Origin of the sequence: Duffyella sp. Ts4, assembly GCF_051851875.1 — a bacterium.
Taxonomy (GTDB): Bacteria; Pseudomonadota; Gammaproteobacteria; order Enterobacterales; family Enterobacteriaceae; genus Duffyella; species Duffyella gerundensis.
This window is the reverse complement of record NZ_JBLYPN010000011.1, coordinates 1-115,343: the sequence shown is the minus strand read 5'-3', so window position 1 is coordinate 115,343 and position 115,343 is coordinate 1. Positions and strand designations below refer to the sequence as shown.

The window sequence follows — 115,343 nt, the reverse complement described above, 5'->3', positions numbered from 1 at the left end:
TTATAAATTTGCTGCTCGTCAGATCCTGATGCATAGCCGGAGTCATAATCTGCATTGGCTGAATAGCCGTAACCACGGAAGAAGCCAGAAACGGTATCGTCAAATTGATGTTCAACGCCTGCCCAAAACGATTTATTGCGCCAGCCATCCCGATCGCTATCCAGGCTGTAACTTGAGTCTGGTTGAACATTGAAACCATTGGTGGCTTGATAGGCACCGGCTACCGTTACGCGCGTAGCATCGGTGATATTTTGATTAATCGCACCGCTATACTCCTGATAGCCTTTTGAGCCAGCACCGACGGTGAGGTTATTGTTATTTTCATTATCCTGAGTAATGACATTGATCACGCCGCCAATGGCATCTGCGCCATAAACAGCAGAGCGCGGCCCGCGGATAAACTCAATGCGCTGAATGATTGAAACAGGTATCTGGTTGAAATCAGCCACACCGGTCACCCCCGGCTTAGCCATTGGCACCCCATCAATCAGCACCAGCGTATGACGTGCTTCGGAACCCCGAACATACATAGACGCGTTTTGGCCAATTCCACCACTCTGCGCGATATCCACACCGGGTAAACGACGCATAATTTCAACCAGGTTCTTCGACTGCCAGCGATCGATCTCTTCACGCGTGACGACGGTTGTCGATGCCAGCACCGAGGAAACTGGCTGGGCGAAACGGTTGGCGGTAACAATTTGCGTATCATCATTATTCTCCTGCGCGAGGCTATGCTGCGCCCAGAGAGAAATCGCCGTTGCCCCAAAGGCTAACAGCGACGCTTTTGTTTTTATCATTTTATACAAGCATCCAAAAGATCGGGCAGGATGCCGCAGGCATACAATCGATAGCACGCGATGATCGTATGAAATGCGACGTTACGCCGGCAGGTCTTCGGACTTGGAATCGTTATAATGACAAAGACTTCCCATCCAGGCGGACAGTGTCTGCATACGCGATTGTCATGACATTCCTTACCGCTGCGCGTCAGCTCCAGATTCACACTGGATTCCCTTTTAACTCGTTAAAAGGCCGGCGCTGGCAGTCTACGGCCAAGGCTAACAGAATTCCAGCCTGCCACATGACAACACTGGACATCGCGAGTTGAATGCCTACAATCGCCCGGCAAGTCAGCTACCAATCAGGATCTATCATGACGCCCGAACACTTACCGACCGAGCAGTACGATGCCCAACTGGCAGAAAAAGTTAGCCGCCTGCACGCTATCATGCAGCCTTTTGCTGCCCCGGATGCAGAAGTGTTTCGGTCGCCTGTGCGCCACTATCGTATGCGGGCCGAATTCCGCGTCTGGCACGATGGCGACGATCTGTATCACATCATCTTTGATCAGCAGACGCGTGATCGTATCCGGGTGGATCAATTTCCGGCAGCCAGCGAACTGATCAACCAGCTGATGCCCAAAATGATCGAGGCGATCCGGGACAATCGCGTGCTGCGTCATAAGCTGTTTCAGATCGATTACCTCTCCACCCTGAGCCAGCAGGTTGTGGTCTCCCTGCTTTATCATCGTAAACTCACCGACGAATGGCAGCTGGCCGCCAGCGCCCTGCGCGATGCGCTGCGGGCAGAAGGGTTTGATATACACATCATTGGCCGCGCAACAAAAACGAAAATTTGCCTCGATCGCGATTATGTCGATGAACGTCTGCCGGTGGCGGGGCGTGACATGATTTACCGTCAGGTGGAAAACAGTTTTACTCAGCCCAACGCGGCGATGAACATTCAAATGCTGGAATGGGCGCTGGATGTTACTCAGGATTCACAGGGCGATCTGCTGGAACTCTATTGCGGCAACGGCAATTTCTCGCTGGCGCTGGCGCGCAACTTCCGTCGCGTGCTGGCCACCGAAATTGCCAAGCCGTCGGTAGCGTCGGCGCAATACAATATTGCCGCCAACCAGATTGAGAATGTGCAGATCATTCGTATGGCGGCAGAAGAGTTCACCCAGGCAATGACCGGTGTACGCACCTTTAATCGTCTGCAAGGTATCGATCTGCAGGATTACGACTGTGAGACAATTTTTGTCGACCCGCCGCGCAGCGGGTTGGATGATGAAACGGTAAAAATGGTGCAGGCCTATCCGCGCATTCTCTATATCTCCTGCAATCCGGAAACGCTGCGTGACAATCTGGCAGTGTTAGCGCAAACCCATGAGGTTTCCCGTCTGGCGCTGTTTGATCAGTTCCCGTATACGCATCATATGGAATGCGGCGTTCTGCTGACCCGCAAGGCATAAAAAAACCGGGGATATTCCCCGGTTCTCTTTATTGATTCAGGCTTACTGCTCTTTATGCCGCTTGAGGCGATAACCAATCCAGAAGACCAGCGCTACCATCAGAATGGTCGGCACAAAGTTGGATCCCATATCGGGATATTCCGCCCGCACCAGCGCGCTGTAAACCAGAATACCGAGCAGAAAAAATGCAGCGGCAATCGACGGCATGCCGTCAGGCATCGCGCGGTTGAGATAACGCTGATGCAAACACCAGGCAGCCAGCGCCAGAGCAATCAACGGAAAAATAGAAAAAGGTACAAAGCTGCTAAATAACACGGAAAACGATCCGTTTATCGAAAGACCGGTAATAAAAGCCAACACCAGCGTGCCTTTATCGCGCGGATACTTGCTTATCATTTCATTATCCTTATTCGCTCAATCATCACTTTCCAGCGTCACCGAAAGCTTATCCTGCTCACGGCGATACCAATAATACGCGCCCTTTGAGATCATCCGCAGTTGCAGAACCAGACGTTCTTCCAGTCGCGGACGTTGCTCAATATCAATATCCAGCGCTTCTGCACCCGCGTTAAATACGATGATAACCATTGCTTCGGCCTGTGCCTCTGTAAAGCTGCGCGGCATCCGGTTTTCAACTTCCAGATAATCCGCCAGCTCAGCAATGAAGTGCTGGATCTCGCGCGCCACCGCGGCACGGAAGGCCGCAGAGGTTCCTGAACGCTCGCGCAATAACAAACGGAATGCATTGGGATTGTTCCCAATAAACTCCATAAATGTCGATACCGAGGTCTTAATCACGCTGCCGCCTTTGGCGATGCGCTGCCGCGCCTGACGCATAAGCTGACGCAACATCAAACCGCTTTCGTCGACCATGGTCAGGCCGAGTTCATCAACATCACGAAAATGACGATAAAACGACGTGGGCGCGATGCCCGCTTCCCGGGAAACCTCGCGCAGGCTGAGGCTGGCAAAACTGCGTTCAGCACTTAACTGACTAAATGCCGCTTCGATTAGTGAACGACGTGTACGTTCTTTTTGCTGCGCCCGGACGCCCATTATATCTGCCTTTTAGCCTGCCAGGGGGGCACTATAACAAAATTTTCAGCGTACAGATCCGCAAAGTTTGTGAACGTCTGTTAACGTTTCATTTTGGCAAATAGTGTCTGTTTTTGCGGTTAGAATTGGGATGTCGGCGGGGAGATGTTAGAATCTCGTTGTAAAAATGTATAGAAACATAGGACGTATTGGTATGCAAAAGTCTTACGATTACGACGCCATTGTGATTGGCTCAGGTCCCGGCGGTGAAGGCGCAGCGATGGGACTGGTAAAGCAGGGAGCGCGAATTGCGGTGATCGAACGCTACCATAACATCGGAGGCGGTTGTACACACTGGGGAACCATTCCATCAAAAGCGCTACGTCATGCGGTTAGCCGTACGATTGAGTTCAACCAGAATCCGTTGTACAGCGATCACACACGTTTACTCCGCTCCTCGTTTGCTGACATTCTTAATCACACGGAAAATGTTATCAGCCAACAGACGCGTATGCGTCAGGGCTTTTACGAGCGCAACCATTGCCAGCTTTATCAGGGCGATGCGCGCTTTGTCGATGAACACACCATCGAAGTGGTTTATCCCGACGGTACCGCGGAAAAATTTACCGCAGAAAAGTTTGTTATCGCCTGCGGCTCACGCCCTTATCAGCCAGCCGACGTCGATTTTACTCACCCGCGCATCTACGATTCCGATTCCATCCTGAATCTGCATCATGAACCGAGCCACGTCATTATCTATGGCGCAGGGGTTATCGGTTGTGAATACGCGTCGATCTTTCGTGGTCTGAATGTCAAAGTTGACCTGATTAACACCCGCGATCGTCTGCTGGCGTTTCTCGATCAGGAGATGTCCGATTCACTCTCCTACCATTTCTGGAACAGTGGCGTGGTGATTCGTCACAACGAAGAGTTTGAGAAAATTGAAGGCGTCAGCGATGGCGTCATTGTGCACCTGAAATCTGGCAAAAAAGTGAAAGCGGATTGCCTGCTCTACGCTAACGGACGTACCGGGAATACCGATTCGCTATCGCTGCAAAATATCGGTCTGGAAGCGGACGGGCGCGGCCTGTTGAAAGTGAACAGCATGTACCAAACGGCACAGCCGCATATTTACGCGGTGGGTGATGTCATTGGTTACCCAAGCCTGGCTTCTGCCGCCTACGATCAGGGGCGCATTGCCGCGCAGGCGATCATTAAAGGCGAAGCGACTGCTCATCTGATCGAGGATATTCCTACCGGTATTTATACCATTCCTGAGATCAGCTCCGTGGGCAAAACCGAACAGCAGCTCACAGCGATGAAAGTGCCTTACGAAGTGGGTCGTGCGCAGTTTAAGCATCTGGCGAGAGCACAGATTGTCGGCATGAACGTTGGCAGCCTGAAAATCCTGTTCCACCGCGAAACCAAAGAAATTCTAGGCATTCACTGCTTTGGCGAGCGAGCGGCAGAGATTATTCATATCGGCCAGGCGATCATGGAACAGAAGAACGGCGGCAACACCATTGAGTATTTTGTGAATACCACCTTCAACTATCCCACGATGGCCGAAGCCTATCGCGTGGCCGCGCTGAACGGTTTAAACCGCCTGTTTTAACCGGCTGTCAAAATGGTTTTGCATGTGCGTGCGGATCGCCTCTGCCAGCTGCTCATAGCGACTGCGCAGGGGTGAGCCCGGGCGATAAACCAGCGCGATGGTACGCTGCGGCACCGGCTTATAACACGGCAAATAACAGACGCCATCACGCACGCGCTCGTGCGGTACCGCCAGCGCAGGCAGCAGCGTAATGCCGCTGCCGGCAGCAACCATATTGCGCAGCGTTTCCAGACTGGTGGCGCGAAAATGCGTGTCCTCATCCGCTCCGGCCTGAAAACAGAAACCCAGCGCCTGATCGCGCAGGCAGTGTCCGTCTTCCAGCATCAGCAATTTCTCACCGGCCAGATCGGACATCGGCACACGATCGCGGTCGTGCCACGGATGATCGGCATAAACCGCCAGCTTCATTGGTTCGTCAAACAGCGGTACTTCAATAAACGCTTCGCTCTCTTTTACCAGCGCCAGAATCGCGCAGTCGAGCTTGCCACTGTCAAGCTGCGCCAGCAGCTGCTGCGTCTGTGCTTCATGCAGATACATTTCCAGCTTGGGAAAGGTCTGATGCAGCATAGGAATAATTTGCGGTAGCAGATACGGGCCGGTGGTAGGAATCAGACCGATATGCAGCGGGCCGGACATCGCTTCGCCCTGCTGGCTGGCCATCTCTTTCAGCACTTTTACTTCACGTAGTATTGTACGTGCCTGATCCACCAGCAGCAGTCCCGCCTGGGTGAACAGTACTTTGCGGCTGGTGCGTTCGAGCAGCATTACGCCCAGCTCATCTTCCAGCTTGCGAATTTGTCCGCTCAGCGTCGGCTGGCTGACGTGGCAGGCATCGGCTGCACGGCGAAAATGGCGATGTTCCGCCAGGGAAACCAGATATTCCAGATCACGAATGTTCATTTATCTCTCCTCACCATGATAGTTCACGGCGATAGATAGGATAGCAATCAACGATTAGCCCTATCAAGCAAAGATAACAATAATGGCCGCATTGAGATTAACATCACACTTTTGTTCACGCTGAGAGGTTATGCATGTTTGCAAGTCAGGAAGGAAAGGCCGTTCCTCAAGTTACTTTCCATACGCGTCAGGGTGACAAATGGGTCGATATCACTACCGAAGAACTGTTTAAAAACAAAACGGTCATTCTGTTCTCTTTGCCCGGTGCATTTACCCCAACCTGTTCTTCCAGCCATCTGCCGCGCTACAACGAGCTGGCGAGCGTATTCGCTCAGCACGGCGTTGACAGCATCGTCTGCGTATCGGTCAACGATACCTTTGTGATGAACGCCTGGAAAGCCGATCAGCACGCTAACAACATCACTTTTATTCCAGACGGCAACGGTGAATTCACCCGCGGTATGGAGATGTTGGTTGAGAAAGCAGATCTGGGCTTCGGCCCGCGCTCATGGCGTTACTCCATGCTGGTACGCGATGGCGTAGTAGAAAAAATGTTTGTTGAGCCAAACAAGCCGGGCGACCCGTTTGAAGTTTCAGATGCCGACACCATGCTGCGTTATCTGGCACCCGAATTTAAGGTGCAGGAGTCGGTTTCTCTGTTTACCAAACCAGGCTGCCCGTTCTGCACCAAAGCAAAACAGCTGCTGATCGATCGCGGCATGCAATATGAAGAGATTGTGCTGGGTCAGGATGCTACGACGGTGAGTCTGCGTGCTGTTACCGGTCGTGCGACGGTTCCTCAGGTCTTTATCGGCGGTCGCCACATCGGCGGCAGTGACGATTTAGAACAGTTCCTGATGCCCGCTTAAGAATCAATATACCGGGCAGGATGTCCGGTCGTTTGATGATGTGCCTAATAATTATGATTAATTCCTAAGTTAGAGGTTAGCGGGCATACTCTGCCCGCTTTTTTTTATCTCAGGAAACGTCCTGTTTCAGCCGCTGCTTCGCGTCGGAAATGGCAACAGAAACCTGATGCGGAGAAACGCCACCCTGCGCATTACGTTTATCCAGGCAGGATTGCAGGGCCAGAATCGGGTAAACATCGTCACCGATAACGCTGCTGAACGACTGCAACGTCTCCAGCGACATTGCTTCCAGCGCCACGCCCCGGCCCATCGCTGCTACCACCACTTCACCCACGATATGATGCGCTTCGCGGAACGGCACGCCTTTAGCAACCAGATAATCCGCCAGTTCGGTTGAGTTAGCGTAACCCTGCTCCGCCGCTTCCTGGCAACGTGGCCGTTTCACCTGAATACCGTCCAGCACCAGTTCTGCCATCTGCAGGCAATCCAGCCAGGTATCCAGCGCGTCAAACAGCCCTTCTTTATCTTCCTGCATATCTTTGTTGTAAGCCAACGGCAGGCCTTTCAGCGTCATGCTCATGGCGGTAAGCGCACCCTGCACACGGCCACACTTGCCACGAATCAGCTCCAGCGCATCGGGATTCTTTTTCTGCGGCATCAACGAAGAACCCGAGGTGACGCGATCGGAAAGCTCAACAAAGCCCGCTTCACCGGTGTTAAAGAAGATCAGATCTTCTGCAAAACGTGACAGATGGATCATGCCGATCGAGGCGTCGGACAGCAGTTCCAGCACATGATCGCGATCGGAAACGGTATCCAGGCTGTTACGCGTGGCCGAGGCAAAACCCAGCCAATCGGCCAGCTGCTGACGGTCGATTTCATAGGCGGTACCCGCCAGTGCACCGCAGCCGAGCGGGCTGACATCAAGGCGCTTCAGCGTATCCTGCAGGCGGCTCTCATCGCGGGCGAGCATTTCAACGTAGGCCAGACACCAGTGCGCAAACGTCACCGGCTGCGCGCGCTGTAAATGGGTGTAGCCCGGCATCACCGCATCCTGATTGGCTTCGGCGGTACTGACCAGCGCCTGCTGCAGCTGACGAGTGGCATCCAGCAGATACTGAACCTGCACTTTGCACCAGAGTTTCAGATCGGTAGCAACCTGATCGTTACGGCTACGGCCGGTGTGCAGTTTTTTACCCAGCGCGCCCACTTTTTCGATCAAACGGCCTTCAACCCAGCTATGAATATCTTCCGCATCGCTCTCAAGGATTTGCTGTGGATTAGCCCGCACCTCTTCCAGCAGCACACCCAGCGCTGATTCCAGCTGCTGCTGCTCGTCCTGCGTCAGCACATTCACAGTGACCAGCGCCTTTGACCAGGCAACGGAGCCGGTAATGTCCTGCTCCGCCAGGCGATAATCAAACCGCAGCGAATCATTGAACAGTTTAAAACGTTGATCGGCTGCCTGTGTGAAACGTCCGCCCCAAAGTGCCATAGCTATGCTTCCTTATTCTGTAAAAAAGGCGGCCCGTGAGCCGCCCCTTGAATTCATTGTCAGGGGGCATCAAGCCCGCTTGCTTACTTTTTCTCGTTCAACGCACGGATACGTGAAGACAGTGAGAAAAGACGGATAAAACCGCCCGCATGACGATGGTCGTACACTTCATCTTCGCCAAAGGTAGCAAACTCTTCCGAGTAAAGGCTGTTGGCAGATTTTTTCTGCGTTGCCGTCACCTGGCCTTTATAGAGTTGCAGTACCACTTCACCATTCACATCCTGCGCCAGCGCTTCAGCTGAAGCCTGCAGCGATTTACGTAACGGCGCAAACCAGCGACCGTCATACACCACGTAAGACATTTCCAGGCCTAACTGCTCACGCCATTTAAAGCTGTCCCGATCCAACACCAGCTGCTCAATCGCTCGTAACGCATTGACCATAATGGTGCCGCCAGGGGTTTCGTAGCAGCCACGTGATTTGATGCCGACCAGACGGTTTTCCACGATATCGATGCGGCCAATGCCGTGCTTCGCACCGATCACGTTGAGTTTTTCCAGGCACTGGAACGGCGTCAACGCTTCGCCATTGACGGCAACCACATTGCCTTTTTCCACGGTAATAGTGACCTGTTCAGGCTGATCTGGCGCGTCCTGCGGATCCACTGTCCATACCCAGCAATCTTTGTTCGGTGCATTCCATGGGCTTTCCAGCACGCCGCCTTCGGTGGAGATGTGCCAGGCATTTTCGTCACGGCTGTAAATTTTTTCCAGCGAAGCGGTGGTTGGAATGTTACGCGCCTTCAGATAATCGAGCAGCGCTTCACGGGACCGTAAATCCCATTCACGCCACGGTGCCACCACTTTCAGCTGTGGTGCGAGTGCGGTATAGGTGGTTTCGAAACGAACCTGATCGTTGCCTTTACCGGTAGCGCCGTGGCACAGCGCATCGGCGCCCACTTTTAATGCCAGCTCAACCTGCGCTTTAGCAATGATAGGACGGGCCATCGAGGTGCCAAGCAGGTACGTACCTTCATACAGCGCGCCGGTTTGCAGCACCGGATAAACGTAATCACGGATAAATTCTTCACGCAGGTCAACCACATGACATTCAGACGCACCGGACTGCAGCGCTTTCTGCTCAACGCCTTCCAGATCGCCACGCTCCTGGCCGATATCCGCAACAAAGGCGATCACTTCACAGCCGCCATAGTTCTCTTTCAGCCATGGAATGATGGCTGATGTGTCGAGGCCGCCGGAGTAAGCCAGAACGATTTTTTTGATGTCTTTGTTTTGCATTTCAAAATCCTTGAACAAATGTGCGTTAAGCGAGAATCCGGGTGCCAATCGACACACCGTTAAACAGAGCGGGCAGCTGTTCGGCGCTGCGCCAGCTGGCAATATCCACCGGACGGCCCAGCGTGCGGGCGGCATCCAGCGCGGCGTTAACTTTGACAATCATGCCGTCGGTAATAATGCCTTCTTCAATCAACTGGTCCGCATAGGCCGCCGTCATTTCGGCGATGCGCTGGCCTTTGCCATCCAGAATGCCGCTGACATCCGACAGCAGAATCAGGTCGGCGCCCAGCGTGGCTGCCAGCGCGGTGGCAGCCTGATCGGCGTTAACGTTCATCAGCGCACCGGCTTTGGTAATGCCGATAGAGCTGATCACCGGGATAAAACCGCCGTCCAGCAACGTATTCAACAATCGTGGTGAACCTGGCGTCGCCAGCCCCACATGGCCAAGCTCTTCGTCGAACTGCTCAACGTTAACGCTGCCGCCATCGCCGAGGCAAAGACCGACGCCGTCAAGACCATATTTAGTGGCCCACGCCAGCAGCGTTTTGTTGGCGGTACCCGCCAGCGCGCCGGTAATAATGTCAATCTGATCGGCGGGCGTTACGCGCAGACCATTTTTCTTCTGCACCGGCAGCGCCAGCTTTTTCATTAGTTCATCCACCAGATAACCGCCGCCATGGACGATTAACAGCGGGCGCTGATGCGACTGCCGCCAGCTGACCAGGGCGTCAAACAGGCGCGTCAGCGCTTCTTCGCTGTCTAACAGCACGCCGCCCAGTTTAATAATTAATGGATTGGTCATAACCTGTTTGCCCGTTAGATAAGAGACGCTGTTTCAGGGAAACCGAAACGAATGTTTAAGCACTGAACGGCCTGCGATGAGGCGCCCTTCAGCAGATTATCTTCTACCGCTACCACGATGATGTGCTCACCCTGTACCGCAAAGCCAATGTCACAGAACGGCAAGCCAACCACAGATTTCAGCGCGGGCATGCCTTTTTCATACAAACGGACCAGCGGTTTGTCGTCATAGGCTGCTTTGAACGCCGCCGCGACGTCATCCTGAGTCACGCCCGGCTTGAGGCGGCAGGTGGTGGTGGCAAGAATGCCGCGCGGGAAACTCCCCAGGTGCGGCGTGAAAATCACCGGCGTACCCAGATGAGCAACAATTTCAGGATGATGGCGATGGTTGAAGATACCGTAAGCGTGCAGGCTGACTTCGCAAAAGCTGTTGTTCATCGTGGCTTTGCGTCCGGCGCCGCTGACGCCGCTGGTGGCGTTGATCACCGGCCATTGTGCATCGTTAAGCAAACCCGCTTCGATTAACGGCTTAATTGACAGCTGGGCAGCGGTAGGATAGCAACCCGGCACTGCAATCAGCTGCGCCTCTTTAATGCCGTCACGCTGCCATTCGGCAAGCCCGTAAACGGCTTTATCGAGCCACGCCTGATGCTGATGAGTAAAACCATAATATTGCGTATAAAAATCGGCATCATTGACGCGGAATGCACCGGAGAGATCGAACACCACGCAGCCCGCTGCCAAAAACGCCGGGGCCAGATCGTGACTCACTTCATGCGCTGTGGCCAGAAACACCACGTCAACCTTGTCAGCAAACTCGGCTGGGTCGCTAAGCGGTTGTAAGGGCAGGTCAACAACACCTTTTAGCTGCGGATGCAGATCCGAAAGTAACTTTCCGGCGTCCGGGCTTTGCGCTGAAACCGCTAAAGCGGTTATGGTCATATGCGGGTGGCGATTTAAATAAGTCGCCAGTTCCACACCAGCATAACCACTGGCACCGACTATTAACGTATTCAACATCAGGCTGTATCCCTTGTTACAGTCAACATTTCGGGCCGCAGCAGCGCTGCATCAGACCCACGATAACCAACGGGGTGCGGAGCGAGAAATTACGGTTTGCATCCATCACCGGTTAATGTATTTTTATTCACTATTACTGCATGAATATTGATACATCCTAACTCAAGGACCGTCAACAGTGAAGACAAAATTACCGCCTTTTATCGAACTATACCGCCAGTTGATCGCCACACCATCAATCAGCGCCACCGACAGCGCGCTGGATCAGAGTAATGAAACTTTAATCAGTTTGATGGCTGGCTGGTTCCGCGATCTGGGCTTCAGCGTTGAAGTCCAGGCGGTGCCAGGCACACGCAATAAATTCAACATGCTGGCAAAAACCGGCAGCGGCGCAGGCGGACTGTTATTGGCCGGTCATACCGATACGGTCCCTTTTGATGATGGACGCTGGACGCGCGATCCCTTTGTGCTTACCGAGCATGAAAATAAGCTTTACGGGCTGGGCACCGCCGACATGAAAGGCTTTTTCGCGTTTATCCTTGATACGCTACGTGACGTCGATTTAACCACGCTGAAAAAACCGCTCTATATTCTCGCTACCGCTGACGAAGAGACCACCATGGCGGGCGCAAAGTATTTTTCTGAGACCACCAGCCTGCGCCCCGACTGCGCGATCATCGGTGAGCCAACCTCACTGAAGCCGGTGCGCGCGCATAAAGGCCATCTCTCCAACGTGATTCGTATTGAAGGACAATCAGGGCACTCCAGCGATCCCGATCGCGGCGTTAACGCCATTGAACTGATGCACAGCGCCATCGGCCATTTAATGACGCTGCGTAATACCCTGAAAACCCGCTACAACCATGATGGCTTTGCCATTCCCTATCCCACCATGAACTTCGGCCATATTCACGGCGGCGATGCGGCCAACCGCATTTGCGCCTGCTGTGAACTGCATATGGATATACGTCCTTTACCGGGCCTGACGCTGAGCGAGCTGGATGGTTTGCTGAATGAGGCGCTGGCACCCGTCAGCGCACGCTGGCCGGGCCGGGTTACGGTTGCCGAGCTGCATCCGCCGATTCCTGGGTATGAATGTCCCCCTAATCATGAACTGGTCGCCGTGGTGGAAAAGCTGCTCGGCGTCCCCACGGAAGTAGTGAATTACTGCACCGAGGCACCGTTTATCCAGACACTGTGTCCAACGCTGGTGCTGGGTCCTGGCTCAATCAATCAGGCGCATCAACCCGATGAATTTATTGATACCGCATTCATTAAGCCGACACGCGAGCTGATTACTCAGGTTGTGCACCATTTCTGTCATCATTAAATAACAAAAGGGGCAATTCACTGCGGTTTCAGTCAATTGCCCCTGCTTTATGCCGTCTTTGGCGATAAGAATAACTTATCGCGCTTCTGTGCTGTTAAATCACATAAATAACTGACAGTTAGCGGCACATTACCGCCGGTTTAACGCAATTGACGAACGGTTCGTTACATGGCTAGATAAAAGACGATGTTATGCCCACGTTGGTGCATAGTTCAAATTCGATAAGGGTGTCAGGGTCACATGAACGAACAATATTCCGCAATGCGAAGTAATGTCAGTATGCTCGGCAAACTGCTTGGCGACACGATTAAAGAAGCGCTGGGAGAGAACATCCTTGAACGGGTGGAAACCATCCGCAAGCTGTCAAAATCATCACGTGCCGGAAATGACGCCCACCGCCAGGAATTGCTGACCACGCTGCAAAATCTCTCTAATGATGAACTTTTACCGGTTGCACGCGCTTTCAGTCAGTTCCTGAATCTCACCAACGTGGCTGAACAGTTTCAAACCATTTCGCATACCAGCGAAGGCGCTAATCATCCGGAACTGCTGAAGAAAACCTTTGACCGCCTGAAACAGCAGCCCGATCTGAATGAGGCAGCGATCCGGGATGCGATTGAATCGCTCTCGCTGGAGCTGGTACTCACGGCACATCCAACTGAAATTACGCGCCGTACCCTGATCCATAAGCTGGTGGAAGTGAACACTTGCCTGAAGCAGCTCGATCACAACGATATTTCTGATTACGAACGCAACCAGATTATGCGACGTTTACGCCAGCTGGTGGCGCAGGCATGGCACACCGATGAGATCCGCAAACACCGTCCTTCGCCGGTAGATGAAGCAAAATGGGGTTTTGCGGTGGTGGAAAACAGCCTGTGGGAAGGCGTGCCGCATTTTCTGCGTGAACTGAATGAACAGGTCGAAGAGACGTTTGGCTATTCATTGCCGGTGGATTTTGTGCCGGTGCGCTTTACCTCGTGGATGGGCGGCGATCGCGACGGCAACCCCAACGTAACCGCGCCGATTACGCGCCACGTGATGCAGCTCAGCCGGTGGAAAGCGGCCGATCTGTTCCTGCGAGACATTGGCGTGCTGGTGTCAGAACTCTCCATGTCAGAATGCAGCGAGCAGGTACGCGAACTGTGTGGCGATCCGGAAGCACTTGAACCTTACCGCGTCATCCTGAAGCGGCTGCGCACGCAGCTGTTTACTACGCAAACCTATCTTGAGCGCCGTCTGAAAGGCGAGCGGCTGCCGCGCCCGGCGGATCTGCTGGTCTCCAACGATCAGCTGTGGGAACCGCTGTATGCCTGCTATCAGTCGCTGCAAGCCTGCGGCATGGGCATTATTGCCAACGGTCATCTGCTGGACACGCTGCGCCGCGTGAAATGCTTTGGCGTGCCGCTGGTGCGCATCGACATTCGTCAGGAGAGCACGCGCCACACCGATGCCATCGCTGAAGTGACGCGTTACCTTGGCCTTGGCGACTACGAAAGCTGGTCAGAAGCGGACAAGCAGGCGTTTCTGATCCGTGAGTTGAATTCCAAGCGTCCGCTGTTGCCGCGTCAGTGGGAACCGAGCGACGACACGCGCGAAGTGCTGGAAACCTGTCGGGTTGCTGCGGAAGCACCGCAGGGTTCTATCGCCGCCTATGTTATTTCGATGGCGAAGAAGCCTTCCGACGTGCTGGCGGTGCATTTACTGTTAAAAGAAGCGGGCATCACTTTCGCCATGCCGGTAGCACCGCTGTTTGAAACGCTTGACGATCTGAACAACGCTAACGATGTGATGAATCAGCTGCTGAGTATCGACTGGTATCGCGGCTTTATTCAGGGCAAACAGATGGTGATGATTGGCTATTCTGACTCGGCGAAAGACGCGGGTGTGATGGCTGCCAGCTGGGCGCAATATCACGCGCAGGATGCACTGATTAAAACCTGCGAACAAGCGGGCATTGCCCTGACGCTGTTCCACGGACGCGGCGGCACCATCGGTCGCGGCGGCGCGCCTGCGCATGCGGCATTGCTGTCACAGCCGCCGGGCAGCCTGAAAGGCGGCCTGCGTGTAACCGAACAGGGTGAAATGATCCGTTTCAAATATGGCCTGCCGGAAGTCACCATCGCCAGCCTGTCGCTTTACACCGGGGCAATTCTGGAAGCAAACCTGCTGCCGCCGCCGGAGCCGAAAAAAGAGTGGCGCGACATTATGGATAAGCTGTCTGCGGATTCCTGCGAAATGTATCGCGGCTACGTGCGTGAAAATCCGGACTTTGTTCCCTACTTCCGCTCGGCAACGCCGGAGCAGGAGTTAGGCAAACTGCCGCTCGGCTCGCGTCCGGCTAAACGTCGTCCTACCGGCGGCGTTGAATCCCTGCGTGCCATTCCGTGGATTTTCGCCTGGACGCAGAACCGTCTGATGCTGCCAGCATGGCTGGGTGCCGGCGCGGCACTGCAAAAAGCGATGGATGCTGGCGATCGCGATCAGCTGGAAACCATGTGCCGCGACTGGCCATTCTTCTCCACGCGCCTTGGCATGCTGGAGATGGTGTTCTCCAAGGCCGACCTCTGGCTGGCAGAATATTACGATCATCGTCTGGTGGATAAAGCGCTATGGCCACTGGGCAAACAGCTGCGCGATCAGCTGGAAGCGGATATCAACGCGGTGCTGACTATCGCTAACGATGCCCACTTAATGGCCGATCAGCCGTGGATTGCCGAGTCGATTGCGCTGCGCAACGTCTATACCGATCCGTTGAACGTGCTTCAGGCTGAACTGCTGCATCGTTCACGCGAGCAGGAAAGCCAGGGCGGCGAACCGGATCCGCGGGTTGAGCAAGCGCTGATGGTAACCATTGCTGGCGTAGCTGCCGGTATGCGCAACACCGGCTAAAGCACACGTTGATGCCGACGTTCTGGCGTCGGCAGACATAAAAAAACCAGCCATCGGCTGGTTTTTCTTTTTTTGGCGAGGCTCACACCGCACTGAGCGCCGATGCCGGACGTACGCCAAGCGTATGACAGATGGCGTAGCTCATCTCCGCGCGGTTCAGCGTATAGAAATGGAAATCTTTCACGCCTTCGCGGCTGAGAATTTTGACCATATCCATCGCCACATTAGCGCCGACCATTTTGCGCGTTTCCGGATCGTTATCCAGCCCTGCAAACATCGCGGTCATCCAGTGCGGAACGCGAACGTTGGTCATCGCCGCGAAGCGTTGCAGCTGTTTGAAATTGGACACCGGCAAAATGCCCGGCACGATTTCAACATCAATGCCGGTTGCCACACAGCGGTCGCGGAATCGCAGATAGCTTTCCACATCAAAAAAGAATTGCGTGATGGCGCGGTTGGCGCCCGCATCGATTTTACGCTTCAGGTTAATCAGGTCTGACTGCGCGCTTTTGGCTTCCGGGTGGACTTCCGGATAGGCCGCAACGGAGATGTCAAAATCGCCGACCTCTTTCAGCAGGCCGACCAGATCGGTTGCGTACATCGCCGGTTTACCGCTGTCAGGCGGCAAATCACCGCGCAGTGCCACAATATGGCGAATGCCGTTATCCCAGTAATCCTGCGCAATCGCCCGCAACTCATCACGGCTGGCGTCGATGCAGGTCAGGTGCGGCGCGGCTTCCAGACCGGTACGATCTTTGATGCCTTTAATAATGCTGTGCGTACGGTCGCGCTCACCGGAGTTGGCGCCGTAGGTAACAGAGACAAATTTTGGTTTCAGGCTACTGAGGCGATCGATGGAGCTCCACAAGGTCTGTTCCATTTCACTGGTGCGCGGCGGAAAAAACTCAAAGGAGACATTAATTTGCCCGTTCAGCTCTGCCAAACTTTGGTTTAATGCTTCGCGCTGGTTGGCGTGAAAGAAACTCATAGCCCGTTACCTCATCAATCGCTGCGGTGAAAACCCCCACTGCACATCTATACGTTTAGACGTCCAGACATTCAAAATGACGGATTTTGGCTACATCGTCAACAGGTAATTGATCATCGAAGGGTGACAAATATTCATACAACATGAACATCGTTCATGTTGCCGGGTGAATTGAAGGAAAGGATATTACGCTGGCGCGCGGATGGCGCCAGCCAAAGCGTTACAGCAACTGCGCCAGACGATTGATATCAGACTGAATAGCGCCTGCGGTGACATCACGACCGGCACCTGGACCACGGATCACCAGAGGATTATCACGATACCAGCGGCTTTCAATCGCAAACACGTTATCACACGGCAACAGCGCAGCCAGCGGGTGTTCCGGCCGCACCGCTTCAACACCCACGCGCGCTTTGCCGTGTGCATCAAAACGTGCCACATAGCGCAGCAGCAGCCCCATCTCCTGCGCCGCTTCCAGCCGTTGCAGCATATGTTCATTCAGCGCGTCGGCATTCTCGAAAAAGTTATCGATGGAGCCGCCTTCACAGCCGGCGGGCACCAGCGACTCGACCCGCACCTGATCCGGTTCGATGTCATAGCCCGCTTCGCGTGCCAGGATCACCAGCTTGCGCATGACATCCTGACCCGACAGATCAACGCGCGGATCCGGCTCGGTTAAACCCTGCTGCCATGCCTGATCGACCAGTTCGCTGAACGGCACCGTGCCGTCAAACTGCAAAAACAGCCACGACAGCGTGCCGGAAAAAATGCCGCTGATCGACAGAATGGTATCGCCACTTTCACGCAGATCGCGCACCGTATGGTTTACCGGCAGGCCTGCGCCCACGGTGGCGTTATAAAGCCAGTGGCGACGAGTTTTGGCAAACGCATCGCGAATTTGGCGCCAGGTGCGGCTGTCTGAACCGCCCGCCACTTTATTGGCGCTGATGACGTGAAAACCGTGACTGGCAAAATCGAGATACTGGTCGGCCAGCGAGGCGCTGGCGGTGACGTCCAGCACCACGAGATCGTCATAGGGGTGAGATCGCATCCAAAGAAACAGCGATTCTTCATCGCGCTCTGTTGCTTCATCATCAAAAAAGGCCAGCGCCCGGCTGGCATCCAGACCTTCGGCATCCAGCAGGCTGCGACGGCTGTCCACCACGCCAGCCAGCACAAACTCAAAGCCAGTTCTCGCGGATAACGTCTCGCGATCGCGGGCAAACAACTCCAGCCAGCGTGAACCGATGTTGCCTTTGCCAAACAGCATCAGGCCGATACGCTTTTCAGCACGGAACAGCGACTGATGTAGCCCCTGAATCAGGTGTTGTGTCGGGCCTACGCGCAGCACCGCAACCAGGCTAATGCCCTCTTCCGACTGCCAGACAAATTCAACGGGCTGATCTTTGATCTCCTGCCAGAAACGGTGGCTGTGCAGTGGGTTGCGGCTGACCCCTGCGCCAACTAACGCCACTAACGCCAGCCCTTCGCGCAGTTGCAGATGGCCCGGCAGGTTCGCTTCCTGTAACAGAATGAAAGCGCTGTTGACCACCTCGGAGGTGTAGCAGAGCTGCAACAGACGGCGATCGCTGTGCACACCCACCGCCAGCGGACGCAGCTGCGCGCGTTTCAGCAGCGCGTCGATATCTTTTTGCAGCAGCCTGAAGTCATGATGCGACGGCGCGACGAATTCAATCAGGCAGACGTCATCGTGGCTGGTGACGATACGTGCACCAGTGCCGGACGCGAGCACGCGTTCAATACGCGTTGAGCCCTGCTCAGGCTGATAGCTGCAGCGCAGTTGCAAATCGATATCGCTGCCGGAAACCGGCTGCAAGGTGCGTGTATGCAGCACCGGTGCCGCCAGGCGAGCCAGCTCGCTCGCTTCATCAAGCCGCAGCAGGGGTAACAGACAGGCATCTGAGACTTTGCGCGGATCGGCACTGTATACACCGGCGACATCACTCCAGATGGTGACACGATGAACGCCAGCCAGCGCACCAATCTGCGTGGCGGAATAGTCGGAACCGTTACGGCCCAGCAGCACGGTTTCACCCGCCTCGTTGCCGCTGATAAATCCGGTGACGACCAGCCGTTGATGAGGATGCTGCGCCAGCAGCGTTTGCAGCAGCGGCCAGGATTTGCCTTCATCAACCTGCGGCTGCGCGGCGCGCTCGGCGCGCAGGAAAAGGCGGGCATCGAGCCAGCTGGCGGCCAGATCGCGCTGGCTGAGCACCGCCGCCATTAAGCGGGCAGACCAGATCTCGCCGTGGCCGACCACTTCTGCGTAAACCGCTTCTGACGACGGGCCATCAAGCAGCGCCGCCAGCTTTTCCAGATCCTGAATAAAGGTGGCAATCATTGGGCCGGCAATATCAGCAGGCAACAGGCTGCTCATTAATTCGGTCTGAAAACGGCGCAGCGCCTGTTGTACCTGATGCGCAGAAAGGCGATCGCTGTGGCTCAGCTTTAACCAGCTGATCAGCTGATTGGTGGTGCTGCCAGCGGCAGAAACCACGATGATGTCGCCTGGCTGGCTATAGCTGGCGATTATATCCGCCACGCGCTGATAACACCGGCTGTCCGCCAGGCTGCTGCCACCAAATTTATGAAGCTGTCTTGTCACTGGCGTCCTTGCTGCTGCTGAAATTGTCATTATTACCTCTCGGCTGCGATCCGGAATGCATTATCCAGATCCGCGATTAAATCTTCATGATCTTCTATGCCGACCGATATCCTGAGCAGCGTGTCGGAGATGCCCGCCGCCGCGCGCGCTTCTGCTGACATGCCAGCATGCGTCATGGTCGCGGTATGTGAAATCAGACTCTCCACGCCGCCCAGTGATTCGGCCAGAGTAAACAGCTCCAGCGCCTTGAGAAAACGGCGCAGCCGCTGCTCATCGCCATCCAGTTCAAAACTTAACATGGCGCCGAAACCGCGCTGTTGACGCACCGCATATTCATGGCCCGCGTTTTCCGGCAGCGACGGATGATAGAGCTTTTTCACCAGCGGTTGCTGCTGCAGATAGTCCACAATCGCCAGTGCATTTCGCTGTGCCGCTGCCATGCGCGGTCCCAGCGTGCGCATGCCGCGTAGCAACAGATAACTGTCAAACGCAGAACCGGTAACGCCAATGTTGTTGGCCCACCAGGCGAGCTCGGTGGCGTGCGCGGCTTCTTTTGCGACCACCGCACCGGCAACCACATCGGAGTGACCATTAAGATATTTGGTGCAGGAGTGGATCACTAAATCGGCACCCAGCGCCAGCGGGTTTTGCAGTGCCGGGCTGAGGAAGGTGTTATCGACCACGCTGATGGCACCTGCGTCGCGGGCTGCCTGACAAATGGCGGTAATGTCGACCACACGCAGCAGCGGATTACTGGGGCTTTCCACCAGCACCAGCTTAGGCTTTTCGCTCAGCGCCGCCTGCAGCGCTGCGGCATCATTTTGGTCGACGAATTTCACACGGAAGGCACCGCGCTTGCTCTGGCTGTCAAACAGCCGATAGCTGCCGCCATAGCAGTCGTGCGGCGCCACCAGTAAATCGCCCGGCTTCAGGAACAGGGTGCACACCAGATGAATTGCCGACATGCCGGTATTGGTCATCACCGCACCGGCACCGCCTTCCAGCTCCGCCAGCGCGCGCTGTACAACATCGCGCGTCGGATTACCGCGACGCGAATAGTCATGGGCACGCGGCTCGTTGAAGTCAGTGAAGTTATAGGTGCTGGAGAGATGAATCGGTGGGACAACGCAGCCATATTGCTCGTCATCATTCAAACCGCTGCGGACTGCGATGGTTGCCTGTTTACGCGTCATGGTGCTTACTGTTCCTGAAGGCCACAAAAAAGAGCTCACAGGATAACATTCCAATAATAGACGTCAATACATCTGGACATCTAAATGTCTTTGCGTATAGATTGAGCAACGTCGCAATAACCGTTAAGATTATGCGTCATCGCCTGTCAAAAAAATCGCGCATCCACCAGAAAATCTGAGCCTTTGATTCAGCGGTATTAGTGAGGCGCGGTAAAATCGGGCATAATTGGCTGATTTTCAGCAATATAACGTTTAATGATTAAGGTACCCCATGGCTGAATGGAATGGCGAATATATCAGCCCATACGCTGAGCACGGTAAAAAGAGTGAGCAGGTAAAAAAAATTACCGTTTCCATCCCTCTGAAAGTTTTGAAAATTTTAACCGATGAGCGCACGCGCCGTCAGGTAAACAATTTACGGCATGCCACCAATAGCGAACTGTTATGCGAAGCGTTTTTGCATGCTTTTACCGGGCAGCCGCTGCCGGACGATGTCGATTTGCGCAAAGAGCGTAATGATGAGATCCCGGAAGAAGCGAAAAAGATTATGCGTGAAATGGGTGTCGATCCCGATACCTGGGAATACTGAAACGCAGACATAAAAAAACCCAGCCGAAGCTGGGTTTTTTCTTGCCGCCGACAACCTGTCGGCGCCGGATCTTACTTGCTGCCCGGGATGCTGAAGCGCTTGTTAAAGCGGTCAACACGGCCACCGGTAGCAACTTCACGCTGCTTACCAGTGTAGAACGGGTGGCACTGACCACAAACGTCCAGGTTCAGATCGTGACCCATGGTTGAATGGGTTTTGATCACGTTACCGCAGGTACAGGTAATGGTCACTGCTTCGTATTTTGGGTGAATACCTTTTTTCATGGAAAACCTCTGTGAAGGCCGTGTCGCTCTTCGTGCCAGGTCAATCCTGCACGACACCACACGCGGATTAATAAGTTAGGTGTCTTTCGATACGGAATAGCAATATCAAAGGCGGCAAACTATACAGAAGAAGAATGTTCACTGCAATCAGATAAGCATTTTTCCGACAACCCAGTGTACACTAACTGGCCATTTTTTTCACCCGGATAATGACATGCCCGTTGTACAGGTTGTGCTTCCCGTTCCTCTCGCCCGCAAATTTGATTACCTGCTGCCCGCGACGCTGACGCCTGCGGTAGGCGGTCGCGTCAGCGTGCCGTTCGGTAACCGCAAAATGGTGGGGATCGTGGTGGGATTCAGCGAGCAGAGTGATTTCCCGGAAGCGCAGCTCAAGCAGGTTGTTGAGGTGATCGACCACGCCTCGCTGTTTCCTCCTTCACTGTGGCGCATCCTGCAGTGGGCCGCCGACTATTACCATTTCCCGCTGGGCGAAGTGCTGTTTCACGCGCTGCCGGTGCTGATTCGTCAGGGAAAACCGGCACAAAGCGCACCGTTGTGGCAGTGGGTGATCAGCGAACAAGGCAAGGAAACCGCGCCAGAAAGCCTGAAAAATGCGCGCAAGCAACAGCAGGCGCTGGCCATGCTGCGTCAGCGTCCGATCTATCGTCATGAGGTGAGCGAGTTCGATCTCACCGACAAAATCCTGCAGACGCTGCGGGCCAAAGGACTGTGTGAGTTGCAGGAACATGCGCGCGCGCAGCACGACTGGCGCACAGACTTTCGCGTCAATGGTGAAAGGCTGCGCCTGAATACCGAGCAGGCGATGGCCGTGGGCGCCATCAGAGCGGAAGATGCACACTTTTCCGCCTGGCTGTTAAACGGCATTACCGGCTCGGGTAAAACGGAAGTCTATTTAAGCGTGCTGGAAAACGTGCTGGAAAGCGGCCGTCAGGCGCTGGTGCTGGTGCCGGAAATTGGCCTGACGCCGCAGACTATTGCGCGCTTTCGCGAGCGTTTTGCAGTGCCGATCGACGTTCTGCACTCTGGCCTTAATGAGGGCGAACGTCTGGCGGTTTGGCTGCGCGCCAGGCAGGGCGAAACGGCGATTGTGATTGGCACGCGTTCGGCGCTCTTTACGCCGCTGGCGCGCCCCGGCGTGATCATCATCGACGAAGAGCACGACAGCTCTTATAAACAGCAGGAAGGCTGGCGTTATCACGCCCGTGACCTGGCGGTGTTTCGCGCGCGCGAAGAGAACATCCCCATTATTATGGGTTCGGCTACGCCCGCACTGGAAACGCTGCATAACGCACAGAGCGGAAAATACCGCATGCTGATGCTGAACAAACGAGCCGGCAACGCCAGCACCGCGCTGCAGCAGCTGATCGATCTCAAAGGCGTCAAAGTAGTGGGCGGCCTTTCTCCCGCGCTGATCGCTAAAATGCGCCAGCATCTTAATGCGAATAATCAGGTGCTGCTGTTTCTTAACCGGCGCGGCTTCTCACCGGCACTGATGTGCCACGACTGCGGCTGGATTGCCGAGTGCCAGCGCTGCGATCACTATTACACGCTGCATCAACAGCATCGTCAGCTGCGCTGCCACCATTGCGACAGCCAGCGTCCTTTGCCCTGGCAATGTCCGCAATGTGGATCAACGCATCTGGTGCCGGTTGGCCTGGGAACCGAGCAGCTTGAGCAGAACCTCAGTCAGCTATTTCCCGATGTGCCGCTGTCGCGCATCGATCGCGATACCACCAGCCGCAAAGGGGCGCTGGAGCAGCATCTGGCCGATGTACATCGCGGCGGCGCCCGCATTCTAATTGGCACGCAGATGCTGGCAAAAGGCCATCACTTTCCTGATGTCACGCTGGTCTCGTTGCTTGATGTCGACGGCGCGCTGTTCTCCGCTGACTTTCGTTCAGCGGAGCGATTTGCACAGCTTTATACTCAGGTCGCAGGCCGCGCGGGCCGTGCAGGTAAACAGGGCGAGGTGCTGCTGCAAACGCATCATCCCGATCATCCGCTGCTACAGACGCTGCTGCAGCACGGCTATGGCAGTTGGGCGCAGCAGACTCTGCTGGAGCGTAAAGCGGTTTTTCTGCCGCCGTTCACCAGCCATGCGCTGTTTCGCGCCGAAGACAATGACAACCAACAGGCCAGTGCCTTTTTGCAGCAGTTGCGTAATCTGCTGGAAGCGAGCCCGTTAAACGATGTTTCTCTGTGGGTAATGGGCCCGGTGCCGGCGCTGCTGGCTAAACGCAGCGGACGTTATCGCTGGCAGCTGCTGTTGCAGCACCCTTCGCGCGCGGTGTTGCAGCGCCTGCTGAAAAGCACGCTGCCGCTGATTACCACCCTGCCCGCCGCGCGAAAAGTGAAATGGACGCTGGATGTCGATCCCACCGAAAGTTAAGCGCTGAGGTTATGCGAGAGGGATCTAAAAAAGCCGCACAAGTCACAATTTTTATGCAAATTAAGTAACGGCTTGCTATACCAATCTGTTAATAAGAGATCGCTGAACCGGCAACGGTCATGACAGCCCCACAAAACAAGATTTCCAGTTGGTCAGGTCAGCGTTGCTGGCGTGAGGAGAAAAGCGTTGGAGCAGAAACACCCACCGGCGGCGGCCACCATGAAGGATGTGGCAGAAAACGCGGGCGTTTCAACCGCGACCGTATCGCGCGCGTTGATGAGCCCGGAAAAAGTATCCGCAGCAACACGACAGAAAGTAGAACAGGCGGTAGTGGCGGTGGGATACTCTCCCCATGCCATCACTCGCAACGCCCGGCGCGGCGAATCGCGCACCATTCTGGTTATCGTCCCGGACATTTGCGATCCCTTCTTCAGCGAAATCATCCGCGGCATCGAAGTGACCGCTGCCGGAGAGGGTTATTTGGTGTTAATCGGCGACTGCGCGCATCAGAATCAGCAGGAAACCACCTTTTTAAACCTGATGCTCACCCGGCAGATTGATGGCATGGTGCTGCTCGGCTCGCAGCTGCCTTTTGATGCCAGCGTGGAAGAGCAACGCAACCTGCCGCCAATGGTAATGGCCAACGAGTTTGCGCCAGAGATGTCGCTGCCAACGGTGCACATCGATAACCTGACCGCAGCCTTTGAGGCGGTTAATCACCTGTGGGAGCTGGGCCACCGGCGCATCGCCTGCGTTGCGGGGCCGGAAGCGATGCCGCTGTGCCACTATCGTCTGCAGGGGTATGTGCAGGCGCTGCGCCGTCATGGCATGACGATCGACCCGCGCTATATTGTTCGCGGCGACTTTACCTTTGAAGCGGGTGCTGCCGCCCTGAAACAGCTGATGCTACTGCCACAACCCCCGCAGGCCCTGTTCTGTCATAGCGATATTATGGCGCTCGGAGCGATGGCACAGGCAAAAACCCTGGGCCTGCGTATTCCGCAGGATCTCTCGCTGGTGGGATTTGATGATATTGAGCTGTCACGTTACAGCGATCCGCAATTGACCACGGTGGCGCAACCGCGTTATGCGATAGGCCGCGAGGCGATGCTGCTATTACTGGAGCAGCTGCAAGGCAGACGTGTCAGCAACGGCTCACGCCTGCTCGATTCCGAGCTAAAAGTACGCGGCAGCACCACCCGAGCGACCGCGCGGGGGAAATAAGCCCGGGCAAGCGATATTCAGTCGATTCCTGGTGCACACTCTTCTGGTCAAACTTCCAGCCCTTGAGTAACATGGCGGACTTATTGCCGGGCATTCAGATGGGTCTTTTGCGTGATCTCACGCCGTTGTCCCCGGCTAACGTTTTATTAAAAGTAACGGAACGAGAGTGGCACAAAAAGATTATGTCGGCCGTGGCCGTTCAACGGCGACGCGTCGTAAAAAGGGAAGCACCCGCAGTAGCAAGGGCGGCAAGAAAAGCGCAGGCGGATCTGGCGTCTCAAAACTGATGATAGTATTGGCCGCTGCCGTTCTGGTAACGTTCGCCGGTGGTCTGTGGTTTCTCGCTCACCACAAAAAAGATGACACGCCGATCATTTCAGATCATAAAACCCCAGGCAATGGTTTACCGCCAAAGCCGGAAGAGCGCTGGAAATATATCAAAGAGCTGGAAAATCGCCAGATTACCGTTCCGGTTCCCACCGAGCCGTCTGCAGGTGGTGAGGTGCAATCCCCAACCCAACTGACCGACGAGCAGCGCCAGCTGCTGGATCAAATGCAGGCCGACATGCGCCAGCAGCCTACGCAGCTGAATGAAGTGCCGTGGAATGAGCAAACGCCAGCGCAGCGCCAACAAACGTTGCAGCATCAGCAGGTGCAACAACGTCAGCAGCAGCAGTTGCAACAACAACAGTTGCAGCAGCGCCAGCAGCAGCTACAACAGCAACAGCAGCAGGCCCAGCAACGTCAGCAACAGCATCAACAACAGTTGCAACAGCAGCAGCAACAAGCGCAGCAGCGCCAGCAACAACAGCAGCGCCAGGCTCAGCAGCAAAACAGCAGCGTCAATCAGCCCGCGCCGGTGACGGCAGCGAAACCTACCGCAGCCCAACCTTCGCGTAGCGAAGAGACGGCAGCCGCTAAACCAAAAGCCGCGGCGTCTCAGCGCTGGATGGTGCAGTGTGGATCGTTCAAAGGTACCGATCAGGCTGAATCAAGCCGCGCACAGCTGGCCTTTGAAGGTTTTGAAAGCCGGATTACCAATGGCGGTGGCTGGAATCGCGTGGTGATCGGTCCTTACAGCAGCCGTGCCGCCGCTGACAGTACGCTGAAACGTCTGCGCGCCTCTGGCCACTCGAACTGCATTCCTCTCTCCCTCGGGGGTTGAAACCCGATAAACCTACCCCATATCCTGTTGCATTATGCTTCGCGCCCTGCTGGCGCGAAGCGCTTTTCCCACTGTAACAAGGGGTCTGCCCGTGACAACAATAGTAAGTGTACGACGCAACGGCCAGGTAGTGATTGGCGGAGATGGCCAGGCTACTCTCGGCAATACCGTCATGAAAGGCAACGTCAAAAAAGTGCGTCGTCTCTATAACGATAAGGTGATCGCAGGCTTCGCAGGCGGCACCGCAGATGCCTTCACGCTCTTTGAACTTTTCGAACGTAAACTGGAAATGCATCAGGGGCATCTGGTTAAAGCAGCCGTTGAGCTGGCAAAAGACTGGCGTACCGATCGTATGTTACGCAAGCTGGAAGCCCTGCTGGCGGTGGCGGACGAGAACGCATCGTTAATTATTACCGGTAATGGTGATGTCATTCAGCCCGAAAACGATCTTATCGCGATCGGCTCTGGTGGTCCTTACGCACAGGCAGCGGCTCGCGCTCTGCTGGAAAACAGCGAGCTGGGCGCACGCGACATCGTTGAAAAAGCGTTGGGTATTGCAGGCGATATCTGCATCTACACCAACCACAATCACACCATCGAAGAATTATCGTCTAAGGCGTAAGGATATTAACTATGTCTGAAATGACTCCACGCGAAATCGTCAGTGAACTCAACCGTTTCATCATCGGTCAGGATGGCGCCAAACGCGCCGTTGCCATTGCACTGCGTAACCGCTGGCGCCGCATGCAGCTTGATGAAGAGCTGCGCCATGAAGTGACGCCTAAAAATATCCTGATGATCGGCCCAACCGGCGTCGGTAAAACAGAAATTGCCCGCCGTCTGGCGAAGTTAGCCCATGCGCCGTTCATCAAAGTCGAAGCCACGAAGTTCACCGAAGTCGGCTACGTCGGTAAAGAAGTGGATTCGATTATTCGCGATTTGACCGATGCCGCCATCAAAATGGTGCGCATGCAGGCGATTGAGAAGAACAAATACCGTGCGGAAGAGATGGCAGAAGAGCGCATCCTTGATGCGCTGATTCCACCGGCCAAGAATAACTGGGGCCAGCCAGAAGCGAGTGCAGAGCCATCCGCCGCGCGTCAGTCATTCCGTAAAAAGCTACGCGAAGGCCAGCTGGATGACAAAGAGATCGAAATCAATCTGGCCGCTGCGCCGATGGGTGTCGAAATCATGTCGCCGCCGGGCATGGAAGAGATGACCAGCCAGCTGCAGTCAATGTTCCAGAACCTTGGTGGTCAGAAGCAGAATGCGCGCAAGCTGAAGATCAAAGAGGCGATGAAGCTGCTTATCGAAGAGGAAGCAGCCAAGCTGGTTAATCCAGAAGAGCTGAAGCAGGAGGCGATCGATGCCGTCGAGCAGCATGGCATCGTTTTCGTCGACGAAATTGATAAGATCTGTAAGCGCGGCGGCCAGTCTTCAGGCCCGGACGTCTCCCGTGAAGGCGTGCAGCGCGATCTGCTGCCGCTGGTGGAAGGTTGTACCGTTTCTACCAAGCACGGCATGGTAAAAACCGATCACATTCTGTTTATCGCTTCCGGTGCGTTCCAGGTAGCCAGCCCGTCCGATCTGATCCCGGAATTGCAGGGTCGTCTGCCCATTCGCGTTGAACTGCAGGCGCTGACGGTCAATGACTTCGAGCGCATCCTGACCGAGCCAAACGCGTCGGTTACCGTGCAGTATAAAGCGCTGATGGCGACCGAAGGCGTTAACATCGACTTCACTGACGACGGCATTCGTCGCATCGCTGAAGCCGCATGGCAGGTTAATGAAACCACCGAGAACATCGGTGCGCGTCGCCTGCATACCGTTCTTGAGCGTTTGATGGAAGAGATTTCTTACAACGCCAGCGATCGCAGCGGCGATTCCGTGACCATCGATGCGGAATATGTCGGCAAGCATCTTGATCAGCTGGTGGCTGATGAAGATCTCAGCCGCTTTATTCTGTAACACGCTGTTCATGATGAAAGGAGGCTTCGGCCTCCTTTTTTATTGGTACGGCAGGCGTGCCCTGCTTTCCATCTCCGCGAAAGTTGTCCGCTTTTTTGACATGCCGCAACGATTTAACAATTGATGATTTTGCCAACATCTCCGCGAAAGCGATATACTTAGCGCTCCTGTGGCAAACAGACGAAAATCCTATGAAATATGATACTTCCGAACTCTGCGATATCTATCATGAAGATGTGAATGTGGTGGAACCGCTTTTTTCCAACTTTGGTGGCCGCACCTCTTTCGGTGGACAGATCACTACAGTGAAATGTTTCGAGGACAACGGCCTGTTGTATGAGCTGCTGGAAGAGAACGGCCGCGGCCGGGTTCTGCTGGTAGACGGCGGCGGCTCGGTGCGACGCGCGCTGGTCGATGCGGCGCTGGCTCAGCTGGCAACGCAAAACGAATGGGAAGGCCTGGTTGTTTATGGCTCCGTTCGTCAGGTTGATGATCTGGAAGAACTGGATATTGGTATTCAGGCGATTGCTGCGATTCCTGCCGGTGCGGCGGGTGAAGGAATTGGCGAGAGCGACGTGCGGGTTAACTTCGGCGGCGTGACCTTTTTCTCTGGCGATCACCTTTATGCAGACAACACCGGCATTATTCTTTCTGAGGATGCGCTCGATATCGAGTAAGTGCCGATCGCAAAACGGGTGCCGTGGCACCCGTTCATGCATTCAGAGGACTTAAACCTCTTCCATCTTTCCCAACAGCGCTCGCAGGCGTTCTTGCCATACATGCTGCTCTTCACGCAGATGCTGATTCTCACGCACCAGATTCTCACTGTTGCCCGCTGACTGATGAACTTCATGCTTCAGCGTGTTGTTCTGCTCTTTCAGCTCTTCAATTTCCATCTGCAGCAGGGTGATGGTATCAATCGCCTGCTGTACTTTCGCTTCCAGTTTCTCAAACACTTCAAATGACATCTTATGAATTCTCCTAAATCGCAAGGCGCTGATGATGGTAGCCGCAGATGTCAGGATTTCACAAAAACTCTGCGGATAACAACGATGCAACGATTGTAAGTAGCGCGAGAGTGCAAGTCCAGCAGCTATCCGTTACAGGGTGTAGTCTGTAACAATTTTCAGCATATGCCGAATTTTATCTCGTTTGGCAGGCGTTTTTTCGCCTTCTCTGGCCATTGCGTTTCGTTTGCGAAAGTCAAAGATCAGCAAGATATGATGCATAAAGAACACAACCAGACGCGAAAACGAACATTTTTATGACAGAGGACACAAATTTCAATTTCGCTATTTCTCGTTTATGCTCGTTAACGATAAATTTACAACAGCCCTACATTAGATTTGGGTGACTCAAGGAATGAGAACAATTATTGATAAAATTTAACCTCCCCCTTTAGGAATTTCATTATGAGCCAGACAGGTACACCTACGCTTAAAGGTCAGTGCATAGCCGAATTTATCGGCACCGGAATGATTATTTTCTTTGGCGCAGGCTGTGTGGCGGCGCTAAAGGTAGCCGGCGCCAGCTTCGGGCAGTGGGAAATCTGCATCATCTGGGGCCTGGCCGTTTCCATGGCCGCCTATATGACTGCCGGTGTTTCAGGCGCGCACCTTAACCCAGCGGTCACCGTTGCGTTATGTCTCTTCGCCAATTTTGAAGCTCGCAAAGTTGTCCCTTATATCATCGCGCAGGTGGCCGGTGCATTCTGCGCCGCTGCTCTGGTTTATGGACTCTACTACAACCTGTTCCTTGATTACGAACAGAGCCACCACATGATTCGTGGTACAGTTGAAAGCCTTGATTTAGCAGGTATTTTCTCTACTTATCCTAACCCTAAAATCAGCGTTGGCCAGGCCTTCTTAATTGAAGCTGTTATCACGGCAATGCTGATGGGCGTGATCATGGCGCTGACAGATGATGGCAACGGTATTCCCCGTGGCCCGCTGGCACCGCTGTTGATCGGTCTGCTGGTTGCCATTATTGGCGGCGCGATGGGTCCGCTGACCGGCTTCGCCCTTAACCCGGCGCGTGATTTCGGACCAAAAGTGTTTGCCTGGCTGGCTGGCTGGGGCAACGTGGCCTTTACCGGTGGCCGTGACATTCCTTACTTCCTGGTGCCGATCTTCGGACCGTTAGTAGGCGCATGTTTAGGCGCGTGGGGCTATCGCTCGTTGATTGCGCGTCATCTGCCGGTTAACGTCAGCGTGCTTGAAGAGCCCCGCAAAGCGGACAAGCCGGTTGCGCGTACCGAACAGCGTAAAGCGTAATGTTTAACCTTTATTTCATCAGGAACTGAACATGACTACTAAAGAAAAAAAATATATCGTCGCACTCGACCAGGGCACGACCAGTTCACGTGCCGTCGTGCTCGACCATGACGCCAACATTGTTGCCGTATCACAGCGCGAATTTACCCAAATCTATCCGAAAGCTGGCTGGGTTGAACATGACCCAATGGACATATGGGCATCGCAGAGCTCTACGCTGGTAGAAGTGCTGGCGCATGCTGATATCAGCTCCGATGAAATCGCAGCAATCGGTATCACCAACCAGCGTGAAACCACCATCATCTGGGACAAAGAGACCGGCAAGCCGATCTACAACGCCATTGTTTGGCAGGATCCGCGCACCGCCGATTATTGCCACAAGCTGAAAAAAGAGGGTCTGGAAGAGTATATCCAGCACACCACCGGCCTGGTAATTAACCCGTACTTCTCCGGCACCAAGGTGAAGTGGATTCTGGATCACGTAGAAGGATCGCGCGATCGCGCAAAACGCGGCGAGCTGCTGTTCGGTACCGTTGATTCCTGGTTGGTCTGGAAAATGACCCAGGGACGGGTGCACATCACCGATTACACCAACGCCTCACGTACCATGATGTTCAACATTCACAAACTGGAATGGGATCAGCGCCTGCTGGATATCCTTGATATTCCGCGTGAAATGCTGCCAGAAGTGAAATCTTCTTCTGAAGTATATGGCCAGACCAACATCGGTGGTAAAGGCGGTACGCGTATTCCTATCGCCGGTATCGCGGGTGACCAGCAGGCTGCGCTTTACGGCCAGCTTTGCGTCCAGCCTGGCATGGCGAAAAATACCTACGGCACCGGCTGCTTTATGCTGATGAACACCGGCACCGAAGCGGTCACATCGACGCACGGCCTGCTGACTACCATCGCCTGCGGCCCACGCGGTGAAGTTAACTATGCGCTGGAAGGTGCGGTATTTATCGGTGGTGCAGCGATTCAGTGGCTGCGTGACGAGATGAAGCTGATCAGCGACGCAGCGGATTCTGAATACTTTGCCATGAAAGTTAAAGATGCCAACGGCGTGTATATGGTGCCTGCCTTTACCGGCCTCGGCGCGCCATATTGGGACCCGTATGCACGCGGCGCCCTGTTCGGCCTGACGCGTGGTGCCAATGCCAACCACATTATCCGCGCCACGCTGGAATCTATCGCCTATCAAACGCGCGATGTACTGGAAGCGATGCAGAATGATGCCAACACCCGCCTGCAGTCACTGCGCGTGGACGGCGGTGCCGTTTCCAATAACTTCCTGATGCAGTTCCAGTCAGACATTCTCGGCACACGCGTAGAACGTCCGGAAGTGCGCGAAGTTACCGCGCTGGGTTCCGCTTACCTCGCCGGCCTGGCAGTAGGCTTCTGGAACGATCTGGATGAAGTGCGCGCGAAAGCGGTGATTGAGCGCGAATTCCGCCCAAGCATCGAAACCACCGAACGTAACCACCGTTATGCTGGCTGGAAACGTGCGGTTGCCCGTGCACAAGCGTGGGAAGAACACGAAGAGTAAGCCCGTCCGTTAGCCTGCGGAGGCCCTCTCCGCAGGCTCATTCTCTCCCCTTTTCCCGCTGTGATACACTTCCTGCCTCAATTTTTCCCTTTCCGAGGCATGCCATGAAACGAGAACTCGCCATTGAATTTTCCCGCGTTACCGAAGCCGCTGCGCTGGCTGGCTATAACTGGTTAGGCCGCGGAGACAAAAACGCCGCTGACGGCGCGGCGGTCAATGCCATGCGAATTATGCTTAATCGGGTCGATATTGATGGCCAGATTGTCATCGGCGAAGGCGAAATTGACGAAGCGCCGATGCTCTATATTGGCGAAAAAGTCGGTACCGGCAACGGCGATGCGGTGGACATTGCGGTGGATCCGATTGAAGGCACGCGCATGACGGCAATGGGTCAGGCAAACGCACTGGCGGTGCTGGCGGTCGGTGACAAAGGCTCATTCTTGCACGCGCCTGATATGTATATGGAAAAGCTGATTGTCGGCCCTGGTGCCAAAGGTCATATCGATCTTAATCTGCCGCTGGAAGAGAATATCCGCCGTGTCGCAGCCGCACTCAACAAACCGCTGAGCCAGCTCACCGTGACCATTCTGGCGAAACCTCGCCATGACAGCGTTATCAAGCAGTTGCAGCAGCTTGGCGTAAGAATCTTTGCGTTTCCCGATGGCGATGTGGCGGCATCCCTTCTGACCTGTATGCCGGACAGTGAAGTGGACGTGCTTTATGGCATCGGCGGTGCGCCAGAAGGCGTCATTTCGGCAGCGGTGATTCGCGCGCTGGATGGTGATATGCAGGGCCGCCTGCTGCCTCGTCATCAGGTTAAAGGCGACTCGGCGGAAAATCGCCAGCTTGGCGAACAGGAGCTGCAACGCTGTGAGCAAATGGGTATTCAGGCCAACAGCGTATTGCAGCTTGATGAGATGGCGCGTAACGATAACGTGATTTTCGCTGCCACCGGCATTACCAGCGGCGACCTGCTGAAAGGCATTACCCGCCAGGGCAATATGGCGACCAGTGAAACACTGCTGATCCGTGGCAAATCACGCACCATTCGCCGTATTCAGTCGGTGCACTATCTGGACCGTAAGGATGCACAGCTGCATCCTTACATTATCTAAGCGCCCTCGGCCGCGTAGACCGGCCGCTTCGAAAGCGGCCACCAGCAAAACAGCATCAGCAAGGCGGTAATAAACATCAGCATGCCAAGATTAAACTGGTCATGCTGCGGTAAAAACGCCGAGAGCCAGGCGATTACCCCGGAACCCAGATTTTGCATGCCGCCAATCAGCGCACCGGTGGTGCCCGCCAGCCAGGCGTAAGGCTCCATCGCCCCTGACGTAGCCAGTGGAAACAGCATGCCCGCGCCAAAGAAAAACAGCGATGCGGGCACCAGCAACGTCCAGATATTCATCACGCCAAACCAGGCAGGGATCCACATCATGATTCCCGCCAGCAGGCAGCTATTGACGCCGTACCACACCAGCGTGGAGAACGGTTTGCTGTCGCGGCCGGCAAACCAGGCACCGAAAAAGGCCGCCGGAATCGGCAGGATAAACAGAATGCTGACGGTAAACGCATTGAGTCCCAGCACGCCGCCCAGCAAAATGCCGCAGCTCGCTTCAAACACTGCGATACCGGCCAGCGCGCCAATCAGAATCACCAGATAACGAGCAAACTGCGTATCTTTTAACAGCGGCTTATAGCGCGCCACGATCGACAGCGGCGCGGCGACCGGTGGCCGCGTTTCCGGCAGATAGCGCGCCATCGCCGCCGTTACCGCCAGGCACAGCAACAGCAAAAACGCAAAGCAGGCGTGCCAGCCGAACAGATGCGTCAACAACGCGCCGGTGACCGGTGCCAACAACGGGCTTACCAGAATCCCCATATTTAACAGGCTATTTGCCTGTCGTAATGCCACACCGGAATAGAGATCGCGCGGCATGGTACGTGCCATCACGCCCGCTACGCCGGTGCCCATGCCCTGAATGGCGCTGGCCGCCACCAGCACCGAGAGCGAGGTGGCGAAAATAGCGGTAACTGCGCCGAGGATAAAAATGGCCATGCCGGTGAAGATAACCGGGCGACGGCCAATGCTGTCTGAAAGCGGACCGTACAGCAGCTGTGAGCCGCCATAGGTGATCAGATACGCGGCCATTACGCGCTGCAGCATGCCTGCGTGCACATTCAGATTCTCTGCCATTTCGGCCATCGCCGGAACGTATATCGTCTGTGCCATCTGCCCAACGGCGACCAGCACAATCAACATCAGTAAAACATACTGATTTTTAATGGGTTTCATTTTCTCTGCCACAATATCGTCATGATAGCCGCCGCTTTTTTCAGCGTACTGTGCTGGCGGTCAGCCTGTGGCGGAGAAAATATCAGGTATTGTCTTCAATACGGCAAAATCAGCGGAAAGAGATGGCGATGCAGCGTAAGCAATTTGGCGCAGTGCCGTAAGCAAATTTTTACGCTAAGCCCGCGTAATGCGGCAGTAAAGTTTGTTGATAAGAGCCTTTGAGAATGAGCAGAGTAGAAATCCTGCTCATCTGCCGCCAGGATAATGTGCAGAGCCAGCATAAACAGAAGAGGACGATCCGATGGCAGAATGGGTTAACGCCACCGTAAAGGAAGTGAAAAACTGGACCGACAGCCTGTTCAGCCTCGTGGTTAACGCGCCGGTAGACCCTTTTATTGCCGGGCAATTTGCCAAACTGGGGCTGGAGATTGACGGACAACGTGTGCAGCGGGCGTATTCCTACGTCAATGCACCCAACAATCCCGACCTGGAGTTTTATCTGGTCGATGTACCTGATGGCAAACTCAGCCCACGTCTGCACGCGCTGCAAGCCGGGGACAGCCTGATGGTGACCAAAGAGGCGGCAGGTTTTTTCGTGGTCGATGAAGTACCGGAATGCGATACGTTGTGGATGCTCGCCACCGGCACTGCCATTGGCCCCTATCTTTCTATCCTGCAGCAGGGAGAAAACCTCGCGCGCTTTCAGCATATCGTGTTGGTGCATGCCACGCGCTATGCCGCCGACCTGAGTTATCTGCCGCTGATGCAGCAATTGCAGCAAAGCTATGGCGATAAGCTGCGCATTCAAACCGTGGTCAGCCGTGAGCAAGTGGCGGAGTCACTGACCGGCCGTGTGCCCGCCCTGATTGAGAGCGGCGAGCTGGAAAGTCGTGTCGGCCTGACAATCGATGCAGAAAGTAGCCACGTTATGCTGTGCGGCAACCCGCAGATGGTGCGCGATACGCAGCAGGTGTTAATGACATCACGCGAGATGCGTAAGCACCTGAAGCGTAAACCGGGTCATATCACCAGCGAACATTACTGGTGAGCCGATTTTTCCGGTAAGAACAGCACCGGCTTTGCGGCGGCGCCATAGCGATTGGCGCCCTGCGTGCCGGTAAACACGCCCAGCTCCAGCATCGTTATCAGAAAAATAACGGTGGGCAGCAATCGCCCCAATAGCCATTGCAGGGTGCCATCCAGCATCGACCAGTTGCCTGCCAGCAGCATCCACGCCACCACCAGCAACAGCGCCCAATAGCCGCGCCTGTTGCGATCGTGTAATCGCTTTACCACCGTGGCGCTGGTCGGCCACAACAGGCAGACCACCATAAACGCTGCCATTTGCGTATCCAGCCAGCCTACGCCTGCCAGACTGAAAAGCGCGATCATTAGCACCAGCCACAGCGCCTGCCAAATCCAGAAGTCGCGTCGTCCGAGCCGTCCACGATAAGAGAAAAGCCACTGTTGTAAGGTCATGCTGCACGCCTCTGAAAATTTCCTGCGGTCATTTTGACTTTGGCAGGTAAAAACCGTTTTAATCTGGGGCTGAGTTTACTGGTTAGGGCTGACAAAATGAAGATTGCGCCGCGTGTGGCATTGCTGCTGAGTATCCTGGCTTTTGGCTCGGCGAGCGCTGACGAGCGGCCGCTGGATCGTGCTGAGCATATGCCCGCAGCGCCCTATCTGCTGGCTGGCGCACCAACCTTCGATATGACCATCGCACAGTTTCGTGAAAAATATAACGCGGCAAATCCCGCCCTGCCGCTGAGCGAATATCGTGCCATCGACAGCCGCGACGATAAAAGTAACCTGACGCGCGCCGCCAGTAAGATTAACGAAAATCTCTATGCCTCTACCGCGCTTGAGCACGGCACCGGAAAAATAAAGACGCTGCAGATTACCTGGTTGCCGATCCCTGGCCCGGATGAAGACGCTGCACAGCAGAAAGCGATCGCCTATATGGCGGCCCTGCTGCGCTTTTTCTCTCCCACCCTTTCGCCGGAAGAGGCGACGCAGCGCATTACCAAACTGCTCGCTCAGGGCAAGGGTTCTCGCTACTTTATGCAGACCGAAGGCGCGCTACGCTTTGTGGTCGCAGATAATGGCGAAAAAGGGCTGACCTTTGCCATCGAGCCGATCAAACTGGCTCTGGCAACGCCTTGAGCATCGTGGCAAAAATGACGAAAAGCAAAGCCTTCACCTCTTTTGATCTCTATACTGTCTGGCAGCCATCACTGCCGTTGGCAGTGCTATTTAACGTATCGCGGAGGGTATCATGCGACATCCATTAGTTATGGGTAACTGGAAACTTAACGGCAGCAAAAAGCAGACGGGTGAGTTGATTGAAGGTTTGCGCAAAGAGCTGAGCGGTGTGGAAGGCTGTGGCGTTGCCATCGCGCCTTCTGCGCTTTACCTTGATCAGGCGAAGCACGCTATCGCAGGCAGCCACATCGTTCTCGGCGCACAAAACGTCGATGTGAACCTTTCCGGCGCGTACACCGGCGAAATCTCGGCTGAAATGCTGAAAGATATCGGCGCGAAATATATCATCATCGGCCACTCTGAGCGTCGCACTTATCACAAAGAGAGTGATGAGTTCATCGCCAAAAAATTTGCCGTGCTGAAAGAAACAGGTCTGGTGCCAGTACTGTGCATCGGTGAAACCGAAGCGGAAAACGAAGCGGGCAAAACAGAAGAAGTGTGTGCACGCCAGCTCGATGCCGTGCTGGAAACCCAGGGTGCTGAAGCGTTCAACGGCGTGGTTATCGCTTATGAACCTGTCTGGGCGATCGGCACCGGCAAATCCGCTACGCCAGCACAGGCACAAGCAGTACATAAATTTATTCGCTCGCACATCGCCAAAAAAGATGCGGCGGTTGCTGAGCAGGTCATCATCCAGTACGGCGGTTCCGTCAACGATAAAAATGCAGCTGAACTCTTCACTCAGCCTGATATCGACGGCGCACTGGTCGGTGGCGCGTCATTGAAAGCGGATGCGTTTGCCGTGATCGTTAAGGCAGCAGCCGCGGCGAAAAAAGCGTAATTATCCTTGGGCGGCAGCAGTGCCGCCCTTCAACAAAGCACATTGATGATCCTGCAACTCCTCCGCTGAACCGTAATTCAATCGCAGCCAGTTCTGTTCCACTGCCATTAACGCTAATCGCCCATCTTTCAGCTTCGCTAACGCCATGCCCTGCTTACCCATGCTGTCGCGCCGTTCAGGACGTTCTGTTGCCAGCCGGATAAACACGCTCTGTTGCATCAGCTCAGCTTCACTTAGGGTCCTGATCAGATATGGATGGTCGAGCAGCGGTTCGACTTGCCACCGTGGCCCAAGCCGATCGCTCAGCGCATCAAGCCGCTGACGCACATCGGGTCGCAGGCAGGAGATGTGGATATGCAGCTGGTTTTGCGAGCGGCCGTAATGAGAGTTTATCGTCAGAGAAATGACGCTATCCGCAACGGGCGCACCCAGCCGTTGTGCCAGCAGGCTGCGTTGCTGCCATGCCAGCGCGAAGAAGTTAGGCGTGCTGGATTTCAACAGCACCGGGCTTTCGACGCCGCTTATCTTTTCCAGCGGCAGCAGCAGGTACTGCAGCGGCCCGTTGCGATCCTTTAAGGTTGCATAATCCTGGCTGACGTTAACCTGCTGACAGGGCGCAGGATTACCACTTTTCGCCGCCGGCACGCAGCGCTCATGAACAATTTCCCACAGCGCATCAGCGTTTTTGTGGCGATAAAAGGCGGTCGCGAGCAGCGCCACAATGAACAGCAGTAATATCAGCATTAGCACACGCAGCAGCGCCGGGTTTTTCGCTTTCATCAGATGAGTCCGTCAGCGTGTAAAAACGCATTCTCGCGGATAAAGATGACTATTTTACGATGAGAGCGTGCGCAAGGAAGGAAAAGCAGACGGGAATGACAGCAGAAAAGTAAAACGGGGCGAGATTCGCCCCGTCAGCCGTTAGGGCTTCATAACCTGATCGTAGGTACCGCCGTCGGCAAAGTGTGCTTTCTGCGCGGCAGCCCAGCCACCGAATTTGTTGTCGATGGTGAACAGCTTAACCGGCGCAAAAGTGCTGGCGTATTTCTTCGCCACCGCCGCATCACGCGGGCGGTAGTAATTTTGCGCGGCGATCTCCTGCCCTTCGGTGGAATAGAGATACTTCAGATAGGCATCGGCAACGCTACGTGTGCCGCGCTCGTCTACCACGCGGTCAACCACCGAAACGGTCGGCTCAGCCAGAATGGATTCACTCGGCGTAACGATCTCAAATTTATCTTTGCCCAGCTTGTTTACCGCCAGATAGGCTTCGTTTTCCCAGGCAATCAGTACGTCGCCCAGGCCGCGCTCAACAAAGGTATTGGTCGCGCCGCGCGCGCCGGAATCCTGAACTTCCACATTTTTAAACAGCGCGCGAACATACGCCTGCGCTTTGGCGGCATCGCCGTTGTTGTGGTCCAGCGCCCAGCCCCAGGCAGCCAGATAGTTCCAGCGGGCACCACCGGAGGTTTTTGGATTCGGTGTAATCACTGAGACGCCTGGCTTAGTCAGATCCTGCCAGTCGTGAATATTTTTGGGGTTACCTTTACGCACCAGGAAAACGATGGTCGAAGTGTAAGGTGCAGAGTTATCAGGTAAACGCTTTACCCAGTTTTTATCAATGCGCCCGCGTTCGGCAATCGCATCGACATCGGACTGCAGCGCCAGCGTGACCACATCAGCGCGAATACCGTTAATCACCGAGGTGGCCTGCTTACCTGAGCCGCCGTGCGACTGGCGTACCACCACGTTATCCCCGGTTTCCTGCTTGTAGTGAGCGCTGAACGCTTTGTTGTATTGCTCATACAACTCGCGCGTAGGGTCGTAGGATACGTTCAGCAACTGAACATCCTTCGCCAGCACGCTGGTTGATGCCATTAACAGGGTAAAACCGATGCTCCACTTGTTCACAATGCTGACTCCCGGGGTTGATGTCCCAAAAGCGTGACATAAAGCGAAGCATGAATTAAAGAATTAAAAATTAGCTAATATACTGTTATGGAATATACGCAGAGATAAAAAAGGCGCTGACCGCGCAGCGCCTGTTGAACAACTAACTTAGTAAAGTTTCTTAGCGGTATCGAGCCAGTCGCCTTTGAAAGGCCGCTTCATATTTTCAATGGCGTCGATAATGTCATGATGCACCATCTTCTCATTCTGAATGCCCACGCAACGGCCGCCGTAGCCCTGCAGCAGCAGCTCAATCGAGTAAGCCCCCATGCGTGAGGCAAGAATGCGATCGTAGGCAACTGGAGCGCCGCCACGCTGAATATGCCCCAGCACGGTCGCACGCGTTTCACGCTTGGTTTCCGATTCGATATAGCGGGCTAAATCGTCGATATCACAAATGTGCTCGGTGATGGCCACGATGGCGTGCTTCTTGCCCTTGGCAATCCCCGCTTTGATTTCTGAAACCAGCTCTTCGCGCGTGTACGGGATTTCAGGTAGCACGATGAATTCGCATCCACCGGCAATTGCAGCCGCCAGGGTTAAATCACCACAATAGCGACCCATTACTTCAACGATAGAAATACGCTGGTGAGAAGAGGAGGTATCGCGCAGACGGTCGATAGCTTCTACCACGGTTTCAAGGGCGGTGAAGTAACCGATGGTGTAATCGGTGCCCGCTACGTCATTGTCGATGGTGCCCGGCAGACCGATGCAGGGAAAGCCCATCTCCGTTAAGCGCTTCGCACCCATATAAGAACCGTCACCACCAATAACCACCAGCGCATCGATACCGCGCTTCTTCATGTTATCAATCGCGACCGCGCGCACTTCATCGTTGCGGAATTCAGGAAAACGCGCTGACCCGAGGAAGGTGCCGCCGCGGTTAATCATGTCTGATACGCTGTAGCGGTCCAGGTTGGCCATGCGATCTTCATACAGGCCCAGATAGCCGTCATAGATACCACAAACTTCAAGCCCTTCACTCAGTGCGGCGCGAACCACACCACGAATGGCTGCATTCATGCCGGGCGCATCACCGCCGCTTGTCAGTACACCGATTTTTTTGATCATGACAACCTCTGGATTGGTCAAAACTAAGGTGAATTCAGCATGCCTTATAAATCAGACATGGTTAAGTGTGTGATACTAAAGTTCATAATGGCAAATAGTATATCAAAGCCTGAAAGCTGAATTGATTCAGGTCAGACAAGTTTTCGCTAAAAATTATACTATTTGCGTAGCGTGGCAACTTAATGGCAAAAATGCCGCGTTTTACCTGCTACAGGTCAAAAAAACCTTGTTTTTCTACTGCAACCGTTGAACAGGGATCCTGATGAATAATCACATCGGAGCCCGGAAATTTTTTTAACAGCGCCTGTTCAATATCGTCGGCAATCTGATGTGCCTGAAACAGCGGCAAAGTGTCATCAAGTTCGAGATGCAGCTGAATAAAACGCGTCGGACCTGCCTGACGCGTGCGCAGCTCGTGCGCGCCACGAATACCCGGCCAACTGCTTAACAAGGTGACAATCATCTGGCGCTCATTTTCGGGCAACGCGCGATCCAGTAAACCTTGGACCGCTTCATATCCCATGCGCAACGCATTGAAAAGAATCCATATGCCAATACCTAACGCGAACAGCGCATCGGCACGATGAAATCCGTACCAGCCCAGCACCAGTGCCACTAAAATAGCACCATTCATGATGACATCAGACTGATAGTGCAACATATCTGCGCGAATCGCCTGGCTGCGTGTTTTTCTTACTACCCAGCGCTGGAAGGCGACCAGGATCAGCGTGGAAATAAGCGCAATGATCGTTACCACGATTCCAACAACAGGCGCATGCAAAACCTGCGGCCGGGCCAGCGCCTGAATACCGGTCAGGAACAAAAACAGCGCCGAGCCAGAAATAAACATACTTTGCGCCAGCGCCGCCAGCGATTCTGCCTTGCCATGGCCAAAGGTGTGTTCCGCATCGGCAGGCTGTAAAGCGTAACGCACCACCAAAAGATTCGTCAGCGACGCGGCAATATCAACCAGCGAATCCACCAGCGCGGCGAGAAGACTGACGGAGCCGGTATACCACCAGGCAAAAATTTTGACGATCAGCAGTGAACCAGCAAGCGCGGTAGCGGCGATGGCTGCAGCATTCACCAGCCGGGCGTAAGAGGCATTCATGCATGTGGCTCCATCATTCTGCCGTAAGATGGTTGAAATTATGGCAAAAACAGACGGGAATAGCACATTGCGGTGTAAGAGCCGCTTAAGTCAGGTAGCGATCTGAAAGGAATTATTACGTCCACTGTAAGCAAAAACATCCTCGTGAAAGTGTCCACATTGTGTCCACATTGTGTCCACATTCAGCCAAAAACGCGTTAAATTGTCCACAAAATGGGCCGTTAAAAAGCCTTCACGCCGCTTAAAAATCGCAGATAAATGATTGATTACGTTGAGCTAAAAAGCGATTTTTTAGACAAAAAAAACCCCGCCATCATGGCGGGGAAGACAGGGATGGTGTCTATGGCAAGGAAAACAGGGATACTATGTTACTGGTATTACGGGGCATTACTGGTACTGCTCACATGTTGCAGCGAAGAATCTCGCTGCATGTTCGCCAGCCTACGTAGTTGATCCATACGCTGCTGGTGATTCTGCTTCAAAACAGCCTGCTGAGACGGTGTTAACAGGTGATACATCTGATTGCGCACACGCGCCATTTCAACCTGTCGCTGGGCTTCCGCCTGTGCCATCTTTTCCGCCTGCTGACGAATGGCTGTTTCGTTAAAATTGTCTGCAATGACCAGGTCATGCATATCTTTATAATCATCAATACTGACTGGGAGACGCTCATGTCTCGCTTGTTGCATTAAATCGCGCATTTGCTGGCGTTGTTGTTCTGTTAACTGGATGCCATCAAACATGTGACTTTGCGGATTTTGCGTCATACTGCCTGTCGCTAATCCACCATCATGATGCATCTCGTCAATCGTCGTAGCGCCTTCTGCCTGTGCGGTACTGTTTAGTGCCAACGCTGAGGCAAAGACGACGGCGGTCAATTTGCGCATCGTTTACTCCCAGTTTGTTTCGTATTGCGATTCAACGAGATTCAGTCTACGGCGATGGCTGCAAACAAGCGTCAGGGGGTGTAAAACTACGTAAAGCGATGGATTGGCATGCTGGGATCACGTTATTTTGCCTGCGGAGGGCAATAAAAAATGAATAAAATCCTATTGGTTGACGATGACCGCGAATTGACTTCGCTTTTGAAAGAACTGTTAGAAATGGAAGGGTTTGAAATTGTGGTGGCTGGCGACGGTGAGCAGGCACTTAATCTTTTAGACAACTCTATCGATCTGTTATTGCTTGACGTAATGATGCCGAAGAAAAACGGCATTGATACGCTGAAAGAACTACGCCAACAGCACCAGACACCGGTAATTATGCTGACCGCACGCGGCAGCGAGCTCGATCGCGTGCTCGGCCTTGAGCTCGGTGCCGATGACTACTTACCTAAACCCTTCAACGACCGTGAGTTGGTTGCACGCATACGCGCCATCCTGCGGCGTTCCAACTGGAGCGAGCAGCAACAGCACGACAGCAGTTCGCCAACGCTGGAGGTCGACCACCTCCGTCTCAATCCGGGCCGTCAGGAAGCCAGCTTTGATAACGTTACGTTGGATCTTACCGGCACCGAGTTCACGCTGCTCTATCTGCTGGCTCAGCATTTAGGTCAGGTGGTATCACGTGAGCATCTTAGTCAGGAAGTGCTGGGCAAACGCCTGACGCCTTTTGATCGTGCCATCGATATGCATATCTCTAATCTGCGTCGGAAATTACCAGAACGTCGCGACGGTCATCCATGGTTCAAAACTCTGCGTGGCCGCGGTTATCTGATGGTCTCCGCAACATGATAAGCAGTTTGACTACGCGCATTTTCGCTATTTTCTGGCTCACGCTGGCGCTGGTGTTGATGTTGGTATTGATGGTTCCCAAACTGGATTCCCGGCAAATGACGGCGCTGCTTGAAAATGAGCAGCGCCAGGGAATCATGATCGAGCAGCACGTTGAGGCGGAACTATCCCATGATCCGCCCAATGATTTGATGTGGTGGCGCAGGCTGTTGCGCGCCATCGACAAATGGGCACCGCCCGGTCAGCGCCTGTTGCTGGTAACCAGTGAAGGTCGCGTTATCGGCGCACAGCACAATGAGATGCAGGTTATTCGCAACTTTATTGGCCAGTCTGATAATGCCGATCATCCGCAGAAGAAAAAGTATGGGCGCGTTGAGCTGGTGGGGCCTTTTGCCATTCGTGATGGTGAAGATAATTACCAGCTTTACCTGATTCGTCCGGCGCCAAGCTCACAGCTCGATTTTATCAACCTGCTGTTTGATCGGCCGCTGCTGCTACTAATTGTCACCATGTTGATCAGTTCACCGCTGCTGCTCTGGCTGGCGTGGAGTCTGGCAAAACCGGCTCGCAAATTGAAATATGCGGCGGACGAAGTGGCCAGTGGCAACCTGCGACAGCATCCGGAACTGGAATCGGGACCACAGGAGTTCTTAGCCGCCGGATCCAGTTTTAATCAGATGGTTAGCGCGCTGGAGCGTATGATGACCGCGCAGCAGCGGCTGCTGTCCGATATCAGCCATGAACTGCGTACGCCGTTGACGCGTCTGCAACTGGCTACCGCGCTGCTGCGTCGTCGTCATGGTGAAGGCAAAGAGCTTCAGCGCATCGAAACGGAAGCACAGCGCCTGGATGGCATGATTAACGATTTGCTGGTGCTGTCGCGTACGCAGCATAAAAATGCGCTGGTCAGTGAGGCGATGAAGGCCAATCAGTTGTGGAACGGCGTGCTGGAAGATGCGCGCTTCGAAGCTGAGCAGATGGGGAAAAAGCTGGAGATACCTTATCCGCCCGGCCCGTGGCCGCTGTATGGCAATCCACATGCGCTGGAGAGTGCGCTGGAGAACATTGTTCGCAATGCGCTTCGCTACTCACACAGTTTTATCAGCGTCAGCTTCTCGGTCGATAATCAGGGCATTACCGTACATGTCGATGATGACGGTCCGGGCGTCAGCGCTGAGGATCGCGAACAGATTTTCCGGCCATTTTATCGTACGGATGAAGCGCGCGATCGTGAATCTGGCGGTACCGGCCTTGGTCTGGCCATTGTTGAAACCGCCATTCAGCAACATCGCGGCTGGGTCAAGGCGGACGACAGCCCACACGGCGGTCTGCGTCTGACGCTGTGGTTGCCGCTGTATTCAGCACGGTAATTTGCTATTCTGCGGCCCTCGCTTTGGGGGCCGTATGCTAAACATTGTTTTATTTGAACCTGAGATTCCGCCAAATACCGGAAACATCATTCGTCTGTGTGCCAACACGGGCTTTCAACTGCATTTAATCGAACCGATGGGCTTTGCCTGGGATGACAAGCGCCTGCGTCGTGCCGGACTCGACTATCACGAGTTCACCTCAATCAAGCACCACGCAAATTATAACGCCTTTCTAAGCAGCGAGCAGCCTGCACGCCTGTTCGCCCTCACCACCAAAGGCACACCTGCCCACAGCGCTGTGGCGTGGCAAGCGGGAGATTATTTGCTGTTTGGACCGGAGAGCCGCGGCTTGCCCGCAGAAATACTGGCAGCATTGCCCGCCGAGCAGAAAATTCGTATTCCGATGATGCCGGAAAGCCGCAGTATGAATCTTTCCAATGCGGTTTCGGTGGTGGTGTATGAAGCCTGGCGCCAGCTCGATTATGCCGGCGCGCTAATACGCTGAGTTAAATCCCGTCGCCAAATTCAAAGCCTGCCAGCGTACCATTGAAGTGCTGATCCATATCCATGGAGGGCTTTTCGCTGCCAGGCTTGCCGACGATGCGCGCAGGCACGCCAGCCGCGGTGGTATGCGGAGGCACCGGTTGTAATACCACCGAACCGGCGCCAATTTTAGCGCCGCGCCCGACTTCGATATTCCCCAGCACCTTGGCACCGGCGCCGATCATCACGCCTTCACGAATTTTAGGATGGCGATCGCCGCTGGTTTTGCCGGTCCCGCCGAGCGTCACCGACTGCAAAATAGAGACGTCGTTTTCTACCACTGCCGTTTCGCCAATCACAATACCGGTCGCGTGATCCAGCATAATGCCGTGACCGATTTTCGCTGCCGGATGAATATCCACCGCAAACGACACCGAAATTTCATTTTGCAGGTAAACCGCCAGCGCACGCCGCCCTTCATTCCATAACCAGTGACCGATGCGATAGGCCTGCAAAGCGTGGAAGCCCTTCAGATAGAGTAACGGCGTCGAGTATTTGTCGATAGCGGGATCGCGTAGCCGAACGGCTTCGATATCGCGTGCAGCAGAGGCAATCATCGTTGGATCGTTACGGTAAGCTTCTTCAACGATTTCGCGGATAGCGATAGCAGGCATAATCGGATTGGCCAGCTTGTTGGCCAGCATGTAACTCAGCGCACTGCCTAAATTCTCATGCTTCAGCAACGTGGCGTGATAAAAGCTGGCCAGCATCGGCTCACAATCCGCGAGGGCGCGAGCTTCAGCTTTGATATTTTTCCAGACCAACTCTAATTCATCACACGACATTACTTTCTCCCGAAGAAAAAGCGCCCGCTTATCCGGGGCGCTGCAGGTTAACGCGCTTTGTATCCTCTCTTAGCGCTGGTCGTTTTCATCCTTCCTGGTACGACCCAGTAACGTCAATGCTGCCTCTCGCGCTGATTTTTCGCAATACAGCACCTGATAAATCTGCTCGGTTATCGGCATTTCCACACCAAATCTGCTGGCTAACGCCCTGACTTCTTTGGTGTTTCTGTAGCCCTCTACAACTTGTCCGATATTGTGCTGTGCCTGCTCAACACTGATACCCTGCCCTAACATCATGCCAAAACGGCGGTTTCGGGACTGGTTATCAGTACAGGTCAGTACCAAATCACCCAAGCCAGCCATGCCCATAAAGGTGGTAGCATCAGCGCCCAACGCAGCACCAAGTCGGCTCATTTCAGCCAGACCACGGGTAATCAGCGCCGTGCGCGCATTGGCACCAAAGCCGATGCCGTCCGACATGCCTGCACCAATCGCAATCACGTTTTTCACCGCGCCGCCCAGCTGCACACCGATAAAATCGGGATTACTGTAAACACGAAAGCTTTTTCCACAGTGCAGTAACTGCTGCAGATCGTCAGCAAACTGGTCGTCGGTTGCAGCCAGAGCGATAGCCGTTGGCATACCAGCGGCCAGTTCTTTAGCAAAGGTAGGTCCGGAGATCACCGCCAGCGGCATGGTATCGCCGAGGATCTCTCTGGCAACGTCCTGCAACAGTCGCCCGGTCTCTTTTTCCAGGCCTTTGGTAGCCCAGACAAGACGCGAGTCACTACGCAGATGCGGTTTGATTTGTTGCAACACATCGCCAAAGACATGGCTGGGCACCACAACCAACAGGTCGCGCGTGGCCGCTACGGCGCGGGCAAGATCGGGTTCGAGACGCAGGGTATTCGGGAAGGTAACATCGGGCAGAAAAGCGCTGTTGCAACGTTCGGCCTCAAGCTGTGCCAGATGTTGCGGATTATGGCCCCATAACAGCACATCATGGCCGTTACGAGCGAGAGTAATAGCCAATGCGGTGCCGTAAGATCCGGCACCGATGACGGTCATAGACGCGTTCAGTTTGTTCATCAGGCATCCTGATGTGGTTCTGCGCCTTCATTCTGCTGCTGCAGGTAATTCATAAACAGCGCATCGAAGTTGACCGGCGCAAGGTTTAACTGCGGGAAGGTACCACGCGAAACCAGGCTGGTGATGCATTCACGTGCATACGGGAACAGAATATTTGGGCAATACGCGCCAAGGCAATGCGCCAGCTGATTACCATCAATACCGGAAACAGTGAAGATACCGCCCTGTTGAACTTCACACAGGAAAGCGGTTTCGGTTTCAACGGTAGCCGTTACCGTAACGCGCAGAACGACTTCATACACTTCATCAGCCAACTGCGTTGATGCGGTATCAAGATCCAGTTTAACGTCTGGTTCCCACTCTTTCTGGAAAACTTGTGGCGCATTCGGCGCTTCGAAAGAGATATCTTTGGTGTAAATGCGTTGAATCTGGAACTGCATTTCGCTGTTACTTTGTTCTGACATCTTGCAATCCTATCGGTTAATAGCCAGCCGCGCGCTGAGATTACTGCAAAAGGGAATTGAGTCCGTTTCGTCCGTCGAGCGCATATAAATCGTCACAGCCACCAATGTGCTGCGCATCGATAAAAATTTGAGGAACGGTTGTACGGCCGCTACGTTTGATCATCTCTTCGCGCTTATCGGCATCACCATCAATGGGGATTTCCTGAAATGCTGCGCCTTTCTGTTCCAACAACGCTTTTGCCCGATGGCAAAAAGGGCAGGTCGCTTTGGTATAGATCTCAATATTGGCCATGCTCATCACCTCTTAAGAATTATTTACCACGCACCAGCGGCAGATTCTCTCCGCTCCAGCCCGATACGCCATCTTTCAGCACGTAAACCTGTGCAAAATCTAACGCGCTCAGCTGTGCGGCAGGCTCTGCTGCACTGGTACCGTTAGCACAAACAACAATTATGGGCTGTGCTTTATGCTTTTCCAGTTCGCCAACGCTGCCTTTCTTAATATCAGCAGCGGCAACGTTCATTGCGCCAGAGATATGCCCTTTACGGTATTCGTCGCGGTTGCGAACGTCGACGACAACAGCATCTTCTTTGTTTATCAGACGAGTAGCTTCGCCACGGCTGATAGTTTTTACTTTAGAGAACATGCCTTTAACGGTCGTCACGATCACTAAAACCAACAAAACAACCCATGCCAAACTCAAAATGGTGTGATTGCCTGCGAATTGCATAATTTCTTGCATGAGGGGTAACAACTCCCAACCGGGTTAATAAGCGAAAACAAGGGTTCTGAGTATACCTGTGGCATCTCGCATGTACAGTCGTGAAGCGGCCAGAGTGACGTTTTATGCCTTAGATTCCAAAAAAAAGTGCAACGCCATGATTCCCGACATTACCGCACGCAGTCAGGCAACGAAACGGCACAATTAACCCGCGTCCTAAAAAACATTACGCCATCGGAAATCATCCACAGCGTCTAAAATAAGCGCTTAACGCAAGGATAAATAAAAATGATGCGCTGTCACTATTGGAAACGGAAATCCTGTCAGAGATGTCTGGTAAGCCGCTGTTCATCGTGGAATAATCTGCCTCCTATGAGGGAAAAAGCAGCAGTTTCACATCCAGGGACGATGACCAATGGCACCGTTATCTCGCCGTTGTCGACCCCCCTTTCACTCCTGTGTGCCAGCCTGGTATGTGCAGGCGCACTGCTGTGGTCTCTCCCCAGCCAGGCCGCTGACGACAACAAATCGCAGCTGAAATCGATCCAGCAGGATATTGCTGAAAAAGAAAAAAGCGTTAAGCAGCAGAAGCTGCAACGCAGCAAACTGCTTGAACAACTGCAGAGCCAGGAAAAAACCGTGGCCCAGGCCAGCCGGCAGCTGCGCGAAACCCGCCTGACGCTGGCCGCACTGAATAAAGATATCGCCTCGCTTACCGCCTCCATTGCCAAACTTGAACAGCAGCAAAAACAACAGGAAAGCCTCTTAGCGCAGCAGCTGGATGCCGCTTTTCGTCAGGGCCAGCATAGCGGCGTACAGCTCATGTTTGGTGGCGAAGAGAGCAAGCGAAGCGAACGCATTCTTGCTTACTTCAGCTACATCAATGAGGCCCGGCAAAAAAACATCAATGATCTGCAGCAGACGCGACGCGAGTTAACCACGCAAAAAGCGTCGCTGGAGGCGAAAAAGTCGCAGCAGAAGGCGTTAGCCGATCAGCAACAAACGCAGCAGGCTAAACTGGAACAGGCGCGGGCAGCACGTAAAGCAACGCTGACCACGCTGGAATCGTCGCTGGAGAAAGATCAGGCCGATCTCACCGAAATGCGTCAGAACGAAAGCCGTCTGCAAGATAAAATCGCCCGTGCCGAACGGGAAGCAAAAGCACGTGCCGAGCGTGAGGCGCGTGAAGCTGAAAAGGTTCGTCAGCGTCAGGCGCAGGCGAAAGCCAAAGGCTCGACTTACAAACCGAGTGAAAGCGAACGCTCGCTGATGGCACGAACCGGCGGTCTCGGCCGCTCCGGTGGCCAGGCACGCTGGCCAGTTCAGGGCCGCATTGAGCATCGTTTCGGCGAGCAGATGCAGGGCGAACTGCGCTGGAAAGGTCTGGTGATTGATGCGCCGGAAGGCAGTGAAGTTCGTGCCATTGCCGATGGCCGCGTCTTAATGGCTGACTGGCTGCAGGGCTATGGTCTGGTTGTAGTGGTTGAGCACGGCAAAGGTGATATGAGCCTGTATGGCTATAACCAGAGCGCGCTGGTCAGCGTGGGCACGCAGGTTAAAGCCGGCGAGCCTATCGCTCTGGTGGGCACCAGCGGCGGCCGCGGTACGCCGTCGCTCTATTTTGAAATCCGCCGGCAGGGTCAGGCCGTCAACCCACTTCCGTGGTTAGGAAAATAAGTTTTGTTGTTATCCAAACGCGTTCTGCTGCTCGGCGCCCTTTTGCTCAGCAGCGCTGCTCAGGCCGGTAAGCTGGCCATCGTTATTGATGATTTTGGCTACCGCCCGACGCAGGAAAATCAGGTTCTGCAAATGCCCGCTGCGCTTTCCGTCGCGGTGCTGCCCACTGCGCCACACGCTCGCGAAATGGCCACCAAAGCGCACCAGCGCGGCCACGAAGTGCTTATTCATCTGCCGATGGCCCCGTTGAGCAAGCAGCCGCTGGAGAAAGATACGCTACAGCCGGAAATGCCCGTCGCGGAGATCGAACGCATTATTCGCAACGCGGTAAGCAATGTGCCTTATGCCGTGGGGCTCAATAACCATATGGGCAGCAAAATGACGTCCAGCTTGCCCGGCATGCAAAAAGTGATGCAGGTGCTGAATCACTACAACTTCTACTTTCTCGACAGCATGACCATCGCCAACAGTCAGTCAACCAACGCAGCAGCTGGCACTCACGTTAAAGTGATCAAACGGCGCGTGTTCCTTGATGACAGCCAGAACGAAGCGGATATTCGCAAACAATTTACGCGTGCCGTGCACCTGGCACAGCGCGACGGTTTTGCCATTGCGATTGGCCACCCGCATCCCACCACCGTGCGTGTGCTGCAGCAAATGCTGCCAACCTTGCCCGCTGACATTACGCTGGTTCGCCCAAGCCAGCTGCTGAACGAATCTTACAGCCGTGGTCCTTCCACGACACCAAACACGCCACCGCCGACCTCGAAGCCGAAAAATCCTTTCCGCGGCATCGAAACCTGTAAGGTGCCCAAACCTCTTGCGCCAGTTCCTGCTACCCGCGCGCTGGGTATCATTGCCGACAGCGTGGCCGAGGGTCCGCTGGCCAAAGTGATCAACGCGCTGTTTTAAACGCCAACGCTGAAAAAACGGGTTCGGCGGCAGAAAGCCACTATAATGCCGCCGATTCCTTTAGACACAGGACAGCCAAACGATGACAGGCAGAAGGCAAAAAATTCTGCTGCTGGACACCGGCCGCGAATGGGGCGGCGGCACGAACAGCATGCTGGAACTCCTGAAGCGTATTGATCGACATCGGTTCGATATCACCTGCTGCTTCTACCATAACTATAGCCGTGGCGAAGGCGAAACCATTGCGCAGGCGCTGCAGGCTATCGGCATCGACGTGTGTTTTATTGCGCAATCCCGCCAGCCGCGCTGGGCCAAGCTAAGCAAAGAGCTGTTACGCGGGCTGCTATTCTTCAGTCGTCCACTAAAAGGCGCTGCGGCACGCGCGGTCGATCTGCGCTGGCGTGTCCGGCCCAATGCACAGGCGATAGCCGACCTGCTGCGTTCGGGCGGTTATGACACGCTTTATATGAACAATCAGCCCAGCACCAACGTTGAAGGCTATCTGGCCGCTGAGTCAGTGCCGATCGCCGTGGTGCAGCACTGCCGTATTGAACCGCAGATGACACCACCGTTGGTCAGGATGGTGAACCGCACCGGCGATCTGATTATTGCCGTTTCCCACGGCGTCCACCGCGCCCTGTGCGAAAGCGGCGTGGCCGCGGAAAAATGTGCCGTCGTGGCTAACGCCATTGATATTCACCAGCCGTTGCCCGATCCGCAAAAAATTCGTCAGCAATACGCGCTTCCGCCGCACACCTTTTTATTTGGCACCATCGGCTCGCTGATATTGCGCAAAGCCAATCATCACGTGCTGCAGGCGCTGGCCACCTTTAGCGCCGCCTGTCCGCAGGCAGAATGGAAGCTGATGATTGTCGGCAGCGGCCCGGAACAGCAAAAATTGCAGCAGCAGGCTGCCAGTCTGCATATTCAGGATCGCGTGATATTTACCGGCTTTCAAAACAACGCCCTGGATTATCTTGCTGCGTTTGATGCATTTATTCTGGCGTCGAAAAGTGAAGGCCTGCCGCGCGTGGTACTGGAAGCGATGCTGGTGAATACGGCAGTGATAGGTTCGCGTGTTACCGGCACCGCAGAGTTGATTACCCATCAGCGCACCGGCCTGCTTTTTGACTACGGCGACACCGCCACGCTCGGTGCACAGATGCAGCAGCTCTGGCAGGATGCGCCCTTGCGCGAAGCGTTAGTTGAAGCCGCAGGCCGTAGCGTGCGCGAACATTATGCGATTGAAAACTATGTTGCCGGCGTGGAACAGCGCCTGCAAAGCGTCATGAAGGGAAAGCCGCATGTTTAAATTTTTAAATGCTCACTATCGCCATATCCGCTCGCGCCACAACATTCCCTACACGCAGCCTGATGCTCAGGGCAACGTGCCAGTCACGTCGGTGGTGATTCCCTGCACCGGCGCCGATTTTATTGAGGAAGCACAGCTGTGCGCGCTGTTCGCCGAACGCTATGCGCCTGATCTGCAAGAAATTGTCATCGTTAGCGATCAGCCTGCCGCCAGCTTTGGCACCCTGCCCGCTAAAACACGGGTAGTGACGCTGGAGGTACCGCTGCGCGACGGCGATTACCGCTACAAGCAGATCTATCGCAGCCGTTTGATCAAACTTCAGGCACCGCTGCAGGCGCGCACCGACGGTATTTTGATGATCGATTCCGATCTCAATTTGCTGAAAATGCCGGTAATTAACATGCATAAAGGCCACCTTTACTCCAGTTTTCGTCAGGGCAAAATGATCGCGAAACTCAGCGGCGCCCCGAAAGAAAATATTCCGGCTTATTATCAGCACTGCGTGCGCCCGTTTATTGTCGATCACGTTAACGGTGCTTTCCTGGCCGCCACGCGCGACACCTGGAAACGCATTTGTGCTTTGTGGCTGACATTATTTCAGGATACCTGGGAACTGATGGATGACTCGCAACCACCCACGGACCAACTCCCGTTAGCGGCACTGCTTGATATGCTGGATATCCGGACGATAAATCTCGGTGACTGGATGAACTGGCCGGTTTCAAAACGCATCGGCGGCACCGAAGCGGTGATTCCCAGCGAAGTGATTGGTGCTCACGGCGGTTTCCCGCTGAGTGAATGGCAAAAATATCTGCATTCTCCCGCCACGCCGCTGCTATTTAAAGGCCAGGACTACACGCGTAAAGTGCGTTATCTGACCGACGCTGAAAAAGCCAAATAGCCCTGCAGACGGACCGCTTTTGGTGGTCCGTCGCCCTTTCCCACGTCTCTTCCTGCTGAGTGGTTCAACCATCATTGCCCGCGATGCATCGGGTTTACAGAGTCATCTGGCTGTTGATAGCCTGCTGAAATGTTATGATAAAAGACATTAGCGGATGAAACTTTCCGTTTCTCCCACCATTAATTAAGGTCAAACGTATGATTATCGTCACTGGCGGCGCCGGCATGATCGGCAGCAACATTGTTAAGGCTCTCAATAACGACGGTTTTAACGACATTCTCGTGGTAGATAACCTCAAAGATGGCACCAAGTTTATCAATCTGGCCGATCTTGATATCACTGACTACATGGATAAAGAAGAATTCCAGGTCAGCGTGCTGGCCGGTGATGACTTTGGCCCGATTGAAGCCGTATTCCATGAAGGTGCCTGCTCAGCGACCACCGAATGGGATGGCAAGTACATGATGGATAACAACTATCAGTACTCCAAAGAGCTGCTGCATTTCTGCCTTGAGCGTGAAATCCCTTTCCTTTACGCCTCTTCCGCGGCGACCTACGGCGGACGCAACGATAATTTCATTGAAGAGCGCGAATATGAGCAGCCGTTGAACGTTTACGGCTACTCCAAAATGTTGTTCGACCACTACGTGCGTCAAATTTTGCCAGAGGCCGATTCGCAGATTTGTGGCTTCCGCTACTTCAACGTTTACGGTCCACGCGAAGGCCACAAAGGCAGCATGGCCAGCGTCGCTTTCCATCTCAATACGCAGCTGAGCAACGGTGAGAACCCGAAACTGTTTGAAGGCAGCGACGGCTTCAAACGCGACTTTATCCACGTTGATGATGTCGCGTCCGTTAATCTGTGGTGCTGGAAAAATGGCGTATCCGGCATTTTCAACTGCGGAACCGGTCGGGCAGAATCCTTCCAGGAAGTGGCCGATGCGGCGCTGAAATTCCATAACAAAGGCGAAATTGAGTACATCCCTTTCCCGGAAAAACTCAAAGGGCGTTATCAGGCTTATACCAAAGCTGACCTGACCAAACTGCGCGCGGCTGGCTACGACAAACCGTTTAAAACGGTCGCGGAAGGCGTGGCAGAATATATGGCCTGGCTCAACCGCAACGCATAAGGAAGGCGATACCGGCATGAAAATATTGGTGATTGGCCCGTCATGGGTCGGCGATATGATGATGTCCCAAAGTCTCTATCGCACCCTCAAGGCGAACCATCCCGATGCGGTAATCGACGTGATGGCACCCGCCTGGTGCCGTCCTTTACTGTCGCGTATGCCGGAAGTCAATCAGGCGCTGGCGATGCCGCTGGGCCACGGTGCGCTGGCACTCGGCGAACGGCGCCGCCTGGGCAAAAGTTTGCGCCAGCACGGCTACGATCGCGCTTACGTGCTGCCCGGCTCGTTCAAATCTGCGCTGGTACCCTTTTTTGCTGATATTCCACAGCGCACCGGCTGGCGTGGTGAAATGCGCTATGGCCTGCTTAACGATTTGCGTGTGCTGGATAAAGCGGCATTTCCCCTGATGGTAGAACGCTACGTCGCACTGGCTTTTGAAAAAGGCCAAATTCACAGCGCCCGCGATCTGCCACAGCCGCTGCTCTGGCCTCAGCTCCAGGTCACGCCGCAGGAAAAACAGCAAACGGCAGCGCTGTTCGGCCTTGATACCGAGCGGCCGGTTATCGGTTTCTGTCCCGGCGCTGAGTTTGGTCCTGCCAAGCGCTGGCCGCATTATCATTATGCCGCACTGGCACAGCAGTTAATCAATGACGGCTACCAGATTCTGCTGTTTGGCTCAGCCAAAGATCGCGAAACCGGCGAGGAGATTGTTGCCACGCTCGAGGCTAACGATCGGCGCTGGTGTCGCAATCTGGCAGGCGAGACTGAACTGGAGCAGGCGGTTATCCTGCTGGCGCAGTGTGCCGCCGTGGTCAGCAACGATTCTGGTCTGATGCACATTGCCGCGGCGCTGAACCGGCCGCTGGTGGCACTCTATGGCCCAAGCAGCCCCGATTTTACGCCGCCGCTGTCGAAGCAGGCGCAGGTGATTCGTCTGATCAGTGGCTATCACAAGGTGCGTAAAGGCGATGCCGCACAGGGTTATCATCAAAGCCTGATCGATATTCAGCCCGCCCGGGTGCTGGAAACGCTGCGTCCACTGCTGGCCGCCGGCCAGGAGCATAGCGCATGAAGGTGTTAATTATTAAAACCTCGTCGATGGGCGACGTACTGCACACGCTGCCGGCGCTCACCGACGCAATGCGCGCGATTGAAGGCATCAGCTTCGACTGGGTAGTTGAAGAGAATTTTGCCCAAATTCCCGGCTGGCATCCGGCGGTCGATCGGGTTATTCCGGTTGCCATTCGTCGCTGGCGCAAACACTGGTTTGGTAGCCAACAGCGTGAAGAGCGCGTGGCTTTCAAGCGTGAACTGCAGTCCTGCACCTATGACGTGGTGATTGATGCACAGGGGCTGATCAAAAGCGCCGCGCTGGTAACGCGCCTGGCGAAAGGCGTCAAGCATGGTCAGGACAGCCGCAGCGCACGTGAGCCCTTTGCCAGTTGGTGGTACGACAAACGCCATGAGATCGATAAACGTCAGCACGCGGTAGAGCGCACGCGGGAGCTGTTCGCGAAAAGCCTCGGCTATGAACTGCCGGCCCAAAAAGGTGATTACGCTATTGCTGCCCACTTCCTGACGAACGCCACGCAACAGGCGACGCCCTATCTGGTGTTTCTGCACGCTACCACGCGTGACAACAAACACTGGCCGGAAGCGCACTGGCGCGAATTGATTGGTCTGCTGGCAGACAGCAGTTTGCAGATCAAGCTGCCGTGGGGCGCAGAGCACGAACATCAGCGCGCTCAGCGCCTGGCGGAAGGCTTTGATCATGTCGACGTCCTGCCTAAACTCACGCTGGAACAGGTCGCTCGCACGCTCGCCAGCGCACAGGCGGTAGTATCAGTAGATACCGGCTTAAGTCATCTGGCAGCCGCTTTGGATCGGCCTAATATCACCTTATATGGCCCAACCGATCCGGGTCTGATTGGCGGCTATGGTGAAAATCAGATAGCACTGCGACCACCGCAGGGCAACAGCATGGCGGATATCACGCCCGAGCAGGTAATGTCTTTGCTGCCATTGACGGGTAAATAAGCATGCGCGATTCTGCCGTTCTGAGCGTTCTGATCACTGCCCACAATTGTGCTACCTGGCTGGACGCCACGCTGGAAAGCGTGATCGCCGCTATTGCAGGCGCAGACGATCAGTGCGAAGTCATCATCATTAACGATGCCTCTGAGGATGAAACTCAGCAGATTATCGATGCGTTCACTGTCCGCTATCCGCGGCTGATCAGCGACAATACGGCGCTGCGCAATATTGGCAAGGTGCGGAATCATGCCATTAACCTGGCGCAAGGTGACTATGTGCTGATGGTGGATGGTGACGATCGTTTATTGCCTGGTGCTATTGCGGATCACCTGAAGGTGCTTACACAGCAGCAGCCTGCTCTCTATCTGAGCAAAATCATTGAATGCCGCACGGAAACGCCAGCGGCAAACTGGCAGTTTTCATCGCCGAACCCACTGACAACCCACAGCGCTATCCAAAAATTTCTCATTCATCGTGAATTTCAGGCACACGTGATCGGGCAGTATTTCCGCCGCACGCTGTTGCTGGCAAATCCTTTTCCACCTTTTGTTTGCTATGAAGATACCTGGCTTTTTCCGTTGCTGTTAACTCAGGCAGAGAAGATTCTTTATACCGATGCCGGATTTTATCTTTATCGTAAACACAGCAACAGCCTGTCGACGGTCATGAACGACGAGAAGGTGGATTGTATGGTGGCGGCGACGCGCCATCTGGATGAGGTGTTGCCTGTGGAATTTCAGCCATTAATCGTGTGCCACTGGCTGGACGTGGCGCACCGCCACCGGGACGTGTTGCAACGTACCGGACACTGGCAAGAAGTTGTGGAGCGGATTTTGCGCACCAGGCTGATGCGTTTCATGTTAAACGGCGCGGTTCGTACCAGCTACAAACGCAAAATGCTGGCCTTTCGGAAAGGGATCCGCTGATCCCTTTCCGGCTACTCAGACTCGCTTTTTCCCCGCCTCAAGCCGCTGCCACATCACACTCATGATAATAATCAGCACAATGCAGATGGTCATTTCACGACTGATAAACACCACATCCGTCAAACCACTCACAATGATGCAAAGCATAATGCCAAACAGTGGCGCATTTTTATTACGCAGGGCCCAGCCGAGCAGAACAATATAAAATAGCACCACCACCAGCGCGCCGGGAATGCCCTGCAGCGTCGCGCTATCCAGCAACTCATTGTGCAGGTGCACCGGCGCATACACCATTGCGGTAGTGTCCTTATGCGTGGTGTCTACGTAATGTTGAAACCATGCCGTACGCTGCTCAGTGCGCATGCCCATCGGATTTTCAGCCAGACAGGCTACACCGACGCGCCACATTGCCAGGCGGCTGGTGAGCGAGCCAAGCTGATTGCCGTTGGCATTGTTGTACAGTTGATATTCAGCGATGGTGGCATCCAGCCTTGGCTCAATCACCGGCTTGTAACTCAGCGCACCCAATAACACTACCGCACCCAGCACCCAAAGCATCGCTTTCGCCCCGAGATGGCGAAAATGAAACAAACCCACCAGCATAATGATCAGCGGATAGGCGGCAATCATATTGCGCGTGCCGGTCTGCACAATAATGAAAAACGAGACGGCAAAAATAGCCAGGCAGATCAGCAGCCGGGACACACGGTGGCTTTCGCTGGCTAACATAAACAACAGTGCCGCAGAGAGCATGGCATAGCCGTACGCGGAGATAGTCGCGCGATCGAGCGCAAACTCCACGCGGCCCATCGCCCCCGCATACTGCCAGAAGCCAAACAGGCTGGCACCGACAAAAGCGGCAATAAGGCCATAACGGATCAGCCGCAGGCTTTGTTGTGCGTAAGTCTGGAAATGGGCCAGCAGGTAATAGCCAATGACGCCGCCAATCAGCATGCGCTTGCCCGCGTTAAGATAATCGTTATAAGGCGAATAATCGGCGCTGCCAGTGTAAGCCAGATAAAACCAGATCACCTTGCTTAACCCCAGCAGCAGCAGCATTCCCGGCAGCCACAGCAACTGGCGGTTGAACGTCCGGACAGAACCCAACACGCCAGCCAGTGAAAAATAGAACGCCCAGTAAAAAGTCACCTTAGCCATTTTCTCGTCGATAAAGGTGAACATTACCGAGAGCACAACGGCGCACAACGCCAAATAGTAAATCGCACTGCGCCACTGCTTTGCCTTAGACATTACTTCCATTTTTACGCTCTTCTCCTGCAATCGCTATGCGCGATATTATCCCATTCGCCGATCGTAATATTCAGCGAGCGTCATGCCCTGAGTTTGTGGCTGTAGCCAGGCAAACAGCGCATCGAGATGTTGATACAGCTGCTCAATATCCGCTTCGTTTTTAAATGTCGGACTGCCATCGGGCATAAATTCTGACGAATGCAGCATGAACTCGACGTAGTCGGCGCCCTGCTGCAGGCTTTGCTCGACCGCGCGCTTCATCAACGCCAGATTATTGCGGCCTGGCCGCAACCAGTTCATGGACGGGTTGCGCCGTTTGCCACGCAGCCGATCGTACCCCTGCTTCAGTGCATTCAGCAGCGGCGGATGCTTGGGATGAATCGTCATCGGCACTTCCAGCAGCCCGCTGTTACCGGGCCGCGAAATGTCTTTCTCATCGAGGAAATAGGCTTCCCGAGGAAAATGACGATAGTCGGTGCCGCCAGTGCCTTGCGGTGCACCCGGTGCGGTGCGCCAGTCGACGCCCGGCGTCACCGAACAGTCAACGCGGTAACCCAGTTCGGTCAGGATACGTGCATAGCGGGCATCAAAAGCCCAGCGACCGGCGCGGTGACTGACCATTTTGATCTGGAAGGTCTCTTCCAGCAAACGGGTCATGTACGTCACCTTATCGCGCAATACCGGTTCAGGGAACTCAATCAGGTAGGGCTGATAGCGCCAGTCATCGTCGGTAAGCGGCAGCGTGGGTGGGCTGTGCCAGGCGTGCAGGTGCATGCCGATTTCCCCCTGTTGCCGCGCCAGTACATCGCGGGCAAAGGCGATATAAACCGGATCGGTTGCCATCTCATAGTTGGTCAGCCAGGTTGGCTTAAACGCATATTTTTCGCACAGCTGCTGGAAACGCGGCAGAAAGCGCGCATTTTCCGTGGTGATGTGCCGGTGATTGCGCCAGAGATTGTCGCCTTCAGTGTCGATGGTGATTAAAAAAGCGGGCTTTGTCATTCCGTATCCATCAGGGGAAAGAAAACGGTGATCATGTTACGCAGGGGCTATGATCAGCGCAAAAGAAATCCATCAATTCTCATCGATCCCCTTTGCCATGCACGCGTAGCGCAGTAGACTGCGCTCAATGAGGATCGATAAAAAAGAGCAGTTTATGCATCCATGGATGAACAGTTTGTTTTTCGCCGGTTTGGAAAGCTTAGCGTACTCTTTTCCAACAGCCGCAACGTTCTGCCCTGTGCCTGCAGCGGACGAAGCTTGCGTATTTTAGCCTGGCGGCTTTTCTTTTGAAGGGTAATTAACGTGTCCAAGCGCATTTTGATGATCATTGACGGTTTACCGGGCGGTGGCGCGGAAAAGGTCGTGTTGACGCTGGCGGAAGGTTTTTTGGCGAGAGGGCATCGCGTCTCGCTGTTTTCGCTGCGCAGTGTCTGCGATTACGCCATTCCTGTCGGGCTCGACTACCAGATAGTCAAAGATCACTGCGATAAACCCTGGCGCAAACTCACCGAACTACAGCGTCGAGCCAACCAGCTGGACGACGCCATTGCGGCGGCTGAGCAGGCGGATGGCGCTTTCGATCTGGTACTTTCTCACCTGCATAAAACCGACCGCATTGTCCGACGCTGCCCTCAGTTGGATGCGCACAAGGTCTGGTTTTGCCTGCACGGCGTCTTTTCCGTTTCCTATCTGTCGCGGCGTAAAGGCCTGTCACGCTGGCTGAAACGGCTGAAAACCTGGCAGGTTTACCACCAGCGTAATCTGATTGCGGTGTCAGACTACGTGCTGAAAGATATGGAACGCCATTATGGCGTGCGACCTGCGCAAGCGCGTGTCATCGCGAATCCCTTCGACATTGAGGCTATTCGTCAGCGTGCCGACGAACCCTGTCCGATGGCAGGAACCGATTATCTGCTGCACGTTGGCCGTATTCATGAAACCAAACGCCAGGATCGACTGATACACGCCTATGCGCTGAGCAAAATTGAGGCGCCGCTGGTGATCATTGGCCAGGGCGATAAATTGCGCACCGAACGCCTTAAGCAGCTGGCGGAGAAACTCAACGTCAGTGAGCGCATCATTTTCCAGGGATTCACACAAAATCCTTACGCGTGGATTAAGCATGCTCGTATGCTGGTCGCCAGTTCAGATAGCGAAGGCTTCGGTAACGTGCTGGTCGAGGCCCTGATTTGTCATACGCCGGTGGTGAGTACGCGCTCGCCTGGCGGCACGGTATCAATTATGGAAGGGGATTTAGCACGCGGACTGGCAGAGCTAAATGCAGAGTCGCTGGCTGAAAAAATGATTGAGATCTATCGCAATCCACCCGATTTGCGCAGCATCGATCTCTCTCGTTACAGCCTCGACACCATCTGCCAGCACTATCTGTCGCTCGCTACATCCGGAAAAAATGGATCTTAATACGCATATGCCCGGTGAAACACGCAGCGCACTTGCCTCTCTCGTGAAGGAAACGGCGTGAATTATATTTTTTTCTTTCTGCTGCTCTTGCCCATTAAATGGGTGATGAAGCTGCTGCATAAAAGCAGCGGCAAAACGTTGGTGATACAAACCGCGAAAATCGGCGACTTTGTGAATATCACGCCGCTGTTAACGCATCTGCAAAAATGCGATGCGCTGCTCAGCCGCTCGGTGGCTCCGCTGGCGGAAAACGACGATCACATTGAACATATCTGGTACATCGAAAACTATAAAACCACGCTGATTGAAAAATTTCGCCTGGCGCTACAACTGATGAATCGCTATGACACGGTTTACCTGCTGCATCCCAACAACGCCAATCTGTTTTACGCCGCCTGCTGCAACGCCAGCAACAAGCAGTTTATCGCCAACTATCGGCGCAAAGCGTATCAGTCGCTGTTTTATGCCACCGCAAACGGCATTGTAGAGCACACCACCACACAGTTAACGGTGGAAAGCTATCTCAAGCTGGCGGATCGCAGCTTCACTAAAGCGAGCTATCCCAAGCATGCTACGCATCCTCTGTGGCAACAGCAGCCGCTACCAGCGGATTTGTTGCGCGAAGACGGCATGAAAATCGGTATCAGCATCTCTGCGGGCAACCAGGCAAAAACCATTCCGCCTGCGGTGTGGAAAGTGCTGTTTGAGCGGCTGAGCGATTTACCCTGCCTGTTTTATATTTTTGGTGCACCGAATGAGCAATCACGGCTGGATGAACTGCTGAAGCTCACCGGCAAGCGCAGCAATATCATTAATATGATCGGCCAGCTTCCACTGCAGGCGGTGCCGCAGGCGATTGGCGCAATGGATGTGTATATCGCTTCAGATTCCGGCAATGTCTATATTGCCGATGCCATGCAGGTGCCAGTGGTGTTGATTTATGGCCCGTGCTGCGTTGAAGAACAGCGTCCGCTTGGCGACGTGTTGTTGATTGGCCCGGACCACATTGCGCCGTCATCCTTTGTCTTCGACACGCCGCCTGCCTACCGTTATTCAGCGGAGCAGCTGTTTGGCCTCGACCAGCGCAAGCTGGATGACATTTACCACTTTATTTCGGCACGCCTTCCTGCGCGCCTGCGCCACGATGATTAAATTATGACCGAGTTCTCTTCTCCTGCTGCACCCCAGCTCAGCATTATTGTGCCGATGTTCAACGCTGGCGACCTGTTCGCGCCTTTTATGCAATCGCTACTGGCGCAAACGCTGACTTCGCTGGAAATCATCATTGTTGATGATGGCTCTACCGACGGCAGCGGCGAGTTGGCAGATGAGTACGCAACGCAGCATGCTCATGTTTCGGTTATTCATCAGGAGAATGGCGGCGTATCGCGCGCACGCAATGCGGGCCTGGCCGTCGCCCGTGGCAAATATGTCACGTTTCCTGATGCTGACGATCAGATGATGCCTGCTATGTATCAGCAACTGGTCACCATGGCGGAAACAGACAATCTTGATGTTGCTCAGTGCAACGCCGAAGTCTGTTTCAAGGGCAGCGATCGCATGAAGGTGCTGATTCCCACCGAGCGCCTGCGCTCAACGCCGGTCCTCAGCGGCGCAGAATGGCTGAACACCGCGCTGAACACGCGGCGTTATCTGCACGTTGTCTGGCTCGGAATTTATCGTCGTGAGCTGATTGAAACGCAGCAACTGTGGTTTGAACCTGGCCTGCATCATCAGGATATTCCCTGGACCACCGAGTTCATGATGAACGCATCACGTGCGCGCTACACCGACACGCCGCTCTATCGTTACTACATGCACGACCAGTCGATCAGCAATCGCAAGCGTACCGGGCAGCGCAACGTGGAATATCAGCGCCACTACCTCAAAATTGCGCGCATGCTGGAAGAGATTAACCAGCGCTATCGGCACAAGGTCACCATTTATCCCGCCTTCCATCGGCAGATCACCTACGAAGCGCTGAGCGTATGTCATGCCGTGCGTCGTGAGCCGGATGCAGATGCGCGCCGGGCAATCATTGCCGATATTTTTGCTACGCAGACGCATCGCCGGATGTTACGCAACGCACGCGGCCTCAAACAGTGGTATCAATTGCTGCTCTGGCTCAGTCGTATTTATAAATGGCGTAACAAATGAGTGCCTGCGGCACCTTTTCCCTGTTAATACTTTGCCCTACAATCGGGCCACCTAACTTTGAGACTGGTGAGTATGGCAAGCTCAATTCCTGCAAACTTTACGCCTGACAATATTCTGCTGATAAAACTGCGCCATCATGGCGATATGTTGCTGACCACGCCGGTGATCAACGCGCTGCGACAACGCTATCCGCAGGCCAATATTGATGTGCTGCTTTATCAGGAAACGCGCCCCATGCTGCAGGCTAATCCCGATATTCGACAGCTGCATGTGATCGATCGCAAGTGGAAGCAGGAAGGCGGCAGAAAAAAACTGGCGCATGAATGGGCACTGCTCAAACGCGTTCGCGCCAGCCGATATGATGTGGTGATCAACCTTGCCGATCAGTGGCGCAGCGCCATTATCACACTGTTTTCAGGCGCGCCGGTGCGCATCGGTTTCGACTACAAAAAGCGCGATAACGCTTTTTGGCGCCTCTGTCATACCCACCGCGTTTCCACCGCCGAACACGGCAAGCTGCATACCGTGGAACAGAATCTGTCCGCGCTGGCACCGCTGGGTATTCTGGCCCGCGATACCGTCGCCTCAATGCATTATGAAGCGGATGACTGGCCGCAAACCGCCGCGTTGCTGGCCGGGCTGGATGTCAGTGACGCTTTTATCGTTATTCAGCCGACATCGCGCTGGATATTCAAATGTTGGGATGATGAAAAAGTCGCAGCTGTTATCGATCGCCTGGCGCGTGCCGATCGCAAAATCGTGCTCACCGCAGCGCCGGATAAAAACGAGCTGGCGATGATCGACAATATCCTTGCCCACTGTAAAACGCCGCATGTGGTCTCTGTGGCCGGGAAATTATCGCTGACCAAACTGGCGGCGCTGATCGACCATGCGGTGCTGTTTATCGGCGTCGATTCAGCACCAATGCACATGGCCGCCGCGCTGGATACGCCCTGCCTGGCGCTGTTTGGGCCAACAAAGCTGCAGCACTGGCGACCATGGGGATTTAATAACCGGGTCATCTGGGCCGGTGATTATGGCCCATTGCCCGCGCCTGATTCGATCGACACCAACACGCAACAGCGCTATCTGACCCCCATTCCGGTAGAGGATGTGGTGGTGGCTGCAAGGAAACTGCTCAATGAATAAATTACGTCTGGCGATTGTGCGGCAGAAATATCGGCCCGACGGCGGCGCTGAGCGCTTTATTTCGCGCGCGCTGGAAGCTCTTGGCAGCGAGCAGCTGGAGCTGAACATCATTACCCGTAGCTGGCAAGGCACGCCGCATCCCGACTGGCATCTGCATATCTGCAATCCGTCGAAGCTGGGCCGCGTTTCCCGCGAACGCGGCTTCGCGGTTGCGGCACGCGCCTGCTGGCAGCAGCAGAAATTTGATATTGTGCAGAGCCATGAGCGCATCGCCGGTTGCGACATCTTTCGTGCGGGCGACGGTGTACATCGCGTCTGGCTGGAACAGCGCGCCCGCATTGTAACGCCATGGCAGCGCCTGAGCGCGGCGATCAGTCCTTATCATCGCTACGTGCTGCAGGCGGAAAAAGAGATGTTTCATTCGCCCGAGCTGAAAGCGGTGATCTGCAATTCCGAGATGGTGAAACGGGACATTATTCGCTGTTTCCAGCTTGATGCCGCCAGGATCCATGTCATTTATAACGCCATCGACAGCCAGCGCTTTCAGCCTGCCAGCGAAGAAAGCCGCGCCGCGGTACGGCAGCAGCTGCATATTCCTGGCGAGGCAACCGCGCTGATTTACGTCGGTTCAGGCTTTGAGCGCAAAGGATTGAAGGCGGCCATTCAGGCGGTGGCGCGCAGCGATCGTTATCTGATTGTCGTGGGCCAGGATAAACAGCTAAAACGCTATCAGCAGCTTGCCAATCGTCTGAACTGCCTTGACCGACTGCGCTTTGTTGGCATGCAACAGGATGTGCAATCCTTCTACCACGCCGCGGATGGCCTGATTTTGCCCACGCTCTACGATCCATTTCCCAACGTGATACTGGAAGCGATGGCATGCGGACTGCCGGTGATCACCAGCACCGGCTGCGGCGGCGCGGAGTTTATCGAAAATGGCAAGCAGGGTTTTGTCTGCGATGCATTAGATATCAACGCGTTAAGCGAAGCAGTAAAGGCAATACCCCTAAAATCGCAAAATTCTGCCATGGGTGACGCCGCACGCGACAGAATTCTGCCTTATACGCCGCAGCGTCTGGCTTCAGAGCTCACTTCTTTGTACCAAAAGGTATTGCAAACCGGCCAGTGAAGTAGGGTGAGAGTGCGCAAGTTATCTGCTAACATGCCGCATTCTCACTTTTTGGTTATGTTTGACGCGATAGTGTCGTAAAGAAGGCTATGACGACAATTTATACCGCCCTGCTCTATCTCATTCAGCCCCTGATCTGGCTGCGCCTGTGGCTGCGCGGTCGCAAAGCGCCTGCCTATCGCCAGCGCTGGGCAGAACGTTACGGTTACTGTACGGGCAAGGTCAAACCCGGCGGTATTCTGCTGCACTCTGTTTCGGTAGGCGAAACGCTGGCGGCCGTTCCGCTGGTTCGCGCTTTGCGGCATCGCTATCCTACGCTACCGATCACCGTGACCACCATGACCCCGACCGGCTCAGAACGTGCGCAGTCTGCCTTTGGCAAAGATGTTCATCATGTCTATCTGCCTTATGATTTGCCGGGCGCCATTAACCGTTTTCTGAACGTGGTCGATCCCAAGCTGGTGATCATCATGGAAACCGAGCTGTGGCCAAACATCATCACCGCGCTGCATCAGCGCCATATTCCGCTGGTGATTGCCAATGCGCGCCTCTCGGCCCGCTCTGCCAAAGGCTATAAAAAGCTGGGCAAATTTATGGCGCAGCTGCTGCAACGCATTACGCTGATTGCCGCGCAGAACGAGGAAGATGGCGAACGGTTTGTTGACCTTGGCCTGAAACGCACCCAGCTGACCATCACCGGCAGCCTGAAATTTGATATTTCGGTGACGCCAGAACTGGCAGCACGTGCGCTGACCCTGCGTCGCCAGTGGGCTTCGCGTCGGCCAGTGTGGATCGCCACCAGCACGCACGAAGGCGAAGAGAGCCTGATCCTTGATGCGCATCGCCGCCTGCTGGCGCGCTTCCCAGACCTGCTGTTGATTCTGGTGCCGCGCCATCCTGAACGTTTCGACGTAGCGCGAGACATGACGCAAAAACGCGGCTTCAGTTACATTCTGCGCAGCAGCGGTGAAATTCCTTCCGGCAGCACGCAGGTCGTAATTGGTGACACCATGGGCGAACTGATGCTGCTGTATGGCATTGCCGATCTCGCCTTTGTCGGCGGCAGCCTGGTGGAGCGCGGCGGCCATAATCCACTGGAAGCAGCGGCACACGCCATTCCGGTGCTGATGGGCCCGCACACCTTTAACTTCAAAGATATCTGCGCCAAGCTGCAGGAATCAGATGCGCTGATCACCGTTACCGACGTTATCTCACTCGATAAAGAGATCGGTAATCTGCTCAGCGACGATGATTATCGCCGCTACTACGGCCGTCACGCTGTGGAAGTGCTGCATCAGAATCAGGGCGCGCTTCAGCGCGTGTTGCAGCTGCTGGAACCTTACTTACCGCCACGGAATCACTAAATGCACCCGCGCCAACCACTCTCTGTTGTGATGATCGCTAAAAACGAGTCGGCGTTGCTGGCGGATGCATTGATCTCAGTAAGCTGGGCCGATGAGATCGTGGTGCTGGATGCGGGCAGTAGCGATAACACGCCGGAGATTGCCCGTCAGCATGGCGCAAAAGTCTTTACTGCCGGTCCGTGGCAGGGCTATGGCAAACAGCGCCAGCAGGCGCAGCAGCACGCCAGCCATGAGATGATTTTGATGATCGATGCCGACGAGCGCGTGACGCCCGAACTGCGCGCGGCCATCGAACAGGTGCTGATGCAGCCGCAGCCGGACGTCATTTATAGCATTGCGCGGCGCAATCTGTTTCTCGGTCGTTTTATGCGTCACAGCGGCTGGTATCCCGATCGCGTGCTGCGCCTCTATCCGCGCGCATGGCGCTACAATGATAACCAGGTTCATGAGTCGCTTGAGACTGCCGGCGCACGCGTCGTGCCGTTGCAGGGCGATTTGCTGCATCTGACCTGTCGTGACTTCTCTACCTTCCAGCGTAAACAGCTGGCCTATGCCGAAGCCTGGGCGCAGCAGCGCCATCAGCAGGGTAAAAGCTGCAGCATCTATTCCGTTTTCAGCCATACCACCGGCGCTTTTTTGAAAACGCTGCTGCTCCGCGCCGGATTCCTTGATGGTAAACAGGGCTGGCTGTTAGCAATGGTCAACGCGCAATATACTTTTAATAAATACGCGGCGCTGTGGGCGCTGAATCAGGCCAACCAGAGAAAATAGCTTATGGGCACCAAAGCAATTTATCCCGGTACATTCGATCCGCTGACAAACGGTCATCTTGATATTGTCAGCCGGGCAGCCCTGATGTTCGATCAGGTTGTGCTCGCTATTGCGGCCAGCCCGAGCAAAAAACCGCTGTTCTCGCTGGATGAGCGGGTGGCGATGGCGCGCGAAGCGGTAGAGCCTTTGGGCAATGTCGAGGTGCTGGGCTTTAGCGAGTTGATGGCTGACTTCGCCAGAGCGCAGGGCGCAAACGTGCTGGTACGCGGCCTGCGTGCGGTATCAGACTTTGAATATGAGATGCAGCTGGCACGGATGAATCGTCATCTGCTGGCCAGCCTGGAAAGCGTGTTTCTGATGCCGTCGGAGAAATATTCCTTTGTCTCCTCTTCGCTGGTCAAAGAGGTGGCGCGGCATCACGGTGACGTGGAGGCTTTTCTGCCACCGTCGATTCATCAGGCGTTATTAAACCGCCTCAACGCGCCAGCTTAATGCTGGCAGAGCGGGCACCAGAAGGTCGATCGCTGCGCATGTTTGGCGCTGAGAATTGGCGTGCCGCAGACCCGACAGGGTTCACCTGCTCGACCATAAACCTGCAACTGCTGAGCAAAATAGCCCGGCTTGCCATCGGTTTGCAGGAAATCGCGCAGCGTCGTACCGCCCTGTTCAATTGAACGCAGCAAGACAGCCTTGATGGTGCGCACCAGCAGTTCCGCCTCTTCCGGCGTGATGGCATTGGCCGCACGATCGGGCAGGATCCCCGCGGCAAACAGCGATTCGCTGGCATAGATATTCCCGACGCCCACCACCAGCTTATTGTCCATCAGCCACGGCTTGATGGCGCTTTTTTTGCTACGTGACTTCTGCCACAGATAGTCGCTGGTAAAGTCATCGCTCAGCGGTTCCGGCCCCAGATGTGCCAGCACGTTGCTGGCAGCTAAATCGGTGCTCCAGAGCCAGGCACCAAAGCGGCGCGGATCGGTATAGCGCAGTACCTTGCCGTTGCTCATCACTAAATCGACATGGTCATGTTTGGCCGCTGGCATATCATGCGGCAAAATGCGCAGACTGCCGGACATGCCAAGATGAATGATAATCCACCCTTCCGGCAGCTCAAGCAGCAGGTATTTGGCACGCCGCTGAACGCTGAGCACCGGCCGATCGCTCAGGGCATGAATTTCGCTGGAAACCGGCCAGCGCAAACGCGGATTACGCACCACCGCATGCACGATGGTTTCACCGACCAGATGCGGCTCAATACCGCGCCGACTGGTTTCGACTTCAGGTAATTCAGGCATGCCCACTCCTTACTGTGCGTTTTATACAAACAAAAAACCCGGCCGGAGCCGGGTTTTTTATCAGAAGCAAAAATTACTTAATTTTGGCTTCTTTGTACATCACGTGCTGACGGACAACTGGATCGAATTTCTTCAGTTCCAATTTTTCCGGCTTAGTACGTTTGTTCTTCGTGGTGGTATAGAAGTGCCCTGTACCAGCAGAAGAAACAAGCTTGATTTTCTCACGAATACCTTTAGCCATGATTCAGTTCCTTAGTACTTCTCACCACGGGCGCGCAGATCGGCCAAAACCGTCTCAATGCCCTTTTTATCAATAACGCGCATACCTTTAGCAGATACACGCAGCGTAACAAAGCGCTTTTCACCCTCAACCCAAAAACGGTGTGAGTGCAGGTTAGGCAGGAAACGGCGTTTCGTCGCGTTCATTGCGTGGGAACGATTGTTACCGCTCACCGGACGCTTGCCAGTTACTTGGCAGACTCGTGACATGTCTATTCTCCAAAAATCAAATCAGCTCGAGCTTAAAAAACCAGGTGTTGGCCGCCTCGTCAGGCTCTGAGTCCATCCAGGCGAGTTCAATGTGAACCCGCTGAGTTGGCCCAAACGCCAAACCCGAGATTCTCAAAGGTGGCGTAGTATACGCTCTGCCGGGCAAGTGCTCAAGTCCCGAACAGATAAAGATCCCTCAGGATCGCCTAAAATTACCGCATTATCGCCACATTGCTGCGGAAAATAATCATAGCCAGCCGCGCTCTGCAAACGAGACAAACTCACCGCGGCCAATTACGATATGATCTAACAATCTGATATTTAATAATATACAGGCATCTTTTATCTTATCGGTGATAAAACGATCGGCCTGGCTGGGTTCTGCGAAGCCGGAAGGATGATTGTGTGCCAGGATCAGCGACGCCGCGTTTATTTTAAGCGCTTCGCGGATAATTTCCCGCGGATGCACTTCCACACTATTAATGCTGCCGCTGAACATCGTCTGCGCCAGCAACACGCGATGGCGGTTATCAAGAAACAGCGCCATAAAGATCTCACGCTCCTGATGCGCCAGCACGCTTTGCAGGTAGTGATAGGTTGCCTGCGGATTTTCCAGCGCGTTCTCACTGAGTAACTGCGTGCTAAAAAAGCGCTTTCCCAGTTCGGCAATGGCATGCAGCTGCGCCAGTTTGGCCTCGCCGACGCCTTTAATATGACTAAAGTCAGCTTGTCCGGCGGTCATGATGTTATAAAGTGACCCGAACTCATTCAGCATGCGTTGTGCCAGCATCAGCACCGGCACGCCCGACGCCCCAGTGCGCAAAAATATCGCCAACAGCTCGGCATCGCTTAATGCGCTTGCGCCCTGTTGCTGTAACTTTTCTCTTGGCGGCAGGCTGCCAGATACCTTTTCCATCGTCCACTCCTGTGTTCGGCACCGAGTATGCGCGTCCCCTTCACCGCCAGCCAGCCGCACTCATCCGCTTTACGAGACGTCTCGCAAATGCAGCCGCCTGTGCCACGTTGCGCGGCATGAGCTGTGATAAAATAACGCTATTGTGACGCATCAGGCGTAACTTCCCGTATTTCACAGGCAGGCAAATTATGTGCGGATTAGCCGGTAAAAAAGTGCTTCTTGGTATCAGCGGCGGGATTGCCGCCTATAAAACACCTGAACTGGTGCGACGGCTGCGCGATCGTGGCGCGGATGTGCGCGTGGTGATGACAGAAGGCGCAAAGGCATTTATTACGCCGCTGACTTTACAGGCGGTGTCGGGCTATCCGGTGTATGACGATCTGCTCGACCCGGCAGCCGAAGCCGCAATGGGCCATATCGAACTGGGGAAATGGGCCGATCTGGTGATACTGGCTCCGGCGACCGCTGACCTGATTGCGCGCGTTGCCGCCGGAATGGCCAACGATCTGGTCACCACCGTGTGCCTGGCCACGCCCGCGCCGATTGCCGTGGTGCCCGCGATGAATCAACAGATGTACCGCGCGCTACCGACGCAGGACAACCTGCAACGGCTGGCGGCGCGTAACGTCATGATTTGGGGCCCCGACAGCGGCAGCCAGGCCTGTGGCGACGTTGGCCCAGGCCGCATGCTCGATCCGCTGGAGATTGTCGACCACGCGGTGCAATGGGCGCAGCCCGTCAACGATCTGCAACATCTGCAGATTATGATTACCGCTGGACCGACCCGTGAAGCGCTCGATCCGGTGCGTTACATCAGCAATCACAGCTCCGGTAAAATGGGATTTGCTATCGCAGAGGCGGCGGCGGCGCGCGGGGCGCAGGTGACGCTGGTTGCCGGGCCGGTAACGCTGCCGACACCGCGCGGCGTTACGCGGCTGGATGTCACTACCGCACTGGAGATGGAGCAAACGGTGATGGCGCACATATCACAACAACATATTTTCATTGCCAGCGCAGCCGTGGCAGACTACCGCGCGGCAGAGATTGCCGAGCAAAAAATCAAAAAACAGGGCGATGTGCTTTCCCTGACCATGGTTAAAAACCCTGACATCGTGGCAGGCGTCGGCGCGCTTCAGTCGAACCGCCCGTATGTCGTCGGATTTGCCGCAGAAACCCGGAGTGTGGAAGAATACGCGCAACAAAAACGGGTGCGGAAAAATCTGGATCTCATCTGCGCCAATGATGTCTCCAAAACCGGGCATGGTTTCAACAGTGATACCAACGCTCTTCACCTTTTTTGGCAGGAGGGAGAAAAAGTCTTACCGCTTAGCGATAAGAAACTCCTTGGCCAACAGTTATTAGACGAGATAGTCCGCCTTTATGATGAAAAAAATCGACGTTAAAATTATCGATCCACGCGTAGGTAATGAATTTCCTCTGCCAGCGTATGCCACCTCGGGCTCTGCTGGCCTCGACCTGCGCGCCTGCCTTGATGAGAGCGTTGAGCTGGCACCAGGCGCCACCACGCTGGTGCCAACCGGTCTGGCAATCCACATTGCTGACCCATCGCTGGCGGCGGTAATCCTGCCGCGCTCCGGGCTGGGCCATAAACATGGCGTAGTGCTGGGCAACTTGGTAGGACTGATCGATTCCGATTATCAGGGGCAGCTCATGGTTTCGGTGTGGAACCGTAGCCAGACCAGCTTTACCATCCAGCCAGGCGAACGCATCGCGCAGCTGGTTTTCGTGCCGGTTGTCCAGGCTGAGTTCAATCTGGTTAACGATTTTGACGCCAGCGCGCGCGGTGAAGGTGGTTTTGGCCACTCCGGCCGCCAGTAATATCCCGCAGTACGTACCATATCCAGGACATTTAATTAACGCCGTTGTGCCGTAAGCCTCGTGCTTGCGGCCGCTGCGTGGGTATTCGCCCGCATAAGGTAAATTTCAGGGGTCTTTTACATCATGGCAGAGAAGAAAAGCGCGAAACGGAATCGTCGCGAAGAGATTTTGCAGGCACTGGCGCAGATGCTGGAATCCAGCGATGGCAGTCAGCGCATTACCACCGCCAAACTGGCGGCCAATGTGGGCGTATCGGAAGCCGCACTCTATCGTCACTTTCCCAGCAAAACGCGTATGTTCGACAGCCTGATCGAATTTATCGAAGACAGCCTGATTACCCGCATTAATCTCATCCTGAAAGATGAAAAAGAGACGTTGACGCGGCTGCGCCTGATTGTGCAGCTGATTCTGGGCTTCGGCGAGAAGAACCCCGGCTTAACGCGCATTCTTACCGGCCATGCGCTGATGTTCGAGCAGGATCGGTTACAGGATCGTATTAACCAGCTGTTTGAGCGTATTGAAGTACAGTTACGTCAGGTAATGCGCGAACGCAAAATGCGGGAAGGCGAAGGTTTTCAGGCCGATGAAACGCTGTTGGCCAGCCAGTTGCTGGCATTTTGCGAGGGAATGTTGTCGCGCTTTGTCCGTTCGGAGTTTCGCTATCGCCCAACGGCGGAGTTTGAGGCGCGCTGGCCGCTGTTAGCCATGCAGTTAGTCTAAGGCGATGCGGGCGCAATGCCCGCTCACCCGTTAATCAGATGCCGTACTCTTGCTGATAGCGACGCACCGCCGCCAGATGGTCGGCCATCTCCGGCTTTTCCTGCAGATAATCAATCAGGTCGGTCAGGGTAATCAGCGCGGTAACTTTGCATTTATAGTCGCGCTCAACTTCCTGAATCGCTGAAATATCGCCGCGGCCACGCTCCTGGCGATCCAGCGAAATCAACACGCCCGCCAGCGTAGCGCCGTTGGCCGCAATGATCTCCATCGATTCACGAATAGCAGTGCCGGCGGTGATCACATCGTCCACCAGCATGATTTTTCCCTGCAGCGGGCTGCCAACCAGCAAACCGCCTTCGCCATGATCCTTGGCCTCTTTGCGATTAAAACAATAAGGCACATCGCGGTCATGATGATCGGCAAGCGCTACGGCGGTGGTGGTGGCAATGGGAATGCCTTTATAAGCCGGGCCAAACAGCAGATCGAAATCGATAGCCGCATCCACCAGCGCCTGCGCATAAAAACGGCCCAGCAGCGCTAAATCGCGGCCGCTGTTGAACAGGCCAGCGTTGAAGAAATAGGGACTGATGCGGCCCGATTTCAGGGTGAATTCACCAAATTTCAGCACCTGCTTGTTCAGGGCAAATTCTATAAACTGGCGCTGCCAGGCTTTCATATTTCTCTCCTCAACGATGCGAAAAAAAGGCGACTCATTGGTCGCCTGTCATTATCAGTTTTCCAGCGCCGCCTTCTGCGCCGCAATTAACTCGTCAATGCCGCCGCGGGCCAGCGCCAGTAACGCCAGCAGCTCTTCATGGCTGAACGGCTCGCCTTCTGCGGTGCCCTGCACTTCGATCATCCGGCCATCTTCCGTCATCACGACGTTCATGTCGGTTTCGGCGGCAGAATCTTCAACGTACTCCAGATCGCACAGCGCTTCGCCGTTAACGATGCCCACGGAGATTGCCGCGACCATGCCTTTCATTGGGTTGGCTTTCAGTTTACCTTTTGCCACCAGATGATTCAGCGCATCGGCCAGCGCCACGCAGGCACCGGTGATTGATGCGGTACGCGTGCCGCCATCGGCCTGCAGCACATCACAATCCAGCGTGATGGTAAATTCGCCCAGCGCCTTCAGATCCAGCGCAGCGCGCAGGGAACGGGCGATCAGACGCTGAATTTCCAGCGTACGGCCACCCTGCTTGCCTTTTGCGGCTTCGCGGGCGTTACGGCTGTGGGTCGCACGTGGCAGCATGCCATATTCAGCGGTTACCCAACCTTGTCCCTGGCCTTTCAGAAAACGCGGCACGCCTTCTTCAATCGTGGCGGTGCAAAGCACTTTGGTATCACCGAATTCAACCAACACAGAACCTTCTGCATGTTTCGTGTAATGACGGGTCAGTGTGACGGGACGCACCTGTTGTGCGCTACGGCCTGCTGGACGCATGGTTTTTCTCCGGCTTGCTATGATTGGCTGCGCATTATACGGGCTTCGACCGCCGATGCATACCGCCGCTCATCATCAAGGTTGCCGCAGAGAAGGGATGAAACGGCCAGCCGATTGTGGCTAAATGCGCTTTTCCTCCTCCTGAAAAGATACCTTATGTTAACCCTGCTGCATTTTCTGCTGGCGCTGGCGGTGATTTTTGCCCTTGCGCTGCTGGTCAGTAACGACCGCAAAACTATCCGACCGCGTTACATCATTCAACTGCTGGTGATTGAAGCGGCGCTGGGCTATTTCTTCCTGCATGCCGCCAGCGGCTTGACGCTGATTAACTATGTTTCGGCGTTCTTCGAGGCTTTACTCGGTTTCGCCGCGAAGGGAACGGAATTTGTGTTTGGCGGCATGAGCGAGCAGGGACTCGCCTTTATCTTTTTGGGCGTGCTCTGCCCAATCGTCTTTATCTCGGCGCTGATCGGCATTTTGCAGCACTGGCGCATTTTGCCGCTGCTGATTCGTCTGGTCGGCACCGGCTTATCGAAAATCAACGGCATGGGCAAACTGGAATCGTTTAACGCGGTCAGCTCATTGATCCTCGGCCAGTCGGAAAACTTCATCGCCTATAAAGGCATACTGGCTGATATTCCGCCGCGTCGGCTCTACTCGATGGCCGCCGCGGCAATGTCGACCGTTTCGCTTTCGATCGTCGGTGCCTATATGTCGATGATTGAGCCAAAATATGTGGTTGCCGCGCTGCTGCTGAATATGTGCAGCACCTTTATTATTCTGTCAATCATTAACCCAACGCCGCGTGGCGATGAGGCTGAGATCAACCTGGAAAGGCTGCACGAAGATCAGAGCTTTTTTGAGATGCTGGGGGAATACATTCTCGCGGGCTTCAAAGTGGCGATGATCATTCTGGCGATGCTGATCGGCTTTATTGCGCTGATTGCTGCCGTCAACGCTCTGTTCAGCGCGCTGTTTGGCATCAGCTTTCAGCAAATTCTTGGCTACCTTTTTTATCCTTTCGCCTGGCTAATTGGCATTCCGGCGCCGGATGCGCTGCGGGCGGCCAGCATTATGGCCACCAAGCTGGTGGCCAACGAGTTTGTGGCGATGATCGAGTTGAAAAAGATTGCCGCTGAAATGACGCCGCGCGGACTCGGCATTCTGTCAGTATTCCTGGTCTCTTTTGCCAACTTTGCCTCGATCGGCATTGTCGCCGGTGCCATCAAGGGCCTGAACGAGCAGCAGGGCAACGTCGTGTCACGCTTTGGCCTGAAACTGGTGTACGGCTCAACGCTGGTTAGCCTGCTGTCCGCCGCTTTCGCCGGCCTGTTTCTGTAATCTGACGGCCCGCGGCACGGTTAAAAACCGACGCAGGCGGGCTGATCCACCCGCATCACCGATTCCTGCTGGAAGCGCTGCTTATAAATCGTGCGTAGCGCTTCAATTTTTTCGTGATTCTCTTCACCCATGCCATGAATCAGCAACAGCGCCCTGCTTTTCTCGCGCGCCAGCGTGCCATCTTTACCCATCCATTGCCCGTTGCCCTCAATTACCGAGAGGCCATCAGGGAAGCGTGGCGTCACCTCTTTATCGACAAAGTTTTGCCACTCTGCGGCTGAGATCGGGGCGCCGTGTGGCCGGTTCAAACCAAACCATAAGGTGGTTTGTATCATCATCTCACCCGCGGCGCAGATCGGCTGCGGTCGGGTGCCCTGTGGCAGAGGTTGAGGCGGCGGTGGCGGCATAGCGCAACCACTTAGCAACAGCGTTAATATCGCGGCGGCGCAAAACTTTCTCTTCATGGTCTTCCCTACGTTGATGATGAATGTGCGTCGGGGGATTTGTCAGCATAGGGGCTTAGTCCTATCATGCTCCGGCTTGCACCGCTATAATTCCTGCATCTTTTCTTGAAACAGGTATGCAAAATGATCCGCAGTATGACGGCCTACGCACGACGTGAAACCAAAGGCGAATGGGGCAGCGCGGCATGGGAGCTCCGCTCCGTGAACCAACGTTACCTTGAGACCTATATCCGCCTGCCGGAGCAGTTCCGCAGCCTGGAGCCGGTTATCCGCGAGCGGATCCGTAACCGTCTGACGCGTGGCAAAATCGAATGCAACCTGCGTTTCGACAGCGACGCCAGCGCGCAAAGCGAGCTGATGCTGAATGAAAAGCTGGCCAAACAGCTGGTAAAAGCGGCGAACTGGGTAAAAATGCAGAGCGATGAAGGTGAAATCAATCCGCTGGATATTCTGCGCTGGCCGGGCGTGATGTCTGCTCAGGAACAGGATCTGGATGCGATCGCCGCTGAACTGCTGAGCACGCTGGATCTGGCGATTGATGACTTTATTGCCGCACGCGAAAGTGAAGGCGCAGCACTGAAAACCATGATTGAGCAGCGCCTGGAAGGCGTTAATGTGGAAGTGGCCAAAGTCCGTAGCCAGATGCCAGAAGTGGTGAAATGGCAGCGCGAACGCCTGATCAGCAAACTGGAAGAGGCGGAAGTACAGCTGGAAAACACCCGCCTTGAACAGGAACTGGTGATGATGGCGCAGCGTATCGACGTAGCGGAAGAGCTGGATCGCCTCGACGCGCACGTTAAAGAGACCTACAACATCCTGAAAAAGAAAGAAGCCGTTGGCCGTCGCCTCGACTTTATGATGCAGGAGTTCAACCGTGAATCGAACACGCTGGCTTCTAAGTCTATCAATGCCGAGATCACCACCTCAGCCATCGAGCTGAAAGTGCTGATTGAACAGATGCGTGAGCAGATTCAGAACATCGAATAACCCCGCTCAGCCCGTAAAAAAGCCCGCGTTATGCGGGCTTTTTGCATCATGCACGGCAGCAGAACGATCAGTGCAGGCAACAGTTTTTGTATTTCTTGCCGCTGCCACAGGGGCAGGGATCATTGCGGCCAACCTGCTGTTCGGCTACGTAAGGCATCTGCACCGGTGCGCTGGGGGCAATCGGCTGCGAAAGCCAGTGGCCGTGCAGCTCCAGTGCGGCCGGGCCAATCGCCGCGATGCTCTGCTCAAACGCTTCCGGCGTGAGTTTTTCAACCCGCGGAAAATTCTCTTCGGTGCCGTGCAGCTTTATCGCTTCCAGTGCAGGCTGCAAATTTGCCGGCAGTGATGACCAGTCATCCAGCGCCACGCCGCGCATATAACCAAAGCACCACTCTTCCACCACGGTGAAATCCTGATCTTCAACGGTGTTGACGCCAAACAGCGGCTCGAACTGATCGGGATAATCGTGCAGACGATCGGCGATATCATTCATGTGACGGAAAGTCAGATCCATAAAGCGCTGCAGCTCGCGCTCATTGGTCCAGCGCGGCACGTTTTTCTCGCCGCCCCACAGCGCCACCATCCAGACTTCCGGCTCAATCATCGTCGGGCCAGAAAGCACCGCAGTGAGCAGGCCATCCAGCTCGGCCACGTCCATCACGGAATCTTCATTGCCATATTTAATTAAGGTGTCCTCAAGCCACTCCAGCTCTTTTTCATTCAGTGGGCCTTCTTTCATGCTGTTTCCTCTTGAGATGATTCGGCATTGCCAACGCAGTCAGCGAATGCACGCCCGAACGGGATTAATGGCGCGATGGTGCGCTTCTCAGCGCGGAAATACCAGGGCTTATCACTATGGTAACGTAAGCCCGGCGATCAGATAAAATCTTTCACTGTGGGAGCCACCGCCGCCCACCGGCTGATTGATCTCTGCTACGCAGCGGACCATGATGAGAGTCTCTCTCTTATGCGGAGCCCAATGATGGAACTGCCCGATCTCACCGATTTTTCCCGTCCTTTATATGACGACCGTCCGACGCCATGGCTGGAAATTGATAAACAGCGCCTCGATCGTAATTTGATGACGATGCAGCATAAAGCCGAGCGAGCAGGTGCCCGACTGCGGCCACACGTCAAAACGCATAAAAGCATCGCCATTGCTCAACGCCAGCTGGCGTTAGGCGCGGTGGGTATTACCGTGGCGAAACCGGAAGAAGCGATGGTGTTTATTCAGGGCGGCGTGCGCGATGTGATGCTGGCCTATCCGGTGGTGACGCCGGGTACGCTTGCGCCGTTGCTGGCGCTGGCAGCCGAACATCAGGCGCGTCTGACGCTGATTGCCGCGTCGCTGATGGGCGTTGAGGCGATCGCGACGGCAGCCCAGGCGAAGCCCGATTGTCAGCTGGCGGTAGCCATTAAGGTGGATGTCGGGCTTGGTCGCGTCGGCGTGCAGGCTGAATCCGATGACGGACTTTATCTTGCCGCCAGCATTGCCCAGCATCAGCTGCGCTTTGCCGGGCTGGTGGCGCACGCTGGCCATGCTTATGGCGCAGAGAATCTTTCCGCTATTACCGCCATCGCCGCGCATGAAATGCAGCAGCTGCGCCTGTTGCAGCAACGGCTTGCAACAGCGGGCTTTAACTATTGTCCGCTGTCAGTGGGCGCCACACCCACCGCACTGGGCGCACCGATCGCTGCTGCCACCGACGAACTGCGGCCGGGCAACTATGCGCTGCTTGATCTCACCGCGCTTCGGCTTGGGTTGTGCGACGCCGATGCGCTGGCGATGACCGTGGTGGCGCGGGTAGTTGCAACCAATGCGCGCTACGCCATTCTGGATGCCGGCTCAAAAGCATTGAGTTCCGATCGCGGGCCGCACGGCACTAACGCCGTGGGTTTTGGCCTTGCGGTAAACGCCAAGCAGGGTTTCTGGATCGAGAAGCTATCAGAAGAGCACGCTTTTGTGCCGCACCAGGGCGTCATTCCCACGCTGGGCAGCCTGATGCGCATTTTCCCCAACCACGCCTGTGCGGTGATGGCGCAGTTTGATCGCGCCGTTTTACGGGATGAAGACGGCCAGGCAGAAATCATTCCGATTGATGCGCGTGGCAAATTTTGTTGAGCCATACCAGTGATTTAACACAAAGCGATTCCCATCCCGCGGAGGCAATGGTTAAATCATTTCATTCCCCCGCGAGCTGGAGACACTATGCTGCCGTCGAAAACGTTAAGCCTGACCATTCCCCGTAACTGGGTCGATTTGTATGAAACGATTTGGAAGCCGGACTTTTTTCCGCAGTGGGCATCCGGACTAAGCCAGACGCCGCTGGAAGCAGAAGGCAATCACTGGGTCGCGAAAGGGCCAAAAGGCACGGTAAAAGTACGGTTTAGCGACTACAACCCTTTCGGCATTATGGATCACTGGGTGGATACCGGCCTGGGCCGCGAGATCTATATGCCCATGCGCGTTATCGCCAATCAGGAAGGTGCCGACGTGGTGATCACCGTTTATCGCCAGCCCTTTACCGGCGATGCACGTTTTGCAGAAGATATCGCCTGCGTCGAGCGTGATTTGCAGGCGTTACATACCCTGATGACGACCTGAAAGCGTCATCAGTAAAAAAATCGCATTAACTGTTGGTATAGCCACCATTTTTTTAGCTGAGCGACGTTAACGATTCAGGCTGTAAAAACCAGCCTGAAGTAAGACTTACTTAACTATTAAATCCTGAAAAATTCCTGGAAATCCGCACCAAAATAAACACATACGCTTGATATAAAAAGAGATTTTCAATTGAGCATTCGGTAGACTGCTATCTTACTCTACGATCACTTAACAATTGGATTTACACATAAGTGGAATTACTTGCAATATACAAAACCATTTTTTAATCAAACTAATTTATAAGAGTTTTCTTATGGTGCTTAATTAGCTAAAGCAGCGTATAAATTACTCCACACACAGCAACACCTATAATTAAAACGTTACATATAAAAATGAAATTTTAGCCGCCCCGGCAAAGATGCTTTCCGCCAGAGAAAACAGCCGGGTTTCGCTTATTATAACTTTTGAACGCTGAGTGCCATTGAAATCCGTTATTTAAAATAAACGGAACGTAAGCACAGCGATTTAATTTTTCTACACCAGCACCTTTATTATTAGTTCTTCAGGCATATACCGGATTACAGCAAACCTTTTCAAGAGCGTACTATGACAACCAAACAAAGAGCCATAAGTGATATCCGCTGGTCTTTACTTTCCGCGGTCAAAATCGTTGCGATTGGTGCGCTACAGCTCTCGCTGCTGGCCCAGGTCCTGGGCGAAGGCGAGTTCGATATGCTGGCAACCTCAATCATAATGCTGTTAATCCTCGACACGCTGTGCGATAGGGGTTTTTCGAATAAGATCATTCGTCGCCACATTTTAAATAACAATCAGCTGTCGACGCTGTACTGGTTTAATATTATTAGTGGACTGGCTTTCTTTGCAGTGCTGTTTATTGGCAGCGATGTCATCAGTCGTTTTTCCGGCCAGCCTGAACTGGGTTTAATGATTGAAATGCTGTCACTGGTTTTTATTATTATTCCGCAGGGTCAACATTATCGCGCTATATTACAAAAAGAGCGTCATTTTACTCGTATTGCCCTGACTGAAACCGCAGCGGTAATTACCGGCATGACCGCCACTCTGATTACCGTCTGGTTGTCGCCGTCGATTCTGTGTGCCGTCTGGGGTTATCTGGCAATGGTCTCTGTGCGTACGCTGATGTTCTGCTGTTATGGACGTGAGTATTTTCAGGCTGAGTTCGTGTTCAATATGAAGAGCCTCTCCTCGCTGCGCCGTACCCGCTAATTTCTCTGGCGCGCTTCCGGCGCGCCTGACTTTTCCTGCCTTCTTCGTGTTACCCAGTCGTGAGCCACTTCACTCTTTTATACAAAAGTTTACGCTTGTCTTAAGCCTGTGCTGGGCAAATCCCCAAATGTTAATCTGCCTGAAAAACCACCGATTATTGCTGCTTACTGGCCGTTAAATTTACAAACCGGCAACACGCTTTGTGCAAACGCCTCAGGTAATCGTGCCCCACCCTGGTAATGCTGATCGTCTCATTTAAAGAAAACTGAGGCCATCATGACAGGGCATGAAAACAAAGAGGTTCGCAGCGCGAACCGGAAATTTTTTGCTCGCATCATTCCGTTGTTGATGCTGATGTTAATTATCAATCAGATCGATCGCTCTAATGTCGGCTTCATCAAGCATGCGCTGGAGTTGGACGTAGGCATCAGCTCTGCCGCTTTTGGCTTTGGTGCCGGGCTGTTTTTTGTCGGCTATGCGCTGTTTGAAGTGCCGAGCAATATCATGCTCGATCGTCTTGGGGCCCGCACCTGGTTGACGCGCATTATGATTACCTGGGGCGTGGTGGTTTTTGCCACCGGCTTTATTACCTCGCCAACCCAGTTCTATTTGCTGCGCTTTTTACTCGGCATCGCCGAAGCGGGCTTCTTTCCCGGCTTGCTGTTCTACTTTCGCAAATGGGTGCCCAACGTCTATCGCGGGCGCGCCACTGCCTTGATCCTCAGTAGCTCCGCCGCTGCTTATTTACTGTCTGGCCCCATTACCGGCGGTTTGCTGGAGATGCATGATTTTATGGGCATTGCTGGCTGGAAATGGGTGTTATTTGTTGAAGGTGCCATCTCAGTGCTGGTGGGTATTTTTGCGATAGGCTGGCTGGTATCCATGCCAGACCGCGCAGCCTGGCTAACTGCCGGAGAAAAGCAGGCGCTGCATCAGGCACTGGCTGAGGAATCGGCTACGCGTGATGGTCACTCACGGCAGACATCAAAATGGAAACTGCTGTTTGAAGGCCGGATGCCTTATCTCTGTTTCCTGTTTTTTATTATGTGCATGACCGGTTACACGCTGGTGTTCTGGCAGCCGCAAATCATCAGCCGCATTCAGGGACTGTCGCCCTTTGAAATCGGCCTGCTTACCGCAATTCCCTGGCTGTGCGCCATTATCGCTATCAACATTCTGGGTCGGCTGGCTGACCGTTTTCATCACCGCCGCGAAATGATGCTAGCCGTTGCGCTGCTGGTTTCGGCAGCCGGAACCTTCCTCTGCGCAATCGGCAATCCGCTGATGGGACTGTTCGCGCTGTGTATCGTCTGCGTCGGCACCAAATCGAGTGCGGTCCTGTTCTGGCCGATTCCACAGGCCAGCCTGCCTTCCAGCATCGTTGCGCCGGGCATTGCCCTGATTAACTCGCTGGGCAACCTTGGCGGTTTTTTTGCGCCCACGGTGTTTGGCTATATGGAGATGAAAACCGGCAGCACCACCGGTGGACTGATTGCGCTCAGTGCCTGCTCGATTTTCGCTGCGATCACGCTGCTGCTGCGTAAACCGCATACCGATCATTCTGATATGGAGAAGTCACCCAATGTCTGATACGCCCGTTATTACGGATATGCAGATCATTCCGGTCGCCGGTTATGACAGCATGCTGCTGAATATTGCCGGCGCGCACAGCAGCTATTTCGCCCGCGTGCTGGTTTTGCTGACCGACAGTGCCGGACACACCGGCGTCGGCGAAGCGCCAGCTTCTCTGATCTTGCAAAGAATCCTGCGCGACGCCGCGCCTTTCATTATTGGCAAGAAAATCTCTCAACTGAACGCCATGCTCACTACGCTGCATGAGCAGGATTTAGCGGCAAAACATCCGCTGCAAAGTGAGCGGGTGGATGAACATCCGTGGAGCCTGGAGAAACACAACAATGCGCTGGCGGTCATTGAAACGGCCTTGCTCGATCTGATGGGCCAGTTTCTTGATGAGCCGGTTGCTCAACTGCTTGGCGCCGGTAAAGTGCGCGATGAAATCCCGGTGTTGGGCTACCTGTTTTATATCGCCGATCGCCATAAAAGCGATCTGCCCTATCGCGAAGGCAGCAGCCGGGAACACGAATGGTATCAGCTACGACATCAGACCGCGCTGACGCCAGCGGACGTGGTAAGGCTGGCAGAAGCGGCGCACGATCGCTATGGCTTCAAGGATTTCAAACTCAAAGGCGGCGTTCATGCTGGCGAGGTAGAAATCGAGACCGCACAGGCATTGAAGAAACGCTTTCCACAGGCGCGCATCACGGTGGATCCGAACGCCTCATGGCAATTGGATGATGCCATTCGCCTGTGTAAAGGGCTGGACGATGTGCTGGCCTACGTTGAGGATCCCTGCGGTGCCGAACAGGGCTATTCTGGCCGGGAAACGCTGGCAGAGTTCAAGCGCGCGACCGGCCTGCGGGTGGCCACCAACATGATTGCCAACGACTGGCGCCAGTTGAATCATGCGCTTCAGCTCAACGCTATCGATATTCCGTTGGCCGACCCGCATTTCTGGACGCTGCGTAGCGCCGCCACTATCGCGCAGCTGTGCAACGAGTGGCATCTGACCATGGGCTGTCATTCGAATAACCATTTTGATATTTCCCTCGCGATGCTGGCCCATCTTGGTGCCGCCTCACCGGGAGAGATTACCCCGTTCGATACGCACTGGATCTGGCAGGATGGTCAGGCGTTGACCAAAGAGCCACTGCACATCCGCGACGGCAAAATCACGTTGCCGGACAAGCCGGGATTAGGCGTTGAGCTGGATATGTCAGCGGTGGAAGCGGCTAATCGTTTATACAACAGCCTGAGCGTTAAAGACCGCAACGACGCGCTGGTGATGCAACAGTTAATACCCGGCTGGGCCTTCAGCGGCAAACAGCCGACGCTGATGCGCTAACATTGTACCTGAGATTACTTTTTTCATTCAGCCCGACGTACTTGCTAACGTGATTGTTAGCCTGAAGCCACGGTGATAAAAGGCATCGCTGGAAAAATCGCATAAACTCAGCTAATGCGAATAAGCCAACGTTAAAAAATTTCAGTCGCCTGAAACTGGCGTAACGCTTAGGCTTGCGCCAACTTTCAGGAGCTGTCTATGTTACTCACTGTGCTTTACCTCATCGGGATTACCGCCGAAGCCATGACCGGCGCGCTGGCGGCCGGACGTCGCAAAATGGATATGTTTGGCGTCATTATTATTGCCTCGGTGACCGCTATTGGTGGCGGCTCGGTGCGCGATATCCTGCTTGGACATTACCCACTCGGCTGGGTTAAGCATCCTGAGTACATCGTGATTGTTGCCGCCGCGGCCGTGGTAACCACGCTGGTCGCCCCGTTAATGAACCACCTGCGTAAAGTGTTTCTGGTACTTGATGCGCTAGGCCTGGTAGTTTTTTCAATTATCGGCGCACAGGTGGCGCTGGACAGCGGCCATGCCTCACTGATTGCCGCCATTGCCGCGGTCATTACCGGCGTATTCGGCGGCGTTCTGCGCGATATGTTTTGCAATCGCATTCCGCTGGTCTTCCAGAAAGAGCTGTACGCTGGCATCGCCTTCGCCTCTGGCTGGATCTACATCCTGCTGCTGAAAACTGACCTTTCGCACGAGCTGGTGATTATTCTCACCTTGCTGTTTGGCTTTATTGCCCGCCTGCTGGCGCTGCGCTTCAAGCTCGGCCTGCCGATCTTCAATTATCCTCATCCGGAACATTAAGCTCTGCAAAACCGGGAATGCGCTGGCGCTGGAGAAAGACAGCCAGCTCATTGACGGTGCGGTCAGCGAGAAAGTCCGTTATTTGCCGTGCGGTTTTTGGCCCAATACCCGGCAATTGCTGCCATGCTTCAGGACCACGCGCCTGAATGCTCTGCCAGTTCTCGCTGGCCATTGCATCAAGGGCCGCGGCCGGCAATGGCACACCCAGCGCTTTAAGCCAGCGCTTGAACGGCTGCTGGCGGCTGAACTGAAAACGATGCCAGAGCTGTTCTGCCCGTGCGTTGCTGATGCCAGGCAGGCGCGCCATCTCTTCAATGCTTAAACCGAGCCAGGCAAAAAGCTGCGTGAAATCGTCATGTGCCATCAAACGCTGCCAGCTGCTGCGCTGAATGCCCGCCAGATCGAGAACCGATTTCTGGCTCAGGTTGCTAAGCCGTGCCAAAAACTGTTCACGGCATTCCGTTGCAGGTAACAGGCAGCTTAACGGGTGATAGCGGCCAGCATCCGGTTCCACCGGATAATCACGCTGCGCTACCCGCCAAATCACCTCATCCAGTCGCGGAATCCCCTGCCCGGCCAGGCTAATCGCAATCTGGTCGCCTGCAATGACATCCCATTCACGCCAGCGCTTTATTGACCCTACATTGACCCGGCGCACCGTTTTGTCATCCAGTTGCACCGGCAACAACTCAAGCACCACCGCGATTTTGCCGGTGCGGCCCACGGAAAAGCTCACACGCGTGACTTCGCTGCTCACGCTGGGCGGCTGATATTTCCATGCTGCCACCTCCGATCCCTGACCCGGTAACCACTGCTTACCCTGTGCACGGCGCGTCTGCTGCAGCACAATGCCATCGGTCGCAAAAGGCAGCGCCTGACGAAACCAGTGCTCGCGCCAGGCTTCTGCTTCATGTTCATCGCTAACCGGCTTCGTCCACGCGGCAGTGAGCGGAAACCCCCAGTCACGCAGCGTGTTCAGACGCTGCTGCATCTCAACCGGTCCATCCGGCCATGCCCAGATAAAAACGTCGAGCTGATCGAGCAGGTCACTGTTTTCTGTACGCATTAATGCCCCCGCGACCTGCGACCGTGCATTCATGCCGCCATCTTTTGCCTGCTGATGATCGGGCCGCCGTAAAAACAGCTCTCCCTGTAGCACCACGGCAGGTAATGAAACGGGAAGAGTTTTAGGAATGGCGGGAATATTCTCGACTTTTTGCAGCCAGCTTTCGCCGCGCAGGCCGTCACCCCGACTGATCGCTGCAGCCAGCTTACCCTCGCGGTAAACCAGCGTAATGGCAACGCCGTCCACTTTTGGCTGTACCCATATGTCGCTGCGCGACTGCATCCACCAGGCCACTGCAGACTTATCCGCCAGCTTTTTGACGCCGGTATGCGCTACCGGGTGGGTGAGGTTGCCGCCTTCTGCCCACTGCGACTGATGAGGCAACACATCCGGCTGGAAGCAGCCTTGCCACTGCTGTAAACGCCGTTGCAGGCTGTCATAAAGCGTATCATCCACCAGGCTTTGTCCCTGTTGATAATATGCCCGATCCCACAGGCTAAGCTGCTGGTGCAAGGTGGCTATCTCCGTTGCGGCACGCGCTGGCGTCCAGACCGGACAGAGAGCCTGTAGCGGGCCCGCGACAAGCAACAGCAGTAATGCAAACAGTCCCTTCATAAGTGCTCCTTTTGTACGCTGCCAGCAGTAAACGGTGATTCAGCTATCGATGCCAGCGCACTTTGCGCTATCCGGAAAACGTGCCGCAAGAAACATTCCGGCGTTACTCAAAAGGACAAACAAGCTGCGAGTCATTACGGAAAAGCAAAGAAAAAAGGCGGGCATAAATCACAAACGCTGCATGGCAGGGGGAAGCTGTGTATACTGTGCAGGAAACACACTCCGCATTTTACTCACTTCAAGATGAATCATGGCTCAAGGCACGCTTTTTATTGTTTCCGCCCCTAGCGGCGCGGGAAAATCCAGTTTGATTCAGGCGCTGTTAAAAACGCAGCCGCTGTATGACACGCAGGTTTCGATCTCTCATACCACCCGCAACGTGCGGCCTGGCGAGAATCATGGCGAACACTACTTTTTTGTCTCGAAGAACGAATTTGAGGCAATGATTGCGGAAGATGCCTTTCTTGAGCATGCCGAAGTGTTTGGCAACTATTACGGCACCTCCCGCAAGGCGATTGAACAGATTCTGTCTACCGGCGTAGACGTTTTCCTCGATATCGACTGGCAGGGCGCCAAGCAGATTCGCGAGAAGATGCCGCAATCGCGCAGCATTTTCGTGTTACCGCCGTCGAAAGATGAGCTGGATCGCCGTTTGCGTGGCCGTGGTCAGGACAGCGAAGAGGTGATTGCCCGGCGCATGGCGCAGGCCGTCGCCGAAATGAGCCATTATGCGGAGTACGATTATCTGATTGTTAATGATGATTTTGATCTGGCATTGTCCGATCTCAAAACCATCATTCGCGCTGAGCGCTTGCGCATGGGCCGTCAAAAAGCCCGGCATGATGCTTTAATCAGCAAACTAATGGCAGACTGAATTGAGTTTCAGTATTATGCCCAGTCATTTCTTCACCTGTGGAGTAGCACACTTATGGCACGCGTAACCGTTCAGGACGCAGTAGAGAAAATTGGTAACCGTTTTGACCTGGTTCTCGTCGCGGCTCGTCGCGCACGTCAGATGCAGATCGGCGGTAAAGATCCACTGGTTCCGGAAGAAAATGATAAGACCACCGTTATCGCCCTGCGCGAAATCGAAGAAGGTCTGATCACCAACAAGATTCTGGATGTCCGTGATCGTCAGGAGCAGCAAGAGCAGGAAGCCGCAGAACTGCAGGCTGTTACCGCTATCGCTGAAGGTCGTCGTTAATTAGCTGCCGGAAGGCCTCGCCTTGTATCTGTTTGAAAGCCTCAATCAGCTGATTGAAAAATACTTGCCTGAGGATCAGATTAAACGCCTCAAGCAAGCTTACCTTGTCGCACGTGATGCTCACGAGGGACAGACACGCTCCAGCGGTGAGCCTTATATCACCCATCCGGTTGCGGTCGCCTGTATTCTCGCGGAAATGAAGCTCGACCATGAAACCCTCATGGCTGCGCTACTGCATGACGTTATCGAAGATACCGCCGCCACCTACCAGGATATGGAACAGTTATTTGGCAAAAGCGTTGCCGAACTGGTGGAGGGCGTATCCAAGCTGGATAAGCTGAAATTCCGCGACAAGAAAGAAGCGCAGGCCGAGAACTTCCGTAAAATGATCATGGCGATGGTGCAGGATATCCGCGTCATTTTGATCAAGCTGGCCGACCGCACGCACAACATGCGCACGCTGGGGTCATTACGCCCCGATAAGCGTCGCCGCATTGCACTGGAAACGCTGGAAATCTATAGCCCGCTGGCGCACCGCCTTGGTATCCATCATCTGAAAACCGAACTGGAAGAGCTGGGTTTTGAAGCGCTCTATCCTAATCGTTATCGGGTGATCAAAGAGGTGGTGAAAGCGGCACGCGGCAACCGCAAAGAGATGATTCAAAAAATTCTCTCTGAGATCGATGGTCGTTTGCAGGAAGCGGGCATTCCCTGTCGCGTCAGCGGTCGGGAAAAGCACCTTTATTCGATCTACTGCAAAATGCAGCTGAAAGAGCAGCGTTTCCACTCCATTATGGATATTTACGCGTTTCGCGTGATTGTCCGCGATGTTGATACCTGTTACCGCGTACTGGGCCAGATGCACAGCTTGTATAAGCCGCGCCCGGGCAGGGTCAAAGATTACATCGCCATTCCTAAAGCCAACGGCTATCAATCACTGCATACCTCAATGATCGGGCCGCATGGCGTGCCCGTTGAGGTGCAGATCCGTACCGAAGATATGGATCAGATGGCCGAGATGGGTGTCGCTGCGCACTGGGCTTATAAAGAACAGGGCGAAAGCAGCACTACCGCGCAAATCCGTGCGCAGCGCTGGCTACAAAGCCTGCTGGAACTGCAGCAAAGCGCCGGCAGCTCGTTTGAATTTATTGAAAGCGTTAAATCCGATCTCTTTCCCGATGAGATTTACGTTTTCACGCCGGAAGGCCGCATTGTCGAATTGCCCGCTGGCGCCACGCCGGTGGATTTCGCCTATGCCGTGCATACCGATATCGGTCATGCCTGCGTGGGAGCGCGCGTTGATCGCCAGCCTTACCCGCTGTCACAGCCGTTGACCAGCGGCCAGACCATCGAAATCATTACCGCGCCGGGCGCACGCCCCAACGCCGCCTGGCTTAATTTTGTCGTCAGTTCCAAAGCGCGCGCCAAAATTCGTCAGCTGCTGAAAAATCTCAAGCGTGACGATTCGGTCAGCCTTGGTCGTCGCCTGCTGAATCATGCGCTGGGTGGCAGCCGTAAACTGGCTGAGATCCCGCCGGAAAATATCCAGCATGAACTGGCGCGCATGAAGCTGGCATCAATGGACGATTTGTTGGCCGAAATCGGCCTTGGCAACGCCATGAGCGTGGTGGTAGCGAAAAACCTGATGCAGGGTAATCAACTGGTGGCCGATACGTCGGGTCAGGAAGATTCGCAGGGCAAATTGCCGATCAAAGGCGCAGATGGCGTGCTGATCACCTTTGCGAAATGCTGCCGCCCTATTCCGGGCGATCCAATTGTCGCGCACGTTAGTCCGGGCAAAGGCCTGGTGGTGCACCATGAATCCTGCCGTAATATCCGTGGCTATCAGAAAGAGCCTGAGAAATTTATGGCGGTGGAATGGGATAAGGTCACCGAGCAGGAATTTGTCGCTGAGATCAAAGTCGACATGTTTAATCATCAGGGCGCGCTGGCCAATCTGACCGCGGCCATTAATACCGCCGGATCCAATATTCAGAGTCTGAATACGGAAGAGCGAGACGGCCGCGTTTACAGCGCGTTTATTCGTCTGACCGCGCGCGATCGCATCCAGCTGGCAAACATCATGCGCAAAATCCGTGTGATGCCGGATGTGATCAAAGTGCACCGCAACCGTAACTAACCCGATGAATGAACAACGCTTTACCCGTATCAGAGAAATGCTGGCTGCACGCCAGCACGATCTCACCGTCTGCATGGAACAGGTGCATAAGCCGCACAACGTCTCTGCCGTGATTCGTACGGCCGATGCCGTAGGCGTTCATGAGGTTCACGCCGTCTGGCCGGGCAACCGCATGCGCACCGTGGTCTCATCCGCCGCAGGCAGCAACAGCTGGGTGCAGGTGAAAACCCATCCCACCATCGCAGACGCAGTAACTCATCTCAAAGGCCAGAATATGCAAATTCTGGCGACGCACCTCTCTCCGCAGGCGGTGGATTTCCGTGACATTGATTACACCCGGCCAACCTGTATTTTGATGGGACAGGAAAAAACCGGCATCACCGCAGAAGCGCTGGCGCTGGCCGATCGGCAGATCATCATTCCGATGATCGGTATGGTGCAGTCATTGAACGTCTCGGTGGCCTCGGCGTTGATTCTTTATGAAGCGCAGCGTCAGCGCCAAAATGCCGGCATGTACCAGCGCAGTGAAAGCCCGTTGAGCGAAAGTGAACAGCAGCGCCTGCTGTTTGAAGGCGGTTATCCGGTGCTGGCACGCGTGGCTAAACACAAGCGTTTGCCCTATCCCTACATTAACGATGCCGGTGAAGTGATCGCCGATGACGAATGGTGGGCAACCATGCAATCCACGGCCCGTAAAAGATGACAGGCCGCCTGCTGGACGCCATTCCGCTTAATTCCCTGACCGGCGTCGGTGCCAGTCAGGCAGGCAAGCTGGCTAAGCTCGGCCTGCTCACCGTTCAGGATTTACTGCTGCACCTGCCGCTGCGCTACGAAGATCGCACCCAACTCTACGCCATTAACGATCTGCTGCCGGGCATTTGGGCCACGGTGGAAGGCGAAGTGCTGCACAGCGACATTACTTTTGGCCGACGCCGCATGATGGTGTGTCAGATCAGCGACGGCAGCGGCGTGCTTACTATGCGTTTCTTCAATTTCAACGCAGGCATGAAAAACAGCCTTGCGCCGGGCAAGCGCGTCACCGCGTACGGCGAGATCAAGCGTGGCCAGCGCGGCGCAGAAATTATTCATCCTGAATACCGTATTCAGGGCGAAAACAGCGTCACGGAACTGCAGGAGACGCTGACGCCGGTCTATTCCACCACCGAAGGCATTCGTCAGGCAACGCTGCGCAATCTCACCGATCAGGCGCTCAAACTGCTGGAAACCTGCGCCATTGCCGAATTACTCCCGCCAGAACTGAGCCACGGCATGATGAGTCTGCCGGATGCACTGCAAATGCTGCATCGTCCGCCGCCTGATATGCAGCTTGCCGATCTGGAAAGCGGTAAACATCCGGCACAGCGGCGGCTAATCCTTGAAGAACTGCTGGCGCATAACCTGAGCATGCTGGCGGTGCGGGCAGGCGCACAGCGTTACCATGCGCTGCCAATGACGGCGCGCCACCAGCTTAGCGACAAACTGCTGGCGGCGCTGCCCTTCACGCCAACGCAGGCGCAGAAGCGCGTGGTAAAAGAGATTGAACAGGATTTAGCGCTCGATTATCCGATGATGCGCCTGGTACAGGGCGACGTTGGCTCAGGCAAAACGCTGGTTGCAGCGTTAGCCGCGCTGCACGTGATCGCCTGGGGCAAACAGGTTGCGCTGATGGCTCCAACCGAACTGCTGGCTGAGCAGCATGCCAATAACTTTCGTCAGTGGTTCAGTCCGCTTGGTCTCGAAGTGGGCTGGCTGGCCGGTAAGCAGAAGGGCAAAGCGCGGCTGGCACAGCAGGAGCTGATCGCCAGCGGCCAGGTCAATATGATCGTCGGCACCCATGCCATTTTCCAGGAACAGGTGCAGTTCAACGGCCTGGCGCTGGTGATCATTGATGAACAGCACCGCTTTGGCGTGCATCAGCGGCTGGCGCTGTGGGAAAAAGGCGAAGAGCAGGGCTTTCATCCTCATCAGCTGATCATGACCGCCACGCCCATTCCGCGCACGCTGGCGATGACGGCCTATGCCGATCTCGATACCTCCACCATTGATGAGCTGCCGCCGGGCCGCATGCCGGTTACCACGGTAGCGATTCCCGATAGCCGACGCGCTGAAATCATTACTCGCGTGCAGAGCGCCTGCGGTGAAGGCCGTCAGGCTTACTGGGTTTGCACGCTGATTGAAGAGTCTGATCTGCTGGAAGCACAGGCGGCAGAAGCCACCTGGGAAGAGCTGAAGCTGGCGCTGCCGGAGATTGCCGTTGGGCTGGTGCATGGCCGTATGAAGCCAGCCGAAAAGCAGGCGGTGATGCAGGCTTTTAAACTCGGCGAACTGCAGCTGCTGGTGGCTACCACGGTGATCGAAGTGGGCGTGGACGTGCCCAATGCCAGCCTGATGATCATCGAAAACCCGGAACGCCTGGGCCTCGCCCAGCTGCATCAGCTGCGCGGACGCGTAGGCCGTGGCGCCATCGCGTCGCATTGCGTATTGCTCTACAAGGCGCCTCTGAGCAAAACCGCCCAGAAACGTCTGCAGGTGCTACGCGACAGCAACGACGGCTTTGTTATCGCCCAGTGCGATCTGGAAATCCGCGGTCCCGGTGAGCTTCTGGGTACCCGTCAAACCGGTAATGCTGCCTTCAGGGTTGCCGATCTGCTGCGGGATCAGGCGATGATTCCGGAAGTGCAGCGCGTTGCGCGCCATATTCATCAGCACTATCCGCAGCAGGCGCAGGCGCTGATAGAGCGCTGGCTGCCTGAAACCGAGCGTTATACCAACGCCTGACCCGCTCTTTATTATCCTGCATTAGCAAACGATTGCTTTTAGCGGGCTTCTGTTTACAATCGCCATTTTGTGATCAGGAACAGAAAAAATGTCCGCCAATCCCACCGACTCGACTGCTGCCAATCCGGCAAAAAGTGAACTGATTTATCGCCTTGATGACCGCCCGCCGCTGCCACAAACGCTGTTTGCTGCATGCCAACATCTGCTGGCGATGTTCGTTGCGGTGATCACGCCCGCGCTGCTGATTTGCCAGGCGCTTGGCCTGCCCGCGCAGGACACGCAGCACATTATCAGTATGTCGCTGTTCGCTTCCGGTATCGCCTCTGTTTTACAGATTAAAACCTGGGGGCCGGTCGGTTCAGGATTGTTATCTATTCAGGGCACCAGCTTTAACTTTGTTACGCCGTTGATTATGGGCGGCATGGTACTGAAGAATGGCGGCGCGGATGTACCTACCATGATGGCGGCGCTGTTCGGCACGCTGATGGTCGCTTCCTGTACCGAGATGGTGCTATCCCGCGTGCTGCATCTGGCACGGCGCATTATTACGCCGCTGGTCTCCGGCATTGTGGTGATGATTATCGGCCTGTCCCTGATCCAGGTTGGCCTGACTTCGATTGGCGGCGGCTTTGCCGCGATGAACGATCACACCTTTGGTGCGCCGAAGAATCTGATGCTGGCAGGTGCGGTATTGTTGGTAATTATCCTGCTCAATCGCCAGCGTAATCCCTACCTGCGCGTCGCATCTCTGGTGATCGCCATGGCGGTGGGGTATCTGTTGGCCTGGGCGATGGATATGCTGCCGCAGCAAACCGCTCCCGCCACCAATGCCTTGATTGCCGTGCCAACGCCGCTTTACTACGGCCTTGGTTTCGACTGGAACCTGCTGATTCCGCTGATGCTGGTATTTATGGTGACGTCGCTGGAAACCATCGGGGATATCACCGCCACTTCTGATGTTTCTGAGCAGCCGGTTAGCGGACCGCTTTATATGCAGCGCCTGAAAGGTGGCGTGCTGGCTAACGGCCTGAACTCCTGCGTTTCCGCCCTGTTCAACACCTTTCCCAATTCCTGCTTCGGCCAGAACAACGGCGTGATCCAGCTAACCGGCGTGGCCAGCCGCTACGTCGGTTTTGTCGTGGCGCTGATGCTGATCGTGCTGGGCCTGTTTCCCGCGGTAAGTGGTTTTGTGCAGCACATTCCTGAACCGGTACTCGGCGGTGCCACGCTGGTGATGTTCGGCACCATTGCGGCCTCCGGCGTGCGCATCGTGTCACGCGAGCCGCTGAACCGTCGCGCCATCATGATTATCGCGTTGTCGCTGGCCGTCGGTCTTGGCGTCTCGCAACAGCCACTGATCCTGCAGTTTGCGCCTGACTGGCTGAAAACCCTGCTGTCATCGGGCATCGCTGCGGGCGGCATTACCGCTATCATACTCAATCTGGTTTTCCCGCTGGAAAAATAGAGCACGAAGGACGGGCGCCTGCCCGTCCGTTCACCGGCGGCATCCTCTCAATTGTTGTGACTTTCTCTTCAGGCGGTTGAGCCAGAACGGTAATTCAGGCATAACAACCTCTGGCGGAAACTCTTAGGGAAAGGTGCAATGAAATTTGTCGGAAAATTTTTACTGACGCTGCTGCTGCTGGTGTTATTGCTGCTGGTGATCGCCTATGTATCACTGCAAACGCGCTGGGGCGCAGGCTGGGCCAGCCGCTGGATCAGCGACAATACCGACTGGCACCTTTCCGTCAGCAAAATCGAACACAACTTCTCTTCGCCTGGTCATTTAACCCTCGATGATTTCACCTTCGGCCACGATGGCGAACCCGCGGTGCTGGTAGCGAAAAGCGTCGATCTCGGCTTTGCACTGGCACAGTTCAGCCAGCCCGGCCACTTTGATACGCTGCTGTTAAAAGACGGGACGCTCGATCTGGCAAACCTCAACGGTAATGAAGCGCTGCCGCTGGCGGCCAACCGATTACAGCTGAGCAATATGGTGATCCGCAGTCCCGATAATGTATTGCCTCTGAGCGCCAGTGCGGTAAACGGTGGCGTTCTGCCGTGGCAGCCGAAAAAAGGCGATCTGCTGGGCGACAGCGCGAACTTCCAGATGAGCGCGGGCGATCTCACACTGTACGGCGTGGCGGGCAAAAACGTGCTGATTCAGGGCCGCATGGATCACGGTCAGCTGCAGCTCAACAACATTGGCGCCGATCTGGCACGCGGATCGCTAACCGGTAACGCCGGACGCGACGCCGTGGGCAACTGGCGGATCAATAATCTGCGCCTGAACGATATTCGTCTGCAAACCAGCGAGTCGTTGCAGGATTTTCTGCGGCCGCTGACGCAGGTGCCCTCGGTACAAATTGACCGCCTGGATATCACCGATGCGCGCCTGCAGGGCCCGGAATGGGCGATTACCGACCTCGATCTGTCGCTGAAAAACATTCGTCTGCACGGCAACGACTGGGAAAGTGATGATGGCTCGCTGGAGATGAATGCCAGCAACTTCATTAATGGCAGCCTCGAATTTATCGATCCGATTGCCAACATGCACTTCACTGCGCAGGGCATCGATCTCGATCAGTTCAGCACCCGCTTCGTTAATGGGCTGATTCGCACCAACGGCAGCTGGACACGTAACGACAAAACGCTGGTGCTGGATGAGCTGGTGATCGCCGGTCTGGAATATACTCTGCCGCAGAACTGGCGCGCGCGCTGGCAGAAAACCTTACCTGGCTGGTTGCAGGGCGTTGAGGTGGAGAAACTCAGCGCCAATCGCAATCTGCTGATTGATGTGAATCCTGATTTTCCGTTTCAGCTCACCGCGCTGGACGGCACCGGCAGTGAGTTGACGCTCGCGCGTCACCAGCAATGGGGCATCTGGCGCGGGACGCTAAGCCTGAACGCGGCGCAGGCGACCTTTAACCGCACCGATCTGCGCCATCCGTCGCTGGCGCTGACTGCTGACGATCAGCGCATCAAGGTGACAGAAATGAGCGCATTTGTAGGTGAAGGTATGCTGGAAGGATTGGCGGTAGTGGATCAAAACGCGGCGCGTGCGCTGATGCTTAATCTTAACGGTCGGGCAGTGCCCGCTAACGTTCTGCAGAACTGGGGTTGGCCAGCGCTGCCGTTAACCGGTAGCAGCAATCTGACACTGAAACTGAACAGCAGCCTTGCCGCCGGAAACACATTGAAAGCCAGCAGCAACGGCGAGCTGCGCGTGACTACCGATAACAATGAGATTCAGCAAAGCATGACCGCTGGCGAGGTAAAATAAACTGCGGGCCGCCTCAGCGCGGCCCGTTATTAATTGATGCGGGCGCCAGAGCCGCCCTCTTCCAGCGGTCCATCCGGATCGGCAGGCAACACCAGATACACGCCTTCAAATACCGCACCGCACTCATCATTGCCAAACAGTTCAACTTCTAACTGAACACGGGCCTTGCGACCACGCGCCAGGCGATCCAGATCGCCGCTGAGCGAACCGAGATCGGCAGTGGCACCTGGACGGCCTTTAATCGGATGGCTGTAACGAATGTGCGCATCGGCCAGAATGATGGTACCGCCAAGATGGCGCTCACGCAGCAGCAGCCAGATCAGCCCCCATCCGGTCAGCGTGGCGAGCGAAAACAGGCTGCCAGCAAACAAGGTCTGATGCGGGTTCTGATTGCCGGTTTCCGGCATGGTGGTGACAAATTTCTGCCCGGTATATTGCAGGATGCGTACGCCCATTTTTTCGCTGAGCGGGATGTGATCGTACCAGGCCTGTTGTAGCTGGCCGCACCAGTCTGCGCGATGCAGAATATCATCAAGGGTGATGACCGGTTTAATCATCAGAAAGTGGCGCAGCGGTGTGGTCTGCGGCGCGGTGATTTCACCCTGATTGATGTAGCCCAGCTTGGCGAAGAAAGCGATCGCATCTTCGCGCGCGCTACACACCACGCGCTTGGCGCCTTCCTGACGAGCAACGGATTCCAGCGTCATGGCCACCAGAGTTCCCAACCCTTTGCCCTGCACGGAAGGATGCACGGCAAGAAAGCGGATAGCGGCTTCATTGTCAGCATTAATATAAAGGCGGCCAATGGCGACCGGTTTACCGTGCTCATCCACCACCATCTGATGATGGGCAAGCGCATCCCAGGCATCGCGCTCGGAGCCCTGTGGCTGCCGTAGCGGTTTGCGCAACATTTCCCAACGGAACTGATAATAGGTTTCCAGTTCCTCTTCTGTTTCTGGCACTCGAAGATGGTACATAAATGGATCTCTCTTTCGCCACCCGGACGCCAGTTCAAACGCCGGTGATGCGTGGTTTTACACCTGCAACCAGAACGTTACCGGGCCATCGTTCACCAAAGCAACCTGCATATCGGCGGCAAAACGCCCCGTTTCTGTCACAATACCTTTGTCGCGGCTCAGCTGAATAAAATGCTCATAGAGACGCTCCGCTTCAGCAGGCGAGGCGCCGCCAGAGAACGACGGGCGCATGCCTTTGTTCGTATCAGCCGCCAGAGTAAATTGCGATACCACCAGCAGACTGCCGCCTGTCTGTTGCAGGCTCAGATTCATTTTGTCATTTTCATCGCTGAAGATGCGGTATCCCGCCACGCGATCCAGCAGCCGGCTCGCTTTGCTGTCATCGTCCTCTTTTTCGACGCCTAACAGCACCAGCAAACCGGGCCCAATTTCGCCGATGGTCTTGTCGCTAACGGTTACGCTGGCTTTCAGTACGCGTTGAATCAGTGCAATCATAGTTCTCCAGCGGATTTTTCATCCTGCTCCTGCTGCTTTAGCTGGCGGTAATCTCCCACGGTGGCAGTGATTTCTGCACCGAGCAGGACAATGCACCACGTCCAGAACACCCACAGAAAGAGAATAGGCACTACCGCCAATACGCCATAAATCAGTTGGTAAGAAGGGAACATCGTAACATAGAGTGCAAAGCCCTTTTTACCCAGCTCAAACAGCAGCCCCGCCACCAGCGCACCAATCAGGGCATCGCGCGGCGGCACGCGTACCGTTGGCACCACGCTGTACAGCAGCCAGAACGCCAGGCAGGAGAGCAGCAATGGGAACAGGCGCAGCATGTGATCAACCAGGCTGGTGACGCCCGTAGCGTTGACCCAGCGTAGCGAGAGCAGGTAAGAGCTGATCGCCAGGCTGGCCCCTGCCAGCAGCGGGCCCAGGGTTAAAATCATCCAGTAAACGGCAAAAGAGAACACCAGCGGGCGCTTTTTTTTGCTGCGCCAGATGGCGTTCAACGCGCAATCAACGGCGTGCATCAGCAGCAGCGCGGTGACAATTAACCCCACCGCACCGACGGCGGTCATCTTGTCGACATTCGCCACAAACTGCTCAAGGTAGTGCTGAATGGTGTTGCCCGCAGCCGGTACGAAGTTGGTAAAAATGAAGTTTTTTAGCTGGTGGCTGATGTCGGAGAACTCCGGAAAGGCGGCAAAAAGCGCGAACACCACCGCCACCAGCGGCACCAGTGCCAGCAGTGAGACATAGGCCAAATTGCCCGCCTGCACCGTCATATTGTCTTCATCTACTCGCCGCCATAGCAGCTTGATCCAGGTGACAGCGACTTTCATGGACCGGCCAGCATGCATTTTCATTGGATTACAGTCGGCCTGCGAACCAGCCAGGAATGACCTTCGCATCCGTCACCAGCACACTATTGATACCTAATGCGGCGGCCGCGTCGATATTGGCCTGGTTATCATCGAAAAATACCGCCTGATCGGCGCTGAAGCCTTCCTGCTGTAACACCTTGAGGAAGATGTCCGGTTCCGGTTTACGCATGCCCATCTCCTGCGAAAGATAAATCGCATCGGCGGCTTTCTGCACCTCCGGATACTGGGTTGGCCAGAACTCACAGTGCAGACGGTTGGTATTCGACAAAATAACCACCCGATCGCCCTGCGCGCGCAGTTTTTGCATTACCAGCAGCGCATCCGGGCGCACGCCGACGAAAATAGCCTGCCAGCCGGCGGTAAACTGCTCGAAGCTCAGCGCCATGCCGAGTTCATCGCACAAGGCAGCGGCAAAGGCTTCATCGCTGATTTCGCCACGCTCGTGCTGTTCAAAGGCCTCACCCATCTGAAACTCTTTCTGTAACAGGGCCAAAGGCACACGGCCGAGGTCGCTCCAGACGCCCAGCGCACGGTTGAAATCAATATCAACAATGACGTTACCTAAATCAAAAATGTATAACATGGCCCGCTCTCCTGTTTCGGTGACTCTTCACTCTAGCGGTAAAAACAGACCCTGAACAGGCCGCCACAATTGAAGCGAAAAATTTAGGCAAGCGCGGTGTGAAGGACGGCAAAAAGAAGGCGCGAAAAAAGCGCGGTGAAAGGAAATAAACCACTACCCGTAGCGGATAACAGGCGAAAAAAAACCCCGGCATGGCCGGGGTTTAGCAGTCAGCGCAAGATTACTCTTTGCTGCCGCGCGATGCGCGTTTACGATCGTTTTCGCTCAGGTGGCGCTTACGAATACGCACAGACAGTGGTGTCACTTCTACCAGCTCGTCATCATCGATAAACTCGATCGCCTGCTCAAGGGTCATCTTGATTGGCGGAACCAGCGTCGTGGCTTCGTCAGTACCGGAAGCACGCATGTTGGTCAGCTTCTTACCGGTCAGACAGTTTACGGTCAGGTCGTTAGAACGGCTGTGAACACCGATGATCTGGCCTTCATAGACTTCTGCACCGTGACCGAGGAACAGTTTGCCGCGATCCTGCAAACCAAACAGTGCAAACGCAACCGCTTTACCCTGGCCGTTAGAGATCAGCACGCCGTTCTGACGTTGGCCCACTTCGCCCTGACGAATATCATCGTAATGGCTGAAGGTGGAGTAGAGCAGACCGGTACCGGAGGTCATGGTCATGAATTCGTTACGGAAGCCAATCAGGCCACGGCTTGGGATCACGTAGTCGAGACGTACGCGGCCTTTGCCATCCGGATCCATGTTTTTCAGGTCGCCTTTACGCTCACCCATCGCCTGCATCACAGAACCCTGATGGGTTTCTTCGATGTCGAGGGTCACGTTTTCGAATGGCTCTTGTTTGCGGCCTTCGAACTCACGGAAGATAACTTTCGGACGGGATACCGCCAGTTCGAAACCTTCACGACGCATGTTTTCGATCAGAACGGACAGGTGAAGTTCACCACGGCCTGATACGCGGAAAGCGTCAGAATCTTCAGTTTCTTCAACGCGCAGCGCAACGTTGTGGACCAGCTCTTTGTTCAGACGCTCAAGGATCTGGCGAGAGGTAACGTATTTACCCTCTTTACCACAGAACGGTGAGGTGTTGACGTTAAAGAACATGGTTACGGTTGGCTCATCGACGCTCAGGGCTGGCAGCGCTTCCACATTTTGCGTATCGCAAATGGTGTCAGAGATGTTCAGCTCGCCCAGACCGGTGATGGCAATGATGTCGCCCGCTTCAGCCATGTCGCTTTCAATACGCTCCAGACCGAGGTGACCCAACACTTTGCCCACTTTACCGTTGCGGGTTTTGCCTTCGCTATCAATGATAGTGACCTGCTGGTTTGGCTTCACTTTGCCGCGTTTGATACGGCCGATGCCGATCACACCCAGGTAGTTGTTGTAGTCCAGCTGCGAAATCTGCATCTGCAGCGGCGCATCAGCCTCAACCTGTGGTGGAGAAACGTGGTCGACGATCGCCTGATAGAGCGGGGTCATGTCGTCAGCCATGTCGGTGTGTTCCAGACCCGCGATACCATTCAGCGCCGAAGCGAAAATGATCGGGAAGTCCAGCTGCTCGTCAGTAGCATCAAGGTTTACGAACAGGTCAAATACCTGGTCAACAACCCAATCCGGACGGGCGCCTGGACGGTCAACTTTGTTGATAACAACAATAGGTTTCAGACCATGGGCAAAAGCTTTCTTGGTCACGAAACGCGTTTGCGGCATCGGGCCGTCCATCGCATCGACGACCAGCAGCACGGAGTCCACCATTGACATTACGCGCTCTACCTCACCGCCGAAGTCGGCGTGTCCTGGGGTATCAACGATGTTGATGCGGTAGTCATTCCATTTAATGGCGGTATTTTTTGCGAGGATGGTAATCCCACGCTCTTTCTCCAGGTCATTGGAGTCCATCACACGCTCGGTCGCTTCGGTACGCGCGTCAAAGGTACCGGATTGTTGCAGCAGTTTGTCGACCAGGGTTGTTTTTCCATGGTCAACGTGCGCGATGATGGCGATGTTACGCAAATTTTCGATCACAGCTTTGCCTCAGGCATTAGAAATAGCGCGCTATTGTACACGGATTAATCGAAGGACTGAACAGGATCACAAATTTGAATAAAAATTTGCGTTCGGACTAGCCATCAGCACCTTTTACAGTGCAAGAATTGCACTTTAAAGCATGATTGCACCAAAATGGTGCCCATCAATCACCCAGAGGCACCAAGATGGTGCGCGACTTCCATCATGGTGCATTATTCGTTTCACTTGAGGGCGCATAATAGCGCTTTTTTCAGCAAATAAGAAAGTTGGCATAGAATTCGCTTTATTTGCATTAAGCGAAAACAGCAGTTTCCACAACGGTTGACAGCTTGTCTGAGATATTTATGGTGAATGTATGCGCAGCTTTACGCTTCAACACCAAAAAAATCTCACACCACGACAACAATACAATTTCCAGGAGAGTTGAGTATGTCCGCTGAACACGTTCTGTCGATGATGAACGAAAACGAAGTTAAGTTTGTTGACCTGCGTTTTACCGATACCAAAGGTAAAGAACAGCACGTTACGATTCCGGCGCACCAGGTTAACGCTGATTTCTTCGAAGAAGGCAAGATGTTCGATGGCTCCTCCATCGGCGGCTGGAAAGGTATCAACGAATCCGACATGGTGCTGATGCCTGACGCTACCACGGCGGTAATGGATCCTTTCTTTGAAGATCCTACGCTGATCATCCGTTGTGACATTCTTGAGCCAGGCACCATGCAGGGCTACGATCGCGATCCACGTTCTATCGCCAAACGTGCAGAAGATTACCTGCGCTCTTCCGGCATCGCCGATACCGTGCTGTTTGGACCAGAGCCAGAATTCTTCCTGTTTGATGATATCCGTTTCGGCTCCTCAACCTCTGGTTCACACGTGGCTATCGATGATATCGAAGCGGCCTGGAACACCGGTAAAGAATATGAAGGCGGCAACAAAGGCCACCGTCCAGGTCTGAAAGGCGGCTACTTCCCGGTGCCACCGGTCGATTCCTCACAGGATATCCGTTCTGCCATGTGTCTAACCATGGAAGAGATGGGTCTGGTTGTTGAAGCGCATCACCACGAAGTGGCAACTGCAGGTCAGAACGAAGTGGCAACCCGCTTCAACACAATGACCAAGAAAGCAGATGAAATTCAGATCTACAAATATGTTGTGCACAACGTGGCGCATGCCTACGGCAAAACCGCGACCTTTATGCCTAAGCCAATGTTTGGCGATAACGGCTCAGGCATGCACTGCCATATGTCCCTGTCAAAAGGCGGCACCAACCTGTTTGCCGGCGACAAATACGGCGGCCTGTCTGAAATGGCGCTGTTCTACATTGGCGGCATCATCAAGCACGCTAAAGCGATTAACGCCCTGGCGAACCCGACCACCAACTCTTACAAGCGTCTGGTCCCGGGTTATGAAGCACCGGTTATGCTGGCTTACTCAGCGCGTAACCGTTCTGCATCTATTCGTATTCCAGTAGTTGCCAGCCCGAAAGCGCGTCGTATCGAAGCGCGCTTCCCGGACCCAGCGGCTAACCCATACCTGGCGTTTACCGCACTGCTGATGGCTGGCCTCGACGGCATCATCAACAAAATCCATCCTGGCGATGCGATGGATAAAAACTTGTATGACCTGCCACCGGAAGAAGAAGCTGAGATTCCAAAAGTAGCGGGTTCACTGGAAGAAGCGCTGAATGCGCTGAACGAAGACCGCGAGTTCCTGACCCGCGGTGGCGTATTTACCGACGAATCCATCGATGCTTACATCGAACTGCGTAAAGCAGAGATGGATCGTGTTCGCATGACGCCGCATCCGGTTGAATTTGAGCTGTACTACAGCGTGTAATTCGGAAGTAAGCCTGGCGGATGCCACGCCGTAGCAAGGTAACCCTTACCGGCGCTACGGCAGACACAGCAAACGTCAGGGCTCTTGTTGCCGTGGAAACTTTCAGCCCATCTCCGGATGGGCTTTTTTCTCCACAAATTTGCCGCGTTAACTCAGGTAAATCAGGCTGTGACTATAATGCACCAATAAGGTGCAGAGGATCGCTGTATGGCAACATCCATCCTGCCCGATGCCGGGCAGATTCTTAACTCATTGATCAACAGTATTTTATTGGTCGATGACGAACTGGTCATTCATTACGCCAACCCGGCAGCCCAGCAATTGCTGGCGCAAAGCTCACGTAAATTATTTGGCACGCCGCTGCCTGAGCTGATGGGTTATTTTTCGCTCAACGTTGATGTTATGAATGAGAGTTTACAGGCAGGCCAGGGCTTCACCGACAGCGAAGTGACGCTGGTGGTCGACAGCCGGGCGCATATCATGTCACTTACGGCGCAGCGTCTGCCGGACGGCTTTATCCTTATGGAAATGGCGCCGATGGATAACCAGCGCCGCCTCAGCCAGGAACAGATTCAACACGCTCAACAGGTGGCGGCGCGTGACCTGGTGCGCGGACTGGCGCACGAGATTAAAAATCCACTCGGTGGATTACGCGGCGCGGCGCAGCTGCTGGCTAAAGCGTTGCCCGATCCGTCGTTAACTGAATATACCAAAGTGATCATCGAACAGGCCGATCGCCTGCGTAATCTGGTCGATCGCCTGTTGGGTCCGCAGCAGCCGGGCATGCATATTACGCAAAGTATTCATCAGGTTGCCGAGCGCGTGGTGAATCTGGTGTCGATGGAGCTACCGGAGAATGTGTCACTGTTGCGTGATTACGATCCGAGCCTGCCAGAGCTGCCCCACGATCCGGACCAGATTGAGCAGGTGCTGCTTAACGTGGTGCGCAATGCGTTGCAGGCGCTGGGAAGCGAAGGCGGCACGATTACGCTGCGTACCCGCACCGCTTTTCAGCTGACCCTGCATGGCGTTCGCTATCGTCTGGCGGCGCGTATTGATGTTCAAGACGATGGCCCGGGTATTCCGACGCAATTACAAGATACGCTGTTCTATCCCATGGTCAGCGGCCGCGAAGGAGGCACCGGTTTAGGTCTCTCTATCGCCCGCAGCCTGATCGACCAGCATTCAGGAAAAATAGAATTTAACAGTTGGCCTGGTCATACCGAATTCTCGGTTTTCCTGCCCATTCGCCAGTGAGGTTTCTATGCAACGAGGGATAGTCTGGATCGTCGATGACGATAGCTCCATCCGCTGGGTGCTCGAACGTGCACTTACTGGAGCCGGTTTGACCTGCGCGACGTTCGAAAGTGGCAATGAAGTGCTGGACGCGCTCGCCACCAAAACACCCGATGTTTTACTGTCCGATATCCGCATGCCCGGCATGGATGGCCTGGCGCTGCTGAAGCAAATCAAGCAGCGGCATCCGATGTTACCGGTGATTATCATGACCGCACACTCCGATCTGGATGCGGCGGTGAGTGCCTATCAGCAGGGTGCCTTTGACTATCTGCCAAAGCCGTTTGATATCGATGAGGCGGTGGCGCTGGTTGAACGTGCTATCAGCCATTATCAGGAACAGCAACAACCGCGTAATCAGCCGGTAAGCGGACCAACCACCGATATTATCGGTGAAGCACCGGCGATGCAGGATGTGTTTCGTATCATCGGCCGCCTGTCGCGCTCTTCGATCAGCGTTCTGATCAACGGCGAATCGGGTACCGGTAAAGAGCTGGTTGCGCATGCGCTGCATCGCCACAGCCCGCGAGCGAAAGCGCCTTTTATCGCCCTGAACATGGCGGCGATTCCCAAAGATCTGATTGAGTCAGAGCTGTTTGGTCATGAAAAAGGGGCATTTACCGGCGCTAATCAGATTCGTCAGGGACGCTTTGAACAGGCCGATGGCGGCACGCTGTTTCTCGATGAGATTGGCGATATGCCAATGGACGTACAAACCCGCCTGCTGCGCGTGTTGGCTGATGGGCAATTTTATCGGGTTGGCGGTTACGCACCGGTGAAAGTTGACGTGCGTATTATTGCGGCAACCCACCAGAACCTGGAGATGCGCGTACAGGAAGGTAAGTTCCGTGAGGATCTGTTTCATCGCCTGAATGTGATTCGCGTTCATTTGCCGCCGTTGAGAGAACGCCGGGAAGATATCCCGCGCCTGGCACGCTATTTCCTGCAGGTTGCCGCGCGTGAACTGGGCGTTGAGGCAAAGATTCTGCATCCGGATACCGAAACCGCCCTGACGCGACTGCACTGGTCAGGCAACGTTCGCCAGCTTGAAAATACCTGTCGCTGGTTGACGGTAATGGCTGCCGGTCAGGAAGTGTTGACGCAGGATTTACCCGGCGAACTGTTTGAGTCCTCGGCAACGGAAAGCCCTTCTCAGTCATTACCGGATAACTGGGCAACGCTGCTGGCGCAGTGGGCCGATCGCGCGCTGCGATCCGGTCATCAAAACCTGCTTTCCGAGGCTCAGCCCGAGATGGAACGCACCTTGTTGACCACGGCGCTGCGCCACACTCAAGGACATAAACAGGAGGCGGCGCGTCTGCTGGGCTGGGGGCGTAATACGCTGACGCGGAAGCTAAAAGAGTTAGGTATGGAGTAAACGGGTAAGGCTAAAAAAATCCTGCTTCGGTGGTAAAAGCGATCGCATTTTTTCTTCGCGATTGCATCTTTACAGGCTGATGCCATTCAGTATTATGCTGAACGAACACGGGAGAACTGACATGTTTGATTACTTCATTCATCTCATTTCGCAGAGCCCCGGCATCAGCCATACGCCTCAGGCAGCCGTTGCCGCCCTGCTCTGTGCTGCACTTATCGGTTTCTTCAATTAATAAAGCGCCGGCGGGGTTTGCCCACCGGCGCTTTTTTATTAGATGACCCGCGAGAACGACTGCAAACGCGCCTTGTGACGCAGATAGCGATCGAAGCACATGCAGATATTCCTGATCAGTAATCGTCCGCGTGTGGTGACGTTGATGCGCTCTGCGTCGATCTCCATCAGCCCATCTTCTGCCAGCGGCATCAGCAAATCGAGATCCTGAGCAAAATAGTCAGCAAAGCTCAGGGACCAGCGCTGTTCAAGCGCCCGGATATCAAGAGTGAAATGGCAAATCAGCGATTTGATCACCTCGCGGCGCAGACAGTCATCTTCATTCAGCATCACGCCTCGCCATAACCCGCTGCCCTGCTGTTCAACCCGATCGTACCAGCTGTTAAGTTCTTTATGATTTTGCGCGTAGCTGTCGCCCAGCATGCTGATGGCCGAGACGCCAAGCCCCAGCAGATCGCTATCGCCCTGCGTGGTGTAGCCCTGGAAATTGCGATGCAACTTGCCTTCCCGCTGCGCAATGGCCAGCTCATCCTGCGGACGGGCAAAGTGATCCATACCGATAAACTGATAGCCCGCTGTGCTGAGCGAGGCGATCGATTGCTGCAGGATGGTGAGCTTCTGCTGCGCATCCGGCAGATCGGCATCTTTAATTTTGCGCTGGGCGGCAAACATGGCCGGCAAATGCGCGTAATTAAAGATGCTGAGGCGATCGGGATTAAGTGCAGCCACTTTTTGCAGCGTGTAGGCAAAGCTTTCGGGCGTCTGTTTTGGCAGGCCGTAAATCAGATCGATATTGCTGGAGGTAAAGCCGAGTGCACGAGCCCGTGCCATTAACGCAAAAATCACGTTCTCATCCTGAACGCGATTGACCTTCTCCTGCACCGTTTTATTGAAATCCTGCACGCCCATGCTCAGACGGTTAAATCCTGCAGCCCGCAGGTGATCGAGTACATCGAGCTCAATTTCGCGCGGGTCAATCTCAATGGAAATTTCCGGCGTAGCCGCGAAGGTAAAATGCTGCTGTAGCATCGCCATCAGCCGCGATATCTGCGTTGTGGTTAAGAACGTAGGCGTGCCGCCGCCCCAGTGCATCTGGCTCACGGTACGCTGGCTGAACAGAGGAGCACGCGCCTGAATCTCTTTTTCCAGCACATCAAGGTAGCGATCGGCCTTGTGCTGGTGGCGCGTCACAATTTTATTGCAACCGCAGAAATAGCAGAGACGGTGACAAAAAGGGATGTGAAGGTAGAGCGAAAGTGGCCGTTGAGGATAACGGCTGGCCGCGGCGGTAAAATCAGCGTCGGTAAACTGTTCGCTAAATTCCAGCGCGGTGGGATAAGAGGTATAACGCGGTCCGGCGTGATTATATTTCTCTATCAGCGCCTGATCCCACTCTATCTGCGGTGCCGCCATCATCTTCTCTCCCGTTGCGTCGTCTGGATGACCGTCGCACACGCGGGGGTAAAGAAGGCGCTTGTCTGACGGCTCTCCGTCGCAGCAAAACCTTAAGCTGCGACAGGCGCCGTAGTGTAAACAATAGCCAGAGCAGATAACATGCAAGAAGTAGCGCTAAAATTGATCCAGGCCAAATCATTATCATTAAGCGATTCCTGATCGCCGCGTCAAAACACCGCCGCGATCATGATCAGGCTGAATTAATCTTTACCTTTCAGCAGGCGATACATATCTTCGTCCGCTTCATCTTCTTCTTCTTCGTCCAGCTCAATGCCAAGCTGTTCCATCAGGACGTCGATACGATCCAGTGTCTGATCGAGCCATGCCTGATCTTCAGCAGAGAGTTTCTCACCGCTTTCCAGACGATTCAGCAAGGCATCCAGACGCTCGTCATTCTCCAGCATCTGCAGCTCTTCCTGCGGACTCAGACGCGGCCTGGCGGCGGCTTTTTTCTCCGCAACCGGTTTGGCTTTAACCGCAGCTTGCTGGCCCTCTGCGATTAACGGAATCGGCTTCTTGCTGCCGATACGGGGATCGGCTTTTTTGTTGCCGTTGCCTTTCTTCTGGGCTTCGGTAACAGGATTAGCCCGGCTGCCCGCTGCATGGCCACGGTGTTTTTTATCACGCTTGCGATCGCGTGCTTCAACGTTCATTTCTTCGCGCGATTTACGCTTGGCTTTTGGCGCTGCGGTCTTACCCTGCGGCGCGCGTGCAGGTTGCTTCATGATGTTGGCTCTCGGCAATGATAATTCAGTATAGAATTGCGGCGGAATCTAGCAGAAAGCGGACAAAGAAAAAAGGCGACAGAGCAATCTGTCGCCTTTTTTCGTACCTTCCGTAGAAGGACAGTCATCCTTTACATCCCTTTATGCAATCAACATCCCGGTTTATCCCGTCTGCTGTCCACTCATCCCGAGCGCTTCCTTATCCCTGACGGTCTCTCCTTCAGACCCCATCCTTTTTCCCTGCTCTGCTGCCTTCCGGGCTATCCCTGAGCGCTTCCTGAGGAAGCTCGTCTACCTGACGCTGTGAATAATGTAGACCATCTGGTTCAACTCACAAGGTAGCGCCAGCGAATATTACATCCTCTCTAGCGAGAACAATCACAATCAATTGAAAATTAAGTAGTTATTTTTTAAATTTTTTTATAATTATATTAATCACTGACAGAAACCATAGCCAATCTCTCACAACGTAATGCGATCGGAACCCATCGGGCGCTTTTCCGCCAATCAAGGTATAATCACCGCCAAATTGTTATGACTTAAGCTGGAGTGCCATTTTGTCCTGGAATTATCATATAACCCATTTCGTAACCAGTGCGCCCGACATCCGCCATTTACCGGCCGACACCGGCATCGAAGTGGCGTTTGCAGGCCGTTCAAACGCCGGTAAGTCCAGCGCACTGAATACGCTGACCAATCAGAAGAGTCTGGCGCGCACCAGTAAAACGCCGGGACGTACGCAGCTCATTAACCTGTTTCAGGTCGTTGAAGGCGTGCGCCTGGTGGATTTGCCCGGTTATGGCTACGCCGAAGTCCCGGAAGAGATGAAGAAAAAGTGGCAGCGCGCGCTGGGTGAATATTTGCAGATGCGCCAGTGCCTGAAAGGATTGGTGGTGCTGATGGATATTCGTCATCCCATGAAAGATCTCGACCAACAGATGATTCAGTGGGCCGTGACCAGCGGGATTTCCGTGCTGGTTCTGCTGACTAAAGCGGACAAGCTGGCTTCTGGCGCACGCAAAGCGCAGCTTAAGGTGGTGCAGGAAGCAACGGCAGCCTATGTTGGCGACATTCAGGTGGAAATGTTCTCATCCCTGAAGAAAATCGGCGTTGATAAATTGCGTCTGAAGCTCGACAGCTGGTTCAGCCAGCCGCCGCAGGAAGAGGAAACGGGCGAATAGACGTCCGCTTTCCTGCCGCGCAGCCATAAAAAACGCCCCAGTCACAAAAGTGACTGGGGCGGCTAAATATTCAGCCAAATCCGATTACGTGAAGTAAAAGGTCTGAAAGATAGAACATCTTACCTCTGTACCCTACGCCGCGAACTTTACCCGATTTTTTGTGAGCGAAAAAGCATTTTTTGCATTTAGCTCAGATTAAAGCAGCCTGTTTCTGTAATCTTCATCACAAAAACACATTCAGCCAGTAGCGCTTACTTTAGAAAAGTGCTTCTGCTTTAGCCGGTTAGCGATCGGCCATGGCGCAGTGCCATGGCTAAACCGTATCACCAGAGCGTTTTCTTATTGCTGGTCTAACGCGATAACGGAATCAGTGCGCTTCATCCCAGTTATCACCAATGCCCACTTCTACCTGCAATGGCACATCAAGCTGCATGCTGCTTTCCATCAGCTGGCGAATTTTCTCACAGGCTTCATCCAGCAGGGGCTCTTTCACTTCAAACACCAGCTCATCGTGAACCTGCATGATCATTTTCACATCCGGCTGCTGCTGGAGCCACCGATCAACTTCGATCATGGCGCGTTTGATAATGTCTGCTGCGGTACCCTGCATTGGCGCATTGATCGCTGCACGCTCGGCGGCTTTGCGACGAATCGCATTGCTAGATTTGATGTCCGGCAGATACAGACGACGGCCATCCAGTGTCTCCACATACCCTTTTTCTGCGGCGAATTTGCGCGTATTTTCCATATACTGCAACACGCCAGGATAACGCTCGAAGTAAAGGTCCATATATTTCCGCGCCTCGCCGGCACCGATATTGAGCTGACGAGAAAGACCAAAAGCGCTCATGCCGTAAATCAGGCCAAAGTTGATTGCTTTGGCGCTGCGACGTTGCTCACCACTGACCTTGTCCAGCGGGCTGCCAAACACTTCAGCCGCGGTAGCACGGTGAATATCTTCGCCTTCAGCAAACGCCTGTAGCAGACCTTTGTCCTGCGACAGGTGCGCCATAATGCGCAGCTCAATTTGCGAATAGTCAGCTGCCACAATGCGACAGCCTGGCGAAGCGATAAATGCCTGGCGAATGCGACGCCCTTCATCGTTACGCACCGGAATATTTTGCAGGTTTGGCTCGGTTGAAGAGAGCCTGCCGGTCGCCGTTACCGCCTGATGATAAGAGGTATGTACGCGTCCGGTAAGCGGATTCATCATCTGCGGCAGTTTGTCGGTATAGGTCGACTTCAGCTTCGATAAGCCGCGATGTTCAAGGATCACTTTAGGCAGCGGATAATCAAGTGCCAGCTCAGCGAGCACCTCTTCGCTGGTTGATGGTGCCCCGCCCGGCGTTTTTTTAGTTGGCTTAATGCCCTGCTTCTCAAACAGAATAGTTTGCAGCTGCTTAGTAGAAGAGAGATTAAACGGCTCGCCAGCCAGCTCGTGCGCCTGTTTCTCTAGCTCATCAAGGCGCAGCGTTAGCTCCTGCGAATGTCTGGCCAGAATATGCTGATCGATCAGCACGCCGTTTCGCTCAATACGCGAAATCACCGGAACCAGCGGCATTTCAATCTCATTGAAAACGCGTAACGGTCCAGTCTGCTTTTCCAGTTCCGGCCACATTTTCAGATGCAGCTGCAGCGTGACGTCGGCATCTTCTGCGGCATAATGCGCAGCCTGCTCCAGCGCTATCTGGTTAAAGGTAAGCTGATTTTTGCCCTTACCGGCAATCTCTACGAAGGTAACGGTTTTGTGGTTTAGCCAGCGTGCTGAGAGCGTATCCATGTCATGTTTGCCCACAACGCTGTTCAGCAAGTAGGATTCGAGCATGGTATCGAATTTAATGCCCTGTAATTCGATATCGTAATTTTTCAGCACGCCGCGATCGTATTTGAGATTTTGCCCGACTTTACTGGCAGAGCTGTCTTCAAGGATTGGCTTCAGGCGCGACAGCACCCAGTCGCGATCGAGCTGCGGTGGCGCATCAATATAATCATGAGCAACCGGCAGATAGGCCGCTTCGCCCGGCGCAACGGCCACGCTGATGCCGACAATAGTAGCGGTCAGCGTGTCCAGCGAATCCGTTTCCAGATCGAAGGCAAATACGTCGCAGGCTGCGATTTTTTTCAGCCATTGATCGAAGGTTTCTTCATCAAGAATGGTGACGTAACCGTCGGCAGAGAGCACGCTGGTCGCCTCAACGACGGGCGCGGCTTCGACAGCGGTTGCAGACGCAGTAAATCCGCCGCCTCGTTTACCCTGCAGCCATTTCCCTTCTTCAAGATCGCTGCACCACCGCTTGAACTCATAATGACGGAACAGCGAAAGCAGTGAATCGACTTCCGGCTCAGCTACGTTCAGCTGCTCGTAACTCAGATCCAGCGGCACATCGGTTTTAATGGTGGCCAATTGATAGGAAAGAAACGCGAGTTCTTTGTTCTGTTCAAGCTTGGCCGCCATGGTCCTGGAACCGCGGAAGCCAAGTGCGGCCACCTTATCCAGATTCTCATAGAGCGCAGTCATTTTGCCTAAACCCTGCAGCAACGCCTGCGCGGTTTTCTCACCGACGCCCGGCACGCCCGGAATGTTATCGGAGGCATCGCCCATCAGTGCGAGGTAATCGATGATCAATTCTGGCGGCACGCCATATTTATCATTGACCTCTTCCGGGCCCAGAATGCTGTTGCTCATGGTATTGATCAGCGTGATGTTCGGCGTAACTAACTGCGCCATATCTTTATCACCGGTGCTGATCAGCACCGAGCGACCCGCTTTGTCTGCCTGCAAGGCCAGCGTACCGATGACGTCATCAGCCTCGACACCGGAAACGGCCAACAACGGCAGGCCCATCGCTTTTACCATCTGATGCAAAGGTTCGATTTGCGCACGCAGATCGTCCGGCATGGGTGGACGATGCGATTTGTAATGCTCGAACAGCTCATCGCGAAACGTTTTTCCTTTGGCATCAAAAACCACTGCAACGTGGCTCGGCTTATATTGCAGCAGCATGCTGCGCAGCATATTCAGGACGCCATACATCGCACCCGTTGGTTCGCCTGCGCTGTTAGTCAGCGGGGGAAAAGCGTGATAAGCACGATAAAGATAAGATGATCCATCGACCAGAATCAGTGGGTTTTCTGCTATTTGAGCCATAAGTCATTACGTCTTCGTTGCCAATGTTTGTGACAAGCATGCCACAGCTGACAAGAAAAGATAAAACAACCGGCATAAAAGAGTGCGAACGGGCAGCGAGGAAGGAGATGATCCTTTGGATCATCCTGTGGATAAGTTTGTGCGTAAATTTGCAAGCCTGTTGTGACTTACAATAATATAGATTTTACTAAAACATATAACTGATTAAAATCAATAGCCTGTACAAATATATTGACTGGTGCCAGCATAAATTGTGATTTACTTCAATGTGGATATTAAATTTGTACGGCTAATTTTTAATGCCGTATCCGGCAAAAAAATTTTCGCATTAGGGCTATTTATTTACCCAGCGGCAAAATGCCGGCATAAAAAAACGCACCAGTAAAACTGATGCGTTTGATGATAAAAATATTACTTTTTCGCGACGAGGAATTTTACTACGTCAGCGTATTGCAGTGCTACGGTATCCATTGAGCTGGTATCAAGACCACCGTTATTCACCATATATTTGCCATTAACAAACATCGCCGGCACGCCCTGCAGATTGACATCTACCGCGGCCTTTTCCTGCTGTGCGACCAGTGCTTTAACCGCAAAGCTGTTGAAGGCACCATCATACTCGGCTGGCGTGATGCCTGCGGCTTTAACGAAGGTATCTTTCAGGCTGTTAGCATCAGTAATGGTCTGGGTTTTCTGAATACCGTCAAAAATGGGCGCCGCGACTTTATCTTCCACACCCAGCGCCATGGCAACAGCCCAGGCCTGAGTAACGGTTTTGCCCATTTCGCCGCCTAAAAACTCAACGTGGTATTTCGTCACCTTAACGTTTTCCGGCAGATTTTTTTTCACCGTCTCGCTGACGTGATAAACACGCTCGAACTGATAGCAGTGAGGGCAAAAGAAGGAGAAGAATTCCACAACCTGCGGCTCGCCAGTGGCAGGTTTATCCAGGGTGATATATTGCTGACCATCGGTGAACTGCGCCGCTGAGGCGCTGAATGCCAGCATCAGGCCAACCAGCGCCAACCAAATCTTTTTCATCTGTTCAAACTCTCCATTCATCATATTAAAATACAGGGGCCAGTTGAATTGGCGGCTCATGCAGCAGCTTTTCCTGCTCGGTAAATAAGCCAATTTGCCTGCGCCAAAAATCCTCATCGGTCATCCACGGGAAACTGCGTGGAAAAGCGGGATCCTGCCAGCGGCGAACAACCCACGCCAGATAATAAACCATGCGCATGGCCCGTAAAGGCTCAATCAGTGACAATTCATGTAGATCGAACTCGCTGAACTCGCCGTAGGCTTCCAGCAGAATATCCCACTGGATACGCTGCTCCTGACGGTCGCCATTAATCAGCATCCACAAATCCTGAATCGCAGGACCCGTTCGGGCATCATCTAAATCCACAAAGGATGGACCATCGCGCCAGAGGATATTACCTGCATGGCAGTCGCCGTGCAGCCGTAGAGGGCGCCAGTCAGTATGCCAGCATTGTTGTAAAGTTTTGCCAAGCCGCTCCAGCGCCGCCAGTAAAAGCGGCTTCAGCTTAACCGGAATCAGCGGGCTGTTTTCCAACAGCTGAAGAGGCTGAAGAATATATTCCTCAAGACCCATGGTCGGACGGGAATGAAAGGCGCCTTTAGCGGCGGTTTGATGAATGCGTCCGATAAAACGGCCAACCGCTTCCATCTGATCTTCATTATCAGATTCATATTGTCGTCCCCCAAGGCTGGGGAAGATGGCAAACCAAAAGCCAGCGTGTTGATGCAGCGTTTTGCCCTGCAATAAAAGCGGTGCGGCAAGGGGCACTTCATCCGCTTTTAAATCCAGCGCAAAGGTATGCTCTTCAAGGATCTGCTCAGCTGACCAACGCTGCGGCCGATAGAATTTTGCCACATAACGACGCTTATCCTCATCGGTAAACTGATAAACGCGATTTTCGTAGCTATTAAGTGCCGTCAGCCCTGATTCCACACGAATACCGGTATCCCAAAGCGCATCAACGATGGTCTCAGGATCCAGCGTGTGGAAATTAAATGCGGCATCATTCATGATCATTGCCTGCTCGTTTAGCTGTCGGAGCGGGCAAGGATAGCACTGATATCACTCTTTGATCACGCCACGCGCACGCAACAACGCCGTTTTGAAATCATCTTCATAATCTTTTTTCAAGCCGGGGATGGCTGCATCGCTGGCAGCATCCCGCATTTTGAGCTGGTAAATCAACGCGTCATCCGTAAGGTCTGCAAGATTTTCGTTGTATCCCGCCTCACAGGCTATCTGTTGAATAAACTGGAGCAGGTTGAGATCAGGCGCAGTGAGCCAGGCAGCTGAAAGCAATTCAATAAGCTCGTTATGGCGTTGGTATTTCATTATGATCTCCACATGCAGAAGGTAGCATTACGTTACCCGAATCGTTGCGCCAACATCATTGAGGTAGGTCATGAAGGCTAATGTTACAGGCGTTATTTTGTCAGGTGGTCGCAGCTCGCGTATGGGTGGGCAGGACAAAGGTTTGATGCTGCTCAATGGCGAACCGCTGTATCAGCATGTGTTAAAGCGTCTGCAGCCACAAGTGAGCACGGTGATCATTAGCGCAAATCGCCATCAGGATAGTTATCAGCGCAGCGGCTGTCAGGTAATCGGCGATTCGCTGGACGATTATCTGGGGCCGCTGGCGGGCATGCTCGCGGCATTGCAGAATATTGAAACCGAATGGGCGGCTTTTACCGCCTGTGATACACCTTTTATCCCCGCAGACTATGTTGCACGCCTTTGGCAGGCTAAAGCTGAGGCACCTATTGTGTGGGTAAAATCAACCCAGCGTGACCATCCGATGTTGTCAGTGATCAATCGACGCTGTGTTGATGAACTCCTGCATTTTTTGCAACAGGGCGAGCGTAAGGTCATGCATTTTATGCGTCAGCAAGGTGGACATGCCGTTGAGTTCACTGAGGAAGAGCAGGTTTTTATGAATGTGAATACCGCTGAAGAGTTACGTATGGCAGGGGAACTTTAATGCTTCCATTACTGGCAGTTGTCGCCTGGAGTGGCACCGGCAAAACGACGCTTCTCACTAAGCTCATTCCACGCCTGAAAGCGAAAGGAATACGGCCGGGTCTGATTAAGCATACTCATCATAAAATGGATGTCGATACGCCAGGCAAAGACAGTTATCGATTACGGAAAGCAGGTGCCGATCAGGTGATGGTCGCCAGCAGTCAGCGCTGGGCATTAATGACCGAAACGCCTGCCGCGATAAAACTGGAGTTGCGGGACCTGGCTGCACAATTTGATGAAAATATTACAGATCTGATTCTAGTCGAAGGTTTTAAAGGCGAGGATGTGCCAAAAATTGTGCTGTGGCGAGAGGGAGTTAAGGGCGAGCTAAGTGACTTGCTGGATAAAAAAGTGATTGCTGTGGCCAGCGACGTTGCTATTGAGGTGAATATGCCGCGACTGGATCTTAACAACGTTGACGAAATTGCTCAGTTTATTGTGGAATGGCTGGCGGAATGCAGTAATAAGTAGCGCTCTGAAGGTTCATTTCTGCTGCCGTGCGGAAGACATATTATCCCTATCTTACTGCGGCCAGAGCGGTCTTTGCTTCCGTCAACTTAACGCAGCGGTTGTCCATCCGATCTGTATAACTAAAGTTTTTAGCTTATCTTCAAAAATCTATAGCATCAAAGAAAATTCATTTCAGGCATATTTCACGGCCTGGATAACGCTTTCCGGGCTAATCTTTTCTGTTAAGGTAGATTTTTTCCATGCGAAAGGGCCCCGCGCTTTCGCGCGGGGCCCTTCTGGTTTGATGCCTGGCAGTTCC

Annotated in this window: 109 protein-coding genes, 1 pseudogene and 1 riboswitch (1 of these 111 running past the window's edge); of the genes and pseudogenes, 62 read left to right on the top strand and 48 right to left on the bottom strand. The window is 54.4% G+C overall.

Annotation, left to right across the window (positions count from 1 at the left end):
* Window positions 1–800, bottom strand: partial view of a TonB-dependent vitamin B12 receptor BtuB gene (gene btuB, locus ACJY2L_RS15510; protein ID WP_439214428.1) — the 5' portion only. 1,093 nt of this gene lie to the left of the window's left edge; only the first 800 of its 1,893 coding nucleotides appear in the window; its start codon is at window positions 798–800; its stop codon lies off the left edge, out of view.
* 71 nt (window positions 801–871) lie between these two features.
* Window positions 872–1,055, bottom strand: a riboswitch (cobalamin riboswitch).
* 101 nt (window positions 1,056–1,156) lie between these two features.
* On the opposite strand from btuB, the gene trmA reads away from it, so the two are divergent.
* Window positions 1,157–2,260, top strand: coding sequence for a tRNA (uridine(54)-C5)-methyltransferase TrmA (trmA, locus tag ACJY2L_RS15505; protein WP_439214427.1), 1,104 nt, complete (start codon window positions 1,157–1,159; stop codon window positions 2,258–2,260).
* Window positions 2,261–2,302: 42 nt separating this feature from the next.
* Here trmA and ACJY2L_RS15500 read toward each other — a convergent pair whose 3' ends face one another.
* Window positions 2,303–2,656: a YijD family membrane protein gene (locus tag ACJY2L_RS15500; protein ID WP_067426779.1), complete on the bottom strand. Its 354-nt coding sequence runs from the start codon at window positions 2,654–2,656 to the stop codon at window positions 2,303–2,305.
* Window positions 2,657–2,674: 18 nt separating this feature from the next.
* Window positions 2,675–3,316: an HTH-type transcriptional repressor FabR gene (fabR, locus tag ACJY2L_RS15495; RefSeq protein ID WP_067426776.1), complete on the bottom strand. Its 642-nt coding sequence runs from the start codon at window positions 3,314–3,316 to the stop codon at window positions 2,675–2,677.
* A 193-nt stretch (window positions 3,317–3,509) separates the two neighbouring features.
* Here fabR and sthA point away from each other — a divergent pair, with 193 nt between their 5' ends.
* Window positions 3,510–4,910, top strand: a complete 1,401-nt coding sequence (gene sthA / locus ACJY2L_RS15490; protein ID WP_067426773.1) for a Si-specific NAD(P)(+) transhydrogenase — start codon at window positions 3,510–3,512, stop codon at window positions 4,908–4,910.
* Here the strand turns inward: sthA and oxyR are convergent.
* Window positions 4,893–5,810, bottom strand: coding sequence for a DNA-binding transcriptional regulator OxyR (gene oxyR / locus ACJY2L_RS15485; protein WP_067426770.1), 918 nt, complete (start codon window positions 5,808–5,810; stop codon window positions 4,893–4,895). The genes sthA and oxyR overlap by 18 nt on opposite strands.
* Window positions 5,811–5,944: 134 nt before the next feature.
* Between oxyR and ACJY2L_RS15480 the strand changes: the two genes are divergently transcribed.
* Window positions 5,945–6,679: a glutathione peroxidase gene (locus ACJY2L_RS15480; RefSeq protein ID WP_209500928.1), complete on the top strand. Its 735-nt coding sequence runs from the start codon at window positions 5,945–5,947 to the stop codon at window positions 6,677–6,679.
* Window positions 6,680–6,788: 109 nt separating this feature from the next.
* Here ACJY2L_RS15480 and argH read toward each other — a convergent pair whose 3' ends face one another.
* The 4 genes from argH to argC all read right to left on the bottom strand — a co-directional run bounded on the left by argH (window position 6,789) and on the right by argC (window position 11,293).
* Window positions 6,789–8,174: an argininosuccinate lyase gene (gene argH / locus ACJY2L_RS15475; protein ID WP_439214426.1), complete on the bottom strand. Its 1,386-nt coding sequence runs from the start codon at window positions 8,172–8,174 to the stop codon at window positions 6,789–6,791.
* A gap of 83 nt (window positions 8,175–8,257) precedes the next feature.
* Entirely contained in the window at window positions 8,258–9,472 is a 1,215-nt protein-coding gene (locus ACJY2L_RS15470) for an argininosuccinate synthase (RefSeq protein WP_067426763.1), read from the bottom strand.
* Between the two features lie 25 nt (window positions 9,473–9,497).
* Complete coding sequence (argB, locus tag ACJY2L_RS15465; RefSeq protein WP_439214425.1) at window positions 9,498–10,274, bottom strand: acetylglutamate kinase; 777 nt, start codon at window positions 10,272–10,274, stop codon at window positions 9,498–9,500.
* Window positions 10,275–10,288: 14 nt separating this feature from the next.
* Window positions 10,289–11,293 (bottom strand): N-acetyl-gamma-glutamyl-phosphate reductase, encoded by a 1,005-nt coding sequence (gene argC, locus ACJY2L_RS15460; RefSeq protein ID WP_439214424.1) that lies wholly within the window; start codon window positions 11,291–11,293, stop codon window positions 10,289–10,291.
* A gap of 178 nt (window positions 11,294–11,471) precedes the next feature.
* On the opposite strand from argC, the gene argE reads away from it, so the two are divergent.
* Both argE and ppc read left to right on the top strand, forming a co-directional pair.
* Window positions 11,472–12,623: an acetylornithine deacetylase gene (gene argE, locus ACJY2L_RS15455; RefSeq protein WP_187486819.1), complete on the top strand. Its 1,152-nt coding sequence runs from the start codon at window positions 11,472–11,474 to the stop codon at window positions 12,621–12,623.
* Window positions 12,624–12,863: 240 nt separating this feature from the next.
* Entirely contained in the window at window positions 12,864–15,515 is a 2,652-nt protein-coding gene (gene ppc / locus ACJY2L_RS15450; protein WP_439214423.1) for a phosphoenolpyruvate carboxylase, read from the top strand.
* Between the two features lie 82 nt (window positions 15,516–15,597).
* Here ppc and metF read toward each other — a convergent pair whose 3' ends face one another.
* From metF to metB, 3 genes are all read right to left on the bottom strand, one after another.
* Window positions 15,598–16,503, bottom strand: a complete 906-nt coding sequence (gene metF, locus ACJY2L_RS15445) for a methylenetetrahydrofolate reductase (protein WP_067426750.1) — start codon at window positions 16,501–16,503, stop codon at window positions 15,598–15,600.
* A 220-nt stretch (window positions 16,504–16,723) separates the two neighbouring features.
* Window positions 16,724–19,159: a bifunctional aspartate kinase/homoserine dehydrogenase II gene (locus ACJY2L_RS15440; protein ID WP_067426748.1), complete on the bottom strand. Its 2,436-nt coding sequence runs from the start codon at window positions 19,157–19,159 to the stop codon at window positions 16,724–16,726.
* 2 nt (window positions 19,160–19,161) lie between these two features.
* Window positions 19,162–20,322: a cystathionine gamma-synthase gene (gene metB, locus ACJY2L_RS15435; protein WP_439214422.1), complete on the bottom strand. Its 1,161-nt coding sequence runs from the start codon at window positions 20,320–20,322 to the stop codon at window positions 19,162–19,164.
* Between the two features lie 271 nt (window positions 20,323–20,593).
* Between metB and metJ the strand changes: the two genes are divergently transcribed.
* A complete protein-coding gene (gene metJ, locus ACJY2L_RS15430; protein ID WP_187486821.1) occupies window positions 20,594–20,911 on the top strand; it encodes a met regulon transcriptional regulator MetJ in 318 nt (105 codons plus the stop codon).
* 71 nt (window positions 20,912–20,982) lie between these two features.
* On the opposite strand, the gene rpmE is transcribed toward metJ, so the two are convergent.
* Window positions 20,983–21,195 carry a 50S ribosomal protein L31 gene (gene rpmE / locus ACJY2L_RS15425; RefSeq protein WP_067426744.1) on the bottom strand — a complete coding sequence of 71 codons (213 nt, stop codon included), beginning with the start codon at window positions 21,193–21,195 and terminating at the stop codon, window positions 20,983–20,985.
* A 214-nt stretch (window positions 21,196–21,409) separates the two neighbouring features.
* Here rpmE and priA point away from each other — a divergent pair, with 214 nt between their 5' ends.
* From priA to rraA, 6 genes are all read left to right on the top strand, one after another.
* Window positions 21,410–23,605 (top strand): primosomal protein N', encoded by a 2,196-nt coding sequence (gene priA, locus ACJY2L_RS15420; protein WP_187486822.1) that lies wholly within the window; start codon window positions 21,410–21,412, stop codon window positions 23,603–23,605.
* Window positions 23,606–23,791: 186 nt separating this feature from the next.
* Window positions 23,792–24,829, top strand: coding sequence for a DNA-binding transcriptional regulator CytR (gene cytR, locus ACJY2L_RS15415; RefSeq protein ID WP_439214421.1), 1,038 nt, complete (start codon window positions 23,792–23,794; stop codon window positions 24,827–24,829).
* Between the two features lie 166 nt (window positions 24,830–24,995).
* Window positions 24,996–25,994: a cell division protein FtsN gene (gene ftsN, locus ACJY2L_RS15410; protein ID WP_439214420.1), complete on the top strand. Its 999-nt coding sequence runs from the start codon at window positions 24,996–24,998 to the stop codon at window positions 25,992–25,994.
* Between the two features lie 91 nt (window positions 25,995–26,085).
* On the top strand, window positions 26,086–26,616 hold the full coding sequence (hslV, locus tag ACJY2L_RS15405) for an ATP-dependent protease subunit HslV (protein ID WP_067426735.1): 531 nt from the start codon (window positions 26,086–26,088) through the stop codon (window positions 26,614–26,616).
* Between the two features lie 11 nt (window positions 26,617–26,627).
* Entirely contained in the window at window positions 26,628–27,962 is a 1,335-nt protein-coding gene (gene hslU / locus ACJY2L_RS15400; protein WP_067426733.1) for an HslU--HslV peptidase ATPase subunit, read from the top strand.
* A gap of 191 nt (window positions 27,963–28,153) precedes the next feature.
* Window positions 28,154–28,639 (top strand): ribonuclease E activity regulator RraA, encoded by a 486-nt coding sequence (gene rraA, locus ACJY2L_RS15395; RefSeq protein ID WP_067426731.1) that lies wholly within the window; start codon window positions 28,154–28,156, stop codon window positions 28,637–28,639.
* Window positions 28,640–28,690: 51 nt separating this feature from the next.
* On the opposite strand, the gene zapB is transcribed toward rraA, so the two are convergent.
* Window positions 28,691–28,930 carry a cell division protein ZapB gene (gene zapB, locus ACJY2L_RS15390; protein ID WP_067426728.1) on the bottom strand — a complete coding sequence of 80 codons (240 nt, stop codon included), beginning with the start codon at window positions 28,928–28,930 and terminating at the stop codon, window positions 28,691–28,693.
* Window positions 28,931–29,374: 444 nt separating this feature from the next.
* Between zapB and ACJY2L_RS15385 the strand changes: the two genes are divergently transcribed.
* The 3 genes from ACJY2L_RS15385 (at window position 29,375) to glpX (ending at window position 32,896) form a co-directional block, all read left to right on the top strand.
* Complete coding sequence (locus tag ACJY2L_RS15385; protein ID WP_439214419.1) at window positions 29,375–30,235, top strand: MIP/aquaporin family protein; 861 nt, start codon at window positions 29,375–29,377, stop codon at window positions 30,233–30,235.
* A gap of 31 nt (window positions 30,236–30,266) precedes the next feature.
* Window positions 30,267–31,781 (top strand): glycerol kinase GlpK, encoded by a 1,515-nt coding sequence (glpK, locus tag ACJY2L_RS15380; RefSeq protein WP_187486826.1) that lies wholly within the window; start codon window positions 30,267–30,269, stop codon window positions 31,779–31,781.
* A 104-nt stretch (window positions 31,782–31,885) separates the two neighbouring features.
* Window positions 31,886–32,896 (top strand): class II fructose-bisphosphatase, encoded by a 1,011-nt coding sequence (gene glpX / locus ACJY2L_RS15375; RefSeq protein WP_439214418.1) that lies wholly within the window; start codon window positions 31,886–31,888, stop codon window positions 32,894–32,896.
* Here the strand turns inward: glpX and emrD are convergent.
* A complete protein-coding gene (gene emrD, locus ACJY2L_RS15370; RefSeq protein WP_187486827.1) occupies window positions 32,893–34,077 on the bottom strand; it encodes a multidrug efflux MFS transporter EmrD in 1,185 nt (394 codons plus the stop codon). The genes glpX and emrD overlap by 4 nt on opposite strands.
* 301 nt (window positions 34,078–34,378) lie before the next feature.
* Between emrD and fpr the strand changes: the two genes are divergently transcribed.
* Window positions 34,379–35,125 (top strand): ferredoxin--NADP(+) reductase, encoded by a 747-nt coding sequence (gene fpr, locus ACJY2L_RS15365; protein WP_187488637.1) that lies wholly within the window; start codon window positions 34,379–34,381, stop codon window positions 35,123–35,125.
* On the opposite strand, the gene ACJY2L_RS15360 is transcribed toward fpr, so the two are convergent.
* Window positions 35,116–35,556 (bottom strand): DUF805 domain-containing protein, encoded by a 441-nt coding sequence (locus tag ACJY2L_RS15360; RefSeq protein ID WP_209500943.1) that lies wholly within the window; start codon window positions 35,554–35,556, stop codon window positions 35,116–35,118. The two genes, fpr and ACJY2L_RS15360, sit on opposite strands and share 10 nt — an antisense overlap.
* 96 nt (window positions 35,557–35,652) lie before the next feature.
* Between ACJY2L_RS15360 and ACJY2L_RS15355 the strand changes: the two genes are divergently transcribed.
* Window positions 35,653–36,243, top strand: a complete 591-nt coding sequence (locus tag ACJY2L_RS15355; RefSeq protein ID WP_439214417.1) for a YiiQ family protein — start codon at window positions 35,653–35,655, stop codon at window positions 36,241–36,243.
* 112 nt (window positions 36,244–36,355) lie between these two features.
* Entirely contained in the window at window positions 36,356–37,123 is a 768-nt protein-coding gene (tpiA, locus tag ACJY2L_RS15350) for a triose-phosphate isomerase (protein ID WP_439214416.1), read from the top strand.
* Here tpiA and ACJY2L_RS15345 read toward each other — a convergent pair whose 3' ends face one another.
* From ACJY2L_RS15345 to cpxP, 5 genes are all read right to left on the bottom strand, one after another.
* Entirely contained in the window at window positions 37,124–37,903 is a 780-nt protein-coding gene (locus tag ACJY2L_RS15345; RefSeq protein ID WP_439214415.1) for a CDP-diacylglycerol diphosphatase, read from the bottom strand.
* A 141-nt stretch (window positions 37,904–38,044) separates the two neighbouring features.
* Entirely contained in the window at window positions 38,045–39,034 is a 990-nt protein-coding gene (locus ACJY2L_RS15340; protein WP_439214414.1) for a sulfate ABC transporter substrate-binding protein, read from the bottom strand.
* Window positions 39,035–39,181: 147 nt separating this feature from the next.
* Window positions 39,182–40,144: a 6-phosphofructokinase gene (gene pfkA / locus ACJY2L_RS15335; RefSeq protein ID WP_067426698.1), complete on the bottom strand. Its 963-nt coding sequence runs from the start codon at window positions 40,142–40,144 to the stop codon at window positions 39,182–39,184.
* A gap of 208 nt (window positions 40,145–40,352) precedes the next feature.
* The gene (gene fieF, locus ACJY2L_RS15330; RefSeq protein ID WP_439214413.1) at window positions 40,353–41,255 is read right to left on the bottom strand and encodes a CDF family cation-efflux transporter FieF; all 903 of its coding nucleotides are present in this window, start codon (window positions 41,253–41,255) and stop codon (window positions 40,353–40,355) included.
* A 377-nt stretch (window positions 41,256–41,632) separates the two neighbouring features.
* Window positions 41,633–42,142: a cell-envelope stress modulator CpxP gene (gene cpxP / locus ACJY2L_RS15325; protein ID WP_439214412.1), complete on the bottom strand. Its 510-nt coding sequence runs from the start codon at window positions 42,140–42,142 to the stop codon at window positions 41,633–41,635.
* Between the two features lie 150 nt (window positions 42,143–42,292).
* Between cpxP and cpxR the strand changes: the two genes are divergently transcribed.
* From cpxR to trmL, 3 genes are read left to right on the top strand one after another with little or no spacing between them, the layout of a single operon-like run.
* On the top strand, window positions 42,293–42,988 hold the full coding sequence (cpxR, locus tag ACJY2L_RS15320; RefSeq protein ID WP_067426689.1) for an envelope stress response regulator transcription factor CpxR: 696 nt from the start codon (window positions 42,293–42,295) through the stop codon (window positions 42,986–42,988).
* The gene (gene cpxA / locus ACJY2L_RS15315) at window positions 42,985–44,358 is read left to right on the top strand and encodes an envelope stress sensor histidine kinase CpxA (RefSeq protein ID WP_439214411.1); all 1,374 of its coding nucleotides are present in this window, start codon (window positions 42,985–42,987) and stop codon (window positions 44,356–44,358) included. Before cpxR ends, cpxA begins: the two co-directional genes overlap by 4 nt.
* Window positions 44,359–44,392: 34 nt before the next feature.
* Window positions 44,393–44,863 carry a tRNA (uridine(34)/cytosine(34)/5-carboxymethylaminomethyluridine(34)-2'-O)-methyltransferase TrmL gene (gene trmL, locus ACJY2L_RS15310; RefSeq protein ID WP_439214410.1) on the top strand — a complete coding sequence of 157 codons (471 nt, stop codon included), beginning with the start codon at window positions 44,393–44,395 and terminating at the stop codon, window positions 44,861–44,863.
* A gap of 1 nt (window position 44,864) precedes the next feature.
* Here the strand turns inward: trmL and cysE are convergent, their stop codons facing one another.
* The 5 genes from cysE to ACJY2L_RS15285 all read right to left on the bottom strand — a co-directional run bounded on the left by cysE (window position 44,865) and on the right by ACJY2L_RS15285 (window position 47,982).
* Window positions 44,865–45,686: a serine O-acetyltransferase gene (gene cysE / locus ACJY2L_RS15305; RefSeq protein WP_187486834.1), complete on the bottom strand. Its 822-nt coding sequence runs from the start codon at window positions 45,684–45,686 to the stop codon at window positions 44,865–44,867.
* Between the two features lie 69 nt (window positions 45,687–45,755).
* Window positions 45,756–46,775: an NAD(P)H-dependent glycerol-3-phosphate dehydrogenase gene (gpsA, locus tag ACJY2L_RS15300; RefSeq protein WP_439214409.1), complete on the bottom strand. Its 1,020-nt coding sequence runs from the start codon at window positions 46,773–46,775 to the stop codon at window positions 45,756–45,758.
* A complete protein-coding gene (secB, locus tag ACJY2L_RS15295) occupies window positions 46,775–47,239 on the bottom strand; it encodes a protein-export chaperone SecB (protein ID WP_067426676.1) in 465 nt (154 codons plus the stop codon). The genes gpsA and secB overlap by 1 nt, the downstream gene beginning before the upstream one ends.
* A gap of 40 nt (window positions 47,240–47,279) precedes the next feature.
* Entirely contained in the window at window positions 47,280–47,531 is a 252-nt protein-coding gene (gene grxC, locus ACJY2L_RS15290; RefSeq protein ID WP_439214408.1) for a glutaredoxin 3, read from the bottom strand.
* A 19-nt stretch (window positions 47,532–47,550) separates the two neighbouring features.
* Window positions 47,551–47,982 (bottom strand): rhodanese-like domain-containing protein, encoded by a 432-nt coding sequence (locus tag ACJY2L_RS15285; RefSeq protein WP_067426670.1) that lies wholly within the window; start codon window positions 47,980–47,982, stop codon window positions 47,551–47,553.
* Between the two features lie 387 nt (window positions 47,983–48,369).
* Between ACJY2L_RS15285 and envC the strand changes: the two genes are divergently transcribed.
* The 8 genes from envC to ACJY2L_RS15245 all read left to right on the top strand — a co-directional run bounded on the left by envC (window position 48,370) and on the right by ACJY2L_RS15245 (window position 56,853).
* Window positions 48,370–49,638: a murein hydrolase activator EnvC gene (envC, locus tag ACJY2L_RS15280; RefSeq protein ID WP_439214407.1), complete on the top strand. Its 1,269-nt coding sequence runs from the start codon at window positions 48,370–48,372 to the stop codon at window positions 49,636–49,638.
* 6 nt (window positions 49,639–49,644) lie between these two features.
* Window positions 49,645–50,550, top strand: coding sequence for a divergent polysaccharide deacetylase family protein (locus ACJY2L_RS15275; protein ID WP_439214433.1), 906 nt, complete (start codon window positions 49,645–49,647; stop codon window positions 50,548–50,550).
* Window positions 50,551–50,632: 82 nt separating this feature from the next.
* Window positions 50,633–51,862: a glycosyltransferase gene (locus tag ACJY2L_RS15270; RefSeq protein WP_439214406.1), complete on the top strand. Its 1,230-nt coding sequence runs from the start codon at window positions 50,633–50,635 to the stop codon at window positions 51,860–51,862.
* Window positions 51,855–52,763: a hypothetical protein gene (locus ACJY2L_RS15265; RefSeq protein ID WP_439214405.1), complete on the top strand. Its 909-nt coding sequence runs from the start codon at window positions 51,855–51,857 to the stop codon at window positions 52,761–52,763. Before ACJY2L_RS15270 ends, ACJY2L_RS15265 begins: the two co-directional genes overlap by 8 nt.
* A gap of 197 nt (window positions 52,764–52,960) precedes the next feature.
* Entirely contained in the window at window positions 52,961–53,893 is a 933-nt protein-coding gene (gene rfaD, locus ACJY2L_RS15260) for an ADP-glyceromanno-heptose 6-epimerase (RefSeq protein WP_067426657.1), read from the top strand.
* Between the two features lie 16 nt (window positions 53,894–53,909).
* Complete coding sequence (gene rfaF, locus ACJY2L_RS15255; RefSeq protein WP_067426654.1) at window positions 53,910–54,965, top strand: ADP-heptose--LPS heptosyltransferase RfaF; 1,056 nt, start codon at window positions 53,910–53,912, stop codon at window positions 54,963–54,965.
* On the top strand, window positions 54,962–55,930 hold the full coding sequence (rfaC, locus tag ACJY2L_RS15250) for a lipopolysaccharide heptosyltransferase RfaC (RefSeq protein WP_439214404.1): 969 nt from the start codon (window positions 54,962–54,964) through the stop codon (window positions 55,928–55,930). Before rfaF ends, rfaC begins: the two co-directional genes overlap by 4 nt.
* Window positions 55,931–55,932: 2 nt before the next feature.
* On the top strand, window positions 55,933–56,853 hold the full coding sequence (locus ACJY2L_RS15245) for a glycosyltransferase family 2 protein (protein WP_439214403.1): 921 nt from the start codon (window positions 55,933–55,935) through the stop codon (window positions 56,851–56,853).
* 15 nt (window positions 56,854–56,868) lie between these two features.
* Here the strand turns inward: ACJY2L_RS15245 and ACJY2L_RS15240 are convergent, their stop codons facing one another.
* Entirely contained in the window at window positions 56,869–58,104 is a 1,236-nt protein-coding gene (locus ACJY2L_RS15240; RefSeq protein WP_439214402.1) for an O-antigen ligase family protein, read from the bottom strand.
* 45 nt (window positions 58,105–58,149) lie between these two features.
* Window positions 58,150–59,106: a deacetylase gene (locus ACJY2L_RS15235; protein ID WP_439214401.1), complete on the bottom strand. Its 957-nt coding sequence runs from the start codon at window positions 59,104–59,106 to the stop codon at window positions 58,150–58,152.
* A gap of 321 nt (window positions 59,107–59,427) precedes the next feature.
* Here ACJY2L_RS15235 and ACJY2L_RS15230 point away from each other — a divergent pair, with 321 nt between their 5' ends.
* The 8 genes from ACJY2L_RS15230 to coaD all read left to right on the top strand — a co-directional run bounded on the left by ACJY2L_RS15230 (window position 59,428) and on the right by coaD (window position 67,590).
* Window positions 59,428–60,528 carry a glycosyltransferase gene (locus ACJY2L_RS15230; RefSeq protein ID WP_067435025.1) on the top strand — a complete coding sequence of 367 codons (1,101 nt, stop codon included), beginning with the start codon at window positions 59,428–59,430 and terminating at the stop codon, window positions 60,526–60,528.
* A gap of 57 nt (window positions 60,529–60,585) precedes the next feature.
* Entirely contained in the window at window positions 60,586–61,680 is a 1,095-nt protein-coding gene (locus tag ACJY2L_RS15225; RefSeq protein ID WP_439214400.1) for a glycosyltransferase family 9 protein, read from the top strand.
* Between the two features lie 3 nt (window positions 61,681–61,683).
* Window positions 61,684–62,685: a glycosyltransferase gene (locus tag ACJY2L_RS15220; protein WP_439214399.1), complete on the top strand. Its 1,002-nt coding sequence runs from the start codon at window positions 61,684–61,686 to the stop codon at window positions 62,683–62,685.
* Window positions 62,686–62,757: 72 nt separating this feature from the next.
* Entirely contained in the window at window positions 62,758–63,834 is a 1,077-nt protein-coding gene (rfaQ, locus tag ACJY2L_RS15215; RefSeq protein ID WP_439214398.1) for a putative lipopolysaccharide heptosyltransferase III, read from the top strand.
* Window positions 63,827–64,963 (top strand): glycosyltransferase family 4 protein, encoded by a 1,137-nt coding sequence (locus ACJY2L_RS15210; RefSeq protein WP_439214397.1) that lies wholly within the window; start codon window positions 63,827–63,829, stop codon window positions 64,961–64,963. The genes rfaQ and ACJY2L_RS15210 overlap by 8 nt, the downstream gene beginning before the upstream one ends.
* An 89-nt stretch (window positions 64,964–65,052) precedes the next feature.
* Window positions 65,053–66,327: a lipid IV(A) 3-deoxy-D-manno-octulosonic acid transferase gene (waaA, locus tag ACJY2L_RS15205; RefSeq protein ID WP_067426631.1), complete on the top strand. Its 1,275-nt coding sequence runs from the start codon at window positions 65,053–65,055 to the stop codon at window positions 66,325–66,327.
* On the top strand, window positions 66,328–67,098 hold the full coding sequence (locus ACJY2L_RS15200; protein ID WP_225701191.1) for a glycosyltransferase family 2 protein: 771 nt from the start codon (window positions 66,328–66,330) through the stop codon (window positions 67,096–67,098).
* A gap of 3 nt (window positions 67,099–67,101) precedes the next feature.
* On the top strand, window positions 67,102–67,590 hold the full coding sequence (coaD, locus tag ACJY2L_RS15195) for a pantetheine-phosphate adenylyltransferase (RefSeq protein ID WP_067426624.1): 489 nt from the start codon (window positions 67,102–67,104) through the stop codon (window positions 67,588–67,590).
* Here coaD and mutM read toward each other — a convergent pair.
* From mutM to radC, 4 genes are all read right to left on the bottom strand, one after another.
* Entirely contained in the window at window positions 67,587–68,396 is an 810-nt protein-coding gene (mutM, locus tag ACJY2L_RS15190; protein WP_067426621.1) for a bifunctional DNA-formamidopyrimidine glycosylase/DNA-(apurinic or apyrimidinic site) lyase, read from the bottom strand. The genes coaD and mutM overlap by 4 nt on opposite strands.
* Window positions 68,397–68,469: 73 nt before the next feature.
* Entirely contained in the window at window positions 68,470–68,637 is a 168-nt protein-coding gene (gene rpmG, locus ACJY2L_RS15185; RefSeq protein ID WP_013094893.1) for a 50S ribosomal protein L33, read from the bottom strand.
* 11 nt (window positions 68,638–68,648) lie between these two features.
* Window positions 68,649–68,885, bottom strand: coding sequence for a 50S ribosomal protein L28 (rpmB, locus tag ACJY2L_RS15180; RefSeq protein ID WP_067426617.1), 237 nt, complete (start codon window positions 68,883–68,885; stop codon window positions 68,649–68,651).
* Between the two features lie 247 nt (window positions 68,886–69,132).
* Window positions 69,133–69,801: a RadC family protein gene (gene radC / locus ACJY2L_RS15175; protein ID WP_225701192.1), complete on the bottom strand. Its 669-nt coding sequence runs from the start codon at window positions 69,799–69,801 to the stop codon at window positions 69,133–69,135.
* A 188-nt stretch (window positions 69,802–69,989) separates the two neighbouring features.
* Here radC and coaBC point away from each other — a divergent pair, with 188 nt between their 5' ends.
* The 3 genes from coaBC (at window position 69,990) to slmA (ending at window position 72,360) form a co-directional block, all read left to right on the top strand.
* Window positions 69,990–71,204: a bifunctional phosphopantothenoylcysteine decarboxylase/phosphopantothenate--cysteine ligase CoaBC gene (gene coaBC / locus ACJY2L_RS15170; RefSeq protein WP_439214396.1), complete on the top strand. Its 1,215-nt coding sequence runs from the start codon at window positions 69,990–69,992 to the stop codon at window positions 71,202–71,204.
* Window positions 71,182–71,640: a dUTP diphosphatase gene (gene dut, locus ACJY2L_RS15165; RefSeq protein WP_067426609.1), complete on the top strand. Its 459-nt coding sequence runs from the start codon at window positions 71,182–71,184 to the stop codon at window positions 71,638–71,640. Before coaBC ends, dut begins: the two co-directional genes overlap by 23 nt.
* A 123-nt stretch (window positions 71,641–71,763) precedes the next feature.
* Window positions 71,764–72,360 (top strand): nucleoid occlusion factor SlmA, encoded by a 597-nt coding sequence (gene slmA, locus ACJY2L_RS15160; protein WP_439214395.1) that lies wholly within the window; start codon window positions 71,764–71,766, stop codon window positions 72,358–72,360.
* 34 nt (window positions 72,361–72,394) lie between these two features.
* On the opposite strand, the gene pyrE is transcribed toward slmA, so the two are convergent.
* Window positions 72,395–73,036, bottom strand: a complete 642-nt coding sequence (gene pyrE, locus ACJY2L_RS15155) for an orotate phosphoribosyltransferase (RefSeq protein WP_067426602.1) — start codon at window positions 73,034–73,036, stop codon at window positions 72,395–72,397.
* Between the two features lie 54 nt (window positions 73,037–73,090).
* Window positions 73,091–73,807, bottom strand: coding sequence for a ribonuclease PH (gene rph, locus ACJY2L_RS15150; protein ID WP_067426597.1), 717 nt, complete (start codon window positions 73,805–73,807; stop codon window positions 73,091–73,093).
* Between the two features lie 156 nt (window positions 73,808–73,963).
* Here rph and ACJY2L_RS15145 point away from each other — a divergent pair, with 156 nt between their 5' ends.
* Complete coding sequence (locus ACJY2L_RS15145) at window positions 73,964–75,148, top strand: NupC/NupG family nucleoside CNT transporter (protein WP_187488624.1); 1,185 nt, start codon at window positions 73,964–73,966, stop codon at window positions 75,146–75,148.
* Window positions 75,149–75,168: 20 nt separating this feature from the next.
* Here ACJY2L_RS15145 and ACJY2L_RS15140 read toward each other — a convergent pair whose 3' ends face one another.
* The gene (locus tag ACJY2L_RS15140; RefSeq protein ID WP_439214394.1) at window positions 75,169–75,612 is read right to left on the bottom strand and encodes a DUF3574 domain-containing protein; all 444 of its coding nucleotides are present in this window, start codon (window positions 75,610–75,612) and stop codon (window positions 75,169–75,171) included.
* Between the two features lie 123 nt (window positions 75,613–75,735).
* Here ACJY2L_RS15140 and ACJY2L_RS15135 point away from each other — a divergent pair, with 123 nt between their 5' ends.
* A complete protein-coding gene (locus ACJY2L_RS15135) occupies window positions 75,736–76,599 on the top strand; it encodes a YicC/YloC family endoribonuclease (protein WP_439214393.1) in 864 nt (287 codons plus the stop codon).
* Between the two features lie 67 nt (window positions 76,600–76,666).
* On the opposite strand, the gene ACJY2L_RS15130 is transcribed toward ACJY2L_RS15135, so the two are convergent.
* Window positions 76,667–77,338, bottom strand: a complete 672-nt coding sequence (locus ACJY2L_RS15130) for a YecA/YgfB family protein (protein ID WP_067426585.1) — start codon at window positions 77,336–77,338, stop codon at window positions 76,667–76,669.
* 243 nt (window positions 77,339–77,581) lie between these two features.
* On the opposite strand from ACJY2L_RS15130, the gene ACJY2L_RS15125 reads away from it, so the two are divergent.
* The 6 genes from ACJY2L_RS15125 to ACJY2L_RS15100 all read left to right on the top strand — a co-directional run bounded on the left by ACJY2L_RS15125 (window position 77,582) and on the right by ACJY2L_RS15100 (window position 84,191).
* Entirely contained in the window at window positions 77,582–78,721 is a 1,140-nt protein-coding gene (locus ACJY2L_RS15125) for an alanine racemase (protein ID WP_439214432.1), read from the top strand.
* Window positions 78,722–78,808: 87 nt separating this feature from the next.
* Window positions 78,809–79,204, top strand: coding sequence for a polyketide cyclase (locus ACJY2L_RS15120; RefSeq protein WP_187488622.1), 396 nt, complete (start codon window positions 78,809–78,811; stop codon window positions 79,202–79,204).
* A 606-nt stretch (window positions 79,205–79,810) separates the two neighbouring features.
* Window positions 79,811–80,452: an oligosaccharide flippase family protein gene (locus tag ACJY2L_RS15115; RefSeq protein WP_067426575.1), complete on the top strand. Its 642-nt coding sequence runs from the start codon at window positions 79,811–79,813 to the stop codon at window positions 80,450–80,452.
* A 276-nt stretch (window positions 80,453–80,728) separates the two neighbouring features.
* Entirely contained in the window at window positions 80,729–82,042 is a 1,314-nt protein-coding gene (locus ACJY2L_RS15110) for an MFS transporter (protein WP_439214392.1), read from the top strand.
* Complete coding sequence (locus ACJY2L_RS15105) at window positions 82,035–83,375, top strand: enolase C-terminal domain-like protein (RefSeq protein WP_067426571.1); 1,341 nt, start codon at window positions 82,035–82,037, stop codon at window positions 83,373–83,375. The genes ACJY2L_RS15110 and ACJY2L_RS15105 overlap by 8 nt, the downstream gene beginning before the upstream one ends.
* Before the next feature lie 198 nt (window positions 83,376–83,573).
* On the top strand, window positions 83,574–84,191 hold the full coding sequence (locus tag ACJY2L_RS15100; RefSeq protein WP_067426569.1) for a trimeric intracellular cation channel family protein: 618 nt from the start codon (window positions 83,574–83,576) through the stop codon (window positions 84,189–84,191).
* On the opposite strand, the pseudogene ligB reads toward ACJY2L_RS15100, so the two are convergent.
* Window positions 84,132–85,872: pseudogene (gene ligB, locus ACJY2L_RS15095) on the bottom strand (NAD-dependent DNA ligase LigB); the annotation flags it as partial. The gene ACJY2L_RS15100 and the pseudogene ligB sit on opposite strands and share 60 nt — an antisense overlap.
* Window positions 85,873–86,122: 250 nt before the next feature.
* On the opposite strand from ligB, the gene gmk reads away from it, so the two are divergent.
* The 7 genes from gmk (at window position 86,123) to ACJY2L_RS15060 (ending at window position 95,277) form a co-directional block, all read left to right on the top strand.
* Window positions 86,123–86,746, top strand: a complete 624-nt coding sequence (gmk, locus tag ACJY2L_RS15090) for a guanylate kinase (protein WP_067426565.1) — start codon at window positions 86,123–86,125, stop codon at window positions 86,744–86,746.
* 54 nt (window positions 86,747–86,800) lie between these two features.
* Complete coding sequence (rpoZ, locus tag ACJY2L_RS15085; RefSeq protein ID WP_067426563.1) at window positions 86,801–87,076, top strand: DNA-directed RNA polymerase subunit omega; 276 nt, start codon at window positions 86,801–86,803, stop codon at window positions 87,074–87,076.
* 22 nt (window positions 87,077–87,098) lie between these two features.
* Window positions 87,099–89,216, top strand: a complete 2,118-nt coding sequence (gene spoT / locus ACJY2L_RS15080; protein WP_067426561.1) for a bifunctional GTP diphosphokinase/guanosine-3',5'-bis pyrophosphate 3'-pyrophosphohydrolase — start codon at window positions 87,099–87,101, stop codon at window positions 89,214–89,216.
* 4 nt (window positions 89,217–89,220) lie between these two features.
* On the top strand, window positions 89,221–89,919 hold the full coding sequence (gene trmH / locus ACJY2L_RS15075) for a tRNA (guanosine(18)-2'-O)-methyltransferase TrmH (protein ID WP_187486852.1): 699 nt from the start codon (window positions 89,221–89,223) through the stop codon (window positions 89,917–89,919).
* Window positions 89,916–91,994: an ATP-dependent DNA helicase RecG gene (gene recG / locus ACJY2L_RS15070; RefSeq protein WP_187486853.1), complete on the top strand. Its 2,079-nt coding sequence runs from the start codon at window positions 89,916–89,918 to the stop codon at window positions 91,992–91,994. Before trmH ends, recG begins: the two co-directional genes overlap by 4 nt.
* Before the next feature lie 88 nt (window positions 91,995–92,082).
* A complete protein-coding gene (locus ACJY2L_RS15065; RefSeq protein WP_439214391.1) occupies window positions 92,083–93,459 on the top strand; it encodes a nucleobase:cation symporter-2 family protein in 1,377 nt (458 codons plus the stop codon).
* A 138-nt stretch (window positions 93,460–93,597) separates the two neighbouring features.
* Window positions 93,598–95,277, top strand: coding sequence for an AsmA family protein (locus tag ACJY2L_RS15060; protein ID WP_439214390.1), 1,680 nt, complete (start codon window positions 93,598–93,600; stop codon window positions 95,275–95,277).
* Window positions 95,278–95,306: 29 nt separating this feature from the next.
* Here ACJY2L_RS15060 and fabY read toward each other — a convergent pair whose 3' ends face one another.
* The 5 genes from fabY to typA form a co-directional block, all read right to left on the bottom strand.
* The gene (gene fabY / locus ACJY2L_RS15055; RefSeq protein WP_067426548.1) at window positions 95,307–96,254 is read right to left on the bottom strand and encodes a fatty acid biosynthesis protein FabY; all 948 of its coding nucleotides are present in this window, start codon (window positions 96,252–96,254) and stop codon (window positions 95,307–95,309) included.
* 57 nt (window positions 96,255–96,311) lie between these two features.
* Entirely contained in the window at window positions 96,312–96,749 is a 438-nt protein-coding gene (gene dtd / locus ACJY2L_RS15050; protein ID WP_225701199.1) for a D-aminoacyl-tRNA deacylase, read from the bottom strand.
* Window positions 96,746–97,615, bottom strand: a complete 870-nt coding sequence (locus tag ACJY2L_RS15045) for a virulence factor BrkB family protein (RefSeq protein WP_439214389.1) — start codon at window positions 97,613–97,615, stop codon at window positions 96,746–96,748. Before ACJY2L_RS15045 ends, dtd begins: the two co-directional genes overlap by 4 nt.
* Window positions 97,616–97,619: 4 nt before the next feature.
* A complete protein-coding gene (yihX, locus tag ACJY2L_RS15040; RefSeq protein WP_439214388.1) occupies window positions 97,620–98,216 on the bottom strand; it encodes a glucose-1-phosphatase in 597 nt (198 codons plus the stop codon).
* A 220-nt stretch (window positions 98,217–98,436) separates the two neighbouring features.
* Window positions 98,437–100,257: a ribosome-dependent GTPase TypA gene (gene typA / locus ACJY2L_RS15035; RefSeq protein ID WP_439214387.1), complete on the bottom strand. Its 1,821-nt coding sequence runs from the start codon at window positions 100,255–100,257 to the stop codon at window positions 98,437–98,439.
* 432 nt (window positions 100,258–100,689) lie between these two features.
* Between typA and glnA the strand changes: the two genes are divergently transcribed.
* The 4 genes from glnA to ACJY2L_RS15015 all read left to right on the top strand — a co-directional run bounded on the left by glnA (window position 100,690) and on the right by ACJY2L_RS15015 (window position 105,005).
* Window positions 100,690–102,099: a glutamate--ammonia ligase gene (gene glnA / locus ACJY2L_RS15030; protein WP_067426535.1), complete on the top strand. Its 1,410-nt coding sequence runs from the start codon at window positions 100,690–100,692 to the stop codon at window positions 102,097–102,099.
* 207 nt (window positions 102,100–102,306) lie between these two features.
* On the top strand, window positions 102,307–103,356 hold the full coding sequence (gene glnL / locus ACJY2L_RS15025; RefSeq protein ID WP_439214386.1) for a nitrogen regulation protein NR(II): 1,050 nt from the start codon (window positions 102,307–102,309) through the stop codon (window positions 103,354–103,356).
* A 7-nt stretch (window positions 103,357–103,363) separates the two neighbouring features.
* On the top strand, window positions 103,364–104,773 hold the full coding sequence (glnG, locus tag ACJY2L_RS15020; RefSeq protein WP_067426529.1) for a nitrogen regulation protein NR(I): 1,410 nt from the start codon (window positions 103,364–103,366) through the stop codon (window positions 104,771–104,773).
* Window positions 104,774–104,894: 121 nt separating this feature from the next.
* A complete protein-coding gene (locus ACJY2L_RS15015) occupies window positions 104,895–105,005 on the top strand; it encodes a YshB family small membrane protein (protein WP_157883828.1) in 111 nt (36 codons plus the stop codon).
* 38 nt (window positions 105,006–105,043) lie between these two features.
* Here ACJY2L_RS15015 and hemN read toward each other — a convergent pair whose 3' ends face one another.
* Both hemN and yihI read right to left on the bottom strand, forming a co-directional pair.
* Window positions 105,044–106,417, bottom strand: coding sequence for an oxygen-independent coproporphyrinogen III oxidase (gene hemN / locus ACJY2L_RS15010; RefSeq protein WP_439214431.1), 1,374 nt, complete (start codon window positions 106,415–106,417; stop codon window positions 105,044–105,046).
* Window positions 106,418–106,659: 242 nt separating this feature from the next.
* Window positions 106,660–107,184, bottom strand: a complete 525-nt coding sequence (gene yihI, locus ACJY2L_RS15005) for a Der GTPase-activating protein YihI (protein WP_439214385.1) — start codon at window positions 107,182–107,184, stop codon at window positions 106,660–106,662.
* A gap of 554 nt (window positions 107,185–107,738) precedes the next feature.
* On the opposite strand from yihI, the gene yihA reads away from it, so the two are divergent.
* The gene (yihA, locus tag ACJY2L_RS15000; RefSeq protein WP_439214430.1) at window positions 107,739–108,365 is read left to right on the top strand and encodes a ribosome biogenesis GTP-binding protein YihA/YsxC; all 627 of its coding nucleotides are present in this window, start codon (window positions 107,739–107,741) and stop codon (window positions 108,363–108,365) included.
* Between the two features lie 70 nt (window positions 108,366–108,435).
* On the opposite strand, the gene ACJY2L_RS14995 is transcribed toward yihA, so the two are convergent.
* The 5 genes from ACJY2L_RS14995 to ACJY2L_RS14975 form a co-directional block, all read right to left on the bottom strand.
* Window positions 108,436–108,483, bottom strand: a complete 48-nt coding sequence (locus tag ACJY2L_RS14995; protein WP_071892919.1) for a spot 42 RNA, inhibition of DNA synthesis — start codon at window positions 108,481–108,483, stop codon at window positions 108,436–108,438.
* A 249-nt stretch (window positions 108,484–108,732) separates the two neighbouring features.
* Window positions 108,733–111,513 (bottom strand): DNA polymerase I, encoded by a 2,781-nt coding sequence (gene polA / locus ACJY2L_RS14990; RefSeq protein WP_439214384.1) that lies wholly within the window; start codon window positions 111,511–111,513, stop codon window positions 108,733–108,735.
* A gap of 411 nt (window positions 111,514–111,924) precedes the next feature.
* On the bottom strand, window positions 111,925–112,554 hold the full coding sequence (gene dsbA, locus ACJY2L_RS14985) for a thiol:disulfide interchange protein DsbA (protein ID WP_439214383.1): 630 nt from the start codon (window positions 112,552–112,554) through the stop codon (window positions 111,925–111,927).
* Between the two features lie 25 nt (window positions 112,555–112,579).
* Entirely contained in the window at window positions 112,580–113,566 is a 987-nt protein-coding gene (locus tag ACJY2L_RS14980; protein WP_439214382.1) for a serine/threonine protein kinase, read from the bottom strand.
* Between the two features lie 51 nt (window positions 113,567–113,617).
* Entirely contained in the window at window positions 113,618–113,887 is a 270-nt protein-coding gene (locus ACJY2L_RS14975; RefSeq protein ID WP_264289672.1) for a YihD family protein, read from the bottom strand.
* Between the two features lie 70 nt (window positions 113,888–113,957).
* On the opposite strand from ACJY2L_RS14975, the gene mobA reads away from it, so the two are divergent.
* On the top strand, window positions 113,958–114,533 hold the full coding sequence (gene mobA, locus ACJY2L_RS14970) for a molybdenum cofactor guanylyltransferase MobA (RefSeq protein WP_439214381.1): 576 nt from the start codon (window positions 113,958–113,960) through the stop codon (window positions 114,531–114,533).
* The gene (gene mobB, locus ACJY2L_RS14965; RefSeq protein ID WP_439214380.1) at window positions 114,533–115,045 is read left to right on the top strand and encodes a molybdopterin-guanine dinucleotide biosynthesis protein MobB; all 513 of its coding nucleotides are present in this window, start codon (window positions 114,533–114,535) and stop codon (window positions 115,043–115,045) included. The genes mobA and mobB overlap by 1 nt, the downstream gene beginning before the upstream one ends.
* Window positions 115,046–115,343 lie beyond the last annotated feature (298 nt).

Coding starts and splice junctions, on each gene's coding strand:
- ACJY2L_RS15440 (WP_067426748.1), bottom strand. CDS start 19,159: ATGACAATTTCAGCAGCAGCAAGGACGCCAGTGACAAGACAGCTTCAT.
- metF (WP_067426750.1), bottom strand. CDS start 16,503: ATGAGTTTCTTTCACGCCAACCAGCGCGAAGCATTAAACCAAAGTTTG.
- radC (WP_225701192.1), bottom strand. CDS start 69,801: ATGGAAAAGGTATCTGGCAGCCTGCCGCCAAGAGAAAAGTTACAGCAA.
- ACJY2L_RS15230 (WP_067435025.1), top strand. CDS start 59,428: ATGATCATTGACGGTTTACCGGGCGGTGGCGCGGAAAAGGTCGTGTTG.
- ACJY2L_RS15045 (WP_439214389.1), bottom strand. CDS start 97,615: ATGAAAATGCATGCTGGCCGGTCCATGAAAGTCGCTGTCACCTGGATC.
- ACJY2L_RS15130 (WP_067426585.1), bottom strand. CDS start 77,338: ATGAAAGAAGGCCCACTGAATGAAAAAGAGCTGGAGTGGCTTGAGGAC.
- ACJY2L_RS15115 (WP_067426575.1), top strand. CDS start 79,811: ATGACAACCAAACAAAGAGCCATAAGTGATATCCGCTGGTCTTTACTT.
- secB (WP_067426676.1), bottom strand. CDS start 47,239: ATGTCAGAACAAAGTAACAGCGAAATGCAGTTCCAGATTCAACGCATT.
- pyrE (WP_067426602.1), bottom strand. CDS start 73,036: ATGAAAGCCTGGCAGCGCCAGTTTATAGAATTTGCCCTGAACAAGCAG.
- ACJY2L_RS15140 (WP_439214394.1), bottom strand. CDS start 75,612: ATGAAGAGAAAGTTTTGCGCCGCCGCGATATTAACGCTGTTGCTAAGT.
- ACJY2L_RS15200 (WP_225701191.1), top strand. CDS start 66,328: ATGCACCCGCGCCAACCACTCTCTGTTGTGATGATCGCTAAAAACGAG.
- envC (WP_439214407.1), top strand. CDS start 48,370: ATGACCAATGGCACCGTTATCTCGCCGTTGTCGACCCCCCTTTCACTC.
- rph (WP_067426597.1), bottom strand. CDS start 73,807: ATGCGTCCAGCAGGCCGTAGCGCACAACAGGTGCGTCCCGTCACACTG.
- ppc (WP_439214423.1), top strand. CDS start 12,864: ATGAACGAACAATATTCCGCAATGCGAAGTAATGTCAGTATGCTCGGC.
- rraA (WP_067426731.1), top strand. CDS start 28,154: ATGAAATATGATACTTCCGAACTCTGCGATATCTATCATGAAGATGTG.
- rfaQ (WP_439214398.1), top strand. CDS start 62,758: ATGGCAAGCTCAATTCCTGCAAACTTTACGCCTGACAATATTCTGCTG.
- ACJY2L_RS15270 (WP_439214406.1), top strand. CDS start 50,633: ATGACAGGCAGAAGGCAAAAAATTCTGCTGCTGGACACCGGCCGCGAA.
- argH (WP_439214426.1), bottom strand. CDS start 8,174: ATGGCACTTTGGGGCGGACGTTTCACACAGGCAGCCGATCAACGTTTT.
- ACJY2L_RS15470 (WP_067426763.1), bottom strand. CDS start 9,472: ATGCAAAACAAAGACATCAAAAAAATCGTTCTGGCTTACTCCGGCGGC.
- waaA (WP_067426631.1), top strand. CDS start 65,053: ATGACGACAATTTATACCGCCCTGCTCTATCTCATTCAGCCCCTGATC.
- ACJY2L_RS15500 (WP_067426779.1), bottom strand. CDS start 2,656: ATGATAAGCAAGTATCCGCGCGATAAAGGCACGCTGGTGTTGGCTTTT.
- ACJY2L_RS15240 (WP_439214402.1), bottom strand. CDS start 58,104: ATGTCTAAGGCAAAGCAGTGGCGCAGTGCGATTTACTATTTGGCGTTG.
- ACJY2L_RS15355 (WP_439214417.1), top strand. CDS start 35,653: ATGAAGATTGCGCCGCGTGTGGCATTGCTGCTGAGTATCCTGGCTTTT.
- ACJY2L_RS15235 (WP_439214401.1), bottom strand. CDS start 59,106: ATGACAAAGCCCGCTTTTTTAATCACCATCGACACTGAAGGCGACAAT.
- fabY (WP_067426548.1), bottom strand. CDS start 96,254: ATGTACCATCTTCGAGTGCCAGAAACAGAAGAGGAACTGGAAACCTAT.
- cpxR (WP_067426689.1), top strand. CDS start 42,293: ATGAATAAAATCCTATTGGTTGACGATGACCGCGAATTGACTTCGCTT.
- ACJY2L_RS15100 (WP_067426569.1), top strand. CDS start 83,574: ATGTTACTCACTGTGCTTTACCTCATCGGGATTACCGCCGAAGCCATG.
- ACJY2L_RS15265 (WP_439214405.1), top strand. CDS start 51,855: ATGTTTAAATTTTTAAATGCTCACTATCGCCATATCCGCTCGCGCCAC.
- ACJY2L_RS15480 (WP_209500928.1), top strand. CDS start 5,945: ATGTTTGCAAGTCAGGAAGGAAAGGCCGTTCCTCAAGTTACTTTCCAT.
- slmA (WP_439214395.1), top strand. CDS start 71,764: ATGGCAGAGAAGAAAAGCGCGAAACGGAATCGTCGCGAAGAGATTTTG.
- mutM (WP_067426621.1), bottom strand. CDS start 68,396: ATGCCTGAATTACCTGAAGTCGAAACCAGTCGGCGCGGTATTGAGCCG.
- glnA (WP_067426535.1), top strand. CDS start 100,690: ATGTCCGCTGAACACGTTCTGTCGATGATGAACGAAAACGAAGTTAAG.
- ACJY2L_RS14975 (WP_264289672.1), bottom strand. CDS start 113,887: ATGAAATACCAACGCCATAACGAGCTTATTGAATTGCTTTCAGCTGCC.
- ACJY2L_RS15360 (WP_209500943.1), bottom strand. CDS start 35,556: ATGACCTTACAACAGTGGCTTTTCTCTTATCGTGGACGGCTCGGACGA.
- fpr (WP_187488637.1), top strand. CDS start 34,379: ATGGCAGAATGGGTTAACGCCACCGTAAAGGAAGTGAAAAACTGGACC.
- ACJY2L_RS15120 (WP_187488622.1), top strand. CDS start 78,809: ATGCTGCCGTCGAAAACGTTAAGCCTGACCATTCCCCGTAACTGGGTC.
- glnL (WP_439214386.1), top strand. CDS start 102,307: ATGGCAACATCCATCCTGCCCGATGCCGGGCAGATTCTTAACTCATTG.
- trmH (WP_187486852.1), top strand. CDS start 89,221: ATGAATGAACAACGCTTTACCCGTATCAGAGAAATGCTGGCTGCACGC.
- ACJY2L_RS15245 (WP_439214403.1), top strand. CDS start 55,933: ATGCGCGATTCTGCCGTTCTGAGCGTTCTGATCACTGCCCACAATTGT.
- rpoZ (WP_067426563.1), top strand. CDS start 86,801: ATGGCACGCGTAACCGTTCAGGACGCAGTAGAGAAAATTGGTAACCGT.
- rfaD (WP_067426657.1), top strand. CDS start 52,961: ATGATTATCGTCACTGGCGGCGCCGGCATGATCGGCAGCAACATTGTT.
- priA (WP_187486822.1), top strand. CDS start 21,410: ATGCCCGTTGTACAGGTTGTGCTTCCCGTTCCTCTCGCCCGCAAATTT.
- glnG (WP_067426529.1), top strand. CDS start 103,364: ATGCAACGAGGGATAGTCTGGATCGTCGATGACGATAGCTCCATCCGC.
- ACJY2L_RS15125 (WP_439214432.1), top strand. CDS start 77,582: ATGGAACTGCCCGATCTCACCGATTTTTCCCGTCCTTTATATGACGAC.
- gmk (WP_067426565.1), top strand. CDS start 86,123: ATGGCTCAAGGCACGCTTTTTATTGTTTCCGCCCCTAGCGGCGCGGGA.
- argB (WP_439214425.1), bottom strand. CDS start 10,274: ATGACCAATCCATTAATTATTAAACTGGGCGGCGTGCTGTTAGACAGC.
- grxC (WP_439214408.1), bottom strand. CDS start 47,531: ATGGCCAATATTGAGATCTATACCAAAGCGACCTGCCCTTTTTGCCAT.
- rpmE (WP_067426744.1), bottom strand. CDS start 21,195: ATGAAAAAAGGTATTCACCCAAAATACGAAGCAGTGACCATTACCTGT.
- ACJY2L_RS15220 (WP_439214399.1), top strand. CDS start 61,684: ATGACCGAGTTCTCTTCTCCTGCTGCACCCCAGCTCAGCATTATTGTG.
- fieF (WP_439214413.1), bottom strand. CDS start 41,255: ATGAATGCCTCTTACGCCCGGCTGGTGAATGCTGCAGCCATCGCCGCT.
- recG (WP_187486853.1), top strand. CDS start 89,916: ATGACAGGCCGCCTGCTGGACGCCATTCCGCTTAATTCCCTGACCGGC.
- rpmG (WP_013094893.1), bottom strand. CDS start 68,637: ATGGCTAAAGGTATTCGTGAGAAAATCAAGCTTGTTTCTTCTGCTGGT.
- emrD (WP_187486827.1), bottom strand. CDS start 34,077: ATGAAACCCATTAAAAATCAGTATGTTTTACTGATGTTGATTGTGCTG.
- dut (WP_067426609.1), top strand. CDS start 71,182: ATGATGAAAAAAATCGACGTTAAAATTATCGATCCACGCGTAGGTAAT.
- metJ (WP_187486821.1), top strand. CDS start 20,594: ATGGCTGAATGGAATGGCGAATATATCAGCCCATACGCTGAGCACGGT.
- ACJY2L_RS15385 (WP_439214419.1), top strand. CDS start 29,375: ATGAGCCAGACAGGTACACCTACGCTTAAAGGTCAGTGCATAGCCGAA.
- ACJY2L_RS15105 (WP_067426571.1), top strand. CDS start 82,035: ATGTCTGATACGCCCGTTATTACGGATATGCAGATCATTCCGGTCGCC.
- yihI (WP_439214385.1), bottom strand. CDS start 107,184: ATGAAGCAACCTGCACGCGCGCCGCAGGGTAAGACCGCAGCGCCAAAA.
- ACJY2L_RS15065 (WP_439214391.1), top strand. CDS start 92,083: ATGTCCGCCAATCCCACCGACTCGACTGCTGCCAATCCGGCAAAAAGT.
- yihX (WP_439214388.1), bottom strand. CDS start 98,216: ATGTTATACATTTTTGATTTAGGTAACGTCATTGTTGATATTGATTTC.
- ACJY2L_RS15060 (WP_439214390.1), top strand. CDS start 93,598: ATGAAATTTGTCGGAAAATTTTTACTGACGCTGCTGCTGCTGGTGTTA.
- mobA (WP_439214381.1), top strand. CDS start 113,958: ATGAAGGCTAATGTTACAGGCGTTATTTTGTCAGGTGGTCGCAGCTCG.
- coaD (WP_067426624.1), top strand. CDS start 67,102: ATGGGCACCAAAGCAATTTATCCCGGTACATTCGATCCGCTGACAAAC.
- zapB (WP_067426728.1), bottom strand. CDS start 28,930: ATGTCATTTGAAGTGTTTGAGAAACTGGAAGCGAAAGTACAGCAGGCG.
- ACJY2L_RS15345 (WP_439214415.1), bottom strand. CDS start 37,903: ATGAAAGCGAAAAACCCGGCGCTGCTGCGTGTGCTAATGCTGATATTA.
- hslU (WP_067426733.1), top strand. CDS start 26,628: ATGTCTGAAATGACTCCACGCGAAATCGTCAGTGAACTCAACCGTTTC.
- glpK (WP_187486826.1), top strand. CDS start 30,267: ATGACTACTAAAGAAAAAAAATATATCGTCGCACTCGACCAGGGCACG.
- mobB (WP_439214380.1), top strand. CDS start 114,533: ATGCTTCCATTACTGGCAGTTGTCGCCTGGAGTGGCACCGGCAAAACG.
- rfaC (WP_439214404.1), top strand. CDS start 54,962: ATGAAGGTGTTAATTATTAAAACCTCGTCGATGGGCGACGTACTGCAC.
- coaBC (WP_439214396.1), top strand. CDS start 69,990: ATGTGCGGATTAGCCGGTAAAAAAGTGCTTCTTGGTATCAGCGGCGGG.
- ACJY2L_RS15210 (WP_439214397.1), top strand. CDS start 63,827: ATGAATAAATTACGTCTGGCGATTGTGCGGCAGAAATATCGGCCCGAC.
- hemN (WP_439214431.1), bottom strand. CDS start 106,417: ATGGCGGCACCGCAGATAGAGTGGGATCAGGCGCTGATAGAGAAATAT.
- glpX (WP_439214418.1), top strand. CDS start 31,886: ATGAAACGAGAACTCGCCATTGAATTTTCCCGCGTTACCGAAGCCGCT.
- ACJY2L_RS15110 (WP_439214392.1), top strand. CDS start 80,729: ATGACAGGGCATGAAAACAAAGAGGTTCGCAGCGCGAACCGGAAATTT.
- oxyR (WP_067426770.1), bottom strand. CDS start 5,810: ATGAACATTCGTGATCTGGAATATCTGGTTTCCCTGGCGGAACATCGC.
- cpxA (WP_439214411.1), top strand. CDS start 42,985: ATGATAAGCAGTTTGACTACGCGCATTTTCGCTATTTTCTGGCTCACG.
- ACJY2L_RS15135 (WP_439214393.1), top strand. CDS start 75,736: ATGATCCGCAGTATGACGGCCTACGCACGACGTGAAACCAAAGGCGAA.
- trmA (WP_439214427.1), top strand. CDS start 1,157: ATGACGCCCGAACACTTACCGACCGAGCAGTACGATGCCCAACTGGCA.
- dsbA (WP_439214383.1), bottom strand. CDS start 112,554: ATGAAAAAGATTTGGTTGGCGCTGGTTGGCCTGATGCTGGCATTCAGC.
- cpxP (WP_439214412.1), bottom strand. CDS start 42,142: ATGCGCAAATTGACCGCCGTCGTCTTTGCCTCAGCGTTGGCACTAAAC.
- rpmB (WP_067426617.1), bottom strand. CDS start 68,885: ATGTCACGAGTCTGCCAAGTAACTGGCAAGCGTCCGGTGAGCGGTAAC.
- ACJY2L_RS15015 (WP_157883828.1), top strand. CDS start 104,895: ATGTTTGATTACTTCATTCATCTCATTTCGCAGAGCCCCGGCATCAGC.
- argC (WP_439214424.1), bottom strand. CDS start 11,293: ATGTTGAATACGTTAATAGTCGGTGCCAGTGGTTATGCTGGTGTGGAA.
- pfkA (WP_067426698.1), bottom strand. CDS start 40,144: ATGATCAAAAAAATCGGTGTACTGACAAGCGGCGGTGATGCGCCCGGC.
- metB (WP_439214422.1), bottom strand. CDS start 20,322: ATGACGCGTAAACAGGCAACCATCGCAGTCCGCAGCGGTTTGAATGAT.
- rfaF (WP_067426654.1), top strand. CDS start 53,910: ATGAAAATATTGGTGATTGGCCCGTCATGGGTCGGCGATATGATGATG.
- fabR (WP_067426776.1), bottom strand. CDS start 3,316: ATGGGCGTCCGGGCGCAGCAAAAAGAACGTACACGTCGTTCACTAATC.
- trmL (WP_439214410.1), top strand. CDS start 44,393: ATGCTAAACATTGTTTTATTTGAACCTGAGATTCCGCCAAATACCGGA.
- ACJY2L_RS14980 (WP_439214382.1), bottom strand. CDS start 113,566: ATGAATGATGCCGCATTTAATTTCCACACGCTGGATCCTGAGACCATC.
- tpiA (WP_439214416.1), top strand. CDS start 36,356: ATGCGACATCCATTAGTTATGGGTAACTGGAAACTTAACGGCAGCAAA.
- sthA (WP_067426773.1), top strand. CDS start 3,510: ATGCAAAAGTCTTACGATTACGACGCCATTGTGATTGGCTCAGGTCCC.
- dtd (WP_225701199.1), bottom strand. CDS start 96,749: ATGATTGCACTGATTCAACGCGTACTGAAAGCCAGCGTAACCGTTAGC.
- gpsA (WP_439214409.1), bottom strand. CDS start 46,775: ATGAACAAACTGAACGCGTCTATGACCGTCATCGGTGCCGGATCTTAC.
- ACJY2L_RS15145 (WP_187488624.1), top strand. CDS start 73,964: ATGTTAACCCTGCTGCATTTTCTGCTGGCGCTGGCGGTGATTTTTGCC.
- ACJY2L_RS15285 (WP_067426670.1), bottom strand. CDS start 47,982: ATGCAAGAAATTATGCAATTCGCAGGCAATCACACCATTTTGAGTTTG.
- cysE (WP_187486834.1), bottom strand. CDS start 45,686: ATGTCGTGTGATGAATTAGAGTTGGTCTGGAAAAATATCAAAGCTGAA.
- polA (WP_439214384.1), bottom strand. CDS start 111,513: ATGGCTCAAATAGCAGAAAACCCACTGATTCTGGTCGATGGATCATCT.